This is a genomic window from Roseateles aquatilis, from assembly GCF_002205645.1.
GTDB lineage: Bacteria > Pseudomonadota > Gammaproteobacteria > Burkholderiales > Burkholderiaceae_C > Roseateles > Roseateles aquatilis.
Genome location: NZ_NIOF01000020.1, coordinates 1 through 112283 on the forward strand (window position 1 = coordinate 1; position 112283 = coordinate 112283).

Consider the following 112283-nt stretch of genomic DNA (forward strand, 5'->3'; position numbering starts at 1 on the left):
ACCAGCCTCGGGGCGGACGGGTATGTGGAGGAGCGGATTCCGGGGACGGCGATCGATGCCAACACGGCCGGGGTCAGGAATGGGCGGCTGTTCCTGAAGGACCACCTAGGGTCGGTGATCGGGATCGTCGATGAGGCGGGGCAGTTGCAGCAGCGGATGAGCTACGACGCGTGGGGGCGCCGGCGCAATATCGACGGCAGCGACGACAGCTGGGCGACGCTGGGGACGATCAAGAACGATCAGGATAACTCGGGGTACACCGGGCACGAGCAGCTGGATCAGCTCGGGCTGGTGCATATGAATGCGCGGTTGTATGACCCGATGACTGGGAGGCATGTCAGCGCGGATCCGACGGTGCCGGATCCGAAGGATCAGCAGGCGTTTAATAGGTTTAGCTATGTGCTAAACAATGCGCTCATCTATACCGATCCTACGGGCTTGACCCCAGTGCCGTTTGAATCGTTGACGAATCAGTTCTCGGACTTTCAGTTTGATAGTCGTGGTTGGGGCTGCGTACTTCCATGGAAGTGCCGGGAAGAGGACAAGAATGCGAAGCCGCTGCCTGATCAGGATGAGGAGGGCAAGAAGCGCAAAGATGAAAAAAAGAAAACAGAGCAGAGTGGCAAAAATGACAGTCCTATCGCCACGGCCGCAAAAGACTTAGCAGGGTGGAGAGCCGAGGCAGGCGGGTTCGAGCCGCAGGCCGGCTTTCCTACCCCAAATGAGTTAGTTGAATCTAGAGCAGCCGAAACTCTGGAAAGACTCATTGACGAGGGGAAAGTTCCTCCGGAATGGAGGATTATCGTCGCTGGTTTCGGCGCTGGCGTTATCGTGGAGTCGACCGGACGAGGGCCGCAGATTGGGCCAAATTGGAAACCTCGTGACATTTCAGACCCAGTGTGTAGATCCGGCTGTGAACGCGTGGCGCGACAAATTCAGAAACACGTGAATGGAAAAATCGCTCGAATTGAGCCTAAAGACGCCCCGATGTTAGGTCCATTTAGGGGGAAGGATCATGGTTGGGTATACCACGAGGTTGTGGTGAAAGACGGGCGGGTTTATGATCTAACAACAGGGCACAAGGGGTTGTCGGTAGAGGAGTATAAATCTCTATGGAAATATAAAGAAGCAATTAAATTCAACTTTTAGGATTTTATGCCAAATTGGAATAATATATTCACTCATGTTAGGCGTGACACGGGGATGTTTCTCCCCAACCAGTCTTACGATGAAGCGTCGGCGTTTGTGCTAGGGTACGACATCGCAATGGATGGGGAGGTTCTGCGTGGCTTTCAAGAATGGTTGTCGATCAAAGCAGGAGGGGGCGCCAATCTCCATTGGAGCGTACTAGTCCTCGAGATATTGCTCTTGATAGATACTCGAACAGGGGCGCGCATTGAGCTCGATGCAGTTCAACAGAAAGCCGCTATTGAGGGATTGTTTGATCTGATATTCGAGTTTGACGCGGAGCGTAGGTGAGAAATATCATAATCTGCGCTTGGCTCCTGTGGTGATCGCATTGATGGGTTTTGTTGCTCCAAATTGTCATATGTCGGCCGGCGCAAATGAAAGGTTTGTGAGATAACTTCAGTTCGAATGCTTTCAACCGAGATCATTATCCAGTAGATCAGCGGGCGAGAAAAGATGACTATCCCGGCTTGTGAGGACAGATAGTATTGGCCGTGAGTGTTGTCCCGTGCACGGATCTTCGGAGAGATTGGAGTACTAGATTGAACGACCGACGGAGCCCAACAAGCGCGGCTGACGCGAAAACTGTCGAAGAATTCATCGACCAACTTCATCGGGACGGGATTTCCATTATCCAGACGGTGAAGCACGTCATGACGCGCTATGACATGAGCCTCCGGCATGCAAAGGAGATCGTGTCAACGTAGCCGTGTTGGAGATCATTCGTCGAAGCCTCCACTCCTCTGCACGAGGAAGCCATAAGAGTCGTGTTGGAGAGCTCTGACGATTTAGTCGGGCATACCCCAGAGTCACCAGTACCCGAAGCAGCGAAGGGAATCAATGAGCAGTGAACAAGACCTCCTCGCTCACGTCGATGGCGCGCTGGCGGTTGCTCGCGGGCGGAGGCTCGGAAGTATTCGAAGCCGAAAATCGAGGCGTCTTCGATGAGCTCGTTCTAGAAGAATGGCTCCATCCTGAGAGCATGGGAGAAAACGAGTGGTGGCTACGTATTGGGGACGCCAGGCTATGGGTCACGAGGGACGCGGCCGGGAAGGTGCGGGTCGATGTGGAACGGGGTTGCTATACCGAGATCCATGGAGACACAAAACTATCTCGGGATGCTAATCCCTTGTAATGTGAGTTATGGTTTCTTGGCTCAGCGATCTTTTGCACTGATCATTCTTCAGCGATCGCATGGATAGAGGCACGACACACATCAAACCGAAGCACGTATGGCAACACGTCGAGTGAAGATCGGCGACATCGTCGAGATTGAGACAAAGGACGGCTTGCGCTATGGCCAGTACTCCGATAGGCACAAATCATATGGAGCAGTACTGCGCATGTTTGGCGGGGCTTATTCCATACGTCCAGAGAGCTTTGACGAGATGGTCCAGCAAGAGCCAGTCTTCATCTGCCTTGTCCCGCTGGGTGCTGCAGTGAGTCGTGGCATTTTCGCGGTAGCGGGAAATGCAGCGCTGCCTCTGGCAGTAATCAAGTTTCCATTGTTTCGCTCGGGAATCGTCGACCCTTCCACTCGCAAAGTGCGCACTTGGTGGTTGTGGGATGGGGAATCCGAGTGGCGCATTGGTGATTTGACGGAGGCTCAGCGAAAGTTGCCAATTCGTGGTGTATGGAACGACACAATGTTGATCCACCGCCTCGAATCGGGATGGACGCCGGAGACGGACTCGACGTAAGGCTGAAGAGGGATCAATTGGTTCATTAACCTATCGCGTGACGTGAAGCACGTCTTCCGCCGGGACTATTACCCCGTCGACCCGACCTTGGATCTAATTGAAGATCATGATCGAAGCAAGACTAGAACTTCACGCTGGAACGCTCAAGCAGCTAGTGAGCAAGTTGCTATCACTGCTAGCAGAGCTTCGTCCGTCCCATCACAGTCTGGGCGAGGATGAAGCTGGGCAGTTGATCGGCGATCCGAAGGGGTTCGTCGATTCTCTGACAAACCGATCGCCCGGGCCGTGGCTTACTGGCAAATTTTGCTCGTATGACATCAGCTTGGCTGGACCGAAAGAAATTATTTGCTTTGCCTCCCTTGAGGTGTCGTCCACCCTCGCTGAGCAATTTATGGTGGAGATGGCGAGCCTCAATCCGGTATTCGGCTCTGCCTGTGTACAGGATGAGAGAATTCAACGAAATCGGATCGCGATATCTCTGGGTTCTAATAATATTGAGAGTTGGGTTGGACGGGATACGCAGAAATATATCCCGGGTCTCTATTGGCTAACGCTATTGCCCGACGCTTTGATGAAACGAAACGGCATGGTGTTCAGCGCGACGTCTTGGAGGCGGTCGCACGTCAGCACATTGAGCTTGAAGCTGGGCAGCACTTGTTCTGCTTCTATGAGAGGCCAGAGGATTGGCGGGAGACGTCCGCCATCAAGAATTTGATCGCATCATTGCCCGGAGTATTCGATATCGAAGAAGTCAAACCGCTACTTTCAGCTGCGAGGAATTTCCTTGACTTGCACGCGCTGCTGCGAGAGTGGAAATAGAACCTGCGATGGTCTCACTGGCAATCCGAATCGCGCAACAGTAGATGGCTTGAAAGCACCGCGGCAAGGGCGTTGGGCAGTCAGGGCGATAGATGCGTGTATTTTGAGATATAACTTCAATTAATTAATCGTTGATGCTGATAAATTTCGTTGATTGGGCAAGGACCTTCATGCATGCCTCACGAGCGGGCGGCATGGAGGCCAAAGTCACGGAAAGCGAGCCGTCGGACAACCGATCGGCACGGCTGGATATTTATACGCCTGGGACGGTTGCTCGCATCACCTGTTGGGAGAGTGGTGACTATTATGCGGAGGCTATCGATCTAAAGACGGGGCAATCGATCTTTTCACGCCACGGAGAAATTCATGCAGAAGTTCCGATTCCTATAGAGCTCGCTGAGTTCTTCAAGTCACTTGCTGGCACCGATTTGTTGAAGACCTTCTGATCACAGTGCCAGAGATGCAAGTGGTCCACCAAGCACACATGAATGACAACGGTAAGTTGTTGCCTCATGTGCTTCTCGGCGACGTGATAAGGTTTGCATTGCAGGTTGGTCGGAATACTTCAGGCCAAGAGGTGCTGCGAAAACTACTCGAAGTCGTGGAGGCCTGAATGCTATTTAGCGAGTCCGACGTTTCGAACCTGGTCGCGGTCTCTTTTATAAAAAATCTTTGTGGATAAGATTCGGCCGCTATGCCTCTAGTACCTCTAATGGGCGAGGTGCCGGAAGAGCATTTAAGGAGGCTTTGCGGATATGACATCCATTGATCAACCTGAATGGGTAACTCGAGGCAAGGCAATTCGGCAATTGATTGCGGAGTTGCAGTCGTTCGAAAATCAGGAGATGATGGTGGAAATTTCCCTTGACGACGGGTATTTCCATAAACCGATAAGCCTCGTGAAGAAATCCGGCAAGATATGCCTTCTGGTGAATAGCGAAATTTTATGTCCTCAAAGAGGTCGGTTGAGCACAAGAACGAAATCCAGCAATTCGCTCAAATCTTTCCCTATGCTCGAACCCGCCTGGCGTGCCTCAGGGAGTTGACGGGCAGGGTGCCTGCAGCGGATCTCCAATACTTCGCTGCACGTGATGCTGCCCGGCTGGTCCGGGACGAAGCGGCTCGACTCTCTATGGCCGAGGCGTAAATGCTGGATGCGCTGTCGAATGCGAGGCGCCTGCTGATATCGGCCACGGATGAGGTCGTGCAACGATGGCGCTCGCTATGGACTGCGTCCTCCCCGGGGCGCGGGGAGCCGGTGTTGCTGGTCGGAGCAGAGGACGCACGCTAGTTCTCGATGTCGACCGCAACCCTCGGCGAGTGGGTCGTCGATGCGCAGACCTGGAAGGACCTCGATCTGGATTAGCTCATGCACGCCGGGTGCAGCGTGCTGGCGCAACACGCTGTTCATCGAAGCCTGCTCAGCGGGAGTAGTCAGCCGGACGATGACGACGCCCCGTTGCCCGATCAAGTCGCGGCATATCTGGCCGATCCTTCGCTCGCGCACGCGCGCCGGCCAGCGTTCGAACAGTTGAAGACGCTCAAGTTCGATCCCACGATGGCGCTCTTCTGCGATCGGCTGCCGGCAATGCCGGATTGGGCGCGGCATCTGCGTTGGTTCGGACTTGCGTTGTCGGTAGCTTGCGGGTTGGTGTTGGCACACCGGCGGCGATCGTCGCGGTCCTCGGTTTGCTGGCGGTCTCGGGCTTCGTGCAGATACTGCTCTACGACCAGTTGCAGCACTGGAAGCTATGCCGCGAGGCCTTCGTGACGATGTTGCGCGCATCGATCGAGGCGGAGGGAGAGGGCAGCGAACGGGCCGCCATGGCTCGTCGAGTCATTCGCGAGCTGGACGCACACTGGCTCGTCCGTTCCCCTCAGGCGGCCGAGACGCTCAATCTGATCGCGCTTTCCGAATACGCGTCGATGCCGGCGAAGCTTCGGCGATTGCGCCAGCGATTGGAGGCACTGCGTTCCCTCTATCTGCGTCTGGCTCGGCGCGAAGCCGCGAGCGGCATCGCCGCCCTGCTGCGGCGCTCCGGCGCGCATTGCCGCCCGGAGGTGGTGGACGAACCGCGCAAGCTCGCGTTCCATGCGCTCGGCAATCCGCTGATTCCTGGCATGGCGCCGATTCCGTCGCTGATGCTGCAGGGCAAGGGTGCTTTCATCACCGGGCAGAACGGTGTCGGCAAGAGCACGCTGCTCCGCAGCGTCGGCGTGAACCTGATCGCGGCGCGCGCCTTCGGCCATTGCTTCGCCGATGCCGCCGTCGTGCCGAGCGGACCGGTGATGACCAGTCTCCACATCGAGGATTCGCCTTCGCAGGGGCACAGCCTCTACGTCGCCGAACTGCGTCGAGCTTCCGAGTTGCTGAAGGCGGCACGAGCCAGCGGGACCGGCGTCGTGCTCATCGACGAGGTCTTCGCCGGAACCAATCATCTGGACGCCGTGAGCGTGGCCGCGACGGTACTCGACGAGTTGTCGCGGTACGCGGCGGTGCTGGTCTCCTCGCACAACGTGGTGCTGGCCCCGCTGCTTCGCGAACGGCTGACCCCGCTTCAGGTGGTCCGCGCCGGCGCAGGTGTGTCGATCAAGGGAGGCATCCTGGTGGAGACCAACGGAATCTCCCTGCTTCGCGAGCATGGCTTCGGCGAGTCGCATGTGGCCCGAGCACAAGCCGTCTTCAGCTGGCTGTCCTCGTTCATGTCCAACCCGCCACCCGATCAAGCGCCGATCGCGCTCCCAGGCCGACCTTCCCAACGCCTCACTGCGTCGCCAACCGATTCATATCAATGATCGGCAGCAGCACCGACAGCACGATCAGCATCACCACGCCGCCCATCGCGACGATGAGCAGCGGCTCCAGCAAGGTGGCGAGCACCATCGCGCGGCGCTTGACCTCGCTGCCGAGCTGCTTGGCCGCGCGCTGCAGCATGTCGGGCAACTGCCCGGTCTGCTCGCCCAGGCGCGCGAACATCGACAGCAGCCCCGGGAAGCGCTTCTTGCCGGCCAGCGCCGCGCCCAGCGGCGCGCCCTCGCGGACCATCGCCAGCGCGTCCATCGCATCGGCGCGCATCGCGTGGTTGGAGAGGGTTTCCGCCGCCGCCTGCAGCGCCTTGAGGATGGGCACGCCGGCCCCCGCCAGCATGGCCAGGGTGCCGGAGAAACGCGCGGCGTTGTAGCCGCGCGAGAGCCGGCCCAGCAGCGGCAGGTTGAGCCACGCGGCGTCGAAACGCTGGCGCACGCTGTCGCGCTTGAGCAGCTGGCGCGCGCCGAAGAACGCGCCGATCAGCACGACCAGGATCACCAGGCCCCACTGCCGCAGCACATCGGACATGCCCATCATGATCCGCGTCAGCAGCGGCAGCGTCTGCCGCGTCTGCGTGAAGACGGCCGCGACCTGCGGCACGACGTAGGTCAGCAGGAAGCTCACCGCCAGGATCGAGATGATGCAGACGATCACCGGGTAGGCGAGGGCGCCGAACAGCTCCGACCGCAGGCGCTGCTGCTCCTCCAGGTCGTCGGCCAGGCTCTCCAGCACCGGCCCCAGCGCGCCGCTCTGCTCGCCGGCGGCGACCACCGCACGATAGACGTCGTCGAACTCCCGCGGCGCAATGCCCAACGCCCGCGCGAACGAGGAGCCGGCGTTGACCTCGGCCTTCAATTGCGACATCAGCTCGCGTTGGCGCGGGTCCTCGGCCTCGTCGGCCAGCGCGGCGAGCGAACGCTCCAGCGGCAGGCCGGCCGAGACCAGCCCGGCGAGCTGCCGCGTCCACACCGTCAGCGTCGCGGCCTTGAAGGCGCGGCGCGACCAGCGCGACCGCGCCTGCTGCGCGACCACCGCCTGCACCTCCATCGGCACCAGGCCCTGCGCGCGCAGTTGCGAGCGGGCGGCGCGGACGGTGTCCGCCTCCAGCAGTCCCTGGCGGGGCTTGCCGGCGGCATCGACGGCGTCGTACTTGAAGGCGGGCATCGCGGGGACCTCGGCTGAAAACTACGGGAAGCGGCGCGACGTCACTCGCGGGTGACGCGCAACACTTCCTCTTCGGAGGTGACGCCGGAGGCGACCAGCCGGTCGCCGTCCTCGCGCATCGAGCGCAGGCCGTTGGCGCGCGCCGCGGCCAGGATCTCGGACTCCGCCGCCTGGTTGTGGATCAGGCCGCGGATGGTGTCGTCGCAGACCATCAGCTCATACACGCCGGTGCGGCCCTTGTAGCCGCTGGCGGAGCAGGCCGGGCAACCGACCGGGTGGTACCGCGTGCCGCCCTCGGCCAGCGGTTCGGCCGACTTGCACACCGGGCAGAGCTTGCGCACCAGCCGCTGCGCCAGCACGCCCAGCAGCGAGGAGCTCAGCAGGAAGGGTTCCACGCCCATGTCCGTCAGGCGCGTCACCGCGCTCACCGCGTCGTTGGTGTGCAGCGTGGCCAGCACCAGGTGACCCGTCAGCGACGCCTGGATGGCGATCTGCGCGGTCTCGTAGTCGCGGATCTCGCCGATCATGATCACGTCCGGGTCCTGCCGCAGGATCGCGCGCAGCGCCTTGGCGAAGCTCAGGTCGATGCGGGCGTTGACCTGCGTCTGGCCGATGCCGGGCAGCTCGTATTCGATCGGGTCCTCGACCGTCAGCACGTTGGTCGTGGCCGTGTCCACCGTCTGCAGCGCCGCGTACAGCGTGGTCGTCTTGCCGGAGCCGGTCGGACCGGTCACCAGCACGATGCCGTGGGGCTGCTGCACCAGGCGCTGGAAACGCTCCAGCCGCTCGCCGTCCATGCCCAGCGCCGCCAGCGTGAAGCGCGACTCGGACTTGTCCAGCAGCCGCAGCACCGCCCGCTCGCCGTGCGCCGACGGCAGCGTGCTCACCCGCACGTCGATCGCGCGGCCGCCGATGCGCAGCGAGATGCGGCCGTCCTGCGGAAGGCGCTTCTCGGCGATGTCCAGCTCCGCCATGATCTTCAGCCGCGAGATCAACGCCGCATGCAGCGCGCGGTTCGGCCGCACCACCTCGCGCAGCGTGCCGTCGACACGGAAGCGCACGCTGCTCTCGCGTTCATAGGGCTCGATGTGGATGTCGCTGGCGCCGTTGTTGGCGGCCTGCGTCAGCAGCGCATTGAGCATGCGGATGATGGGCGCGTCGTCCGCCGCCTCCAGCAGGTCCTCGACCGCCGGCAGGTCCTGCATCAGGCGCGACAGGTCCACGGCGCTCTCGACCTCGCCGATCACCAGCGCGGCGCTGTCCTCGCCGCCGGCATAGGCGACCTGGATGCGCTGCGACAGCTCGGCGGCGCTCAGGCACTCGACCTTGTGGGGCGCGTAGACGCGTTGCAGCTCGGACAGCGTCGGCAGCGACATCGCGGGCGTCGCCCACAGGGTGCGCTGCTGGCCGTCGTCCTCCAGCAGCAGCTGCTGGGATCGGGCGATCGCGTAGGGAAGCGGATGGCGGATGGCCATGGTGTCTCCGCTCAGCGGCCGGGCACGTTGCCGGGGGCGCTGCCCGCGGGCGACGAGGCCGGATTGATCGGCAGCGGCAACTGGTTGGGGTTGACCGACCCCGGTGCCGACGCCGGCTTCTCCGGCAGCAGCGGCGCGCCGGTGTCGGGCAGCACGAGGTTGGACTTGGGCTGCGAATCCTGCTGGTAGGCGCGGATCGCGTCGTAGCGGTCCATCGTCAGCGCGGTCGCGTTCTCCGGCGTGCGCAGCACCACCGGACGCAGGAAGATCATCAGGTTGGACTTGATCCGCTTGCGGCTCTGGTTCTTGAACAGGTTGCCGATCAGCGGGATGTCGCCCAGACCCGGCACCTTGTCCTCGCCGTCGGTGTACTCGTCCTTCATCAGGCCGCCCAGCACCAGCACCTGGCCGTCCTCCAGCGTCACCGAGGTCTCGACCGCGCTCTTGTCGAAGGTCGGCCCCTGCGTCGCCGAATTGACCGTGGCGACGACGCTGGAGTTCTCTTGGTAGACCTTCATGCGCACGGTGCCGTTCTCGCCGACCGTGGTGCGGACCTTCAGACGCAGGCCGACGTCGCGGCGCTCGAAGGTCTGGAAGGGGCTGGTGGTCGTGCCGGAAGTGGTCGTCGCGTTGCCGGTGATCACCGGCACGTTGCTGCCGATGAGCAGGTCCGCTTCCTCGTTGTCCTGCACGATCAGCGACGGCGTGGACAGCACGTTGGTGCCGCTGACCGAGCCCAGCGCGTTGGCCACCGCGCCCAGCGTGTAGAAGTTGCCCACCTTCTTCAGGAAGCCCAGGTTCAGGCCGGCCGGGACCTGGCCGCTGGCCAGGGCCGCCGCCGCGCCGGTCTGCCCGCCCGCGACCGCGCCGGTCAGGTTCAGGATGTTGCTGTAGCCGGTGCCGAAGTTGGTGCCGAAGCCCGACACCGTCGAGTCGCCCTTGTTGCCGAACAGCTGGTTGAACTGCACGCCGAACTGGCCCAGCTTGCTGGCGTCGACCTTGACCACCAGGGCCTCGACGTAGACCTGCGCGCGGCGCGTGTCGAGCTGGTCGACGACGGCGCGGATCTGGCGGTACATCGGCTCCGGCGCGGTGATGATCAGCGAGTTGGTCGCCGGATCGGCCTGCACGAATCCCCCGGTGTTGACCTGCGCGGTGGCCGACACCTGCGTGGACGCGTTGCCGCTGCCGCCGCCGCTGCTGCCGGACGACCCCGACGAGCCGCCGCCGCCGAACGACGAGTTGCTGCCGCCGAAGCCGCTGCCACTGTTGCCGCCGCCGGTCTGCGCGCTGGCGAAGTTGCCGGTCGAGCCGCCACCGGACGTGCCGCTGCCGGAACCGCTGCCGTTGTTGCTGGTGAAGGCCGCGCGCAGCACGGTGGCCAGGCGCACCGCGTCCGCGTTCTTCAGGTAGATGACGCGGATGTTGGCCGAGGCGTCCGCGCCCGGCTGGTCGAGCTTGGCGATCATCGCGCGCAGTTGCGCCAGCCGCGCCGGGTTGGACGCGCGCACGATCAGCGAGTTGCTGCGCGGATCGGCCTGCACGCTGCCGTTGCCGCCGCTGGCGCCCTGCGCGGCCGCCACGCCCGGCGTGGCCGGGCCGCCCTCGGACAGGCGCTGCACCAGCTGCACGATGTCGGACGCGACCGCGTTGCGCAGCGGGATCACCTCGATGTCGGTGTTGGACGGCTGGTCCAGCGCCGCCACGATGCGCCGGATGCGCTGCAGGTTCTCGGCGTAATCGGTGATCACCAGGCTGTTGTTGCCCGGGTTGGCGTTGATCGTGTTGTTGGGCGTGATCAGCGGACGCAGCACCGCCACCAGGTTGTTGGCGTTCTCGTGGTTGAGCTTGAAGATCTCGGTCACCACCTGGTCGCCGCGGGCGCGGCTCTCGCCGGCGATGGTGACGTTGCCGGCCTGGAGCTTGGCCTCGGCCTCGGGCACCAGCTTGAGCAGGCCGCCGGACTCGACCATCGCGAAGCCCATGCCGCGCAGCGCGGCCAGGTAGCTGAGGTAGGCCTCCTGCACCGGCACCGGTTGCTCGGCGGTCAGCGTCATCGTGCCCTTGACGCGCGGGTCGACCAGGATCGGCTTGCCCAGCGCGGCGGACATGGCGCGGCTGACGGCTTCGATGTCGGTGTTGACGAAGTTCAGCGTCACCGGCGTGCTGGCTCGCACCGCCGGCTGGCGCCGGTTCTGCTGCGCGCCCTGCGCTCCGGCCTGCAACGGCAGGCTGCCCGCGATCAGGCTGATCGCCATGCCCAGCGCCGTCGGACGCATCAAGTGCTTGTTCATGCTCATCCCACCGAGATGATCGAGCGCGCACCTTCGCGCCGCCCGATGATGTTCAACAAATTGGCCAATGCGGCCTCGCTGCCCGGAGCGGGCGTCGCCTCGCCCCGGAACTGCGGCCGCGCGCCCAGGCTACCCTGGCCGCTCAATTGCAAGGGACCCTGCTGGGTCATCAGGACCAGTTGTGGCACCGCGCCGCCTACCAGGTTCAAGCGGTAGCTGCCCAGCGGCGCCAGTTGCGCCAGCCGCGAGGAGAAGTCGCGCAGCTCCAGCTGCGCGATGCCCTGCACGCGCAGCGTCTTGCCTTCACCGTCGAAGATGAAGCCCTGCGCGCTGATCGCGATCGTGCCGTCCGGCGCCACCGTGTTCCACGGCGTGCCCAGGCCGACCAGCCAGCCGGCGGGCCAGCGGATCCACGGTTGTTCGGGCGAGGTGTCCGGCAAGCGCAGCGTCAGGCGGTTCATGCCCAGGCGCGCCGTCAGCGGGCTCGCCGGGCGCACGCAGCAGGTCTGGTCCAGGGTCAGCCGCACGCCCAGGCCGCCGTCGATCCAGGCCGGACGCAATGCCCAGCCGAGCCGCTGCGGCAGCTCGCTCGCATCGTTGCTGCCGGCGCCGGGGCTGAGGATCACGCGCGCGCTGCCGTTCCAGATGCTGCCGCGCGTGTCGGCCAGCAGCAGGCGCTGGTTGGTGGCGGCGGCCAGGGTCGAGGCCAGCCACGCCGCCGGAGCCCAGCCGGCCACGGCCACCACGACGCCCAGCGCCGCGCCCGAGATCGCCCAGCGGCGCGCGCGGATGGGCAGGGTCGACTGCGGGGTCGCCATCGATCAGTTCCCCGCCGCGGCGGGCAGCAGCAGCGTCATGCGGCCGCTGTAGCCCTGCGGACCGTTCTGCAGCTCGACTTCCTGCGGCCGGGCGCGCGCGCCCTGGCGGGCCTCGCCGATCCATGACGACAGCGCCGCGCCGGACACGCCGCGCAGACGCAGTTGCGCCTGCGTGCCGGCGATGGTCAGTTCCGCCGCCGGACCGAGCCGGGCGGTGGCGGCGCGCAGCGCGGTGATCGACTGCTCGGCCGACACCGGCACCGCCTGCCGCAGCGCCTGCGTCTGCTGCGCCATCGCGCGCATCTGCTGCAGCTCGCGGTCGAGGCGGTCGATCTCGCCGGGCGCGCGGCGCAGCGTCGTCCAGGCCGGGGCCAGCGCGATCAGCCACAACAGCAGCAGGCCCACCAGCGCGACGGTCAGTCGGGCGATCAGGCGCTCGCGCGGCGCGGCGGCCGACCAGCGGGCCTCGAAGTCACGGCGCATCGTCGTGAAGCTGTTCATCGCGTCTCGGGTCGCAGGCTGAGTTGGAGCGCATCGCCTTCGTCGGCGACGCGCAGCGTGGTGTCCTGGCCGAGCCGCTCGCGCAGTTGGGCGCGTTGAGGCGGCGTCAGGCCGGAGAGCTGCAGCCGGTTCTGCTCATACCGCAGGCCGGGCAACGGCGCCTCGCCGGGCGGCCAGGCGCGGGCGACGGCGGCCAGCAGGTCTTCCAGATCGCCCGGTCCGACCTGGCCGGCGCCGCCGCGCAGCGCCTCGGTCTCGCGGACCATCTGGGCGCGCGCGTCGCGGATCACGCGGACCTGCGGGAAGCTCTGACGCAACAGCGCCTCCTGCTCGGCCTTGCGGGCGTCGACGGCGCGGCCTTGCTGCCACGCCATCGCGTTGAGCCCGACGACCTGCACCAGCACGAGGCCGACCACGCCCCAGCGGAACGGCCGCCAGGTCGGCGACTGCAGCGTCTGCCAGGCGTGCTGCACGCGCTGCCAGCCGCGCTGGCTCGGGGTCAGGTCGAATTGCAGCAGGTTGATCGGCGTCTGGCGGGCGGCCCAGGCGCGTTCGGTGTCGCTGAGCACCTGCACCGGGCGGCCCAGCGCTTGTTCGGCGTCGGCAGCGGCGACCGGGCTGGCGCTCACGGCGGCGTTGGCCAGCCAGTCCTCGCCCAGCCATTGACGCAGGCCGCCGCTGTCCAGCGGCAGCGTCGCGACGCCGTCCCCATGCCAGGCCCGCAGCCGGGCGCGGCCGTCGGCGCCGGCCGAGACGTGGCCGCCCGCGGCCGCCCGCGGCCACGACAGCGGCAGCAGCGCGTCGACGTGCAGGCCCGCGGCCTCGAAGGCCTGCAGGTGCGCGCGCAGCGGTTCGCGCGCGGTGACGGCGACCCAGTGCGTCGGGCCGTTCTCTTCGGTGGACGGATGTTCGAGCAACGCAAGGTGCAGCCGCTCGGGATCCTCCAGCAATTGCTCCTCCATCACGCCGACGACGGCGCCGCGCAGCTTGGCGCCCTTGACCTTGGGCAGGCGCGCGGGTAACCAGCTGAGCTGGTCGTCGCCGATCAGCGCCATCACCCGGTCGGCGCGCGGCAGCGCGGACAGCGGCGCGCGCTCGCCGTGGCCCGGGGCGTGGGCCGGCGCTTGCGCGTCGTTGCTGAACCAGTATTCGTAATCAGGCGTGCCGGGGCCCTGGAGGGGCGCGGGCAGCAAGATGAGCAGGGTACTCATGAGAAGGCGGATTCTAGGAGGGCTTCCGTGACGGATTCGGAGCGTTCATCTCCGAGGAAGCCCGTAGTCGATCGTTCCCCGGCGGGCGGCATCGCCGGGACGGTCGGGACCGCGGAAGTCCCGAGGGGCGTCGCCCGGTCCGGCCTCGCGCCGGGCGCCGTCACGGGTTGGCTCCGTAGCCGCTGCCGGCGGGGCCGGGCAGTTGCCGCCGCAGCCGCTGGCGGTCCAGCACGACCATGTCCAGGCCGCGCCGCTGGATCAGCGACCGCTGGGCCAGCACGCGGTCGTCCAGGCGCAATTGGCCCTCGACGAAGAAGAAGGAACTGGTGAACGCGGTGCGCTCGGTGTTGATCTCCACGCCTTGCGGCAGGTAGGGCTTGACGTCCTCCAGCGACCGGAACGGCTTGGCCTGCCGCGCCCGCACCACGCGGTCGGCGCTGCCCCGGTCCATGCCCTCGAACAGCGCGGCGATCACCTCGCGCGAGGCGGTGTTCAGGTTCACCGGTGTCGGCTGCGGCAGGATGACCACCAGCGGGCTCAGCCGCGCGATCTGGTCGTCGCTCAGCCCCAGCCAGCGCAACTGCTCCAGGCGCGTGGGCAGCAGCGGCATCTCGCCCTGCGGCGCGCTGGCCGGGTTCGCGGCCTGGCGCAGGCTCAGCTGCAGTTGTTCGGCGAGGCCGGTGCCCAGTCCGGCGGACTGGAACAAGCGCGCCGCGACGCGCAGCTCCAGCGGGTTGCCGCCGGCCAGGTTGCGCAGGTTGTAGCGGGACTGCGCGTCCTCGATGTGGCCGGACAGGAAGGCGTCGGGGCCGGCGTCGGCGCTGTTGTTGTCGTCGGCGGACAGGAAGCTCGACAGGCGCGCCTCCGCCAGCGGCACCGCCCACACCTCGCCGAGGTGGTCGACGTTGTCCTTCTGGTTGGCGCGCGCGTCTTCGCGCAGGATCAGCCGGGCCCAGTCGAGCGCGCCCTGCAGCACCCAGTCCGCCTGCGCGCGACCGCGCTCGGCCGATTCCACCTGGATGCTGCGCGCCTGCCGCCACAGCATCGCGGCGGACAAGGTGGTGATCAGCACGACGATCAGCAGCGCGGTCAGCAGCGCCGCGCCGCGTTGACGGCGCACGGGCGGCGGGGCGGCGGCGAGGTCGGGGCTGCGAGGCGCGCTCATGAGCCGTTGCTCTCCACCGGGACTTCGCGGATCAGCTCGCCTCGATAGCCGCTGTCTTCGGCGAACTGCAGGCGCATGCGCACGCCGGTCGGCACCACGCGGCGCGTGGTCACCGTCTGGCCGGCGGCGGCGGACGCCGGGCTGGTGCTCGGCGTGACGTCGTCGCTGGACTGGGCGTTGCTCCAGCCGTTGCCGCGGAAGAAATACATCTGCCAGCTCGCCACGCCGGACAGCCCCGGCATCGCGCGCAGTTCCTCGGCGCTGAGCTGCTGGCTGCGGAACCAGGCATCCTGCAGCGCGTCGCGGGTGGTGGTGGGCGCGGACTCCCAGCGGCTCAGGCGGCCTTCGCGCAGTTGCCAGCAGACGAGTTGCAGACCGGTCTCGCGCCGGCGCGTGAGGCGCAGCGTCGCGCCGTCGAAGGCCAGCGCCGGCACCAGCGTGCTGTCCTGCACCTCGCGCAGGTCCAGTTCCCATTGGCGCATCAGCGTCTGCAGGGTCTCCGCCCGCTCCATCGTGGCCTCGTTGTGCTCGCGGCTGGTCGTCAGCACGGACACGGCGCGCCAGGCCATCACCGTCATCACCGCCATGATGACCAGCGCGATCACCACCTCGATCAGCGTGAAGCCGCGCGATCCCCGCGATCCGCCGGATCGGCGCGCGCCGCTGGGGCGCCCCGGGATCACGGCCCGGCGCGACGGCGGTGCGGTCCGCATCAGTAGCGCCCCACGATGGTGGTCAGGGTCAGCAGCGGCCGGTTGTCCTCGTCGAACACCTGCGCCTCGACGCGGCGGAAGTTCGGGTTCGGCGTGCCCCGCACGGCCATCTTGCCGCTGAAGTTGCGGCCCAGCTGGGTGCAGGTGAAGCTGTTGTCCCCGACGCCGGGGAAGACCTTGGTCAGGCGCATCTCGGTCAGTTCGTTCTCGGCGCACCACTGCGCCAGCCCGTTGATGGAGAGGCGCTCGGCGTTGGTGGTCATCGCGCCCGCGGCCCGCAGGCCGGCGGCCAGGCACAACGCGACGATCACCAGCGCGACCAGCACCTCGATCAGCGTGAAGCCGCCGGCGCGCGGCGAGGGGGCTCGGCGTCCGGGCGTCATGCGTCGCCCTTCAGGACGGAGAACGGGCGCAGACCGTCGGTGACGAGGCTGATGCGGTGATCGCCGCGGATCAGCGTCACGCGCTGCGCGCCGATCAGCGGCTCGGGTCCCAGGCGCAACGTGCGGCCGTTGGCGGCGGCGCCGCGGATCTCGATGATCGGCGGCTCGCCCAGCCAGGGCTGCTCCAGTGCCAGGCGCTTCACCAGCGCCGGCGGCAGCCCGGTGATGCGGTAGCGGCCGATGTCGTTGCCGGCATCGGGCACCCAGCGGACGTCGAGCGACGCGGCCCGGGCCTCGGCCCGGGCGGTCTCGAGCACCGAGGCCAGATGCAGCGCCTCGCGCTCGAGTTCCGCGTCGGCGCGGTCGCGCACCGCCATCGCGACCGTCGCGCTGGCGATCGCGACGATGGTGATCGCCACGATCAGTTCGATCAGCGTGAAGCCGCGCTGGACCCGGCGCCGCCACGACGGGCGGCGTTCACGGAGGCGGCCGGACGGACGCGCGCTCACGATGGACTGGGACTCGGGTGGACGCGGTCGGACGAGGGGGCAGGGCGCGCGGCCGGGGCGGCGCGCTTATTCCCAGGAGCCGATGTCGGCGTCGTTGCCTTCGCCGCCCGGCTTGCCGTCGGCGCCGAAGCTGTAGACATCGACTTCGCCCTTCAGACCCGGGTTGTCGTATTGGTAAGGATTGCCCCAGGGATCCTTGGGCAGCTTCTCGACGTAGACCTTCCAGTTGGCCGCGGCGGGGCCGGAGGTCGGCTTGGCGACAAGCGCGCCCAGTCCTTGCTCGGCGGTCGGGTAGCGCCCGTTGTCCATCTTGTAAAGCTTGAGCGCCTGCATCAGCGTGTTGACGTCGGAGCGCGCCGCGGTGCGGCGGGCCTCGGACACGTGGTTCATCACCGCTGGCACGACCACGGCGCCCATGACCGCGACGATGGTGATGGCGACGATCAGCTCGATCAGGGTGAAGCCGCGCTGGGCGCGACGTGGCAGGAGCGGGAAGAGAGTCCGGCGCATGGTCATGCAATCCTTGCGGAGCCGCCCGCGGCGGCCCATCGCGCTGCATCATAATCGTCGGATGCATGCACGATGGTTAAGCTTCGTCGTCTGGGCGCTGCTCGCGGCCAGTCTCGCGTATTGGTCGCTGGTGCTGATGGCCAAGGGCCCGGCGGCGCCGGCTCAGTCGCGCGCCGCGATGTCGGACGCCGCGCCCGCGGATTGGACGCGATTGTTCGCCGCCGGTCAGCCGGCCGCGCCGGTCGAGGCCACCTCGTCGCGTTATCAACTGCTCGGCGTCGTGGCGCCGTCGGCGGGGGATCGCCATCCGGGCGAGGGCGTCGCGCTGATCGCCGTGGCCGGTGCGCTGCCCAGGCCGGTGCGCATCGGGCAAGTGGTGGACGGCGATCTGAAGCTGATCGAGATCTCGCGTCGCGAGGCCGGGCTCGGCACGGACGGCACGGTGACGATTCGCCTGACCGTCGCTTCGAGCGCCGCCGGTGGCGACGCCATGCCCGGCCAGCCGCCGCAGGTGGTGCCCAGTGCCTACGTCGCACCGCCCCCGCCGAACTTCAACAACGGCCAGGCCGGTCCGGGACGTGGTTTCGGCCCCGGCGCCGAAGGCATGGTCATTCCGACCGCGATCAATCCGCAACTGCCGGTGCAGCAGCCGGGCGACGGCAGCGCGAATCCGTTGAAGTGATCGGTCGAAGGTCCGTGCCGCGATCGAGCGGGGCGGGGCCAGGAAGTGCGGGGCCCGAGAACGCAGGCCCGGACAACGCAGGGGCGGCTTGACCGCCCCTCAGTATTTGGAGCCGAACGACGACCGCCCCGGCCCGGTGTGCAGCGCGCCGGCGTGGCTCGACGACGAGTCGCGCAGGTCCGAGGGGCGGCTGTGGATGGGGCCGTCGGGCAGGTCCTGCACGTCGGTCAACAGCGCGGCGGCGCAGCGTAGCAGCGGCCAGGCCAGCGTCGCGCCGGTACCGTCCCCGCATTCCATGCCCAGCTCCAGCAGCGCCGCCGCGTGGAACAAGGCCAGCGCCTCGTCCAGCCCGCGGTGCGTCGTGCTGCGGCAGAACACCGCGTAGTCCGTCACCGGCGGCGCGATCATCGACGCCACCTTCAGCGCCGCGCAGGCCGGCATGCCGTCGACCAGGATCAGCTGGCGCTTGGACGCCGCCACCAGCATCGCGCCGACCATCACCGCCAACTCGAACCCGCCGAACGCGGCCAGCACCGCCATCGGCTCCTCGACGTCCCGATGGCGCGCTTGCGCGCCCTGCAGGACCAGCATCAGGTGGGCCAGGTCGTTGTGCGGCATGTCCGGACCGGACACGATGAAGTCCTGCACCGGCATGTCCATCAAGCGCGACAGCACCAGTGCCGACGCCTCCATCGACCCCTGGCCGAGGCCGGCGCAGGCCAGCACGTTGCCGGCCAGGTTGTCGGAAATCTCCATGCCGACACGCACGCCGGCATGCGCCTGCTCCAGCGTCATCGCCGGACCGGCGCGCGAGTTGCGCGTGCCGTGCGCGATCTTGCGGGCGAGCAGCCGTTGCTGCGGGCTGAGCGGCTCGGCGATGCCGCAGTCGACGACGGTGACGTGCATGCCCTGGCTGCGCGCGAAGACGGTGGCCGGCAGGCGGTGCTGCAGCGCAAGCAGCGCCTGCTCGCGCGTGCTGCGGCCGTTGGGCAGCGCGATGCCGTCGACGGCCAGGCCGTGATCGGCGGCGAACAGCACCAGCGTCGGATCGCGCAGCCGCGGTGTCTGCGTGTTCTGGATCAAGCCCAGCCGCACCGCCAGCGGCTCCAGTTCTCCCAGCCGTCCCGCGAGCGCGCAGCGCCGCTCCAGGCGCTGGCGCAAGGCACGCTCCAACTCCGGATTGGCCGTCGGCGAGATGAGGGACTGGTGAATGGACATGGGACGAACCAACAACCGCTGCGACGCCGTACGTGGACAAGGAACCGGAACGCGCGGGCTGAACCCGGCGCGGACCGCCATTCTGGGCCCACGCGGCGCGGCCACCATCGGCAATTGCCCCGGCGCCGCGCGTCTGCCCCTTGTCCCTGGGGCAGGTGTTGGTGTCAAGCCGTAACCGGGCGCTGAGGCGCCCGGACGTGACCTGTCCTCAACGCAGGAACAGGCGGTACACCGGGTTGTCGGTTTCCTCGGTGTACGGATAGTTCAACTGGTCCAGGAAGACCTTGAAAGCCTTGCCGTCGCCCTTGGGAACTTGCACGCCAACGAGGATGCGGCCGTAATCGGCGCCCTGGTTGCGGTAATGGAACAGGCTGATGTTCCAGTCCGGGCTCATGCTCGACAGGAAGCGCATCAGCGCGCCGGGCCGCTCGGGGAAGATGAAGCGGAACAGCCGCTCGTTCTCCGCCAGTTCGGTCCGGCCGCCGACCATGTGACGGACGTGCTGCTTGGCCAGTTCGTCGTCGGTCAGGTCGACGGTCGGGAAGCGGTGTTTCTCGAAACTGCGCGCCAGTTTCTCGGCCTCGTCCCGCTTGGCGATCGAGACGCCGACGAACACGTGCGCCTCGTCGCGATCGGAGATGCGGTAGTTGAATTCGGTCACGCTGCGGCCACCGACCAGCTCGCAGAAACGGCGGAAGCTGCCGCGTTCCTCCGGAATGGTCACGGCGAACAGCGCCTCGCGTTCCTCGCCGACCTCGGCCCGCTCGGCGACGAAGCGCAGGCGGTCGAAGTTCATGTTGGCGCCGCAGGTGATGGCGATGAAGGTCTGGCCCTTGCAGCCGTGCTGCGCCGCGTACTGCTTGATCGCCGCGACGCCCAGGCCGCCGGCCGGCTCCAGGATGCTGCGGGTGTCGACGAAGACATCCTTGATCGCGGCGCAGACGGCGTCGGTGTCGACCAGCACGTAGTCGTCGACCAGTTCGCGGCAGATGCGGAAGGTCTCCTCGCCGACCAGCTTGACCGCGGTGCCGTCGGAGAACAGCCCCACATCGGTCAGCGCCACCCGCTTGCCGGCGCGCACCGAGCGCACCATGGCGTCTGAATCCTTGGTCTGGACGCCGATGATCTTGATCTCGGGCCGCACCGCCTTGATGTACGCGGCCACGCCGGAGATCAGCCCCCCGCCGCCGATGGCGACGAAGATCGCGTCGATGGGGCCGGGGTGCTGGCGCAGCAGCTCCATCGCGATCGTGCCCTGGCCGGCGATGACGTCGGGATCGTCGAACGGATGGACGAAGCTCAGGCTCTGCTGGCGCTCGAGTTCCAGCGCATGCTCATAGGCGTCGGTGAACGACTCGCCCGCCAGCACGACCTCGCCGCCGAGCGCCTGGACGGCGTCGATCTTGAGCTTGGGCGTGGTCACCGGCATCACGATGACGGCGCGACAGCCGAGTTTCCTCGCCGACAGCGCCACGCCCTGGGCGTGGTTTCCGGCGGACGCGCAAATCACGCCGCGGGCGAGTTGATCGGCGCTCAGGTGCGCCATCTTGTTATAGGCGCCGCGCAGTTTGAAGCTGAATACCGGTTGCTGGTCCTCGCGTTTCAGCCAGACCTTGTTGCCGATGCGCTTGGAGAGATTGCGGGCGGGATCCAGGGCGGTTTCCTGGGCGACCTCATACACCTTCGCGTTGAGAATTCGCTGGAGATAACTCTGGTCGGCGGGCAATAACGCGGGAAGCGCCGATGGGCGCCGCGGGGTGGTCTTGCGCGATGCGCGGCGGGTGCCGGCCATGGAATTCCCTCCAGATCCCCCACCGGCCGGGAAGGTGGCCTGAGACGGGGCGGACGATGATATGCGAGGGTTTGCCCGAGGCGGGCCGGCGCGCCGGGCGCGGGAACGCGCCGGGCTTTCGCCATTCGAGGAGCGTCCCTTGCGCCGGACGGGGGCGGTCCACGCGGACGAAAAAAAGCCCGAGGCTTGTGGCCTCGGGCTGAATCCACCATGGAGGCGGTGGAGGAGACAATCGGCGCGATGCGACCCCACTCGTGGGATAGCGCTATCGCATGCCTAGAATTCTAGGGCGGAGCATGCTGCGCTGCAATATTTTTCAGGTTCCCGGCGGTGGAGTCGGGACTCTAGATGCGCAAAATCACCGCCAGAGTCGACCGGATCACCGGCCGGCGGTCAGAAAATGGGGTCGGAGTGGTCCGATCCCGGTGGTTCGCGTCGCCGCGGACGGAGTCAGGAAGGATCATCGAATGGAATGCACGATCAACTGGATGGGCGCGGACGGCATGAGCTTCATCGCCGAGACCGGCAGCGGCCACATGATCAACATGGACGGCGCGCCGGACGGCGGCGGTCGCAACCTCGCGCCGCGGCCGATGGAAACCGTGCTGGCCGGCACCGGCGGCTGCACCGCGTACGACGTGGTGCTGATCCTCAAGCGTGGGCGGCATGACGTGCGCGGTTGCCAGGTCAAGATGAGCGCGGACCGGGCCGAGGTCGACCCGAAGGTGTTCACCAAGATCCACATGCACTTCGTCGTCACCGGCAAGGACCTGCCGCAGGCGGCGGTGGAACGCGCGGTCGCGCTGTCGCACGAGAAGTACTGCTCCGCCAGCATCATGCTGGCGAAGACGGCGGCGATCACCACCTCGGTGGAGATCGTCGAGGCTTGAGTCGGGGGGGGGGGCTGGGAGGAAGCGACCGGCCGCCGCTCGCTTCCTCAGAGGTGATGGGCGGTGCGCGTCATCACCTTGGCGGCGAGCCGCATCAGCCCCTTGACCGGCGCGGGCAGGTCGACGGCGCCCAGGGCGCGCGCCTCGTCCGCATGGCGGGCTTCCTCGTCCTTCATCTGGGCGACGATCGCGCGGGAGCTGTGGTCGCCCACGGGGAGCCGTTCCAGATGGCTGGCCAGATGGGCCTCGACCTGGCGCTCGGTCTCGACGACGAAACCCAGGCTGACCTTGTCGCCGACCAGCCCCGCCAGGGTGCCGATGGCGAAGGCGCCGCCATACCAGAGCGGATTGAGCAGGCTGGGGCGGTCGTTCAGGTCGCGCAGCCGCTGGGCGGTCCAGGCGAGGTGATCGATCTCCTCCTGGGCGGCGTGCTCCAGATGCTCGCGCAAGGCGTCGTCGCGGGTGTTCAGCGCCTGAGCCCGGTAGAGTCCCTGCGCGCAGATCTCCCCGACGTGATTGACGCGCATCAGCGCGGCCGACAGCTTGCGCTGCGCGTCGTCCATCGCGGCGTCGGGCGTGGCCGCGACCGGCGTCGGGCGAGCCATCGGCGCGACCCCCGCCAGCGTCTTGAGGCTCTGGTCCAGTGTGGAAAGCCACGCATCGGCGCGGGACGGACTGCGCGCCGGGCGCCGGGACTGAGATTGCATCGTGAACACTTGCCTTGGCGAGGAGCTCGCAGTTTAGGAGCCTGGGGGCGTGGCATCCGAAATCGGCTACCAGCGCTTTGTGCGAATGCCTGATGACACAAATCTTTAAGCTCATACGCGTTGCTTCGACCCAACGAAATCAGGACTTTTACGGGGTGCTGGCTGGTCAGGCGCGAATGGACCTGTTGCAATACACCACAGCTTCATTGCAGGAGCTTGGTTTGCGAGCGATCAACCGGATCCCGCAGCCTCATTGAAGATCTAGGAGTCTCTAATGAAGAAATCTCTCGTCGCGCTGGCTGTGCTGGCTGGTTTCGCTGGTGCCGCTGCCGCTCAATCGTCGGTGACCCTGTTCGGTGTGATCGACGTGGCCGCCCGTTACACGAAGGCCAACGGTCAAGACACGAAGCAGCTGACCAATGACGGCAGCAGCTCCAGCCGTTTCGGCGTCCGTGGCGTTGAAGACCTCGGTGGCGGCCTGAAGGCTGGCTTCTGGCTGGAAGGCGCCCTGGCTGCCGACACCGGCACCGCTGACGCCACCCGCTTCTGGGGCCGTCGCGCTTCCGTGAGCCTGATGGGCGACTTCGGTGAAGTCCGTCTGGGCCGTGGCAAGACCTCGACCCGCCTGGTCGTCGATGATTTCGACGTCTACACGACCACCGGCCTGGGTGACGTGACCCGCGTGTACAGCCTGCTGGGCAGCGGCATCGACACCATCAACCGTGCCGACAACCTGGTTCAGTACTTCCTGCCGTCCGACCTGGGTGGCGTGTACGGCTCGTTCGACGTCGCCGCTGGCGAAGGCGTGAACGGCAAGAAGTCCTACGGTGGCCGCCTGGGCTACAAGATGGGCGACCTGAACGTGGCCGGCGGTTACCAGACCACCGACTCGTTCAACTCGAAGTACAAGCAACTGTCCCTGGGCGGTAGCTACGACTTCAAGGTCGTCAAGGTCAACGCCCTGCTGACGCAACTGAAGTTCGGCAGCCTGAAGCAGAACGTCTACACGATCGGCGCCCTGGTGCCCGTGACGGCCGCCGGCTCGGTGACCGCTCAGTTCAGCAAGGCCAGCACCAACGGTACGGCTGATGCTTCCGCCACCACCGCTGGCGACGCCAAGTTCCTGACGGTCGGCTACCAGCACAACCTGTCGAAGCGCACCGCGCTGTACACGACGGCGTCGTACATCAAGAACGACGGTCTGGCCGCTTTCCGCGTCCAAACGAACGCTGTCGCCGCTGCTCGCGGTGGCAAGTCCGGCGGCCTGGACGTGGGTATCAAGCACAGCTTCTGATCCCCCACGGATCCAGCGCTCCGGCGCTACGAAAACCGCCCCTCGGGGCGGTTTTTTTTCGTCCCGACGCGCCTGGGCGTTCTGCGGTTGGAGTGGGCGATGCGTGGGTGACGGCGCTGCTGCTCGTTTCCACGGAGGGGCCGGACAGCGCCAGGGTCAGGTCATGCAGCCATCGATCAAGCTCTGTCGCCGCAATGCACTCTTGTTGATTTTGTAGGGTCGCTGCCGGGGTTTTCCCTCTGTCCAAGCGTCACGAACTTGACAGGGTTTGCTCGCGTGGGCGATGTGCAACATGGACGGTCTCCCTCCGGGGTGTTCGCTGAGAATCAGTCACGGCGACCAAACCAAACAAAGGAGACATCACATGAAGAAAGCCGCATTGGCGTTGGGCATCCTCGCAGCCAGCACGAGTGCCGCATGGGCCCAATCGAGCGTGCAGCTCTACGGCATCATGGACGTGGGGCTGCGCTACACCAGCAACGCCAACGCCGGATCGTCCCAGAAGCAGGTCATCCCTGGCGGCATGTCCCAGAGTCGCCTCGGCATCAACGTGAACGAAGATCTGGGTGGCGGCCTGAAGGCCATCGCCAACCTGGAGCACCGGCTGAACTCCGACACCGGCACCGTCGCCGCGGCCGACTTCTGGCGCCAGTCGTGGGTCGGCATCCAGTCGAGCGACTTCGGCCGCATCACGCTGGGCCGTCAGTACAACATCCTGTTCGACATCTACACCTCGACCTACGCGTCGTTCAAGTACTCGCCCTACATCGAGGCTTACAAGCCCGAGATCGGCCTGTCGATGGGTGCTCGCCAGGACAACATGGTCAAGTACCTGATCGAGTCCGGCCCGATCCGCGCCGAGGTGCAAGTCTCCGCCGGTGAAGGTACCGGCCCGAACAAGTCCTATGGTGGCCTGCTGCGTTATGCCGAGGGCGCCTTCTCGGTGGGCGGCGCCTTCCTGCAGGTCACGGACCAGCTCGGCTTCAAGGCCAAGGGCTGGACCGCGGGCGGTGCGTACACCAACGGCCCGTTGTACGTGAACCTGTCCTGGGCGACCAACAAGTTCGACCAAGGCGGCATCCTGGGCACGGCCTACACCGCCGGCCTGCTGGGTCCGGTGCTGAACGCCGCGGCGAACGACGTCAAGAAGCGCGACATGATTTCCGCCGGCTTCACCTACCAGCTGACGCCTCAGTTGAATCTGGGCGCGCATTACTGGTATGCCCAGCAGACGCATTACAGCGCGGCCCTGGCCAACACGAAGAGCAAGGGACACTACGCCGCGATCGTGGCGGACTACGCCTTCTCCAAGCGCACGGACGCCTACGTCGAGCTGGACTACACCAAGCACAGCGGCGCGGTTCGCTTCGCCAACGGTGCCGAGAAGCGCGGCGGCTCGATCGTCGGCCTGCGTCATCGTTTCTGATCCTGCCTGATTCCCCCTGGCGCCGCGATCCGCGGCGCTCACGAGACCGCCTTCGGGCGGTCTTTTTCATGGCGAGACGCGCGTGGCGAGAGCAGGTCGCGCGGAACATCGCCGCAGGCGCGACCGATGCGCGCCCCCGTGGTGTTCACGCGCCGTTAAGGAGTAACCCACTTGTCCAGAGCGGGGGTGTCCCGGATGATGGCTGCTTCAAAAGCGCCATGCCCCCGGGGGTCAGGTCGTGCCAGGGCCACAAGCCTTGGGTCGCCGCCGGTGGCCACTCTTCATGCTGGTTTTCATTCTTCGCCGTCTGGCGCAGGCCATCGTCGTCATGCTGGCGGTGGCTTTCATCGCCTTCATGCTATTCCAGTACGTCGGCGACCCGGTTCACAACCTGCTCGGCCAGGACGCCACGCCGGAGCAGCGCGAGCAGCTTCGCAAGGACCTGGGGCTCGATCAATCGTTCGCCGTGCAATTCGCGCACTTCGCCGCCAATGCGGCGCAGGGCGAGTTCGGCATCAGCCTCAAGCAAGGCCGCAAGGTGTCCGCGCTGATCGCGGAACGCTTCCCGGCGACGCTCGAGCTGTCCGCCGTCGCCGCGCTGATCGCGCTGGTGTTCGGCATCCCGCTGGGGGTGTATTCGGCGCTGCGACGGGGGGGCTTCGGCGCCCAGGTGCTGATGACGCTGTCACTGCTCGGGGTCGCGTTGCCGACCTTCCTGATCGGCATTCTGTTGATCCTGATCTTCGCGGTGCACCTGGCGTGGTTACCGAGCTACGGCCGCGGGGACGTGGTCATGCTCGGCGAGTGGAGCACCGGGCTGTTGACCGGCGACGGCCTGCGTCACCTGTTGCTGCCGGCGATCACGCTGGCGGTGTACCAACTGACCTTGATCATGCGCATCGTGCGCGCGGAAATGCTGGAGGTGCTGCGCGCCGACTACATCAAGTTCGCCCGAGCCCGCGGCCTGACGAACCGCGCGATTTACTTCGGCCATGCGCTCAAGAACACGCTGGTGCCGGTGATCACGATCACCGGTTTGCAGCTGGGATCGCTGATTGCCTTCGCCATCATCACCGAGACCGTGTTTCAATGGCCCGGCATGGGCCTGCTGTTCATCCAGGCGGTTCAGTTTGCCGATATCCCGGTGATGGCCGCCTACCTCTGCCTGATCTCGCTGATCTTCGTGGTGATCAACCTCGTGGTGGACCTGCTGTACTTCGCCGTCGATCCCCGCCTGCGCGTGCGGGGGGGAGCGCATTGACATGAGCTCGCCCCAGACCCTGAGCACCGCCGCCGCGGGCACCTACCAGCGGCTGCTCGAAGCGCGTGGCGAGCTGGTCGCGCTGCGGCGCGAGCTGCACACGATGCCGGAACTCGGCTTCGAGGAGCATCGCACCGCCGCCCGCATCGCGCAGGCCTTGAAGGTCTGCGGCGTCGACGAGATCCACCAAGGCATCGGCCGCACCGGACTGGTCGCGGTGATCCACGGCCAGACGACGCCGGGCACGACACCGCGGCTGTTTGGCCTGCGCGCCGACATGGACGCGCTGCCGCTGCGCGAGCAGAACGACTTCGCGTGGCGCTCCGCGACCAACGGACTGATGCATGCCTGCGGCCATGACGGTCACTGCGCGATGCTGGTCGGCGCGGCCCGCCACCTGGCGCAGACGCGGCGTTTCGCCGGTACGGCGGTGCTGGTGTTCCAGCCGGGCGAGGAAGGTTACGGCGGTGCTCGCGAGATGATCGCCGACGGCCTGTTCGATCGCTTCCCGGTCGAATCGATCTATGCGATGCACAACTGGCCGCACCTGCCGCCCGGCAAGATCGGCCTGAACCGAGGCGCGATGATGGCCGCCGCGGACCGCGTGCAGATCAGCATCCAGGGTCGAGGCGGCCATGGCGCGCACCCGCACCTGAGCGTCGATCCGGTGCTGATCGCCGGCCACATCATCACCGCGGTGCAGAGCCTGGTGTCGCGCAACATCGCGCCCATCGAGCAGGCGGTGGTCAGCCTGTGTTCGATGCAGGCCGGCGAGTCGAGCGCTTTCAGCGTGATCCCCGAACTGGCGCAACTGACCGGCACCGTGCGCAGCTTCAAGCCCGAGGTGCAGCAACTGCTGGAAGAGCGCATGACGCGGCTGGTCGAGTCGGTCGCGCTGGGTTTCGGCGCGAGCGCGAAGGTCGACTATCAGCGCCTGTATCCCGCCACGATCAACAGCGCGCCCCAGGCCGACTTCGCGGTCCGCGTCGCGCAGTGGCTGGTGGGCGCGGAGAACGTCGACGACAAGTTGCCGCCGAGCATGGGCTCGGAGGACTTCGCCTTCATGCTGCAGGCCCGGCCGGGCGCCTACCTGCGCCTGGGGCAGGGCGGTCCCTGCGGTCTGCATCAACCGCGCTACGACTTCAACGACGAGATCCTGCCGCTGGGGTCCGCGCTGTTCGCGGCGCTTGTCGAGCACGGCCTGCCGCTCGCCCCGCATTGACCGCGGCCCCTGCGCCGCCCGCCATCCCTTCGATAGCCCGCATGACCCCGACCGGAAAGTCCGCCGCATGAGTTCCTCCGCGCCGCCCTCGGTGCCGCCCTCGGTTCCACCTGTCCAGACCCCGCCCGTCGCCGCGACGGTGAAGAAGGCGCCGAACGCCTTCCAGCGCTTCTTCGACGGCGACGTCTGGTATTCGTTCACCCACTCCCCGACGGCGATGGTCGCGGCCGTGGTCGCGCTGATTTGCGTCGTGTGCGCCGTCTTCGCGAACTGGATCGCGCCGCACGACCCGTTCGATCTGGCCGCGCTGGAGCTGATGGATTCGCGTCTGCCGCCGGCCTGGAGCGACGGCGGGTCGACCAAGTACCTGCTCGGCACCGACGACCAGGGTCGCGACCTGCTGTCCGCGATCATGTACGGGGCGCGGATCTCGCTGCTGGTCGGTGTCGCGTCGGTGCTGCTGTCGATGCTGATCGGCGTCGCGCTGGGGCTGCTGGCCGGTTTCGTCGGCGGCAAGGTGGATGCCTTCATCATGCGCGTGTGCGATGTGATGCTGTCCTTTCCGTCCATCCTGATCGCGCTGCTGATCGACGGCATCGGTCGCGTCGTCTTCAAGGACGCGCACGCCTCGCTGGCCTTCGCGGTGCTGATCCTGGCGATCTCGCTGACCGGCTGGGTGCAGTACGCACGCACGGTGCGCGGCTCGACGCTGGTCGAACGCCACAAGGAGTACGTGCAGGCCGCGCGCGTGATCGGCGTCAAGCCGTGGGCGATCATGTGGCGGCATGTGCTGCCCAACGTCACCGGCCCGGTGCTGGTGCTGGCGACGCTGCAGGTCGCGTCGGCGATCCTGACCGAGGCGACGCTGTCCTTCCTGGGCGTGGGCGTGCCGCCGACGAGCCCGTCGCTGGGCACGCTGATCCGCATCGGCAACGACTTCCTGTTCTCCGGCGAATGGTGGATCACCATCTGGCCCAGCGTGGTGCTGGTGATGATCGCGCTCTCGGTGAACCTGCTCGGGGACTGGCTGCGCGACGCGCTCAATCCCCGCCTGCGTTGAACGGCTGGCTCCCATGACCGCTCCCCTGCTTCAAGTCCGCCACCTGCGCGTGGAATTCCCGACCCGCCGCGGCACGCTGCTGGCGCTGGACGACATCAGCTTCGACATCGCGCCCGGCGAGGTGCTGGGCGTCGTCGGCGAATCCGGCGCCGGCAAGTCCCTGACCGGCGCGGCGATCATCGGCCTGCTCGAGCCGCCCGGCCGCATCGCCGGCGGCGAGATCCTGCTGGAGGGCCGACGCATCGACAACCTGCCGCCCGACCAGATGCGGCGCGTGCGCGGGCGCCAGATCGGCGCGATCTTCCAGGATCCGTTGACGTCGCTGAACCCGCTGTACACGGTGGGCCGGCAGTTGGTCGAGACCATCACCACGCACCTCGGCCTGAGCGCCCGCCAGGCGCGTGCCCGCGCGATCGAGCTGCTGGCGGCGACCGGCATCCCCGCGCCCGAGGCGCGCGTGGACCAGTACCCGCATCAGTTCTCCGGCGGCATGCGGCAGCGCGTGGTGATCGCGTTGGCGCTGGCGGCCGATCCCAAGCTGATCGTCGCCGACGAACCGACCACGGCGCTCGACGTGTCCATCCAGGCGCAGATCATCGCGTTGCTCAAGCGCGTGTGCCGGGAGCAGGGCGCCGCGGTGATGCTGGTGACGCACGACATGGGCGTCATCGCCGAGACCTGCGACCGCGTCGCCGTGCTGTACGCCGGCCGCATGGCGGAGATCGGGCCGGTGCAGGAGGTGATCCATCGCCCGGGGCATCCGTACACGACCGGTCTGATGGGCTCGATCCCGGCCATGGACGAAGACCGCGAGCGCCTGGTCCAGATCGACGGCGCGATGCCGCGCCTGAACGCGATTCCGCCGGGTTGCGCCTTCCACCCGCGTTGCCCCAAGGCCTTCGACCGCTGCCATCAACAGCGCCCTGAACTGATGAAGGCGCCCGCGACCGACGCGGCCTGCTGGCTGCATGGGAGTGCCGCATGACGGTGACGATCGAATCGACCGGCGCGGCGAAGCCGGAGGTGTCCACGGCAAAGACCGGCGCCACGGCGGGGCGTCCCCTGGTCGAGGTGCGCGAGCTGGCGAAGACCTTCGACGTGTCGGCGCCTTGGCTCAACCGCGTGGTCGAACGCAAGCCGCGCCAGTTCGTCCATGCGGTGGATGGCGTCAGCTTCGCGATCGAGCGCGGCCAGACGCTGGCGCTGGTGGGGGAGTCCGGCTGCGGCAAGAGCACCGTGGCGCGCCTGCTGGTCGGCCTCTATTCGCCGAGCCGCGGCGAGGTCCGCTTCGACGACGGCGACATCGCGACGACGTTGAAGGGCCCACAGGCGCAGGCCCTGCGGCGACGGATGCAGATGATCTTCCAGGATCCGTATGCGAGCCTGAATCCGCGCTGGAAGGTGCAGGAGATCGTCGCCGAACCGCTGCGCGAGCACGGCCTGGTGCGCGACACGGCCGAGCTCAAGCGCCGCGTCGGCGAGCTGCTCCAGTCGGTGGGCCTGTCGCCGGCGGATGCCGAGAAGTTTCCGCACCAGTTCTCAGGCGGTCAGCGCCAGCGCATCTCGATCGCGCGGGCGCTGGCGACCGAGCCCGAGTTCCTGGTCTGCGACGAGCCCACCTCGGCGCTCGATGTGTCGGTGCAGGCGCAGGTCCTGAACATCATGAAGGACCTGCAACGCAAGCAGGGCCTGACCTACCTGTTCATCTCGCACAACCTGGCGGTGGTGCGGCATGTCGCCGATCAGGTCGGCGTGATGTACCTCGGGCGTTTGGTCGAGCAGGCCGACAAGCGCGCGCTGTTCGCGACGCCCAGGCATCCGTACACGCGGATGCTGCTCGATGCGATCCCTGACATTCACATGACGGGGCGCTCACGCACCCCCGTGCAGGGGGAAGTGCCCAATCCGCTGAATCCCCCCAGCGGGTGCAGCTTCCACCCCCGTTGCCCGCATGCGAATGCGCGCTGCGCGGCGGAGCGGCCCGCGTTGATCGAACTCCAGGGCACGGGCATCCGCGTCGCGTGCCACGCGGTGGAGGAGGGGCGGATCTGAGCTCAGCGCGCCGGCATCGTCTCCGCGCTCGCGGCGGAGGCCGGCGTTGGCGCGGCGGCCGGGGTTGTGGCCGGGGTGGTGGCGCGGCCCTTGTCCGTCGGCGGCAACTGCAGCGGGCGCTTCTGGCCGCAGGCGGCCAGGGTCAGGAGCGCGCTACACAACATCAGCCCCGTCATGGCCTTGCCCGCGCGCATGCGGGCGGTCGTGGAGGCAGCGCCTACACTTCGCGTCTTCGTGTTTTTCATGGACCGCAGTCTAGCGAGTCCGCTCCCCGCTTCCCATGACCGCCACCGCCACGCCCCTCTCCGATGCCGACTACGACGCCCGCACCGATGCCGTCCTGGCCAGCATCGAGCAGGACATCGATGCCTGGCTGGACAGCGACGTGATCGACGTCGACCAGCACCGCACCGGCGGACTGCTCGAACTGCAGTTCCCCGATCGCAGCAAGATCGTCGTCAACACCCAGCCGCCGCTGCACGAGCTCTGGCTGGCGTCCCGCCGCGGCGGATATCACTTCAAGTTCTTCGACGGCCGGTGGCTGGACACGAAGGATGGTCGAGAGTTCTTCGCGCGCTTGTCCGACGAAGCGTCGTCGCACGGCGGCAAGACGCTGACGTTCTCGGGTGTTTGACGCCTGACGCCAGCGCGGGTCTTCGAGGCGGCGCCGCCTGCCTCGCTCCCCGACGACCGCCAACGGTCGTAATGAAAAAAGCGCCCGAGGGCGCTTTTTCGTTGGGGTCAGCGATCGATGATCAACGCCAAGCGCCAAGCGCCAAGCGCCAAGCGCCAAGCGCCGGGCCTCAGCGCTTGAAGAGATCCAGGATGCTCTTCTTCTCTTCCTCGGTGCCCGACGTGGGCACGCGGTCGTCGCCGCTGAGCGCCTTGACGCCGTTGTTGCCGCTGTACTCGTCGTAGAACCATTCGCCGTTGACGTTGAGGACGCCCTCCGGCGGCTGGATCTCCTGCACCGGCGTGTTGCGCAGCGCGTACTGCATGAACTCCACCCACACCGGCAGCGCCAGCCCGCCGCCGGTCTCGCGGTCGCCGAGCTTGCGAGGCTGGTCGTAGCCGATCCAGACCACCGCCGTCAGGTCGGGCTGGAATCCGGCGAACCACGCATCCATCGAGTCGTTGGTCGTGCCGGTCTTGCCATAGATGTCGGGCCGCTTCAGCATCGCCTGCGTCCGGGCCGCGGTGCCGCTGCGGGCCACTTCCTGCAGCAGGCTGTCCATCAGGTAGGCGTTGCGCGGCTCGATCGCGCGTTGCGCGTCGTCGAACGGCTTGAGTTGTTGCTGGTAGAGCAGGCGGCCGGCATGGTCGGTGATGCGCTGCACCAGCTGGGGTGCGATCCGGTAGCCGCCGTTGGCGAACACCGAGTAGGCCTGCGCCATCTGCATCGGCGTCACCGAGCCCGCGCCCAGCGCCATCGTCAGGTAGGCCGGGTGCTTGTCCGCCTCGAAGCCGAAGCGGGTGATCCAGTCCTGCGCGTAGCGGACGCCGATCGATTGGAGCACGCGGATCGACACCATGTTCTTGGACTTGGCCAGCGCCCGGCGCAGCGGCATCGGTCCCTCGAAGGTGCCGTCGTAGTTCTTCGGCTCCCAGGGCTGGCTGCCGGTCGTCGACGCATCGAAGAAGAGCGGCCCGTCGTTGACCACCGTCGCGCCGTTGAAGCCCTTCTCCAGCGCCGCGGAGTAGATGAACGGCTTGAAGCTGGAGCCTGGCTGCCGCCAGGCCTGGGTCACGTGGTTGAACTTGTTCTTGTTGTAGTCGAATCCGCCGACCAGTGCCCGCACGCTGCCGTCCTTGGGATTGAGGGCGACGAAGGCGCCTTCGACCTCGGGCAACTGGGTGATGGTCCAGTCGTCCTTGTTGTTGCGCACCAGCTTGATGACCCGGATCACCGCGCCGCGCCGGATGCGCGTCTTGGGGTTGCCCTTCTCGGACAGGCCGGAGGTCGCGGGCTTCAGGCCCTCGCCGGTGATGGTGACGGTCTCGCCGCTCTGGAGCGCCGCGGTCACCTTCTTGGGATCGGCTTCCAGTACGACGGCGGCCAGCAGCTCGTCGTTGGCCGGATGGTCGGAGAGGGCCTCGGCGATGCGGGTGTCCAGCTCCTTGGGGTCCGCCGGCAGGTCCACGTAGGCCTCGGGACCGCGGTACACCTGACGGCGCTCGTAGTCCATGATGCCGCGGCGCAGCGCGCGGTAGGCGCGTTCCTGCTCGTCGGCATGCAGCGTCAGGTAGACATTGAGGCCGCGGGTGTAGGCCTCGTCCCCGTATTGGCTGAAGATCAGCTGGCGCGCCAGTTCCGCGACGTACTCGGCATGGCTGGCCGCCTCCTGCGGGGGGCGGATGCGCAGCTTCTCGGCCTTGGCCTGGGCGTGCTGCTCGGGCGTGATGAAGCCCATCTCCAGCATCCGGTCGATGATGTATTGCTGACGCAACAGTGCCCGGCGCGGATTGTTGATCGGGTTGTAAGCGGATGGTGCTTTTGGCAACCCGGCGAGCATGGCGGACTCGGCGATCGAGAGGTCCTTGAGCGGCTTGCCGAAGTAGACCTCGCTGGCCGCCGCGAAGCCGTAGGCGCGGTGACCCAGGAAGATCTGGTTCATGTAGATCTCGAGGATCTTCTCCTTCGAGAGCGCGCGCTCGATCTTCAGCGCCAGCAGGATCTCGTAGATCTTGCGGGTGAAGGTTTTCTCGGTGGACAGGTAGAAGTTCCGCGCCACCTGCATCGTGATCGTGGACGCGCCCTGGCTGCGGGACTCGCCGACGTTGGCCAGCCCGGCGCGGATCACGCCCAGGTAGTCCACGCCGCCGTGCTGGTAGAAGCGCGCGTCCTCGATCGCCAGGATGGCGTCCTGCATGACCTTGGGGATCTCGCGGATGTCGGAGTAGCTGCGGCGCTCCTCGCCGTATTCGGCCAGCAATTGGCCCTCGCTGGACATCACGCGCAGCGGCAGCTTGGGCCGGTAGTCGGTCAGGCCGGAGATGTCCGGCAACTGGGGGTAGGCCATCGCCAGCGCCATGCCGACCAGCAGCGCGATCGCGCCGGCGCCGGCCAGGATCAGACCCAGCAGCCAGGCGAGCGCGCGGACGAACCACGGCGCGCGCGGCCGGGGCTTGCCCTTCGCGCCCTTGGAGGACTTGCCGCCACCGCGGGCGCCGCCGCCCTGGGCGGCCTTGTCGGCAGGGGCGTCAAAGGAGGGTTCGGTGGGCTCGGCGGGAGGTTTCTTCGAGGGCATGGGCCGGAGTGTGCAATCTTGCGTGCCCCGCCTCGCCCTATCAGGGCCTGCACGGGTGACGATTCGGGTCGCGAGCGGCGATTATAGGAACCCATCGGATCGTCGCCCGGCGCCTTTCGCTCTTTGGCGCCCGACCTTTCGGAGAACTTGCGGCATCCCCCGTGAGCCCCCCGAAAGGCTAAGGAGATATTGGCGATTGATGCGGAAACTGGCCTTTTCGGGGCCCCCTTTTCAACGCATTACCACCTATCAGTGGCGTGTATGTTACGCAACGTGGTGTTACGTGCTGTGACTGCTTTGCCTTGGGGCGACAAAGGCTTTGCTGATAGCATTCAAGTAACTTATTAACAAACCGGCGCAAAGAGCGGCGCGTTGGGGGAACGCATCATGGGGCTGTTGGACGTACTGCGTGGTCGCGCGCATCCACCCATGATTGGCCTGGACATCTCGTCGTCCAGCGTCAAGCTTGTGGAGTTAAGCCAAAACTCGAACGGCGAATACGTTCTGGAACGTTTCGCCACCGAGCCATTTGAAAAAGGCTGGATTACCGACGGCCAGATCGAGAAATTCGACGAGGTCGCCGATGCCGTTCGGCGGGTGGTCACCCGCAGCGGCAGCCGCACGCGGCAAGCCGCGCTGGCGATGCCCCAGTCGGCGGTCATCACCAAGAAGATCATGCTGCCGGCCGGCCTGCGCGAGGAAGAACTCGAACTGCAGGTCGAGGCCGAGGCCAACCAATACATTCCCTTCTCGCTCGACGAGGTGTCGCTGGACTTCTGCGTCATCGGCCCGAGCCCGACCTCGGTCGGCGATGTCGAGGTGTTGATCGCCGCGTCCCGCAAGGACCGCGTGCAGGATCGCCAGGCGCTGGCGGAGGCCGCCGGTCTGCGGCCCGTGGTGCTGGACATCGAATCGCACGCCTCGCGCATGGCGGTCGGCCGGCTGGTCGAGACACTGCCCAACCAGGGCAAGGACGCGCTGGTCGCGCTGTTCGAGATCGGCGCGGACACGACCTCGCTGAAGGTGCTGCGCGACGACGAGATGCTCTACGACCGCGACCAGGCCTTCGGCGGCTCGCAGTTGACGCAGCTGATCTCGCGCCAGTACGGCTTCTCGTTCGAGGAAGCGGAGCAGAAGAAGCTCAGCGGCGAACTGCCGGAAGACTATGAGTCGCAGGTGCTGAATCCCTTCGTCGACAGCCTGTCCCAGGAGATCGGCCGGGCGCTGCAGTACTTCTTCACCAGCACGCCGCACCACAAGGTCCATTACGTGCTGCTGGCCGGCGGCACCGCCACGCTGCCCGGCCTGAAGGAGCGCGTGACGGAGCTGACCGGCTTCGCCTGCATGGTGGTGAATCCGTTCGAGAACATGGTGCTGGGCTCCGCGGTGCGCGAGTCCAAGCTGCGCCGTGAAGCTCCCGCTTACCTGACGGCGTGCGGCCTCGCCATGCGGAGGTTCTTTCAGTGATTCTGATCAACCTGCTCCCGCACCGCGAGGAGAAACGCAAGCGCCGCAAGGCCGCGTTCTTCGTCGGTCTGGGGATGTCCTTCGTCGTCGGCGTGCTGATCGCCGCCGTGATCTACCTGCTGCTGCAACAGCTGACCGCCGCGCAGGTGGGGCGCAATGACTTCCTGAAAGGGGAGATCACCAAGCTCGACACGCAGATCAAGGACATCGCCACGCTGCGAGCCGAGATCGACGCGCTGCGTGCCCGCCAGCGCGCGGTCGAGGATCTGCAGAGCGACCGCAACACGCCCGTGCACCTGCTCAACGAGCTGGCCAGCCACACCCCCGAGGGCGTCTTCCTGCAATCGCTGCGCCAGGTCAACAAGACCGTCGTGATCGCCGGCATCGCCGCGTCGAACGAGCGCGTGTCCGAGATGCTGCGCAACCTCAGCCGCGCCGAGTGGGTCGAGAACCCCGATTTGGTCGAGATCAAGGCCGCGCCGGTGAATCCCAAGGATCCGCGCCGCCTGTTCGATTTCTCGATCAAGGTCGGGATCAAGAGCGCCACGCCCCCGGACGGTGCCGCCAGCGGCACCGGTGGCGGCCCGGCCAAGCCGGCCGCGAAGTCGTGAGGACCCCATGGCAAACCTGAAAAACCTGGACCTCAACGCCTGGTTCGCGGACTTCTCCGGCCAGTTCCAGGGCCTGAACATGCAGGAGCCCGGCCAGTGGCCGCCAGCGCCTCGCTACGCGGCCTTCGCCTTCGTCGCGCTGCTGACCGTGGTGGCGGGCTGGTTCGTGATCCTGTCCGACGAGCAATCGGCGCTGGACGCGGAACGCGACCGGGAGCCGCACCTCAAGGAAGACTACAACAACAAGCTGACCCAGGCGGTCAACCTGCCGGAGCTGCGCAAGCAGAAGAGCCAGGTCGAGGAATACGTGCTGCAGCTCGAGAAACAGCTGCCCGGCAAGGCCGAGATGGACGCGCTGCTGTCGGACATCAACCAGGCGGGCCTGGGCCGCGGCCTGCAGTTCGAGTTGTTCCGTCCCGGCCAGATCGTGATGCGCGACTACTACGCCGAGCAGCCGATCTCGATCAAGGTCTCCGGCCGTTATCACGACATCGGCTCATTCACCGCCGACGTCTCCAATCTCTCCCGCATCGTCACCCTGCACGACCTGAACATCGGCGTGCCCGGCGTCACCACCAGCAATCAGGCCGGCCCGGTGCGTTCCGACGCGAACACGCTGCTGACGATGGAGGCCATCGCGCGGACCTACCGCTATCTGGATCCCGGCGAGGTCGAGGAACAGAAGAAGGCCGCGGCGGCCGCGGAGAAGAAGAAATGATGCAGGCCCGTCATTCCCGCGTGGTGCTCACTGCCCCGTCGCTGCCGCGCACCGGCGGCCGGCGGTTGCTGGCGCTGGCGCTGTGCGCTGCCGCGCTGGCGGGCTGCTCGCCCGGCACGGACGAGCTTCAGCAATGGATGGAGGAGCAGCGTCAGCAGACGCGTCCCACCGTCAAGCCGCTGACGCCGCCGAAGAAGTTCCAGCCGCAGGCCTATGAGGCGCAGGCCGTGGTCGATCCGTTCAGCACGCAGAAGCTGACGGTCGCGCTCAAGCGCGAGGCCGCGCAGCCCAGCTCCTTGCTGGCGGCCGAGATGAAGCGCCGTCGCGAGCCGCTGGAGGCCTACCCGCTGGACAGCATGGCGATGGTCGGCAGCGTGATCCGCGAGGGCCGTCCCTTCGCGCTGCTGCGCGTGGACAACCTGCTGTACCAGGCCAAGGTCGGTGAATACCTCGGCCAGAATTTCGGCCGCATCACCAAGATCAGCGAAACCGAGATCACGTTGCGAGAAGTCGTCCAGGACGCTGCGGGCGAATGGATTGAACGCACCAGTACTCTCCAGCTTCAGGAGCAGGGACGATGAAGAACATTGTGGAGAACGCTTCGATGAGCGCCCGTACGAGCGACCGACCGACCCGCGTGAAGCGTTGGCAAGCCCTGGCCTGCGCGATCGGCCTGGCGGCGCTGCTGCCCGCCCAGGCCTGGGCGCAGAACATGATCCGTTCGATCACGTCGACCCAGCAATCCGGCGCGGACGTGGTCCGCATCGAGCTGGCCCAGCCGCTGACCGAGATCCCGCGCGGTTTCGCGGTGCAGGTGCCCCCGCGCATCGCGCTGGACCTGCCCGGCGTCGGCAACGGCCTGGGCCGCAGCGCGATCGAGATCAACACCGGCAACATGCGGTCGGCCAACGTCGCGCAGGCCGGCGACCGCACCCGCGTCGTGCTGAACCTGCGCCAGGCCAGCACCTATCGCGCGCAGCTGCAAGACAACTCGCTGTTGGTCTTCCTCGATGCCGCCCCGGTGGCCGCCACGCCGGCCGCGCCAACGACCACGCAGGCAGGCGCCACGACGGAGCCGCTGCACTTCGCCCCGAGCCAGAACGCCGCGGCGCAATCGCTGCAGGACATCGACTTCCGTCGCGGCAACGACGGTGCCGGCCGTGTCGTCGTGAACCTGCCGAGCAGCCAGGTCGGCGTCGACATCCAGCAGCAGGGCCAGAACCTCGTCGTCGAATTCCTGCGCAGCACGCTGCCGGAGCGCCTGCGCCGCCGCCTGGACGTGACCGACTTCGGCACGCCGGTGCAGACCGTCGCCGCCACGCAGCAGGGTGATCGCGTGCGCCTCGTCGTCACGCCCAAGGGCGCGTGGGAACACAGCGCTTATCAAAGCGACAACCAATTCGTGCTGGAAGTGCGGCCGCAGAAGGTCGATCCGAACAAGCTGACGCAAGGTCCCGGCTACAACGGCGACAAGCTCAGCCTGAACTTCCAGAACATCGACGTGCGCGCGCTGCTGCAGGTCATCGCCGACTTCACCAACTTCAACGTCGTGACCAGCGACACCGTCAGCGGCAACGTGACGCTGCGCCTGAAGGACGTGCCCTGGGATCAGGCGCTGGACATCATCCTGCAGGCCAAGGGCCTGGGCATGCGCAAGTCCGGCAACGTGCTGTGGATCGCGCCCAAGGACGAACTGGCCAACAAGGAAAAGGCCGAGCTCGAGGCGAGGCAGCAGATCACCCAGCTGGAGCCGCTGCGCACGCAGTCGTTCCAGATGAACTACACGAAGGCGGAAGACGTCGCCAAGGGCCTGACCGGGCAGAACAATGGCAGCGGCGGCTCGGGCGGCGGCGCGACGGCCTCGCGCATCCTCTCGTCCCGTGGCAGCGTGATCTTCGAGACCCGCACCAACCAATTGTTCGTGACCGATATCCCGTCGAAGCTGGAAGAGATCCAGTCGCTGATCGCCAAGATCGACATCCCGGTGCGCCAGGTGCTGATCGAGGCCCGCATCGTCGAGGCCGACGACAAGTTCGGCCGCGCGCTGGGCGTCAAGCTGGGCGCGTCCGACCTGCGCGGTCGCCAGGGCGGCATCCCGGGCTACAACGTCGGCGGCAGCAACTACGTGACGGTGGGCGGCAACTATGCGGCGGTCGGCGGCCAGACCAACCAGACGGGGACGCTGAACTACAGCGACTCGCAGTTCGTGAACCTGCCTGCCAACGTCGCCGGCGACGCATTCGGCGGCGCCACCGCGGCCAATTTCGCGCTGTCGCTGTTCAGCGCCACCGCCAACCGCTTCCTGAACCTGGAGATCTCCGCGCTGGAGGCCGACGGCCGCGGCAAGGTGGTGTCCAGCCCGCGTGTCGTCACGGCCGACCAGACCAAGGCGCTGATCGAGCAGGGCGAGGAAATCCCGTACCAGCAGTCGACGTCCAGCGGCGCGACCTCGATCACCTTCAAGAAGGCGGTCCTGAAGCTGGAGGTGACCCCGCAGATCACGCCCGAGGGCAACGTGATCCTGACCGTCGACGTCAACAAGGACAGCCGCGGCACGCTGACCCCGCAGGGTTACGCGATCAACAACAAGCATGTGCAGACGCTGGTGCTGGTCGAGAACGGCGGCACCGTGGTGATCGGCGGCATCTACACGCAGGAAGACCTGGAGAGCGAGAACAAGGTGCCCTACCTGGGCGACATTCCGCTGCTGGGCAACCTGTTCAAGAACAAGGCACGCAGCACGGCCAAGACCGAGCTGCTCATCTTCATCACGCCCAAGGTGGTGAGCGACCGGGTGACCGTGTCGCGCTGAAGGGCGGCTCCGGTCGGAGCACATCGAACATCAGGGAACTGTCGCGCGGCCTGATGGCGCGGCATGGCTGGAGTAGCTAGAGATGACATTCTTTTCGAAGTACGCGCGGTTCATCCGCACCGCGACGATCGGGGCCTTCGTGGCCGGCACGCTGGCCGCATGCGGCGGCGGCGGCGGCAACGCCGGCACCCCGGCGAACGGCGGGGGCGGCGGCACGACACCGACCACGGTGGCCGATCTGTCGGTGGTGCTGGATCGCTCGACGGTCAGCAACTCCGGCGCCGACACGGTGAAGGTGACCGTCACCGCCGTGGACGCCAACCGCGCGGCGGTCGGCAACGTGCCGGTGACCTTCGGCGTCGACAGCAATGCCGTCATCACTCCCGGAGGAACGAAGACCGACGCCACCACCGGCCAAGTGACGGCGACAGTGTCGATCGGCGCCGACCGCACCAACCGCACCATCACGCTCACGGTGGCGACCGGCTCCATCGTCAAGAAGACGACCTTCGACGTCGTCGACAGCGTCACCGGGGGCAAGGTCGCGGACCTGTCGCTGGTGCTGGGCTCCGCGTCCATCGTCAACGACGGATCGCAGACGGGCAAGCTGACGGTGACGTCGCTGGACGCCAACCGGACGGCCATCGGCGGCTCGCCGGTCGTGTTCGCGGTCCAGGATCCGGCCGGCACGGCCTTCGTCACCGCGGGCGGTGTCACCGACGCGAGCACCGGCCAACTGATCGCCACTGTCGCGATCGGCGCCAATCACACCAGCCGCACCATCACCATCACCGCGAGCAGCGGCTCGGTGTCGCGCACGGTCGGCGTGAACATCGTCCCGCCGGTCACCACGACGCCGACCGCCAACGACATGACGCTGGTGCTGGACAAGATCAGCATCGGCAACACCGGCAGTGACAGGGTCACCGCGACCGTGACGGCGGTGGACTCGCAACGCAACGTGGTGCCCGGCATCATCGTGGCGTTCAAGGTGGACAACGGCGCGACGGTGGCGGTGCTCAACGCCACGACCAACGCGCAAGGCCAGGCGGTGGCCACGGTCACCAGCGGCGCCGACCGCTCCAATCGTCTGATCACGGTGACGGCGACCAGCGACACGCTGGTCCGCACGGCCACCTTCCAGGTGACTGGCGCCAAGGTGCAGGGCACGGCAGTGCCGACGCTGCCGGTGGCCGGATCGACGGGCAACCGCGTCGAGTTCCGCGTCAGCGACGTCAACCAGAACCCGATGACCTTCCAGGCCATCACCGTGACGGCGCCGGGACTGCCCCCCGCCAGCGGCGCGACGGACGCGAACGGTGCCTTCGTGTACACCTATACGGCGCCGACCACGGCCGGCCCGATCGACATCACCGCCGTGTCCGGCGGCGTCAGCGGCGTCGTGACCGTGACGGTGCCTTCGAGCTCGTCCACCGTGCCCCCTGCGGCCGCGGTGGTGGTCTCGGCCTCGCTGTCGGCGTCGCCGACCGTGGTGTCGGTCAACACCGACGTGACGAACAACCGGGCGGAACTGCGCGCCATCTTCCTGGCCGCCAACAACGCGCCGGTGAAGAACGTGCGTGTCCGCTTCGATCTGAACGGCGACGTGAACAGCATCGGCGGCACGATCAGCGCCGGCACGCAACTGGTGTACTCGGACACCAACGGCAATGCTGTCAGCAACTACAGCCCCGGCAATCGCGCCAGCCCGACCAGCGGCGTGACGATCCGCGCGTGCTGGGACTACAACGACTTCGCGGCAGGCACCTGCCCGAATGCCGTGCTGACGACGCTGACGGTGGTCTCCGATCCGCTGTCCGTGTCCATCGGTACCAACGAAGAGATCGATGTCACGAACCCGTTGACCTACAAGAAGAAGTTCGTGATCCTGGTCGTGGACGCCGCCGGTCAGCCCAAGGGTGACGTGCAGATCACGCCGTCGCTGGACCTGATCGGTTACTTCAAGGGGCACTGGGATCCGGTGGGCACGGTCTTCAAGCAGTTCTACGACCTGGACACGCTGGGCAACAGCTTCCCGTGGTCGCTGACAGCGCCGGCGATGTGCCAAGCGGAAGATCTGAACAAGAACGGCGCCATCGATAGCAACGAGGATCGCAACGGCAACGGCCAGCTGGACCCGCGCAAGTCGGATGCGTCGATCAGCATGAGCGGCTCGACGCGCACCGATGCCAGCGGCCAGGCCGTCCTGGTGCTGGAGTATCCGCGCAGCGTGGCGGGTTGGGTCGCGTTCAGCATCAACGCGTCCGCCTTCGGCGTGCTGAGCCCGCCGGCGGTCTATTCCGGCGTGCTGCCGTACCCCGGCGCCATCGTGAATCAGGTGACGATCGATCCGGCCTTCCGCTACAGCCCGTACGGCCTGATCCGCAAGAGCACCGACGGCGCGTTCTGCACCAACGCCAATTGAGGACGCGAGGTCGACGTTGACCCTGGTGATCGCATTGGTCGGCATGCCCGGCGGCGGGAAATCCTCCGTCGGGCGGCTGCTGGCCAAGCAGCTGGACAGCCCCTTCGTCGACTCCGACACCGAGATCGAAAGACAACTCGGTGGCGAGTCGATCAAGGACTACTTCGCCCGCCAGGGCGAAGCGTCGTTTCGGGACCTCGAATCGCGCGTGATCGCGGAGCTGCTGGACCGTGGCCGTGAAGGTGGCGGCGGTGACGGTCGGGACATGGTCCTGGCCACCGGCGGCGGCGCGGTGTTGCGCGACGTCAACCGCGAGCGGCTCAAGGAGCATTCGACGGTCGTGTACCTGCGCTCCTCGCCGGACGAACTCTTCCGGCGCCTGCGGCATGACACGCAACGTCCGCTGCTGCAGGTCGCCAATCCGCTGGGGAAGCTGCGCGAGCTCTACGCGCAGCGCGATCCGCTCTATCGGCGCTGCGCGCACTTCGTGCTCGAGTCGAGCCGGCCGTCGGTGCACGGCCTGGCCAACATGATCCTGATGCAGCTGGAGCTGGCCGGGCTGATCGACCCCGCTCGGGTCGCGGCCACGGTGGGGGCGAGCGAGGCCCCGTACACTCCCGGGCATGACCGCTCCGCTCCCTGAATCGACCTCTTTCGCGGCAGCCCCGGCCCTGTCCGCCGCCTCCCCCGCCGCGGGTGCCGCAGGCGGTTCCGCGAACGGCGCGACCACGGTCGCGATCGATCTCGGCGACCGCAGCTACGACATCCTCATCGGCGCCGGCCTGTTCGACCAGGCGTCCTCCTGGGCCGGCCTGCCGCGCGCCGCGGTCGCGCTGATCGTCACCAACGACACGGTCGCGCCGCTCTACCTGGAGCGTCTGAAGCGCCAACTGGCGCCGCTTTACGGTCGCGTCGAAGCGGTCGTGCTGCCGGACGGCGAGCAGCACAAGCGCTGGGAATCCCTGGACGTCGTCATCGATCACCTGCTGGCCGGCGCGGCCGACCGCAAGACGGTGCTGTTCGCGCTGGGCGGGGGGGTGATCGGGGATCTGGCCGGCTTCGCCGCCGCGATCTACATGCGTGGCGTGCCCTTCGTGCAGGTGCCGACGACGCTGCTGGCGCAGGTCGATTCATCGGTCGGCGGCAAGACCGCGATCAACCATCCGCGGGGCAAGAACATGGTCGGCGCGTTCTACCAACCGATGCGGGTCGTCGCCGACCTCGACACGGTGGACACGCTGCCCGACCGCGAGCTCTCCGCCGGCCTGGCGGAGGTCATCAAGTACGGGCCCATCGCCGATCCGGCGTTCCTCGACTGGATCGAGGCCAACCTCGACGCGCTGCTGGCGCGCGACAAGGCGGCGCTCGCCCACGCGGTGCGGCGCAGCTGCGAGATCAAGGCCTGGGTCGTCGGCCAGGACGAGCGAGAAGCCGGCCTGCGCGCGATCCTGAACTTCGGCCACACCTTCGGTCATGCGATCGAGACCGGGCTGGGCTACGGCGAATGGTTGCACGGCGAGGGCGTCGGCTGCGGCATGGTGCTGGCGTCCGAGCTGTCGGCGCGGTTGGGGCTGATGCCCGCGTCCTTCGTGACGCGGATGACACGGCTGATCGAGCGCGCCCGTCTGCCGGTGACGGCGCCACGACTGGGCATCGATCGCTACCTCGATCTGATGCGCGTCGACAAGAAGAACGAGGGCGGCGAGATCCGGTTCGTCGTCATCGAGGGCCTGGGCAAGGCCGGCATGCGGGGCGCACCCGATGCGTTGGTGGCCGAGGTGATCGAGGCGCACTCCGAACGCCATGCCGGAGCGTCCACACCCACCGAGCCTCCGCAACGCTGAGCCCCGATTCGACGATGACCCCACCGCGCGCGCCTTTTGCCTCCGATCCCGCGCGCAGTCGCGGTCGCCGTCACTTCGAGGCCCCGGCGCCGACGCGCAGCGAGTTCCAGCGCGACCGCGACCGCATCGTCCACAGCACGGCCTTCCGGCGGCTGGTCTACAAGACGCAGGTCTTCCTGAACCATGAGGGCGACCTGTTCCGGACGCGGCTGACGCACTCGCTCGAAGTGGCGCAGCTCGGGCGCTCGATCGGCCGCAGCCTGGGGCTGGAGGAGGACCTCATCGAGACCATCGCGCTGGCCCACGACCTGGGCCACACGCCGTTCGGCCATGCAGGCCAGGACGTGCTGGACGACTGCATGAAGGCGCATGGCGGCTTCGAGCACAACCTGCAGTCGCTGCGTGTGGTCGACAAGCTGGAGCAGCGATACCCCACCTTCGACGGGCTGAACCTGACCTTCGAGAGCCGCGAGGGCATCCTCAAGCACTGCACCCGCCGCGACGCGCAGCGCATCGAGGACCGCGAGCCCGGCGGCGTCGCCGCGCGCTTCCTGACGGGCGGGCAACCCAGCCTGGAGGCCCAGCTGTGCAACCTCGCCGACGAGGTGGCCTACAACGCCCATGACGTCGACGACGGCGTGCGCTCCGGCCTGGTGACCCTGGAGCAGCTGGAGCAGGTGCCGCTGGTGCACCGCTACCTGCGCGAGAGCCTGCGGGCCTACCCGCAGTTGACGGACAAGCGGCTGCTCGCGGACACGATTCGCCGGATGTTGTCCCAGCAGGTCTACGACATCATCGACGCCACCCGCGCCGCCCTGGACACCGCCGCCCCCCGCGACGCGGACGAGGCCCGCGCGGCCGGCCCGCTGGTGCGCTTCAGCGCCGAGATGCGCCATGCGAGCACCGAGCTCAAGCGTTTCCTGTTCGCCAACCTGTATCGGCATCCGGTGGTGCAGGCGCAGCGGGATCGCGCCGAGCAGGTGCTGCGGGAGCTCTTCCAGCTCTACCTCACCGATCCGAGCCGGTTGCCGCCCGACTTCGCCGACGGCGAGGACCACGCACGGGCCTGCGCCGACTACATCGCCGGCATGACGGACCGCTTCGCGATGAAGGAACACGAACGCCTGACGGGCACGAAGCTGATCCCCTCATAATTGGGGTCAGACTAATCGACCGCGCGGGGACACCCGCGACCTCCCGATGGCTCGACTCCCCAGGCTGGCGCTCGCCGGCCACCTGCATCACCTCATCCATCGCGGCCACAACCTGCAGCCGATCGCCGTGGACGACGAGGACCGCAAGGCGCTGCTCGCCGCGCTGCAGGAATGCGCGGCCACCCACAAGGTGGCGATCCACGCCTACGCGCTGCTGCCCAACCATCTCCACCTGCTGGCCACCCCGGCGGCCGACAACGGCCTGAGCCGCATGATGCAGGCGCTGGGCCGGCGCTATGTCGGCGCCTTCAATCAGCGCCATGGCCGGGTGGGCACGCTCTGGGAAGGGCGCTTCCGCGCCGCGCCGTTGGAGGCCGATCCCTACCTGCTGTTGGTCATGCGCAGCATCGAGCTGAACCCCCAGCGCGCCGGGCTGGTGGCGGAGCCGGGCGACTACGCCTGGTCGTCTGCCGCGCACCATCTCGGCCGCCGACGCGACCCGCTGATCAGCGATCCGCCCGGATTCTGGGCGTTGGGCAACACCCCGTTCGAGCGCGAACTGGCCTGGCGGCGCTGGTTGGAAGAGGGCGAGCCGGAAGCCGAGCGGCTGAAGCTGATCGACTCGGCGCTCAAAGGCTGGCCGCTGGGATCGGCACGATTCCTGCACACGCTCGCGGAGCTCAGCGATCGCCCGCTGACTCCCCGGCCGCGTGGCCGGCCTCGAAGCAAACCCGCGTCGATCTGACTCTGGCCCCATTTAATGACGATGGGATGCCGCGTCAGGCGTTAATTCCACTCCGACCCTATTTAGTATCGCTTGTCACTGCACATCGCAGCGCCTAACCTGCCGGGGTTTTGTCATTGATCCCCTTGGAGGCCACCGATGTCGGCAGCACACGAACCGCAAGCGCAGCCCGGCGCTTTCTCTTCTTCTCCGACGTCGGTCGCTTCCGCGAACGAGATCGCGGCGCTGGCCGAACAAGGCCTGTACCGCCCCGCGAACGAAAAAGACGCCTGCGGCCTGGGCTTCGTGGCCCACATCAAGGGTCAGAAGGCGCACCACATCGTCCAGCAGGGTCTGAAGATCCTGGAGAACCTCGACCATCGCGGCGCGGTCGGCGCCGACAAGCTGATGGGCGACGGCGCGGGCATCCTGATCCAGATCCCCGACGAGTACTACCGCGAGGAAATGGCCCGGCAGGGCGTGGCGCTGCCGCCCCCGGGCGAGTACGGCGTCGGCATGATCTTCCTGCCCAAGGAACACGCGTCCCGGCTGGCCTGCGAGCAGGAACTCGCCCGCGCGATCAAGGCCGAGGGCCAGGTGCTGCTGGGCTGGCGCGACGTGCCGATCGACCGCGACATGCCGATGTCGCCCACGGTGCGGGAGAAGGAACCGATCATTCGCCAGATCTTCATCGGCCGCGGTCCGGACATCATCGTCCCCGACGCGCTCGAGCGGAAGCTCTACGTCATCCGCAAGACCGCCTCCAGCGCCATCCAGGCGCTCAAGCTGACCCACAGCCGCGAGTACTACGTGCCCAGCATGAGCTGCCGCACCGTCATCTACAAGGGCCTGCTGCTGGCGGACCAGGTGGGCAAGTACTACAAGGACCTGGCCGATCCGCGCGTCGTCTCCGCGATCGCGCTGGTGCACCAGCGCTTCTCGACCAACACCTTCCCCGAGTGGCCGCTGGCCCACCCGTACCGGATGGTGGCGCACAACGGCGAGATCAACACCGTCAAGGGCAACTTCAACTGGATGCGCGCCCGCGAGGGCGTCATGAAGTCGCCGGTGCTCGGCGACGACCTCAGGAAGCTGTACCCGATCAGCTTCGAGCACCAGTCCGACACGGCGACCTTCGACAACGCCATCGAGTTGCTGACCATGTCCGGCTACCCGTTGGCGCACGCGGCGATGATGATGATTCCGGAGGCGTGGGAGAACCACGAGCTGATGGACGAGCGCCGCCGCGCCTTCTACGAGTACCACGCCGCGATGATGGAGCCGTGGGACGGTCCCGCCGCGATGGTCTTCACCGACGGCCGCCAGGTCTGCGCCGCGCTCGACCGCAACGGCCTGCGCCCGGCGCGGTACTGCGTGACGGATGACGACCTGGTCGTGCTCGCCTCCGAATCCGGCGTGCTGCCGATCCCCGAGTCCCGCATCGTCCGGAAGTGGCGCTTGCAGCCCGGCAAGATGTTCCTGATCGACCTGGAGCAGGGCCGTATCGTCGACGACGAGGAGCTCAAGACCCAGTACGCCAACGCGCGCCCGTATCGCCAGTGGATCGAGAACGTCCGCGTCAAGCTCGACGAGATCCCGGCGCCGGAACCCAAGCCCGCCGCCTATCCCGCCTCGCTGCTGGACCGCCAGCAGGCCTTCGGCTTCACGCAGGAGGACATCAAGTTCCTGCTCGCGCCGATGGCCGCCAACGGCGAGGAGGGCATCGGCTCCATGGGCAACGACAGCCCGCTGGCCGTGCTGTCCGACAAGAACAAGCCGCTCTACAACTACTTCAAGCAGCTGTTCGCGCAAGTCACCAACCCGCCGATCGATCCGATCCGCGAGGCGATCGTGATGTCGCTGAACAGCTTCATCGGCCCCAAGCCCAACCTGCTCGACATCAACGCGGTGAACCCGCCCATGCGGCTGGAGGTGACGCAGCCGGTGCTGGACTTCGACGGCATGGCGCGCCTGCGCGCGATCGAGCAGCACACCCACGGCAAGTTCAAGCCCTACGAGCTGGACATCAGCTACCCGCTGGCCTGGGGCCGCGAGGGCGTCGAGGCGCAGTTGGCCTCGCTCTGCGCCGAGACCGTGGACGCGCTCCGGAGCGGCCACAACATCGTGATCATCACGGACCGTCACCTGAACGCGAACCGCGTCGCCATCCCGGCGCTGCTGGCGCTGTCGGCCGTGCACCACCATCTGGTGCGCGAGGGCCTGCGCACGACGGCCGGCCTGGTGGTCGAGACCGGCACCGCCCGCGAGGTCCATCACTTCGCCGTGCTGGCCGGCTTCGGCGCCGAGGCGGTCCACCCGTACCTGGCGCTGGAGACCATCCAGGCGATGACCGGCGAGCTGCCCGCGTCGTTATCGGCCGAGAAGGCGATCTACAACTATGTCAAGGCGGTGGGCAAGGGGCTGTCGAAGATCATGTCCAAGATGGGCATCTCGACCTACATGTCCTACTGCGGCGCGCAGATCTTCGAGGCCATCGGCCTGAAGTCCGACTTCGTCGCCAAGTACTTCCGCGGCACGCCGACGCAGGTCGGCGGCATCGGCGTGTTCGAGGTGGCCGAGGAAGCGCTGCGCCTGCACCGCGCCGCCTTCGGCGACGACCCGGTGCTGGAGCACATGCTCGAGGCCGGCGGCGAATATGCCTGGCGCACTCGCGGCGAGGAGCACATGTGGTCGCCCGACGCGATCGCCAAGCTGCAGCACAGCACGCGCTCCGGCAAGTGGGACACGTACAAGGAGTACGCCCAGCTGATCAACGACCAGAGCAAGCGCCACATGACGCTGCGCGGGCTGTTCGAGTTCAAGTTCGATCCCAGCAAGGCCATCCCGGTCGAAGAGGTCGAGTCCGCCAAGGAGATCGTCAAGCGCTTCGCCACCGGCGCGATGTCGCTGGGGTCGATCTCCACCGAGGCGCATGCGACGCTGGCCGTCGCGATGAACCGCATCGGCGGCAAGAGCAACACCGGCGAGGGCGGCGAGGATCCGGCGCGGTATCGCAACGAGCTCAAGGGCATCAAGATCAGCGCCGGCACCAAGGTGTCGGACGTGGTCGGCAAGTCGGTCATCGCGGTCGACTACGAGCTGCAGGACGGCGATTCGATGCGCTCGCGCATCAAGCAGGTCGCGTCGGGCCGCTTCGGCGTCACCGCCGAGTACCTGGTCAGCGCCGACCAGATCCAGATCAAGATGGCGCAGGGCGCCAAGCCCGGCGAGGGCGGCCAGTTGCCCGGCGGCAAGGTGACCGACTACATCGGCTTCCTGCGCCACTCGGTGCCGGGCGTGGGCTTGATCTCGCCGCCGCCTCACCACGACATCTATTCGATCGAGGACCTGGCCCAGCTCATCCACGACCTGAAGAACGTCAACCAGCGCGCCGACATCTCGGTCAAGCTGGTGTCGGAAGTCGGTGTCGGCACGATCGCGGCGGGCGTGGCCAAGGCCAAGGCCGACCACATCGTGATCGCCGGCCATGACGGCGGCACCGGCGCGTCGCCGTGGTCGTCGATCAAGCACGCGGGCACGCCGTGGGAACTGGGCCTGGCCGAGGCGCAGCAGACGCTGGTGCTGAACCGCCTGCGCGGCCGCGTGCGGGTGCAGGCCGACGGGCAGATGAAGACCGGCCGCGACGTCGTCATCGGCGCGCTGCTGGGCGCCGATGAGTTCGGCTTCGCGACCGCGCCGCTGGTGGTGGAGGGCTGCATCATGATGCGCAAGTGCCACCTGAACACATGCCCGGTCGGCGTCGCGACGCAGGACCCGGTGCTGCGCGCCAAGTTCAGCGGCAAGCCCGAGCACGTGGTGAACTACTTCTTCTTCGTCGCCGAGGAAGCGCGCCAGCTCATGGCGCAACTGGGCATCCGCAAGTTCGACGACCTGATCGGCCGCGCCGATCTGCTCGACACCCGCAAGGGCATCAGCCACTGGAAGGCCAAGGGCCTGGACTTCAGCCGCGTGTTCCACCGGCCGGAGTTGCCGGCCGAAGTCGCCCGCCTGCACAACGATCGTCAGGAACACGGCCTGGAGCGCGCGCTCGACGTCAAGCTGATCGAGAAGTGCCTGCCCGCCTTCGAGCGCGGCGAGAAGGTGCAGTTCATGCAGGAGGTCACCAATGTCCGCCGCACCGTCGGCGCGATGTTGTCCGGCGAGTTGATCCGTCGCCATCCCGACGGCCTGCCCGACCAGACGGTGTTCATCCAGATGGAGGGCACGGGCGGGCAGAGCTTCGGTGCCTTCCTGGCGCCCGGCATCACCTTCTACCTGATCGGCGACGCCAACGATTACACCGGCAAGGGCCTGTCCGGCGGACGCGTCGTGGTGCGGCCGTCGATCGACTTCCGGGGCGACGCGACGAAGAACATCATCGTCGGCAACACCGTGTTGTACGGCGCGACCCAGGGCGAGGCCTTCTTCCGCGGCGTCGCCGGCGAGCGCTTCGCGGTGCGGTTGTCCGGGGCCACGGCGGTCGTCGAGGGCACCGGCGACCACGGCTGCGAGTACATGACCGGCGGGACCGTGGCGGTGCTGGGCAAGACCGGCCGCAACTTCGCCGCCGGCATGAGCGGCGGCATCGCCTACGTTTATGACGAGGACGGCCAGTTCGCGAAGCGCTGCAACACCGCGATGGTGGCGCTCGACAAGCTGCTGCCGTCGCACGAGCAGGAGGCGACCACCGACCAGGCGCTCTGGCACCGGCTGGGCGACGGCGTGGCGCGCACCGACGAGGCGCTGCTGAAGAAGCTGATCGAGGACCACCATCGCTGGACCGGCAGCCAACGCGCCCGCGACATCCTGGACCACTGGGCCGAGTCGCGCGCCAAGTTCGTGAAGGTGTTCCCCACGGAGTACCGCCGCGCGCTCGGCGAGATGGGGGCCGCCAAGGAAACCGCCGTCACGATCGCCCACGCCAAGGCGCCCGCCGCCAAGGCCAAGGCCTGATCGTCCGCACCGCACAACGACCAAGATTCAGGAGAAAGCCGCCATGGGAAAAGTCACCGGCTTCATGGAGTACGCGCGTCTGGAAGAGGGCTACGAGCCCGTCGACACGCGTCTGAAGAACTACAAGGAATTCGTCATCGGCTTGAATGTCGAGCAGGCGAAGCAGCAGGGCGCCCGCTGCATGGACTGCGGCACGCCGTTCTGCAACAGCGGTTGCCCGGTCAACAACATCATTCCGGACTTCAACGACCTTGTGTACCGAGGCGGGGACACGGACTGGAAGCACGCGATCGCGGTGCTGCACTCGACCAATAACTTCCCCGAGTTCACCGGCCGCATCTGCCCCGCGCCATGCGAGGCCGCCTGCACGCTGAACGTCAACGACGACGCGGTCGGCATCAAGTCGATCGAGCACGCGATCATCGATCGCGCCTGGTCCGAGGGGTGGGTGCAGCCGCGTCCGCCCAAGGCGGGCACGGGCAAGACGGTCGCCATCGTCGGCTCCGGCCCGGCCGGCCTGGCGGCGGCGCAGCAATTGGCGCGCGTCGGCCACGCCGTCACCGTGTTCGAGAAGAACGATCGCGTCGGCGGCCTGCTGCGTTACGGCATCCCCGACTTCAAGATGGAGAAGAGCCACATCGATCGTCGCGTCGCGCAGATGGAGGCCGAGGGTGTTGTCTTCCGCACCGGCGTGATGGTGGCGCATCTGCCCGAGGGCTCGAAGGTCACCAACTGGGCCAAGGACGTGGTGACGGCTGACGAGCTGATGCAGCAGTTCGACGCGGTGCTGCTGGCCGGCGGCGCGGAACAGTCCCGCGACCTGCCGGTGCCGGGACGTGATCTGGCTGGCATTCACTTCGCGATGGAGTTCCTGCCGCAGCAGAACAAGCTCAACGCCGGCGACAAGCTCAAGGCGCAACTGCGCGCCGACGGCAAGCACGTGATCGTCATCGGCGGCGGCGACACCGGCAGCGATTGCGTCGGCACCAGCAACCGCCATGGCGCGAAGAGCGTCACCCAGTTCGAGCTGATGGCGCAGCCGCCCGAGGTCGAGGACCGGCCGATGACCTGGCCGTACTGGCCGATCAAGCTGCGCACGTCGTCCAGCCACGAGGAAGGCTGTGAGCGCGAGTTCGCGATCGCGACCAAGGAGTTCGTCGGCGGCGAGGGCAAGGACAAGGGCAAGGTCGTCGGCGTGAAGACGGTGCGCGTCGAATGGACCAACGGCAAGATGGTCGAGGTGCCGGGCACCGAGCAGGTGCTCAAGGCCGACCTGGTGTTGCTGGCGATGGGCTTCGTCAGTCCGGTCGCGGCGATCGTCGATGCGTTCGGCGTGACCAAGGATGCGCGCGGCAATGCGAAGGCGACGACCGACTTCCACGGCGGGTACCGGACCAACGTCGCCAAGGTGTTCGCCGCGGGGGACATGCGAAGGGGCCAATCCCTGGTGGTGTGGGCCATCCGCGAAGGCCGGCAGGCGGCGCGGTCGGTGGACGAGTTCCTGATGGGGGAGAGCGAGTTGCCACGGTGACCCGTGGCCCTGCGTTCACCGAGCATGCCGGAGGAAGTCGCGAGACGCCGGCCTCATAGGTCCCACAATCGGTCGTCATCCCCCGGCTCCCTCCGGCGGGACGAGCCGCGCGACGGAGGAAGTCGCGAGACGCCGGTCTCATAGGTCCCACAATCGGCCGTCGTTCCGCGGCTCCCTCCGGCAGGACGAGCCGCGCGATCACCCGATTCGTTCAAGCCCCCGAGATCGCACGAAAAGAAAGCCCGGCATGCCGGGCTTTCGTCGTTGCGGGAGGCGTCAGCGTGACGTCACAGCGTGCCGCCCGTCGCGTTGCGCAGCGGAACCTCGCGCCAGTTCAGGAGCTTGGTGCCGTAGCCGGCCGGGGGGTTGACCGCGGCGCCGCAGTTCGTGCCGACGCATTGGAAGGGGGAGGAGGAGGTGTTCGTGCTGGCGGTGGAGCCGCTGATGTTGAGCACCACGTCCTTGTCGGTCGACACGAAGGTCAGGTCGGTGACCGCGAAACCCGGATCCACGTAGGCCGCGTTGTTGGCGAACTGCGTCCGTCCGTTGCCCAGGTCCAGCGCGTAGACGATGCTGCTGCCCGACGGTGAGCACGGGTTGGAGTTGTTGGGCACGGTCGCCGCGAACGAGACGATGCCGCCGAAGTAGGCCGGGTCGTTGATGATGCGGTAGCCGCTGGCCACGTTCAGGTACCAACCGGCCTCGGTGCTGTAGTCGATGGTCACGGGCTGCGTGACGTCGGTGAGCTGATGCAGCTGGCCCACGCCGATCGGGAAGTTCATGCCCGACGGCAGGTCTGCCGAGCTGTTGAACTTGCCCGCCGAACCGTCGATCACCGCGTACATCCGCTGGGTCTGCGTGCTGTTGATGTCGGTCGCATCGAGCAGCTTGCCGGTACCGAAGGTCACGTAGCGGCGGTTGGAGGTGGGCTGGACCACCGGCAGGACATGCGAGGTGATGGGCTGCAGCACGCCGGCGGCGTCGGTCGCGCGGACCACCTTCACCGGCGCCGGATAGCCGCCCGACGAGTTGCGCAGGTCGAAGCGCCAGACGCTGCCGCGCAGATCGCCGGCGTACACGGACTCGGCCTGCGCCGAGGTCAGGTCGGGATAGAAGGCCGTCAACTGCGTCATGCCGGACGGGCTGGTCGGGCTGCCGTCGTCCTGCGCGGGCAGGTTGCCGGTCGGCGTGTCGATGCGGGTGAGCAGCGCGCCGGTGCGTGCGTTCAGCACGTACAGGTGGTTCTGGCCCGACGGGTTGTTCAGGCCGGCCGGCACCAGCACCACCCAGCCGTACTGGGCGATCTTGGTGACCAGCGGCTGGCCGAAGGTGTAGCCCATGTCGCCGTCGGTGAACTCCCACAGCACCTTGGTCGCGGCGACGGCTTCGGAGGAGATGCCGCCGACGCTGGTCACGTCCAGCGCATAGATGCTCTTGCCGCCCTTGCCCATGCCGCCGACGACGATGGAGCGCCAGTCAGTGCCGGTGCCGCCGGCGGTGCGGCCGAAGTCCACGTCCATCGTGACCGGAGGCGCATCGACCATGTAGTAATGGTTGAAGTTGGGGTTGCCGATCGACTGCAGACCGTTGACCGCCGGCGTGTTGGTGGGGCCGTTGAAGACGGGGCTGGGCACGTATGCGAAGAGCTCCTTGCCGGCGGTGCTGCCCGTCAGCGATCCGTCGATCACGTGCACCACGCCCTGGTTGGTAGGCGCGATGACCACGTTGGCGCGACTGGCGTTGGCGATCTTGTAGGCGTTGTAGCCCGGGTTGGTCACCTCCGACAGGCTGAGCGACGGCGGGCCGACCACCACCAGCTTGGCGTTCACGATGTCGCCCACGAGGTTGGTGCGGGTGCGGTAGGCCTTGGAGCTGTTGGCGACGGTGGAGTTCTGCTCCTGGCTGCGGTCGCCACGCAGGTAGTTCAGGTAGTCGCTGGAGTCGTTGCCGCTGCGATAGGTGGTGTCCAGCGCGGTGGACTGCGCCGAGCTGATGCTGGCCAGGCGGAACGGCACCGCCAGCCGCGTCGACGAGTGCACGGTGACCATGAAGCGGCCCGTGTCCCAGCCGCTGCCGCCCGCCTGCGCACCCAGCTTGTCGGCGAAGCGCCAGCTGTCGTTGCTGGAGACGGTGGCCGTGCTCGGGTTGTAGGCCAGCGTGCTGGCGACGACGTCGCCCGACCAACTGCCCGCGTCGTACTGGGCCGAGTAATTGGCCACGCCCGCGGTGGTGATGCTTTGCTGCGCGGTGGAGAAGGCCGTGGAGTAAGCCTTCATCCGCGAAGCGATGCTCGCGAACGCCGCCGACAGCCCGCTCACCATCAAGTCGGCACGGGCCGCCGTGAAGTAGGTGTCCGGGCGCAACTGGCCGCCGACGGTGTCGGTCGACGGGCCGGTGTGCCACCAGGCCGTGGGAATGTCCGTCGTGCGCGTCAGCGGGTTGTAGTCGGACGGCACGATGAAGGCACCGTACTTGGTGGCCAGGTAGTACTGGTTGTTGGACTTGTAGGTGGAGTTCTCCAGCACGTCCAGCCAGTAAGTCTGGACGGTCTGCTTGCCGGCGGACTTGATGTCGATGTCGGGCCGGATGTCGGTCGTGTTGGCCCAGTAGGCCAGTCCCGCCATCAGCGCGCCGTTGTTGGTGCAGCAGCCGTTGTAGGGGGACTGCGAGGACAGCCCGCTGATGCCGCTCATCGTGCCGACCAGGTCGGTCCAGGTGAGGGTGTTGATGACGGTATCGCTGCTGACCTCGACCGGCTGCGCGGGTTCGGACGCGCCGGTGGCGCCGGGCAGGTTGCGGTCGGCGTGGGTGTTGACGTCGCCGATGCCGAGGATGAAGTTCTTCTGGCAGGAATACTGGATCGGATCGTCCCAGTTCGAGATCACCGGGAAGCCGTCCGCCCAGGTGGCCTTGGTCGAGTCGCTGGCCGTGCCGGTGGCGGTATAGGACGCGACGTTGCCGATGTTGCGGTAGTAGCGCAGCACCGTGTAGTAGAGCTCGCCCACCGGGTCGTAGGTCTTGTACGAGCCCGCGGTGGATCCGAACTTGTTCAGGTAGTTCATCACCCCGCTGTTGATGATCGTCGTGGCGAAGGCGCCCGAGGTCGTGGTCGCGTCGGTGGGGTCCGGATTGACCACCATGATGCCGGTGGTCGAATCCCACTCGGCCTTGCCGTTCGCGACCGCGTCACCGCCGGGCACCGGCTGCGTCGGGCCGACGAACTTCTGGCGCGCGCGCAGCACCCCGCCGTCGCGGCTCAGGTTGCCGTCGTTCAGATAGCCGAAGGCGCTGAAGCGGATCTGGTTGGCGTACTGCTGGATCAGGCCCTCGGGCTTGTAGTTGGCGCCGTTGGAGTAGCTCTTGCAGTTGGCTTCCAGGTAGCTGACGCCCAGGGTCTTGTCGCAGACGCGCGTCCGGATCGAGAGAACGTAGGACGTGCTGTCGGCCCAGGGCGACGCGCTCGGGTCGAACGCGGTGCCGCTGCCGCTGTTGTTGTTGCCGGTGCGCGTGATGCGCATGTTGGCGCCCAGCCCCTGGATGCGAATCTTGATGCCGGACCAGCCCAGCGGCGTGGCGCCCGCCAGCACCGTCGTCACGTTCGTCATCGACCGGTCCGGGAAGTTGCTCGTGCCGCCCTGGCCGCTGGCGTAGGCCTTCTCCAGGATGGTGGCGTAGGTGTAGTCGCCGACGCGGTAGCCGCCGGTCAGCGCCCAGCGGAACGGGTCGATGGTCTGCATCGACGCCCAGTTCAGGAAGTTGCCGCTCCACTTGTTGCTGCAGACGTGCGCCACGGCCGCGGCGGCGGGCGCGAAGTGATCGAAGGGAATCGGCTGCGTGCCGCTGGTGGTGGCCAGCCGGTAGTCGTAGCACTTGTCCGGATCGAAGTAGCCCAGGTAGGTGGACACCGGGTTGTAGGCCGTGTCCAGGTGGGCGTTGCTGACCGCGGTCGGGAACTCCACCGACAGGGCCAGCGCCAGGTTGCCCGGCACGGACACGGAGGCGAACACCGGCTTGTCGGCCAGCAGCGTCTGGGCCTGGGCGACGAGCGCCGTGGCGGCCAGCGCCGTCGCGACGGCGGAGCCGGTCAGGCACGCGCGGAGGGAGGAAGTGGGCATCGGAAACCTCGATCAGTTCTGGGTCGTGAACGTCGTCTGGTAGAACGAGTACGCGTTGTGCGGTCCCCTGACGCGCACGGTGATGCGGTAGGTCGGTTGCGGTGGCACCACCGGGTTCTTGAGGTTGGAACCCGAGTTGCTGGAGCGTCCCAGCACCTGGCAGTTGCCGACGCTGAACGCGCCCGCGGTCGAGCACAGGCGCTCGATCAGGTAATGCAGCTGGATGCCGTCGTCGGGCAGCGTGATGGCGTTGGCCACGTTGCCGGCGCCGTTCAGGCCGTCCACGTCGGTCATGTTCAGCATCGCGGTCGGAATGCCCGAGGCGTCGCTCGCGAGCAGCGTCGCGCTGTAGTTGAACGCCGCGTTGCTGGACTGGCGCGACGCGGCGGTGGACAGGTTGCCGGTCGCGAGCGATGTTGTGGCGGCGCGGATGGCGCGTTCGGCCTGGTTGGCCATGTCGCGCTTGAAGCCGAAGTTGCCGGCGTTGAGCAGCGACACGTTCATCGACCGCATCGTGGCGGCCGCACCGATCAACAGCACGGCCAACGTGATCAGGGCGATGACCATGATCACGCCGCGCTCGCGCGAGGCCGCGCGCCGTCGGGCGATCGGTGCGACATGGCGAAGGGAAGGGGGGAGCATCGACGGAATCCTTGTCATGGGGCGGTCGAACGCGGCATCAGGGCGGCGGGGTGCGGGACGGCGATGCGACGACCGCGTTGCGGATGGGCACCGTGAATTCCACGACCTTGTAGTTGCGCTTCTGTTCGTCGGCGGACACCGGCAGGGTGACCTGCATGCCGGCGGGCAGGCTCGAGAACAGCGTGAAGGACGACGGCGAGACCTGGGTGTTGTCCTCGATCCGGTCGCCCCGCATCAGCATGGCGACACGGACGGCGACGATCTGCTGCATCGCGGTCGCGGCGGCGGCCGTGGACGCGTTCATGTTGGCGACGGTGTAGGTCCCGGTTTCCGGTACGGCCCAGCTGTCGACGATGCCGTTCATGGTCGAGCTGATGCCGTAGCGCACGCGCAGATTCATCACGCCTTCGGCCAGCGGCACCGGTTGATCGGCATTGCCCGGCATGTTGTTCAGGCGCAGCAGGTCATAGCCGACCAGCTGTTGCGCGGCGTTGATGCCCAGCAACTGGAAACGGGGCGTGTTGCCGCTCTGGTTGCCCAGGTTCACCAGGTTGGTCGTGACGCCGCTGGTGCCGTAGGACACGATGTTCGGCCCGATCGCGCCGCTGAAGTACGGGCCGCCGAAGTCGACCGAGGGCGCCGCGCCGCCGACGTACCCGGCCGCCGCCTGCACCACCATGCAGGGACGTGGCGCGGGCTCGGTGAGCAGCATCAGATCGCCGCCGCGGATGCCCAGCGTGTTGTTCAGCTGGAGCGAGTTGGCGCCGACGCTGTTCAGGCGCACCTCCATCGGGGCCTCGCTCAGTCCGGCGGAGGCGGTCATGACCTGGATGATGTCGGACCCGCCGGTGCCCGCGCCGGCGTAGACCATGATCGGGATCGCCGACACGTTGGTGGAGACCGTGGCGAAGGGCGCGGGGAACGCGCCGTTGCGCGGCAGGATCACGGTGCCGTTGACGGCCGCGTTGATCAGGCAGCCCAGCGCGCCGGTGTTCTGGAGGAAGCCGGAACCGGCGCTGCGCAGTTGCCGGTCCATGTCGTAGGCGACATAGCTGATGTTGAGCGCCAGGTCGGAGGTCGTGGCGGTGCGGCGCTTGGACGTCTCGTACCGGTTCATGATGATGCCGAGCGCGGCGATCAGCACCAGGCCGATGGTCATCGAGATCAGCAGCTCCACCAGGGTGAAGCCGCCGGAGCGGCGCGCGACGCGGGGCAGGTGGGGGATGGGCATGTCAGTTCAGACGCACGTCGGTGGTGTACTGGCGCGCGGCGCCGGACGTGGTGGTCCACGTGATCGTGATCGTGGCCACCCGGTTGACCACGACCAGCGTGCCTTGCGCGTTGGGCAGGCCGGACTGCGTCTGATCCGCCACGCGCGCCTGCCAGGCGGCCAGCGTCGGGGGAATGGGCACGTTGCTGATCCACATGTCGCTGGTCAGGTCCGCGGCCAGCATCGCGGCGCGCAGGTTGTCCTCGGTGCCCACGGAAGCCTGCGAGGCACGGGCCATCAGCGTGACCAGGCCGACGATGCCGGTGGTCATGACCAGCATGGCGACCATCAGTTCGATCAGCGTCATGCCGCGCGCGCCGGCACGGCGCGGGCGCTGGGAAGGCCGGGGAGTGGGGGCCATGGTGTCAGTTGGAGTTGGTGTAGGACACCCCGGCGGCGGGGCAGCCGTCGGGCAGCGTCGAGGACTGGACGCGATCACGGTCGCACAACCGCACGCTGCCGCCCAGCGCGACCCAGACCGACAGCCGCTTGAGGTTGCTGGCGCTGACGGAGGTGTCGATCCAGTAGACGATCTGGCCGGTGGCCGGCACGTTGCAGGTGGAGGCCCCGCTGACCGGGTTGTTCAACGCCACCGGCCGCCCGCTCGGTCCGAAGCACACCGCCAGCGGACCGTTGATGGTCAGGTTGGCGGTCAGGTCCGTCATCGAGCCGCATTGAGCGGGCTGGCTGACCGCGCCGCCGGCCTCGGTGATCGCGATGTTGGGAATGACCTTGACGATCCAGTACTGGCCGCCGGCCGACGCGGCTTCGTTGCCGGTGCAGGTCGACTGCGAGGTGCGATAGAAGACCACCGGCTGGTAGCTCTTGACCGCCTCGGCCTGCGCCAGGCGCAGGCTGGTGGCCAGGCCACTGCCGGCCGTGCGGATCTGCGCGTTGGCGGACCAGGTTCGGATCGCTGGCGCCGCGAGCGCCGTCGACAGGCCGATGATCGCGATCACGATCATCAGCTCGATCAACGAGAACCCGCGACCGGCGCGGCGACCCGAGGTCAGCATGTGTCGCCCTTGCGCATCAGCCACTTGGACGTGCAGGTGTTCCAGCCGGTCGGCGCCGCGTCGGTGGAGCGCACGTCCGCCTGCGTGATCGAGAAGCGGAAGGCGCTCATGACGGTGTCCGAGCTGGTGGCCGTGATGGTGTAAGCGGCGGCGGTCGGGGCCGCGCACTGGACGCTGAACTTGCCGAAGGTTTGGGCTGTCAGGCAGGGGGGCGACGCGCCGCCGCTGGCCGTGTAGGTGCGGAAGTTCTGGAAGTAGGCTTCCATGTCGGCCCGGGCCTGCGTCAGGCCGGTGGCCGCGTCGGTCAACTGGCCGCGGATCACGTAGTCCCGATAGGCCGGGTAGGCCAACGCGCCCAGGATGCCCACGATGGCCACGACCACCATCAGCTCGATCAGCGTGAACCCGCGTTGGGCGGACCGGCGCGCCGGCGACAGAAAGTTCCCGAACATAAGCGCTCCTTGTTTGCGCAAATTATCGGCAGCGACCCGCCAAAGGCGAGGCCGCTCGTCGTGCCTCGGAACCCGCCCGTCTCGCGGCGGCTTCCGAACGTGACCTCCGTCACGGGCCGCGGCGTGAAAACTTCCACTGGCGAGCGCCAAGGCACCGAACCGATCGCCGCCGGGCAGAAGCCGCGGGATCGGTCACCATCCGCCGGCGGGCGTCAACCCCCTCTATCGGACTGTCGCGAAACGCCATCCCCCGCCCCAGGTGCCCTCCGGCATCAATTCAGGCTTTACCCTATGATCCCGGCTCCCGGACGCTTGCCGCCCGGCAGCGTTCCGGATCAATCCCAAGAGATGGCATTCACCGATCCCCATTCAACAAAAAACGTCCGTCCACTGATTGAAGTGAAGGATGTCACCGTCGGCTACGGCGACCGGGTCATTCTGAAAGACGTCAATGTGACGTTGCCGCGCGGCAAGGTGATGGCGTTGATCGGCTCGTCGGGCGGCGGCAAGACGACCTTGCTGCGGCTGCTGACGCGGCAATTGCGTCCGCAATCCGGTCAGGTGCTGTTCGACGGCCAGGATCTGGCGCCGATGGACCAGGCCCAGTTGTACGCGCAACGCCGACGCATGGGCATGCTGTTCCAGTTCGGCGCGCTGTTCACCGATCTGAGCGTGTTCGAGAACGTCGCCTTCCCGCTGCGCGAGCACACCCGGCTGTCCGAGCCGATGATCCGCGACCTGGTCTTGATGAAGCTCAACGCGGTCGGCCTGCGCGGCTCCCGCGACTTGATGCCCAACGAGGTCTCCGGCGGCATGGCGCGCCGTGTCGCGCTGGCGCGGGCGATCGCGCTCGACCCCGACCTGGTGCTGTACGACGAACCGTTCGCGGGCCTGGACCCGATCTCGCTGGGCGTGACGGCCCGGCTGATCCGCGACCTCAACGATGCGCTCGGCCTGACCAGCGTGATCGTCTCGCACGACATCCACGAGACCTTCGGCATCGCCGACCACGTGGTGATGGTGGCCAACGGCGGCGTCGTCGCCCAGGGCACGCCCGACGAGCTGCGCAACAGCGACAACCCGCTGGTGCATCAGTTCGTGAACGGAGAGTCCGACGGACCGGTGCGTTTCCACCAGCCCGCCAGTCCCGTCCGCGAGGACTTCGGCCTGCCGCAGGAGGAGTCCGCATGATCGGTTTCGCGACTTCGATCGGCCGCGGCCTGCGCCTGAAACTCACCGACTGGGGCGCGGCGGCGCGGTTGCTCGGCGCGCTGGCGCTGCACCTGGGGGCCTGCCTGCGCCGCTTCGTGCTGGTGCGTGAGCAGATCTTCTATCTGGGCAACCGCTCGCTGTCGATCATCGGCGTATCCGGCTTGTTCGTCGGTTTCGTGCTGGCGCTGCAGGGCTACTACACGCTGCAGCGCTACGGCTCGGCCGAGGCCGTCGGCCTGCTGGTCGCGCTGAGCCTGGTGCGCGAGCTGGGCCCGGTCGTGGCGGCGCTGCTGTTCGCCGGACGCGCCGGCACCTCGCTGACCGCCGAGATCGGCCTGATGAAGGCCGGAGAGCAGCTCAGCGCGATGGAAATGATGGCCGTCGACCCGGTGCAGCGCGTGCTCGCGCCGCGCTTCTGGGCCGGCGTGATCGCCATGCCCTTGCTGGCGGCGGTGTTCTCGGCCGTCGGTATCCTGGGCGGATGGATGGTGGCGGTGCCCTTGATCGGCATCGACGCCGGCGCCTTCTGGTCGCAGATGCAGGGCGGCGTGGACGTCTTCGCCGATGTCGGCAACGGCGTCGTCAAGAGCCTCGTGTTCGGCATCACCGTCAGCTTCGTGGCGCTGCTGCAGGGCTACTCCTGCAAGCCGACGCCCGAGGGCGTGTCCCAGGCGACCACCCGCACCGTCGTGTTGTCGTCCCTGGCCGTCCTGGGCCTGGACTTCATCCTGACCGCCATGATGTTTTCGATCTGAGGCCACGCCCGGTCGAGACCTGTTATTGATTCGAAAAAGATCCGGAGTTGCAGATGCAATCCTCTCGTTATGACGCCTGGGTCGGGTTCTTCGTGCTGATCGGTGGCGCGGCCCTGCTGTTCCTGGCCCTGAAGGCGGGCAACCTGCTGACCCTGAATTTCCAGGACACCTACGCGGTCACCGCCAAGTTCGACAACATCGGCGGCCTGAAGCCGGGCGCGGCGGTCAAGAGCGCCGGTGTCGTGGTGGGCCGGGTCGCGGCGATCACCTTCGACGACAAGACCTTCCAGGCGCGCGTCGCGCTGAAGCTGAACCAGGGCGTGGCCTTTCCCAAGGACAGCTCCGCCAAGATCCTCACGTCCGGCCTGCTGGGCGAGCAATACATCGGACTGGAACCGGGCGCGGAGGAGAAGAACCTCGCCGCGGGCGACATCATCACGCAGACCCAGTCGGCGGTGGTGCTGGAGAACCTGATCGGCCAGTTCCTCTATAACAAGGCGGCCGATGCCTCCGCGGCACCGGCCTCGGGAGAGAAGCAATGAAGAAGAACGCCCCGATCCGGACCTTGATCCGGACGGACCTTTCGTCGGCGCTGCGCCCGGTGCTGCTGAGCACCGCGTTGCTGGGCGCCGCGCTGCCGGCGCTGGCGCAAGCGGTGCAGGCCACGGAGGCCGAAGCGCAGGAACGCGCCGTGGTCGCGGCCGTGGTCAGCCCGCCGGCGACGACGGTCGAGGTCGCCGAGACGGACGATGCATCGACGGCGCTGAAGGCGACCGACGCCGATGCGCCGCCGGCCGCCGCGCCGGCTGCGTCGGCCCCGGAGGCTCCGGCGTCCGCGCAGGACCCGGCCGCCGCCGGTCAGGCCGGCCAGGCCGCCGCCGCCGCGCAGGATGGGCAGGCCCCGGGCCCGCGCGTGCGCAACCGTCTGGACCCCTGGGAAAACTGGAATCGCAAGGTCTTCAACTTCAACGAGAAGCTGGACGAGAACCTCTTGCGGCCGGTCGCCACCGCCTACAGCGACCTCGTCCCGCAGCCGGCTCGTCAAGCAGTCGACAACTTCTTCGGCAACTTCTCGGACGCCTGGTCGGCGGTCAACCTGTTCCTGCAGGGCCGCTTCAAGAACGGCGCGACCCAGACGATGCGGGTGGCCGTCAACTCGGTGTTCGGCATCGCCGGCCTGATCGACATCGCCACGCCCGCCGGGCTGGAGAAGACCACCGAAGATCTGGGCCGCACGCTCGGGTACTGGGGTGTCAAGACCGGACCCTACATCGTGTGGCCGGTGCTTGGCCCGTCGTCGTTGCGCGACTCGGTCACGCTGCCGGTCAACGTGTATTACTCGCCGGCCTACATCTTCGACGATGGTGAATACAAGTTCGCCATCACCGCGCTGCAGCTGATCAACACCCGTGCCAACCTGCTGCGCGTGACCGACATGCTGGACGGCATCGCGCTGGACAAGTACACCTTCATCCGCGACGCCTACCTGCAGCGTCGCAACGTGAAGACGCACAAGGAACAGGAAGAAGAGGATGACTATGAAGTCATCACCCCCGACGAGAAGCCGGCCAATCCGCAAGGCGGCCGTTGACTCGATCGGGCAACAACCGGTAACCCCATTCGGGGTTGTCGGTGAACCGGCACCGGACTTGCCCCGTTGAGGACGGGTCCCGCCGTGTCATGAAGAAAGAAAGGACAAGCATGAACTCCACCAAACGACTGCTGCTTCGCCTGATCGTGTCGGCCGCGGCGCTGAGCCCGCTGGCTTCGTTCGCCGCGGACGCCTCCGCGCCGGACCAACTGATCCGCCAGCTTTCCATCGAGACGCTGGACGCGGTCAAGAGCGACAAGGCGATCCAGGGCGGCGACGTCGGCAAGATCATGGAGCTGGTCGACAGCAAGGTCATGCCGCATGTCGACTTCCAGCGCATCACCGCCTCGGCCGTCGGCCGTTTCTGGCGCCAGGCCACGCCTGAGCAGAAGCAACGCCTGCAAGCCGAGTTCAAGACGCTGCTGGTGCGCACCTATGCCGGCGCGCTGACGCAGGTCAAGGACCAGACCATCGCGATGAAGCCGATGCGCGCCGCGCCAGAAGACACCGAAGTGGTCGTGCGCACGGAGATCCGCGGCAAGGGCGATCCGATCCAGCTGGACTACCGTCTGGAGAAGAGCGACTCCGGCTGGAAGATCTATGACGTGAATGTCCTGGGCATCTGGCTGGCGGACCAGTACCGCAACAGCTTCGCGCAGGAGATCAACGCCAAGGGCATCGATGGCCTGATCAAGTCGCTGGCCGACCGCAATGCGCGTCCGGCGGCATCGGCGCCGAAGAAGGGCTGATCCCGTGCTGAAGCTGCCGTCGCGGCTGCGCCTGGACAACGTCCCGGACGAATGGCAGCGGCTGGAAGGCGCGCTGCGCGCCGAGCTGGCGCAGGTCGGCAATGCCGCCGGTCGCGTGATCAGCCTGGACGCCAGCGGGCTGAAGGACTTCGATTCCGCGGCCCTCAGCCTGCTGCTCAGCGCGTTGCGCCTGTGCGGCCAGGATGGCTGGCAACTGACGCTGCATCAGGCGCCGCGCGAGCTGCGCGAGCTCGCGCGGGTCTACGCCCTGGAGCACCTGTTCTGGGCCGACGCCCCCGCGCCGGCGCAGCCGGCCTGAACCACGGCCCGCCAGGGCCGCGACGACCGCACCCCGAAGATCGGGCCGCTGACGCGGCCCGTTTTTTTTGGTGCTTCCGATCCGCGACAGACCTACGTTCAAGACGAGCCCAAGAGGCACCGCGATCCGCAAGCAGATCCGTCGGACCCGCGCGCGGGCCGGTCGGCTCACTGCGCGTAGCGCTTGGTCCGCAGGTTGCGCTTGATCTCCTGCAACATCGGCCGCAGGTTCTCGCCGAGCCGCAGGGCGACGCCGGTGGTCAGCACGTCCACGACGATCAGGTGCAGCAGCCGCGACACCATCGGGCTGTAGCGGTCGTAGTCTTCCGGGTGGTCGACGGCCAGCAGCACCTGTCCCGGCAATTGGCCCATCTGCGCGAGCGGCGAGCCGCTGGCGGTGATGATGATGGTCGTCGCGCCCTTCTTGCGGGCGATCTCGGCGGCGTCCATCAGGTCGCGGCTGCGGCCCGAGTTGGAGATGATCACCGCGCAGTCGCCCGCGCCGAGCATCGTCGCGCTCATCAACTGGACGTGGCCGTCGCTGCAGGCGAAGGTGTTGGCGCCGAGCCGGAAGAACTTGTGCTGCGCGTCCTGCGCCACGATGCCGGAGTTGCCGACGCCGTAGAACTCGATGCGTTTGCGCTGGCGCGCCGTCTCGGACAGCGCCGTCATGGCGCGCTCGAAGGCGTGGCTGGCGGCGTCGTTGCGGTAATGCAGCAGGGCGGCGACGGCGTTGTCGACCACCTTCACGATCAGGTCCGAGGGCTTGTCGTCCTCGTCCACCGCGCGGTGCACGAAGGGCACGCCCTCGTTGACGCTGCCGGCGAGCTTGAGCTTGAAGTCCGCCAGCCCGTCATAGCCGACGCTGCGACAGAAGCGCACCACCGTCGGCTTGCTGACGTGGGAGCGATCGGCCAGCTCGCTGACCGGCAGGCTCGCGAACGCACGCGGATCCGCGAGCAACAGCTTGGCGACCCGTTGCTCGGCGGGCGGCAGCGCGGGCAGCGCGGCCTTGACGCGTTCCAGCATGCTCATCGCGTCAGCACTCCTCGATCCAGGAATGGCCGTCGCGCGCCACCAGCGCGCTGGCCGCGGGCGGGCCCCAGGTACCGGCGACATAGTTGCGCGGGCCGGTGCTGTCCTGCTTCCAGAAGTCGAGGATGGGCTCGACCCACTTCCAGGCCTGCTCCTGCTCGTCGCTGCGGACGAACAGGTTGAGCTTGCCGGCGATCGCGTCCAGCAGCAGGCGCTCGTAGGCGCCGACGCGGTCGGCGGCGAAGGCCTTGTCGAAGTCCAGGTCCAGGGACACCGGGGACAGCGCCTCGGTGCTGGAGCCGCCCTTGGCCGCCATCAGTTGCAGCTCCAGGCCGTCCTCGGGCTGCAGCTTGATGATGAGCCGGTTCGGGCAACTGCTGCCCGGGAAGATCGGGTGCGGCACCGGGCGGAAGTTGATGACGATCTGCGCGTCGCGCGCCGCGAGGCGCTTGCCCGTGCGCAGGTAGAAGGGCACGCCGGCCCAGCGCCAGTTCTGCACCTCGGTGCGCAGCGCGACGAAGGTTTCGGTCTGGCTGCCGGCGGGGATCTTGCCCTCGTCCAGATAACCGGGCACCGGCTTGCCCTCGATGTTGCCGGCGCGGTACTGGCCGCGCACCACGTCGCGGGCGACGCTCTCGGCGGTGAAGGGCTTGAGCGCGCGCAGCACCTTGAGCTTCTCGTCGCGGATCGCGTCGGCGTCGTTGCTCGAGGGCGCCTCCATCGCGATCATCGTCAGCAACTGCAGCGCATGGTTCTGGATCATGTCGCGCAGCGCGCCGGTGCCGTCGTAGAACGGACCGCGGGTGCCGACGCCCAGGCCTTCGGCCAGCGTGATCTGGATGTTGGCGATGCTCTCGCGGCGCCACAGCGGCTCGAACAGCGCATTGCCGAAGCGCAGCGCCATCAGGTTCTGCACCGACGGCTTGCCCAGGTAGTGGTCGATGCGGAAGGCCTGCGTCTCGGCGAAGACCGAGCGCACCACCTTGTTGATCTCCTGCGCGCTGGCCAGGTCGTGACCCAGCGGCTTCTCCAGCACCACGCGCACCTTCGGACCATTGAGGCCGGCCTCGCCGAGCTGCTGGCAGATCTGCGTGAACAGGTGGGGGCTGGTGGCCAGGTACAGCACGACGGTGTCCGCGTTGCGCTCGCCCAGCCATTCCTTGAGCCGCGCGTAATGCTCCGGCTGCGACAGGTCCATGCGGCGGTAATGCACCAGGGACGCGAAGCGCTCGAACTCCTCGTCGTTCGGCCGCTTGCCGGCCTCGACCTCGCGGAAGCGCTCCTTCAGCCACTCGCGGTAGCGCTCGTCGGTCTGCTCGTCGCGGGCGACGGCCAGGATGCGGCCGCCCTCGGGCAGCTTGCCGTGGCGAAACGCCTGGAACAGCGCGGGCATCAGCTTGCGCCAGGTCAAATCACCAGTACCACCAAAGAACACGAGATCGAAGGACATGGGCGCGGCGCTCCGTCGAGGAGCGAAGGAAGTTGGCTGACGTCTTGATGTAACGAAGTTACCGGATTTATGATGCCCCAGTTTCTTAGGGCGGTCAACGTGCGCCGGAACTCGCGTCAGCACCGGTTCTAATACGGACACACGGGTCTGCCCCTTGGGGAAGGCCTGCACGACTCGCCGGCGAGACATGCAGACCTTCACTGGGCAAAGCCGATGCCTTCTTCGATTCATTCCCCTCGACGCCCCTCCGGCCCCAGCTCTCATGAACCAGCTCGACCAACTCAAGGCCTTCACCACCGTGGTGGCCGACACCGGCAACTTCAAGCAACTGGCGCAGTTCACGCCGCGTGACGCGACGACCAATCCGTCGCTGATCCTCAAGGCCGTCCAGTCCCCGGACTACGCCCACCTGCTCGAAGACACCGTCGCCGCCAACAAGACCGAAGCGCTGGACCTGATCGTTGACAAGGTGCTGGTGGCCTTCGGCCTGGAGATCCTCAAGGTGGTGCCGGGCCGCGTGTCGACCGAGGTCGACGCCCGCCTGAGCTTCGACACCGTCGCCACGCTGGCGCGCGCGCGCCGCCTGATGAAGCTCTATGAGGACGCCGGCATCGGCCGCGAGCGCGTGCTGATCAAGATCGCCTCGACCTGGGAAGGCATCCAGGCCGCCCGCGAGCTGGAGCGCGAAGGCATCCACACCAACCTGACGCTGCTGTTCTCGTTCTGCCAGGCGGTGGCCTGCGGCGAGAACGGCATTCAGCTGATCTCGCCCTTCGTCGGCCGCATCTACGACTGGTACAAGAAGTCCGCCGGCTCGACCTGGGACGAGGCCGCCAGCGCCGGCGTCAACGACCCGGGCGTGAAGTCGGTCGCCGCGATCTACAACTACTTCAAGAAGCACGGCATCGCCACCGAGGTGATGGGCGCGAGCTTCCGCAATGTCGGCCAGATCCGGGCGCTCGCCGGCTGCGACCTGCTGACGATCAGCCCCGACCTGCTGGCGCAACTGCAAGGCGACGAGGCGCCGCTGGCCCGCGCGCTCGACGCCGATGCCGCCCGGGCATCCGACCTGCCCAAGGTGTCGTTCAACGAGGCGGCCTTCCGCTTCGCCCTCAACCAGGACGCCATGGCCACCGAGAAGCTGGCCGAAGGCATCCGACAGTTCGCCGCTGACGCCGGCAAGCTGGACCAGATGATCGAAAGCCTGCGATGACCGAGTTCCCGCGTTGCGACCGCAGCCCGACCTGGGCTGCCCTGCAAACCCATTTCCAGCAGGCCGGCCGGACCTTCGACGTCCGCCAGGCCTTCGCCACCGAGCCGGACCGTTTCGCGTCGTGGTCGGTGCAGGCGCCGGAAGTCTTCGCGGACCTCTCGAAGAACCGCATCGACGCGCGCGCGCTGGAACTGCTGCTGGCCCTGGCTTCCGACGTGAAGCTGGAGGCGCAACGCGAGGCCCTCTTCAACGGCGATCCGATCAACGCGACCGAAGGCCGCGCGGTGCTGCACACGGCGCTGCGCGCGCCGGCCGGGCTGGCGCCGTTCAGCCATGAGGTGCAGGCGGCGCTCGACCACATGCTGGTCTTCGCCGACGCCGTGCGCGACCACGCCACCAGCGGCATCACCGATGTCGTGCACATCGGCATCGGCGGCTCCGACCTCGGCCCGGCGATGGTCGTGCAGGCGCTGCAGTCCTACGTGCCGGCGGGGTTGACGCTGCATTTCGTCTCCAACGTCGACGGGCATGACCTGGCGCCGGTGCTGCGCGACCTGGATCCGGCGACGACGCAGTTCGTCATCGCCTCCAAGACCTTCACGACGCAGGAGACGTTGGCCAATGCCCGGGCCGCGAAGGCGTGGTTCCTGCAGCAGGGCGGCACGGACGTCGCCCGGCATTTCGCCGCCACGACCAGCAATGCGAAGGCGGCGGCGGAGTTCGGCATCGACACGACCTTCGGGTTCTGGGACTGGGTCGGCGGGCGCTACTCGTTGTGGTCGGTGATCGGGCTGCCGATCGCGATCGCGGTGGGGTCCGCCAACTTCCGCGCGCTGCTGGCCGGCGCGCACGCGATGGACCAGCACTTCCGCACCGCGCCGCACGCGCGGAACCTGCCGGTGCTGCTGGGGTTGCTGGACGTCTGGTACCGCAACTTCCATGGCTTCACCAGCCGCTCGGTGGCACCGTACCACCAGGGCCTGCGCCGGCTGCCGGCCTACCTGCAGCAACTGGAGATGGAGAGCAACGGCAAGGGCGTCGATCGCGAAGGCCTGCCGCTGAGCTACGGCACCAGCCCGGTCGTCTGGGGCGAGGCGGGCACGAACGGCCAGCACGCCTACTTCCAGATGCTGCACCAGGGCACCGACGTGATCCCGGTGGAGTTCATCGCGGTGAAGTCGCCCAACTACGGCGACCATGTCGGCGGAGCGCTTCTGGACAATCTCAAGGACCAGCACGTGAAGCTGCTGGCCAACTGCCTCGCGCAATCGCAGGCGCTGATGCAGGGCAAGACGGCGCAGGCGGCGCGGACCGAGTCGGCCCCCACGGCCTCCAAGGAGCTCGATCCCGACGTGCTGGCCCGCCATCGCAGCTTCCCGGGCAACCGGCCGAGCACGACGCTGGTGCTGGACGCGCTGACGCCGTCGGCCTTGGGCGCGCTGATCGCGCTGTACGAGCATCGAGTCTTCGTCAGCGGCGCCGTGTGGAACATCAACAGCTTCGACCAGTGGGGCGTGGAGCTGGGCAAGGCGCTGTGCAACGGCCTGCTGCCGCGCATGAGCAGCGGCGACGTGGACGGTCTCGATGGCTCGACCGCCGGGCTGCTGGCGAAGCTGCGGGCTTGAGGGACGGGGTCGGATGAAGATCGTGTTCGACTTCGGTGGGGTGCTGTTCCGCTGGCACCCGCCCAGCTTCCTCGCGCGCGTCTGGCCCCATCGGGCCGCTGACGAGACCGCCGGCGCGGCGATTGCCAAGGACTTCTTCCAGGCCTACACCGGCGACTGGGGCGCGTTCGACCAAGGCCTGGCCGACGCGCCGACCACGGCCGATCGCATCGCGCAGCGTACCGGGTGGCCGCGCGAGGAGATCGTCGCCGTGATGGACGCCGTGCCGTCCGAGCTGGCGCTGATCGACGGTACCGCGGCGCTGATCCGCGAGCTCAAGGCGCAGGGGCACACGCTGCACTTCCTGTCCAACATGCCCGAGCCTTACGCCGATCACCTGGAGCAACATCACCCGCTGCACGAGTGGTTCGTGTCGGGGGTGTTCTCGGGGCGGGTCAAGCAGTCGAAGCCGGCGCGGGAGATCTTCGATCTCGCGCTGGAACATTTCGATGCGGAGGCGTCGGAGGTGCTGTTCCTCGATGACTACCCGCCCAACATCGAGGCGGCGACGGCCTTGGGGTGGAATGCCTGGCTGTTCACGACGCCGGAAACGGCACGGGTCGAGCTGGTGAGGCGGGGGTTGTTGCCAGGCTGAGTTGGCTCTCCCGCCTGCCTCGACCGAGCACGATCAGACCAACCGGGGGGCCTTTTGCTCCATGTCCCCCTTCGTCAGCCTGCCGGCTGCCGAATTCCTCCTAATACTTGCGCAAAAGCCCCCCCCGGTCGGTCTGATCCGACGCGCAGCGCATGGTGGCGTCGCGGGGGCTGCGGGGGCGTGAGCGCGCGTGGGCGTGGGCCTGGGCCTACTTGTCGGCTTCGTCTTCGTCCACCGTCGTCGGCGGCGCCGCGACCCGGAACGACTCGTCGGACCAGTGGCCCAGGTCGATCATTCGGCAGCGCTCGCTGCAGAAGGGGCGCCAGGTGTTGCTCGGCGCGAAGATGCTGTCCCCGCCACAGGTGGGGCAGCGCACGATGCGAGGCGCGCCAGCCGGCGCGGCGGATGTCTTGTCGGTCATGTCCGGAACTTCAGGATCTCAGGAGCAGAGGGTCAGCTCGAAAGTGGCGTCGACCGGCGCCGGCTTCAAGCGGCCCTCGTCGTCCTGTCGCATCAGGCGGATCGAGACCATCAGCCGGTGGCCGCTGATCTCGGGCACCAGGCCCAGGCTCGGATCGATGCGCATGCGCAGCAGTTGGAAGCTGCGGCCCGGCGGCAGGCTTTGCTGGTACTGGCCCGCGTGCGCCGCGACCTTGTGCGGTGAGCCGCTGTCGCGCAGCAGCCCGAGCAGGACGTTCAGCGCCTCGGCCAGCGGCATCAGCGTCTGCGCCCACTGCATCAGGTCGTTGCGGCGTCGCACCGGCAGCAGCTGCTGCCAGGAGTAGTAGGCGGGCAGGTCGAACTCGCAGGTGCCGCCCGGGATCGAGATGCGGCTGCGGATGCTCATCAGCCATTCGTTGCCGGTCAGGATCTGACCCGCCTTGCCTGGCAGCTGGTTGAGCTTGTTGAAGGCCACGTCGATGCGCCCCACCACCTCGTCCAGCACCGCTTCCGAAACGGCCGGGTTGCCGCGGTAGCTGTTGAACTGCGTGCGGTGCCGCTCGAGCTCCTTCAGCAGATCGGACTTCAGATCGGCCCGCGACGCCACATCCATCACTTCGAAGATGGTCGCGAGCGCGAAATGATGGTCGAGCGCGGTGTCGCGCGCCATCAGCTGACCCAGCCGATCGAACAGATGCTCCAGCCTGAGCATCGTGCGAATGCTCTCGTTGAACGGGTATTCGTAGAGGACCAAGGTCGACCATCCCTTTGCGACAAGGGGCCATTGTTCCACAGCACCGCGCGGCATCACCCCGACCGGGCAAGGGGTGGTCAGAACAGGGGACTGCGTAGCAGTGCGTCGACCTCGTCCTGCAGGCGGTCCAGCGTGATGCCGTCGTTGTAGATCACGGCGTCGGCGGCGGCGCGGCGCTGAGTGCGCGTCGCCTGTTGCGCGAGGATGGCTCGCACCGCGTCCGCCGTCAGCCCGGAGCGGGCGATGACGCGATCGACCTGCGTCGTTTCGCGGCAGTCGACGACGATGACGCGGTCGACCTGCCGGCGCCAGCGGCCGGATTCGACCAGCAGCGGCACGTCGAAGACGATGCGTTGCCCCGGCGCCGCGAGCGCCGCCTGACGCGCGGTCTCGTCGCCGATCATGGGGTGAAGGATGGCTTCCAGCGCCAGACGTGCCGCCGGATCCTGGAAGGCCAGCGCACGCATCGCGGCGCGGTCGAGGGAGCCATCAGCGGTGACGAACGCCGCGCCGAACTTCGCCTGGATCGCCGGCATCGCGCCGCCGCCGGGCAAGGTCAGCGCGCGCGAAATCGCGTCGGTGTCCACCAGCAACGCGCCGCCCCGCGCGACCAGGGCCCGCGCGACCGTGCTTTTGCCGCTGCCGATGCCGCCGGTCAGTCCGATGCGCATGGGGAAGACGCCCGCGCGGCGCTCAGTGCGCCTGCAGGCCCAGCCAGACGGCGACCTGCGCCGGACCGATCAGCAGCGTCGCCAATCCGCCGCCGGCCAGGAACGGGCCGAAGGGCACGTAGCGGCCTTCGCGCAAGGCACCGCGCAGCTTCAGCGCGATGCCCACCACCGCGCCGAGCAACGAGGCGCTCAGCGCGACCGGCAGCACCATCTGCCACCCCAGCCAGGCGCCGAGCGCGGCCAGCAGCTTGAAGTCGCCGTAGCCCATGCCCTCCTTGCCGGTGGCCAGCTTGAAGACCCAGTAGATCGACCACAACGACAGATAACCGGCGACCGCGCCGATCAGCGCGTCTTGCAGCGCCACCGGGATCCAGCCTGCGCCCGCCGCGACCAGCCCGGCCCACAGCAGCGGCTGGTTGATGCTGTCAGGCAGCAAGGTGGTGTCCCAGTCGATGCCCGCCAGCGCCACCAGTGCCGCCGCGAAGCCGCAATACAGCAGTGCCGCGGGCTGCGCGCCCACGCGCCACGCGATGCCGAAGAACAGTGCGCCGGTGAGCAGCTCGACGATCGGATAACGCGCCGAGATCGGCGCTTGGCAAGAGGCGCACCGGCCGCGCAGCCGCAGCCAGCCGATCAGGGGCAGGTTCTCATGCCAGCGCAGCTGATGGCCGCAGTGCGGGCATCGCGACGCGGGACGCACGAGCGTCAGCGCGGGCAGCCGGTCGACCGCCTCGCGCAGCGGCACCGCCGACGTGGACAGGCTGCGCGCCTGCGCCTCGTCGAGCGTGGCGTGTTGGCGCAGATCGTCCTCGATCGACAGTTGCTCGGCGCAGTCGGACAGCCACTGCCGTTGCATCATCACCGGCAGCCGGTAGATGACGACGTTCAAGAAGCTGCCGACGCACAGGCCGATCAGACCGAGGAACCAGGGCGAGAGCAGGGTCTGCTGCAGGTCCGGATCCAGCACTCAGACCACCGCGCCCAGCTTGAAGATCGGCAGGTACATCGAGATCACGATGCCGCCGATGATCGTGCCCAGGAACACGATGATGATCGGCTCCATCAGGCTGGACAGCGCCTTGACGGCATCGTCCACCTCTTCCTCGTAGAAGTCCGCCGCCTTGCCCAGCATGTGGTCCAGCGAGCCGGACTCCTCGCCGATCGACGACATCTGCAGCACCATGATCGGGAAGATGCCGGTGGTCTGCATCGACGTGGTCAGCGACGCGCCGGTGGACACGTCGCGCTGGATCTTCTCGGTCGCCTCGGCGAACACGGCATTGCCGGAGGCGCCGCCCACCGAGTCCAGCGCTTCCACCAGCGGAACGCCGGCCGCGAACATCGTTGCCAGCGTGCGCGTCCAGCGCGCCACCGCGGACTTGTAGATCAACTGGCCGAAGACCGGGATCTTCAGCAGCAGGCGGTCCATGAACTTCTGCATCTTCTCGGAGCGCTTCCAGCTCTGGAAGAAGAAGTAGAGCCCGCCGCCGATGACGCTGAAGATCAGCCACCAGTACGCGACGAAGATCTCCGACATCGCCATCACGAACAGCGTCGGGGCCGGCAGCTCCGCGCCGAAGGACTTGAACACGTCCTTGAAGGCCGGAATCACGAAGATCATGATCACGGCCGTCACCACGAAGGCCACGACCAGCACCGCGATCGGGTAGGTCAGCGCCGACTTGATCTTGCCCTTCAGCGCGACCGTCTTCTCCTGGTAGATGGCCAGCCGGTCCAGCAGCGCTTCCAGGATGCCGCCCGACTCGCCGGCCTCGACGAGATTGCAGTACAGCCCGTCGAAGTACAGCGGATGCTTGCGGAACGCGGCCGACAGGGAGGTGCCGGTCTCGACGTCCTGACGGATGTCGTTCAGCAGCTTTGTCAGCCGGGGGTTGGGGCTGCCGCGCGCGACGATGTCGAACGCCTGCAGCAAGGGCACGCCGGCGCGCATCATCGTGGCGAGCTGCCGCGTGAAGACCGAGATGTCCTTCTGCTTGATCGACTTGCCGCCGGTGCCGCGGCGCTTCTTGACCTTGGTGACCAGGATGCCCTGGCGACGCAAGGAGGCGCTGATGACGGCCTCGCCGCCCGCGCGCATTTCACCGCGAACGATCTTGCCGTTGCGGTCCTTGCCTTCCCACTCGAAGATGAATTCCTTGATGCCCTTGCCGGCGCCCTTGGCGCTTGCGGTGGTCGTCGCCATATCACCTCCTGCCGTCGCGCCAGGCGACTGGCGCTCCCAATGTCTTTGACTAGCTCTTCGATCGGTCCTGGCCGCCCGACCCGGACATGCGAACGCGGCGCTCGATGGCGCCGCGCTGCAATGTCCGCGGTCACTCGTTGGTGGCCGCCAGCACCTCTTCCAATGTGGTGACGCCCGCCCGGACCTTGACCAGCCCGGACTGTCGCAGATCCCGCACGCCTTCCGAGCGAGCCTGATGCGCAATGTCCACGGCCGTTCCCTCGGTCAGGATGATCCGCTGGATTGCCTCGCTGATGGGCATCACTTGGTAAAGACCGACACGTCCCCGATAACCATTGTTGCAACTTGAGCAGCCCACCGCGCGGTAGGCCTTCCAGGTGCCGTCCAGATCCGATTCCGCGTAACCCGCGCGCAGCAGCGCGTCGCGCGGATAGTCGGCCGGTGCCTTGCAGTTCTCGCACAGCCGACGCGCCAGGCGCTGCGCGGTGATCAGCAGCACGCTCGACGCGATGTTGAACGGCGCCACCCCCATGTTCAGCAGACGCGTCAACGTCGTCGGCGCATCGTTGGTGTGCAGCGTGGACATCACCATGTGGCCGGTCTGCGCGGCCTTGATGGCGATGTCGGCGGTTTCCAGGTCGCGGATCTCGCCGACCATGATGATGTCGGGATCCTGCCGCAGGAACGCCTTCAGCGCGGCCGAGAAGGTCAGCCCCGCCTTGTCGTTGACATTGACCTGGTTGATGCCCGGCAGGTTGATTTCCGCCGGGTCCTCGACGGTCGAGATGTTGGTCCCAGGTTGGTTCAGGATGTTCAGGCAGGTGTACAGCGACACCGTCTTGCCCGAGCCCGTCGGACCGGTCACCAGGATCATGCCGTAGGGGCGGTGGATGCAGGCGAGCAGCCGTTCCTTCTCGATCTTCTCGTAACCCAGCGCCTCGATGCCGAGCTTGGCGGACGACGGGTCCAGGATACGGATCACGATCTTCTCGCCGAACAGCGTCGGCAACGTCGAGACGCGGAAGTCGATCGCCTTGGACCCGAACTTCAGCTTCATCCGCCCGTCCTGCGGGACGCGGCGCTCGGAGATGTCCAGCCGCGAGATGACCTTGATGCGCGAGGACAGCTTGTCCTTGATCGCGATCGGCGGCTGCGTGATCTCGCGCAGCTCGCCGTCGATGCGGAAGCGGACGCGGTAGTGGTATTCGAAGGGCTCGAAGTGGAGGTCGGACGCCCGCATGTTGATGGCGTCGACCAGCATCTTCTGCAGGAAGCGGACCACCGGCGCGTCCTCGACGTCGCCCAGCTCCTGCGATTCTTCCGGCGGGGCGGGGGCCTCGTCGGCGATGTCGAAATCGAAGTCCTCGCCGGAGATCGCCTCGAGTGCTTCGGACGCGCTGGCGGCGGTCACGCCGAGCAGCTTCGCGAGCTTCTCGTACTCGACGATGATCCATTCAGGCGTCAGCTGCGTGGCGAACTTGATGCGCTCGACGACTTCCTGCTCGGTCGGATCGGCGCCGCCGATGAAGAGCCGGTTGCCGCGCCGGGCCAGCACCACGACCTGGTACTGCGCCGCCAGCTTGGCGTCGATGATGTTCTGCGGGAGCTTGTGGGCGTCGACTGCGTTCAGGTCCAGCAAGGGCAGCGCCAGCGCCTGCGACAGCGTGTGCGCGAGGTCCGTCGACGAGACCGCGCCGGAGGCCATCACCGCGTTGACGAAGCTGGTCTTTTTCTCGCGGGCCTGACGCACCAGGTCCTCGGCCGCCTGCGGCTTGAGCTTGCCGGCGTGCACGAGCACGCGGGCCACGCCGGACAGGGCGGACTGAGGGGGTTCGGCCAGGGTGGTGTCCACGGGGGATTGCGATGGGTTGGTCTTGCCGGGCTCCGGGATTGCCGGAACAGCCTTGCACTGTACCCCCATGACTGCTGGATGGACGGCAGGGCGGTCCCGGTGTTTCACCGAAGACAGACGCTTCGTGCAATTTCGGCCTTGGGCACTGGAAATTGAGCGCGAAATGTGGAAGAGCCACGTTCGGCGCCGAGGGAAGCTCGCTGAGGGGCGGGGGCGGCCCTTGCTGGGGGCCGGCACGGTCCGTGGGCGCAATACCTGACCCCGTGGGTCGAGGGTGTGCCAGATCAGTCGCTGCGCACCGCCAGGCGCGAAAGACGCGCGCAAAGAAAAACGCCGCGAACCTTGCGATTCGCGGCGTCATCGATGTCCTGGTCGGGGTGAGAGGATTCGAACCTCCGGCCTCTACGTCCCGAACGAAGTGAGCAGATAGTTAACTGGCATTTCGCAAGTATTCGAACCGTTTATTTCTCCATGGTGGCGTTCGAATCTGGCTCTATGCAGCTTTCGGACTTTTACGCTAATCTGTTACCCGGGCGTTACCCAGGAGAGCAGATGGCCAAAGCGCTGGACTTCACGATCAGGCAGATTGAGGTGTTGCCGCCAGCCCCAGCGGGCGGTCGCGATGAGTACAAGGACACCAAGGTCCAGGGCCTGTACCTGCGCGTCACGGATAAGGGCGTGAAGACCTTCTCGTTCGTCGGCCGGCCCAAGGGCGGCGGCAAGCCGGAGCGCGAGACCTTCGGCAAGTTCCCCCTGGTCAAGCCGGAGGAGGCGCGGAACCGGGCGCGCGAGCTCGGTGGCCAGCTCGCGACGGGCAAGAGCGTCACGGCGGCGCGACGGGCCAGGAAGGGCGAGATGACCGTCGCCGAGCTGTGGGAGGCCTACTACGCCGACATCAAGGCCACCAACAAGTCCCCGGAGTCGACGAAGGAGGTCTGGGACTACTACGTCGAGCCGATGTGGGCTCGGCGGCGCCTGTCCGAGGTGGCGGCGGTCGATGTCGAGCGATGGCACCGGGCGTTGCCCGCCAAGATCATGCAGCGGCGCGCCGAGAAAGAGGCAGAGCGTGAGGCGGCCGCGCGGGCGAAGCGTGCCGAGATTGATGCGCGCCAGGCGATCCGGCGGCATGGGCCTGTGCCGAAGCTCAGGCCTGAAGTGGTGCGCAAGGCTGCGAAGCCCATCACCGGGAAGGGGAGCGCCAATAAGGCCCTCGAGCTGTTGCGGGCGATGTACTTCTTCGCCATGAACTCCATGCGGGCGTTCTTCCCTGGACCTAACCCTGCGTCCGGTCATCAGAAGTTCAAGCAGGTCGACCGCACTCGCTTCGTGCGCTCGGATGAGATGCAGGCCTTCTTCGAGGCGGTCGCCCAGGAGCCGAACGGCACGCTGCGCGATGCCATCCTGATCGCGCTGTTCACCGGCCAGCGCCGCGCCAACGTGGTTGGCATGCGGTGGGACGAACTGAACCTGGACCGGCGCGAGTGGACGATTGCCGGTGAGGTCATGAAGAACGGTGACCCTCACGTCGCACCGCTGACACCTGAGGCCGTCGAGATTCTGCGGGCACGCCGGGAGATGGCGGACCTTGCCGTCGCGGCGCGGCGCCAGGCCAAGGTGGTCCAGGCACCCTCGAAGGGCGAGCAGTTCGTGTTCCCGTCTGAGCGGAGCGAGTCTGGCCACATCACCGACTTCTCGTCGGCCTGGCGCCGGCTGCTCAAGACCACGGACTTGGATAACCTCATCCCGCACGACCTGCGCCGCACGAATGGCAGCTGGCAGGCCCGGATCGGCTCCTCGCTTCTGCTGATCGGCAAGTCGCTGGCGCATCGGACGTCGGAGGCGACCGAGATCTACGCCCAGCTCGACCTTGACCCCGTGCGGGCATCTGTCGAGACGGCGACGTCCGCCATGCTGGATGCGGCTGGCGTGAAGGTTGCCGCCAAGGTGATTCCGCTGCGCGCCGGCAAGGCGGTTAAGAAGGTGCCGGGTGGCAATGCTGGTGCCGCTTGACATCTCGCTCCCGTCGCGTAGTATGTAGAAACACGAAAGGATATACATCATGGACTTGCAAGTGGCGAAATGGGGCAACAGCCTGGCCCTGCGGATTCCGTCCGAGGTCGTGCGCCGGCTCGGCCTGCGCGAAGGAGCGACCGTCGAGGCGCAGCTCACCGTGGATGGCTCGCTGTCGATTCGGCCGGCGCAGTGGGATCGCAAGGCGTTCTCCCTGGAGCTGACCGAGGCGCGCAGCGTCATGCCGATGAGCGCACCGGTGATCGAAGAGATGCGCAGCGGTGCCCGGTACTGAGATGGTCTACGTCGACACCAGCGTGCTTGTGCCGCTGTTCCTGAACGAGCCGCACAGCGCGGCTGCTGCAGACTGGTACTCGCGCGAGAAGGGCGAGCTTGTTGCAGCGGCCTGGTGCATTCCGGAATTTGCGAGCGCCCTGGGCATCAAGCAGCGCACCGGCGCGATTGACGCGCAGCAGGCTCAAGGTGCCTGGGCGCGCTTCGAGCGCATGGTGGCTGCCGATCTCCGGCTGTTGCCGGTCGAGCCCGCGCACTTTCATCGCGCCGCCGAGCTGGTGCTGGATGCCGCGAGCGCGCTGCGCGCCGGCGACGCGCTCCACCTGGCATGCGCTGAAGCTGCGGGTGCGAAGCACATGGCCACGCTCGACGACGTCCTCGGCCGCAACGCCCAGCGCCTGAAGATCAAGCCGGTCGCGCTGCGCAGCTCGGCCTGACGGATACCGGCGCCTCAGCGGCCCTGAGGCAAAGCGGCCCCGGAAGCTGCGGGAACAGCAACCGAGGCCTGACCACAACCACCTGCTGAAGAGGTGACCATGGCTATCAAGAAGACTACCACCGCCGCGAACCGCGCCACTGCGCCGAATCGCACCGTCGAAACCTCCCAGGGCGGTCCGAACGCCTACGCGATGGAGGTGCTGGGCGACCAGCTCGCGCCGACTGTCACCGACGGGCAGTTCGCGATCTTCGACCCTGACGCGGGGCGGGCGCTCCGAGGCGAGGTCGTCGCACTGTGGGTCAAAGGCGAGACGAAGCCCTTCGTCGTGCGACTTGCCACCGCAGTTCCTCCGCTCGAGGTCCTGGAAACGGACGGCGCGCTCGGCGTTGAGACGCGCCCAGGTGCATGTCGCTTCCTCTCGATGGCGCGCGTCGCCCGCGTGGACCGGCTGGTCCAAACCGTTGATGCACCGCGGTTGCATTGATCATGAACGGCCTGCTCCAGCGTCCGATCATCGGCGGCGTCTTCGGGGCTGGCCGCTATGTGCTCGCGACCATTCCCTGCGTGATGCGGGGCCTGCACGCGGTGCGGTTCATGGTGATCGAGCCGGCCAGTGGGGCGGTGCTGAGCTTGGCCGACGACAAGGTCGGCGCGCTCGACGACGCGCGGGCTGCCATCCGGGCCAACACGCTGCTCGAGCTGCAGCGCGCGCAGCTTCAGGGGAACGATCCGCGCCAAGTGGAGTTGTGGCCTGGCGCACTCTTCGAGGAGCGCCCTGTCGTGGACCGGCACCGGCCGATCTCGAAGCGCCGGCGCGACATCTATGCGAAGTGCGGTGGACGCTGTCACTACTGCGACACGCCGCTGCAGCTGGACGGCATCTGGCACGTCGAGCACATGCTGCCGCGGGCCTTGGGCGGCGGTGATGACCCCGCGAACCTGGTTGCAGCCTGCGCGCCGTGCAACCTGACCAAGAGCGATCAAACCGCGGTTGAGTTCATCGTGAAGAGGCGCTCCTGATGGGCAAGCTGCTGGCGCTCAAAGAATGGGTCACCCTGGAGGATGCCGCGGCGCATCTCCAGCGTGAGCTCGAGGAAACGGTACGGCCGGCGGATGTGCTGCAGCTCGCGCTCGACGGTGCGCTGCGTGTGTCGGTCCGCTTTGCCAGCGGAGGAGCGCTGGCGCGCCTGGGGCAGACGCGAACGGCGGAGCTCGAGTTCGATGGTGTTGGTGCGCCGATCCTCGACCTCGGTGGGGAGCCGAAGGCGATCGACGGTCTTTGGGACCTCAGTTTGGCCGGCGAGGGGGCCATCGAGATCGAGCGACGCATGCAGCTGCTCCTGGGTGGCCCGACAGTGGAGAGCTTCAGCCCGGCCGGCCTCTTCCTGACAACACCGAATGAGTGCCTTTGGGCGGCCCTCGTCGAGCTCGACATTCGAGGTGTGGCGGTCGACCACTCCATTGAGGCTGAAGGCCCAAGGGGCGGCAAGCTACCGCTGGTGACTGTCGCGAGACGCTACTTCCCCCTGCACGAGTTGCCGGACGGAGCTGTGATCGTCGTGCGTCCTGCGGAGCTGACAGCGCTTATCCGGAGCCTGACCCTGTCTGCACCACCAGCGGCCGGCGCTGTCGTCGTGCCGATCCGTGCGGTGCCGGCTCAGCGCGCACAGGAGGAGGCGGTCCTGCAGAAGCTGCGCGACCTCGGCTTCGATCCGCTGAAGCTACCGAAGGCGCCGCCGGGCAAGGCGTCGGAAGCGAAGCAGGCGGTCCGGCACGCTATGGGTTACTCGGCTGACGTGCTGGACAAGGCCTGGAAACGGCTGCGCTCGGACGGCCATATCGTCGACGCTGGCTGATCGCAGAGGTGGATGCTCCACCCTGGGCCGCCACCCTGGGCCAAGTTGGCCCAAGGCCCAGGGTTGATTGGCCCAGGGTCATCCTCGGATGCTTCACCCCATCGAAAACTTCCGAATGGATCGGAACGATGGGCACCCAAACCAATTCCCAAGTCGTTGAACGCATCGCGCCTTCTGGCCTGATGACCACCGAGCAGGCCGCTGCGTACCTGGCTCTCAAGCCGGCAACGCTGCAGGTCTGGCGGTCCACCAACCGCAAGAAGCTGACCTACGTGAAGGTCGGTGGCCAGGTCCGCTATCGCCGTCAGGACCTGGACGCCTTCATCGAGCAGAACCTCTGCAATGCCTCCTGAGATCTGCCAATGGATCAAAGGAGCGACGCGCCAGGCGTAGCCGCAGGCCACGCCACAAATGAAGAGGCCCCGACCGCTGGAACGGTTCGAGGCCTCGGGGATCGAGAAAGCAGTGTGCTGGGGGAGTATGCGACAGCGGCGCTGTACCCTGCAACATCATCCGCGACTGCCGCTACCTCAGAAAACCTCACTTCCGTGCCGGCTGCGGCAAGCGCAGATCAGGAGTTGAAGGCCTTCGCCACGCTGCAGGCCAGCGCGGCGCTGCGAGGCTTTCGGCTCGACCGGGTCGAAGCTGATGCTGCCGGCGAGGCCTACGTCATCACGCGTTGGGCGCTGACCAAGCAACTGCAGACGCTTGACGACGTGCGCGCGTTCCTCGCGCAGATCGGGGGCACGCATGCAGGCTGAGCATGGCATCAACACGGAGAGCGCTGCACGCGCCGCCTGGGAACAGTACCGGGCGGCGTGCTTCCTACGACCCGGCCCATTCCTCATCTGGCTCTGGTCGGCGGCTGACGACTTCGACTTTGCCGTCGCCGGGCTTCATCTTGCCCAACTGCCCGGGGCCCGCTTCGAACTCGGCACGCATGCCATTGCTCTGGTGCTTCCTCACCTCGCGGACCAGGAACTGCACGAGTGGCACCTGGTGCCGCTGACGCGACTGCGCAGGGCGTCGCTCGATGCCATCCAGCCGGCCGCAGCTGGCGACCTGGCACACCGCGTCGACGAGCTCATGGTCGAGCAGCGCGCGGCGCAGGAGCAGCTCGCGCAGTGCGTGAAGCACGCGAACCTCTGGCGGCTTTTGCCTGGGAGCGGGAATGGCACGATCCAGTAGCCCGCGCTTTTCCCTCTTCGGCCTCGCGAAACCTCCCCAGCGCGTCCATCCATGCCCAGGGCCGGGGCTCACCACTCGCGACATCAGTGGCCTCTGGCATCCGTCGGGCATGGTGAACGCATGCGGCCTGTTCGCCGTGGTCTGGTCGACATCGGAAGGGTGCTTCTGGGCTCCGCTGCACGATTTCACGCCGGCTGCGCAGCGGCGCCTCATCGAGTCTTGTCGGCAGGCAGACGCTGTCGCGAACGGGCCCGAGACCCACCGGAGGGCCAGGCGACCATGAGCGTGCGCGTTTGGAACCTCGTCTGGGAGAACTCGCGGCACGGCGGCACCGAGCTGCTCATGATGCTGGCCATTGCCGACCATGCCGACGCGCGCGGCGTCGCGTGGCCGTCGGTGCCCACGCTGGCGAAGCGCTGCAGGATGAGCGATCGCAACGCGAACCACCTGCTGGCCAAGCTGACGGTGAGCGGCGAGCTGGAGGTCCGGCGCAACGCCGGCCCGCGCGGCACGAACCTGTACCGCATCACGCTGGCCGAGGCGAAAGGGGTGAAACCCACTTCACCCCCTGTTGGCCCCGAACCCCTGAAGCCCACTTCACCCCCAGACCCTGAAGCGGCCGTCACCCCTGAAGCGGATGTCACCCTGAAGCCGGTAGCCGAAGGGGGTGAAGCCGGTAGCTCAAAACCCCTGAAGCCCACTTCACCCGAACCATCATTGAACCGTCAAGAACCGTCAGAAGAGAAGCCTCCCACCCCATCCAAGACGAAGACGCGAAAGCGGAGTCAGGAAGTGCCGCTGCGCGCTTGGCTGGATGCTGTTCAGGTCAAGGGCGAAAAGGCGATCCCCGCCGATGATCCGGTGTTCAGGTACGCCGACCAGATCGGCCTGCCGCGCGAGTTTCTGCACTTGGCCTGGGCCGAGTTCAAGGCTCGATACACCGCCGAGCCCGTCAAGGGTGAGAAGCAGAAGACCTACACCGACTGGCGCGCCGTGTTCCGCAAGGCCGTCCGCGAGGGGTGGCTGAAGCTCTGGTTCCTCGACGGCCAGGAGTACGCCTTGACGACGACCGGCCAGCAGGCGCAGCGGGTGCAACGCGCTGAGTTGCAGGGAGCGCCGGCATGAAGCGCCTGGATGTGAACGAACTGCCCTGGTCCGCCGAGGCAGAGCAGAGCGTGCTGGGCGGCCTGCTGATCGACAACGCCGCGTGGGATCGCTGCGCGGACCTGCTGAAGCCGGCGAGCTTCTTCGACTTTCGGCACGGTGCGATCTTCTCGGTCATTGGCAGCATGGTGCTGGCGCAGAAGCCGGCGGATGTGGTGACCGTGTTCGAGCGCCTGCAAGCCGAGGGGCAGGTCGAAGAATGTGGCGGCCTGGCCTACCTGAACGCGCTGGCGCAGAGCGTACCCAGCGCCAGCAACGTCCGGCGCTATGCCGAGATCGTGGCGGAGAAGGCTGCGCACCGTGCGCTGATGCAGACCGCGGATGAAGCGCTGACCGTGGCGTCAGGGCACGGCAGCTATGCCGAGAAGGTCGACCGCATTGCCACGCAGTTCGCCAGCCTTCAGCAGACCGGGTTGCGCTCGATGCCAGTTCGTGTGACCGACCTGCTCGGCCCGAGCTGCGATCGTTACAACGACCTCGCCGCCGGCAATGTTCCGCCGGGCGTGTCGACCGGCATCGTAGAGCTCGACAAGGCCCTCGGCGGCGGCCTGCGCGAGGGGAAGGTCATCGTCATTGCTGCGCGCCCCGGCGTGGGCAAGTCGTCGTTGTCGGAGCAGATCCTTCTGTCCGCGGCCAAGGCTGGCCACGTCGCGCTGTTCCTGAGCCAGGAGATGGAACGCGACGAGCTGACGGACCGCGCGGTCTCCAACCTCGGCGGCATCGGCTTCTCGCGGCTGCAGAATGGAAATCTGACGGATGCAGAGTGGTCGCGCCTGGGCGCGGCGGTTGATGCGCTGGCGAAGTTGCCGCTCTACTTCGACGACCAGGCCGCGCTCACGCTCCAGGACATCCGCGCCAAGGCAATGTCGCTGCGACGAGACGGCCTGCGCGTGCTGGTGGTCGACTACATCCAGCTGTGCGCTGGCGCGCGCGGCGCGCGTACGGAGAACCGCAACGCAGAGATCGAGGAGATCAGCCGCGGCCTGAAGAAGCTGGCCAAGGATCTGAAGCTGACGGTGCTGGTGCTGAGCCAGCTCAATCGCAAGGTGGAGAGCCGAGCCACGCCCGAGCCGACGCTTGCCGACCTGCGTGATTCCGGCGCCATCGAGCAAGACGCGGACGGCATCGTCTTCCTCTGGAAGGTACGGGTCTACGAAGATCGCAAGTTGATCGCGCTGTCGGTCCCCAAGCTGCGCAACGGTCAGGACGGCGCTCGCCTGGGCCTGGACTTTCAGGGCTACTACCAACGCTGGCAGATCTCGAAAGAGAGCATTGCCAGTTCGGGCGACTTTGGATCTCGCGGAGGATTCGACTCATGATCGGCCCGCGACTCACACCGCTTGCCGTCATCGAATCAGCAACGCTGTGTTCCCCTTTCGACGTTGCCGTCTCCGATCCGCGCCTTGCAGGCATTGACCAGACGTGGGTGCGCGGCATGGCCCTGATGACGCCACTGCTCGTGGATCCCAAGGTGCCGCTGACCTACTTCGTCGAATGGCCAGATCGATCCCTGGGCATTGCCCATCTCTGGACTGATGAGCCGCGGCGATCAGAGGCGTTGCTCGATGCGTACGCGGCAGCACGCCAGACGCTCGAGAAGCTGGCTCTCGACTGCTTCTTCCTCTACGACCCGGCGATGCCGCATTGAAGGGCGCGAGCGATGCGCATGATCATTCCCACTGAAGTGCGGCATGCCGAAGCCACTTGTGCCGGCATCCTTCCCTCATGCCCGGTGTGCGCCGCGGCCCGCTCGGCCTGGCAGCGCGGCGGCGCCCACCTGTGCTGCCGAACATGCGAGCTACGGGCCGTCGCTGGCAGCGTGCCGGCGGTGCGCCACGCGTTCTACCGGACCCTCGTGGCACAAGCGGAGGTTGCATGAAGAAGGCCAGAAAGGCGCGCAGCGGCACGCCGCAGGGCACCGCTCTTGTTCCGGCCGCCAAGGCGCCGCGGCTGGCGACGGCAACGGCGCCGGGGCCGAAGGTAATGCAGCTCGTTGGCAATCCTGCCGAGGAGGAGCAGCTGCTGGCGGATCTGTCCGTTGAAGGCCTGTTCACCAATGCCGTGCTGATGCAGAGCTACAGCGAGAACACTGGCGGTGAGATCGGGATCACCGAGACCATGCGCGCGTTGCGCGTCTCGCTCGGAGAAGTGAACAAGGGTGACCTGGCCGCAGTCGAAGCGATGCTGCTGGGCCAGGCTGCGGCCCTCAATGCGATGTTCGCGGAGCTGGGGCGCAGGGCTTACATCAACATGGGTGAGCACCTCCCAGCTACCGACAAGTACATGCGTCTGGCGCTGAAGGCCCAGGGCCAATGCCGCGCGACGCTGGAGACATTAGCCGCGATCAAGAACCCACCGCTGGTATTCGCCCGGCAGGCCAACATCAACAATGGCGGCCAGCAGCAGGTGAACAACGGCGTGGCAGCCAATTTGCCCGCGCCCGCACCGGCGCTGCACAATTTTCAGCCAACCGAACTATTCGAGGAATCAGCAGATGGCCGCAGGATGGACCCCGGAGCGCCGGGCACGGCAGGCCGAGTTGATCCGCTCCTGGCGGCCGTGGGAGCAGTCGACGGGCCCGCGTACCGAACAAGGGAAGGAGCGCAGTCGGAACAACAGGTACCGCGGCGCCAAGCGGGCGCGCGTTCGCGAGATGATGCGGGAGCTGCGAACGGTGATGGCAGAGCATCGCGCGCTGCTCGGCCAGCTGAAGGTCTTGGCGCAACGAAGAGCAAGGGAAGAGGGCGATGAAGTTCACTGACATGGTCTTGGCTACGGAGGCGAGTACCAGGGCCCGCCAGGAGGGGGACGTTGATCGCGATAGCGCTGGCCAGGATCAAGCGCGATCTCGCTTGGCCGAGCTGTCGGTGCTGCTCGCGGAGCAGGCGGACGCGATTCGGGCACTGCCGGCCGACCTGCTGATGGAACCCGACCTGGTCGTGCTCGATGTGGACCGCGATGGCCGGCGGCTCCAGCTCGAGGTGTTCTTCGAGACCGAGGTCTGGAAGCTGTACTTCGTGAGTTGGATCGTCACCACGGCCAGCGGCGCTGACGAGGGCCATGGCAAGGCAGCAACCGCCGAGGAGACCTTGGCCCTGATGGCCGACATGATCGGACGCCATTTCGCCGGCGCACGGCCGACCATAGCGCGCGCCTGACCGCTTCCAGTGCTGGGGCGCGCCAGCCTACAATCCGCGCATTCGACCGGCGAATTGCCGGCCCGCTGAGATCGAAGAGCCGCCAGCAGCTCACAGCACCCGCGAAAGCGGAGAAGTGAGATGAACGATGCGGAACTTTCAGCGGATCGCCGCCGGCGTGAACGTCACGCCCTTGATGCTGGCGATCAATCGTCGCCCCGACCTCTGGACGGAAGACACCTTTCTGCGGCATTACCCGCAGGGCCCGTTCGGCATGGTCGACTCGATCATGCTGCGCTTCCCGGAGAAGGTCGTCTTCGACGATGACGACCAGGCCGAGCAAGAGCGCAAGGTGGCGCTCTACAAGGCCAACCAGCTGCCGGGCTACGACCAGCACGAGTCGCGCGATTACCCGGCCTACACCAAGCTGCCCGAGGCGCGCGATCTGGTCATGACGATGTTCGCCGCTGTGCGCGGTGAGCGCCTGGGCCGCGTGATGATCAATCGCATCGCTCCGGGCGGCGTGATCTACCCGCACCCGGACACGCCCGAGCACTGCGCCTACTACAGCCGCTTCCACCTGGTGCTGCAGAGCGCCGAGGGCGTGAAGTTCCGCGCCGGCGACGAATGGGCGAGCTGGGAGACTGGCGCGGTCTTCTGGTTCAACAACGCCCTCGAGCACGAGGTCATCAACGACAGCGCGATCGACCGCATCCACCTGGTGATGGACGCGAGGTGCTCGGCATGAGCGCCATCGAGACCCAGGTCGCCGCGTTGGCCGAGGGCGTCACCCGTCCGGGCACGTTCTACCGCGTCGAGCGGTGGAAGCACCTGCGCGCCGAGATGCTGCCGCTGCTGGTGCGGCACTGGCGCGAGATCGCGCTCAACCACGCCGACGTACCGCTCGACATCGACGAGGCGAAGTACTCCGAGCTCGACGAGGCCGGCGGCCTGCATATCGTCACCGCGCGCCGCAACGGGCTGCTGATCGGCTACCACGTGACGCTCGTTTCCTCGCACCTGCACTACCGCTCGACGCTTCACGGCATCACCGACGTGTACTGGATCGCGCCCGAGTGCCGCCATGGCGTCACGGCCATGCGCATGTTCCAGGCGGTCGAGCGCGAGCTGAAGAGGCTCGGCGTGCGCAAGCTCTTCACTGGCGTGAAGCTGCATCTCGATCAAGGCCCCCTTTTCGAACGTCTGGGCTACAAGCCCGTGGAGCGCCTCTATGCGAAGCTCATCTAGCACGCGGCACTGGCCGGAAGCCGAGGGGCTCGCTGCCCGCATGACCACCGTCGGCGCGGCCATCGGGGCTGCTGCAATCGCTGTCGGCGGAATCGCGTCAGCCGACGCACAGCGAAGCGCTGGCAACAAGGCGGCGGACGCGCAGAAGGCCTCGGCCGATGCCGGCATCGCCCAGCAGAACAAGCAGTTCGAGGCGATCCAGGCGCTGCTGAAGCCCTATGTCGATGCCGGCACGGGGCCGAACGGCTCGCTCCAGGCGCAGCAGACCCTGCTCGGCTTCAATGGCAATGACGCTCAGAAGCAGGCCATCGACGCCCTGCAGAACTCTGCGGCATTCCAGGCCCAACTGCAGCAGGGCACGAACTCGATTCTGCAGAACGCCTCCGCGACCGGTGGCCTCCGCGGTGGTAACACCCAGGCGGCCCTGGCGCAGTTCAGCCCGCAGCTGCTCGCCCAGACCATCAATGACCAGTACGCCAAGCTGGGCGGCCTGACCAGCCTGGGCCAGAACGCGGCGGCCGGCGTCGGCAACGCCGGCATCGCAACCGGCAACAACATCACCAACTTGCTGCAGCAGCAGGGCGCGGCCCAAGCCGGCGCGTACCTGAACCAGGGAAAGCAGGAGTCGAACATGTACAACGCGATCGGCAGCGCCTTCGGTGCCTACCGTGGCCTGGGGGGCAAGTTCTGATGGACCCGATCAACTACTCCATCGACGTGCAGACGCCGTTCCAGGCCGCGCTGCAGGGCTACCAGGCCGGCGCCGCGATCCGCAACGATGAGTTCCAACAGCAACAGCAGCAGGTCGCGCTGCAGCAGCAACAGATGCTGCAGAAGGCCTACACGACGCTCGCCACCAATCCGAATCCGACGGCTGCCGACTACTCCAAGCTGATGCTGCTTGACCCGAAGTCCTCCGAGGGCATCCAACGGGCTTGGACGGCGCGCAATGACGCACAGCAGAAGGCCTTCGTCGCCGACCTCGGCCAGTACGGCGCCGCCCTCGTGAACGGTCAGCCGCAGATCGTGGTGGACATGCTCAACCGCAAGGCTGATGCAATCGAGAACACGGCAGGCGGCCCCACCGACGAATCTCGGTCGACGCGCGACCTGGCGAAAGTCGCTGGCGCAAATCCGGAGTTCGCGCTCGGCAAGGTGCTGGCCTTGCTCAACGGTAACGAGAACGGCAAGGCGGTGGCCGAGTCCCTGTTGAAGATGCAGACACGACCGGACGAGGTGCGCAAAGTTGCGGCGGATGCCGACACGGCCGAGGCCGAGGCCAAGATCAGGACGGCAGCGGCCGCCGTCGCGCCGCAGACCGAAGCGCAGAAGCTGCAGACCGGCGCCTGGAACAACGCCAATACGCGCAGCCAGATCGAGGAACGCGCGGCGCGCCTCGGCCTGGACAAGGATCGGCTGACCTCCGACATGCAGCTCAAGCTCACCGAGCTGAACCAGAGGTTCGGCCAGCTGCCGGACGACACGCGCACGCTGGTCAACAACTCGACGTTGGGCGCCGTCTCCTCGGAGCAGGCCGTGCAGCAGTACCAGCAGCTGGCCGCGCAGATCGACCAGCTCGGCGGCAGTTGGGGCGCTGGCTCCGGCGCGAAGGAATGGCTGAAGCGAGCCACCGGCAGCGAGGACACGATCAGCGCCCTGAAGCGCGAGTACACCCGCATGGCTTCGCAGGGCGTCATCAAGCTCCTGCCGCCCGGGCCAGCTTCTGACAAGGACATCGAGAACGCGAAGGCCGGCATCCCGGATGCGAACGCCAGCCCCGAGGTTCTGGCCTCCTACCTGCGCGGTATGTCCAAGCTCAGCGCCTACGACGCGGTGCTGAACAACGCGAAGGCCGAGTGGGCCGGCGAGGTGCGCCACCTGGGAAAGACGCCCAAGGACATCGAGATCGACGGCATCAAGGTACCGGCCGGCACCACGTTCAACGACTTCGCGCGCAAGTACTTCGCGGCGAAGGCCAACTTGCTCGATGCCGCGGCGCAGACCACGAACCGCAGCTACATGCGCGTGCTGCGGCCAGGTGCTGCTGCACCTGCTGCGCCTGGCGCGGCCGCGGCAGAACCGCTGCCATACGGAGACTGAGGCATGGCCGTCGAGACCCCGAACAGCTTCAAGGACCCGTTCTGGACGGATCTGGCCAGCGGCACCGAGCAGAAGCTGGGCCTGCCGAAGGGCCTGCTCGTCGCGGTGCTCACGCGTGGCGAGCGCTCGAATGCCGACCAGGTCAGCGAAGCCGGCGCCCGCACGCCCTTCCAGATCATCCCGGCCACGCGCAAGGCCGCGATCGACAAGTACGGCGTCGACCCCTACCTGTCGCCCGAGAACGCGGCCGAGGTCGCCGGCCGGCTCCTGAAGGAATCGATGGACCGGAACGGCGGCAGCGCGCCGCTGGCTGTGGCCGAGTACATCGGCGGGACGGATCGAACGAACTGGGGGCAGAAGACCAAGGCCTATGTCCAGCGCGTGGTCGGCGCCGTGCCGGCGGCCGTCGCCGATGCCGGGCCCAGCACGACGACGACGCTGCCGCCCGGGCCTGACCCGATGCAGCCCACGCCGGCCGGGCAGAGCACCTTCGACCGGGTGTCGGCCGCACTCGGCGTCGGCAAGCCGCAGCCTTCGCAGATCGCCCAGGTCTTCCAGGCCTACCAGGGCGGTCAGCTCACGTCCCAGGAGCGCAAGGACTTCGAGGACGACGTGAACGCCGGCCGCATCATGCTGCCGCGCGGCGCGAGCCTGCAGCCGCAGGCCGCGGCAGCCGGTGTGCCGGAGGTGCCGCCGCAGCTCCTCACGGCATTCGCGAACGGCGACCTGACCGCGCAGGAGATGGGCGACTTCGAGCACGACGTGCGCGCCGGCCTGTGGAAGCTGCCCCAGGGCGTGGACATGCAGGCGCTGCTCGGCGACCCGATGGAGAAGAAGGGCGTGCTCCAGCGTCTCGCCGACATCCCCGGCAATGTGCGCGAAGCCATCACGGGCGCGCAACGCGCGACTCCCGAGTCGCAGTCCCTGCCCGAATGGACCGGCATGCCGGAGATGAACCAGCTCAGCATGGCCAGCGCCAAGGCCGGCCTCGGCACGCTGCTTTCCGGACCTGACGAGACCGCGCAGATCCTCAAGGCGAACTTTCCGAGCATGGCGCAGCGCCGTGACGGGAAAGGGAACTGGATCTTCACTTCACCGACCAACGGCAAGGACTACGTCTATCCGCCAGGCTTTACTGTTGGTGACGTCCCGCGCGCCGCTGGTGCCGTTGCCGCCTTCACGCCGGCCGGCCGAGCCGTCACGCTGCCCGGCATGGCTGTCGGTGCAGGCCTGACCCAGGCCGCGATCGAGACCAGCCAGGCGGCAACCGGGGGCGAGTTCAATCCGGGCGAGGTGGCTACGGCCGCGGCGCTTGCGCCGGTGCTGCCCGCTGCTGTGAATGCCGTGCGCGCCGTCGCCGGCCCGGTGCGCAGCGGTGTCGCGCGCGTGTTGGGTCGGGCTGAGCAGGTTGCCGCAGAAGCCCCCGGCTCAGGCGCCGCTGCTCAGGCTGCCGGTCCTGCCAACAAGGCCCCGACGACTGCCCCGGAGGCGCGACCAATCGGCAACGGCTCCGCACCGATCGAACCTACAGCGCCGCCACGTGCGGAGCCCGCTGCTCGCGCACCGTCGCCCTCGGCAGCAATTGCCCGCGCAGCCGGCGAGGACGCCCAGGCTGCTGGCACCCCGATGCTCTGGCGCAATGCCGACACCGACATCCCGGTCGTCTTCAAGCGGATCGAACCGCAGGCCGGCCCGGACGGTCGCATGTACGCGCGCGTCGAAGCGAATGGCCGCGAGTCCTTCGTGCCGGCCGACGAACTCATCCAGGCCCCTGGCGGCGCGCCTGCAGTTGCACCGGCGCCTGCCGCGTTGGCCGCGGAATTCGCGCCGGGTGCGCCTGCAGCGCCGTCGGCTGCCAACCTGACACCGGAAGAACTTGGCCAGGCGACTCGGCGAGCGGCTGCTGGCGGCATCGGCTCTGGCCGCGCTCAGCGCACCGTGGCGCGGGAGGCGGCGCCCGACCCGGAGGTGATGGCCTCAGCGAAGCGCCTGGGGATCGAGGACTATCTGCAGCCTGACCACGTCACGACGAACCAGGCGTTCCGGGAGTTGTCTCAGGTGCTGAAGTCCGTGCCTGGCTCGGCCAGCGGTGCAGCCGAGCGGCAGGGCCTCGAGCAGGTCGCCAAGCGCGCGGACGACCTCATCACCGAGATCGGCGGAACGCACGACCTCAGCACGCTCGATGCCAGCGTCAAGGGGGCCTTGGCGTCCACGCGCGAGCAGCTCAAGGGCAAGGCGGATGCGCTTTACGACAAGGTCCGTGCAGCGGTCCCAGCGAAGTCCGAGGTGCCGGCGACTAACGTCATCGCGATGATCGAGCAGCGCGCCGGTGACCTCGGCGGCACGCAGTACCTGTCGGGCATGGAAAAGCAGATCCTCGCCAAGCTCGCACCGAAGCCGGTGAAGGGAGCCGCCGGCGCCACGGACGGCGTCAAGCAACCCACCTACGCCTTGCTCGACGATGTGCGGCGAGATCTCACCGCGGCGAAGTTCAAGCGTGCGGGCGCCTTCAAGGACGCCGACGACCGTCTGGTCGACATGCTCCAGGGCGCACTGCGCGAGGATCAGCAGGCTGCCGCCGGCAAGTTCGGCATGGGCGACACCTGGGACCTGGCCCAGAAGACAGCGGCGGCCTACAAGGGCGTGCAGGACGACATGAAGGCGCTCTTCGGACGCGAGCTTGAGGGCACCATCGTCGGCGATCTGTCGAAGGGGATCACCGGCCTGTCGAAAGGCGACACCTCGCGCTTCGTGCAGCTGATGCGGTCGGTGCCCGAGAACATGCGCCAGGAGGTCGTCGCATCGGGCCTGGCGACGGCGTTCGGCAAGAGCGCGCGCAACGGCAGCATCAACTTCGGCAGCTATTCGCGCTGGTTCGAGGGCCTGCAGAAGAACCGTCAGGCCTACCACGCCCTGATGGCCAACTTGCCCGCCTCGGCGCGGCGCGGGCTGAGCGACCTCTACACGGTGTCGAATGCCATCTCGAAGGCCACCCGCGAGCGCATCACGACCGGCCGTCTCAGCGAGGGCATGCGGGCGATCGAGAAGCAGCTCGAGCCGGCCGACACGCTGATGGCACGGGTCTACCAAGCCGCGGCGAAGTCGACCGGCGGTGTCGCCGCGGAGGCCTTCACCAGCTCGATCGGCATGCCCGGCGCGGGCACCGCGGCTGCGATCGCCAGCGCGCTGCGCGGCGGCCCCAAGTCTGGCGCCTTCGAGGCCGCGGACAAGATGTTCGCGTCGCCCGAGTTCGTACGCCTGGCCCGCGCGCCCACGCCCGAGGCGCGCGCCGAGGCAGCCCGCCAGTTCGCCTCCGGCAAGAACTTCACCCGCTTCGTGCGCACCATCGGCAGCCCGCGCGAGCTCTCCAACCGGGAACGCTGGGTGCTGCAGGCGATGCTCGCCGGCCAGCAAGAGCGAGCCCCGACTCGATAGGCCAGACAACGATGCTTTTGGAACAGGAACTGCTGATGCCCAAGCAGGCAGCGAAGCGACTGGGCGTTTCGGTCAGAACGCTGGCCAGCTGGCGGCGCAACGATCTCTCCGCGCTTCCTTGGCTACCGTTCGTGCCGTTCGAGCGGCTCCAGCGCAGGCGAATCAGGTACCGACTTGCAGATGTCGAGCGTGGGACGTGTGAGGCGCAAATCAGGGGCCACGCGACTGGCCCTGCGACTGTTCTGCGGCGAGTCTGAGCAGAGCAGCCACCGGGTCATGCGCCTCCAGCTTCTCGCGAACGGCAGCGGCCCAGGCCAGGATGCGCTGTGCGTCGTCCGCCGGTGCGTGGACCGCGCGTGCTGCGATAGCCTGTAGCAGCTCGCGGATCGCCTGCATGCCCTGCAGCTCTGCCGCGGCAGCCCGCACCAGTTCCAGGTCGACTTGCACGGCAGACGGCGGCAAGCTGGGCCCGGCCGGCCTGGCCGGCACTCGCTGGATCTTCGGCCGCGCTTCACGCACGCACGGCTCGAGATGATCGTCATCAGATGCTGCTTCGGGCTCCGGATCGACCAGCGCTTCAACGGCGGGGCGCAGCAGCAAGCCTGGCGCGACCCAGGCGCTGGGCTTCGGCCGGCCCTGGGGCGCGCCGACCTTGATCTCGTAGTCAGCCTCGGGGCTCGGCAGCGGCACGGTCGGCGGCTGCTTCCCCGCCGACAGCTTGGCCCAGTAGCCGCGCGGTGGTGTCGGGATCCCATGCTGCCTGCAGATCGCCGCGATCCTGGTGCCGGTGATGCCGACCTCGGCCGCGATCTTCAGGACCGGCGTCGCCCAGACCTTGGCGTAGAGCTCCGAGCGCTTCACGCGGCCTGCAGGGCGCCGAGGATGTAGGCCTCGACGTCGGCCGCGAGGTATCTGACCAGGCGGCCGATCTTCACGAACCGCAGCTTGACGCGGCCAGTGCTGCGCCAGACAGCCAGCGTGGTGGTAGGTACCCGGAGCAGGGCGGAGACTTCCTCCGGCGTGAGGAGCGGTTGGCGGGCGAGCGATGCTTGCGTCATGGATTCGATGCGGCGTTGAACATGACGCCCATTCGAATCGCCGGCCGTGCCGCGGCCAAGGGGGCTGTGGGCGGCAGAAGACCCGTCTGCGGCGCGGACTGCTATTTTTCGGCGTCGCAGACGCTGGAATCGCGCGGGATCCATCCGGCTTGTCCCAGCCAGCCCTCGAGCGTTCGAAGTGTCGGGAGCGACGGCGCGGCGCCCGGCGTGGCCTTTGCGAATCGCTGCAGCACGAGCCTGGCGGCGTGGCGCCTGGTCCTCTCGCCGCGCAGCGCCATGGCATCTGCGACCAATCGCTGCTTGATCGGCGCGATCTTCTGCTCGCGCCCGGCGTGCGCGCGCATCGAGGCTTGTTGCTTGAGCAACTTGTCGGCCTTGTCGCGCTGGTCTTGTGAGAGGTCGTCGAACTCGCCGATGACGGCCACCATCGCTTCGAAGGTCAGCGTCGTCACGACGGCCAGGCCCGCGTCGACCATGATGCGTTGCGCGGGCGTCAGGGCATTTGACCCGATGGTGTCGGCCAGGTCGATCCACTTCCATGCGGCCAGGGCCGCCAGTCGCTCGCTGGCTGGGCACCGGCCTGCTCGTTCGCGGCTGAACGGTCGGAGCTCTGGGCGTGACACCAGCCAGGAGACGTTCGCGGCGTTGATGTCGTCGCCGTGGTCGGCCTTGTCCAGTAGGCGCGTGGCGGCCCTGCAGGCCTGTTCCTGGCTGCGCGGCGGGCAGTCCATGATCAGGGAGGCAATCTGCAGGCGCAGCGCGCTCAGCGTGAAGCCGAACTCCGAGAGGTCGGTCTCTCCGGCATCGCGGAGCTGTTCGGCGAAGCGGCGGGTCTGTGTCGTGAAGGCAACCATCGCGGGACCATCCCCGCAGCGCCCGGGACACGCCGCACAAAGCAAAAAGGCCCTCGCGTGAGGGCCTTCGTGTTCCCCGGGTGTTACCCGCGGGTCTCAAGGAGTCGAACTCGAACGCTCTAACTCGTTGATTTATCTGGTCGGGGTGAGAGGATTCGAACCTCCGGCCTCTACGTCCCGAACGCATAGCCCTTGTGCCGTTTTTACTGGTGGTTTAAGGTGCTTCCTGATTATTTGGGCCATTCTTGGGCCATTGGGCCATCAGGGAGACGTATGGGGCAGATCACAAAGCGCGGGGAGTACCAGTGGCGGGCCAAGGTCAGGCGCAAGGGCTTCCCGGAGCAGTCGCGCACCTTCACCTACCGGGAGGACGCGGAGAAGTGGGTTCGCATGGTCGAGAGCGAACAGGAGACCACAGGCTTCATTGACAGGCGGGAAGCAGACAAAACCACGCTTGCCGCAGTCCTTCAGCGCTATCGACGCGAGGTCACCCCCTCTAAAAAGTCGGCGGCCATCGAGTCCGTAAAGATCGATGTGCTCCTGCGCGACCAAGCGCTGGTCGGCCTGAAGATGACTGCCGTCACAAGCGCGGAGGTCGCCAAATGGCGAGACCGCCGACTCAAGGAGGTGACCGGGGGGACCGTCAACCGCGAAATCGACGTGCTCTCGACCGTATTCAACCATGCTCGGCGTGAGTGGGACATCCACGTCGAAAACCCGATCCGGTCCATCAAGCGTCCCGAAAAAGCGCGCGCGCGGGATCGCCGCTTTTCGTCTGAGGAAGAGTCCTACCTGCTGGCTGCGCTGACTGGTGGGGAGCGCCTCGTCGATGGAACGTTCAGCAAAGGAGCTCGCAACCCGTGGCTGTTGCCTCTTGTGAAGCTCGCCATTGAAACGGCCATGCGGAGGGGGGAGTTGCTTTCGCTGACTTGGGAAAATGTGGACCTGGAGCGCCAGACCGCTCACTTGCCCGACACCAAAAACGGCGACTCGCGAACGGTGCCCCTGTCTACACGGGCTGTGGCCATCCTCAAGGCGCTGCCAACACCAGAAGCCGACGAGGATGTTGAGGGAGAGGCAGAGGTTCAGCGCACAGGGGCCGTCTTCCCGACAACGGCGTTGGCACTGAGAAAGGGTTTTGCGCGGGCCATTGAGCGTGCTCAAGAGCAGTACCGTGCTGACTGCAAGCAGGCCAAGCGCCGGCCCATCCCGGGGTTCCTCGAGGATGTTCACTTTCATGACACGCGGCACGAGGCTGCGTCACGGCTGGCTGAGAAGCTCACGAACGTCCTGGAGCTCTCGGCGATGACTGGCCACCGAGACCTGCGCATGCTCAAGCGGTACTACCACCCCAGGGCCGAGGATCTCGCCAAGAAGCTCGGCTGATGTGGACAAGCTCGTGGACAGCAAAGGTTGTCCACGTTAGATCGCCCCGGCAACGCTCGATAGATCGCCCCTGCTGTAACGCCGGTTCCTCGATAAATCGCCCCAGTCAGGGTCGATAGATCGCCCCTGTTCTATACAGATAGGGGTTCTGATAGCTCTTCAGATACTTTTACTGGTAGTTGGGCGTAAGCGCGCGGTGAAGTCATCTTGACTGCCGCATCGCCAGTCTCATGGCAAGTCAAGCGCTGGGTGACCAGCGGTGCGGCAGCAGCTCGGCGATCCTGCTGGCCGGTTGCGTAGGCAGGCGGTCCAGCACGTTGCGCAGGTAGGCGTAGGGGTCGTGGCCATTCAGCTTGGCCGAGTGGAGCAGGCTCATGACGGCCGCGGCGCGCTTGCCCGCACGCAGGCTCCCCGCGAACAGCCAATTGGATCTTCCGATCGCAATTGGACGGATCTGGTTCTCCACCCAGTTGTTGTCCGCGGGCAGGCGTGCGTCATCGAGGTAGCGCACCAGCGCGGTCCATCGACCCAGGCTGTAATCGATCGCCTTGGCTGTGGCGGATCCTGGTGGCACCTTCTGTCGCTGGCCTGTTAGCCACATGTGCAACGCGTCGGCAATTGGCTTGGCCTTTTCCTGCCGAACTCGCCAGCGCTCTTCGGGGTCATGGTGTGCGATCTCTCGCTCAACGTCGTAGAGCTTGCCGAACAGCGCCAATGCCTGCTCGCCCACCGGGCTCTTGTGATTGGCCCAGAGCTCATGGAACTTGCGCCGCGCGTGCGCCAGGCAGCCCGCCTCGGTCACGCCGCTGGCGAACAAGGCTTTGTAGCCCGAGTAATCGTCGCACACGAGCGTGCCGCGCCAAGCGCCCTCACCGGGGTGCCCGAGGAACTCGGCCGGGTGCCGGCCGGCGCGGCTTTCGGCGAAGTCGAACACCACCAACCTGTCCGCCTGCAGGCCGGTGCTGCAGTAAGTCCACAGGTAAGCCCGGTGCGTCTTGCCCGCGCCGGGATCGAGCATGGCCACCGGCGTTTCGTCGGCATGCAGCACGGGCTGCGTGAGCAGCTCGGCCTTCATGGCGTCAACCAGCGGCTGCAGCTGCACGCCGCAGGCGCCCACCCACTGCGCCAGGGTCGAGCGCGGGATTGCAAGGCCGGCGCGAGCAAAGATTCCTTCCTGGCGGTACAGCGGCAGGTGATCGGCGTACTTGGCCACCAGCACCGGCCTCACAGTACCTTGGGGTACCTGCCGCCGGCGGTGTTCGCCGCGCAGTGGCGCCAGCGAGCTGGCGCCACTGCGCAACCAATCGAACCCATTACGATTCAACCCACGGACTCTGAACCGTCGCGTTGCTGATCCTGGGGGCAGCGCAACCGCAACCGGCGACGAGCCGCTGGCGCAGTCTAGGTCCTATAAAAGAGCTGTCTCAGCAGGCTTGCGCTCGCACATGCCCACCGGTAATGATTTGTCTCGTGTAGCGGCCGGCCGACGCTGAGAAAATCGATCTCTTGCCGAGAGATTTCCAGCTGAAGAGGCAGGACATCCTGTTGTTTTCTCTCTACACTATTCAAGAGAGCCTGGAGCCATTCATGAAGTTCAGCTGCTATCCCGTGACCCTGTGCCTGCTGCTGGCAGCGGCGTTGCCGATTCGGGCGCAGACGACTGCCGCAGCTCAGGCCATGAGTTTTGAGCAGGCCAGGGCGGCGTTTCTGGAGCGTTCGGATCAACTGGCGGCCTCGGCCAAGGCCGTGGACAGCGCCCGCCTGCGCCGCGAGGGCATGCAGGGGCTAGGCGGCCCGTCGGTGGCCATCACCGGCATGGGCTACCGCTATTCGGCCAATGTCGACCTGGACCCCGACCCGGCGCGCCGCGCCCTGGGCAATGGCATCTCGCACCTGCCGCCGCAGCTGGGCGGCGCCGTGGGGCAGTTGCCCAGCCTGCCGGCCAATTACGACCTGCAGCGCAAGAGCAATGTGGCCTCGGCCAGCCTCTCGGCCGTGTGGCCCATCTACATGGGCGGTCTGGGCGATGCGGTGCGCGGCGAACTTGACGCCATGACCGATGAAGCGCTGGCCGATGCCGCCACCAGCGCCGACCAGCTCAACACCTTGCTGGTGCAGCGCTACTTCACGGCCCAGCTGGCCGAGCGCGCCGCGGCCCTGCGCCGCCGCGCGCTGGAGGGCGTGCGCGCCCACGACGACGCGGCCCAGCGCATGCTCAAGGCCGGCGTGATCGCCCAGGTCGAGCGGCTGCAGGCCAGCGCGGCCCTGGCCGATGCCCAGCAGCAGGCGCGCAAGGCCGACGACGATGCGCGCCTGGCACGCAGCGCCTTGCTGCGTACCGTGCACGTAGCAAGTGGGGTGGGCGGTGTGCGCCCCAGCTCCCCCTTGTTCGTCAGCAGCGAGGCCTTGCCGCCGCTGCAGCAGTTTCTGGACGCGGCTCAGAGCCACCACCCGGGCCTGAGCAAGGTGGCGGCCAAGCGCCGCCAGGCCGAGTCGCTGCACGATGCCAGCGAAGCGCTGCGCAAGCCGCAGGTGCTGGCCTTCGGCATGCGTGAAGTCAATACCTCGGGCAAGCCCAACTGGGTGGCCGGCGTGGCCGTGCGCTGGACGCTGTGGGACAGCATTGACCGCGACAAGCTCTCGGCCGCCGGCCAGCGCAAGGTGGAGCAGGCCGAACTCACCGACGCTCAGGTGCGCTCCGACATCGCGCTGCTGGTCGAGAAGAACTGGCTGGCCGTGGAGCAGTCGCGCACCCAGTATCTGTCCGGCCAGGCCCAGGAGGATCTGGCGCGCGAGCTGCTGCGCTTGCGCGCGGCCGGCCTCAAGGAGGGCACCAGCACGGCGCTGGAGCTGATCGACGCCCAGCTCAACCTGGCCAAGGTGCAGACCGAACGCGCCGCCGCCGCCAACCAGTATGTGCAGGCCCTGGCCGCCTTGCTTGAAAGCACGGGACAGACCGACGACTTCACCCGCTACATGGCCCGTGCCGATATCCAGATCAAAGCAGACGCTCCATGAATACACCCGTACCGACCCCGTCACCCTCCAGCCCTGAAGTGCCGAAGCAGGCCAGGCGCCTGCCTGTGGCCGCGCTGATCGCCATGGCCGCCGTGCTGATCTTCATCATCTGGGGCTTCTGGCGCGCTGCCCAGCCTGCGGCCCCGTATTTCCAGGGCCAGATGGAGGCGCGTGAGGCCGATATCGCGCCCAAGGTCACGGCCCGCATCTCCAAGGTGTATGTGAGCGAGGGTCAGATCATCCAGCCCGGCGACCTGCTGGTGGAAATGGACAGTCCCGAGGTGCAGGCCAAGCTGGCCCAGGCCCAGGCGGCCCGGGATGCGGCCCAGGCCGTGGCCGCCAAGGCCAGCAACGGTGCCCGGCCCGAGGAGGTGCAGATGGCCGGCCTGAGCTGGCAGCGCGCCCAGGCAGCGGCCGAGCTGGCCAGGACCTCGTACGACCGCGTGCAAAGCCTGTTTAATCAAGGGCTGGTTTCGGCCCAGAAGCGCGACGAGGCCCAGACCAACTGGCGCGCCTCGGATGCCCAGGCCCGGGCTGCCAAGGCACAGTACGACATGGCGGCCAGCGGTGCGCGCGCGGAGGACAGGACCGCCGCTGCCGCCCAGGTGCGCCAGGTCGATGGCGTGGTGGCCGAGGTCAAGGCCGCCGAAGCCGAGACCCAGCTGCGCAGCCCCGTGGGTGGCGAGGTGGCGAATGTGCTGGCCAAGCAGGGTGAACTGTCGCCCCAGGGCGTTTCGGTGGTCACCGTGGTGGACCTGAACGACCAATGGGTGGTGCTCAATGTGCGCGAGGACCAGCTGCAGCGCTTTGCGATGAAGAGCCGCTTCACGGGCCGGCTGCCGGCGCTGGACAACCGTGAGGCCGAGTTCGAGGTGTACTTCCTCGGCGTGCTGCCCGACTTCGCCACCTGGCGCACCACGCGCGGCAGCCAGGGCTTCGATGCGCGTACCTTCGAAGTGCGGGCGCGGCCAGCCAAGCCTATCGAGGGCGTGCGCCCCGGCATGAGCGTCATTGTCGAGGGTGGTGCGTGAGTCCCTTTGCCGCCAGCCTGCGCCGCGAATGGGGGCGGCTGCGGGCCAGCCCCTGGGACTGGGCCATGGTCAGCTGGCTGCCCATGCTGGCCCTGGGCCTGATGTGCTGGATTTTTTCGGCCGGCCAGCCTTACCGGCTGCCTATCGCCGTCTGGAACGAAGATCCTTCCTCGCTGTCTCGCCAGCTGGTGCGCATGCTGGCAGCCACACCGGGGCTGGAAGTGCGCCAGATCGTGCTCAACCGTGGCGAGGCCGCCGATGCGCTGCAGCGCATGGACGTCTATGGCGTGGTGCATATTCCGCCAGACCTGGCGCGTGACGTGAAGCATGGTGCGGGCGGCGCCATCACGCTGCTGCACAACGCACAACTGGCCACCGCATCGAGCCTGCTGCAGCGCGATGTGCGCCAGGTGGTGGGCACGCTGTCGGCCGGTGTTGAAATGCAGGCTGCGGCCAAGCGCGGCTCGCCCCACCAGGCGCTGCGCGTGCAAATGGAGCCCATCAAGACCCAGCTGGTGGCGCTGTTCAATGTCTCCACCAATTACGAGCAGTTCCTGGCCGCCACGCTGGTGCCCGCGCTGATCCATATCCTGGCCATGACGGCCGGTGCCTGGTCCGTGGGCCGCGAGCTGCGCGAGCACACCTTGGGTGAGTGGCTGAGCCCGGATGGACAGTCCGCGAGTCTGGCCAGAGTGGCGGCGGCCCTGTTGGGCAAGCTGCTGCTGCCGGCCGTGCTGCTCTGGGGCAGCGGCATGGCGGCTTTGCTGTATTTGGCGCAACTGCGTGGCTGGAGCGTGGCCGGCAGCATGGCATGGATTGGCGTGGGGCTGGCGGCCCTGGTGGTGCTGAGCCTGGCGGCGGGGGCCGCGCTGGCGGGCGTCACGCTTTCGCTGCGCACGGCGCTATCGGGCACGGGCCTGCTGTCGGCCCCGGCCTTCGCATTCAGCGGCGTGGGCTTTCCGCTGCTGGCCATGACGGGCAGCGCGCGCGGCTGGGCCCTGGCCATGCCGTATACGCATTACGCGCGGCTGCAGATGGAGCAGTGGCAGATGGGCGCGCCCGTGGCCCAGACCCTGCCCGTGGTCTGCGGACTGCTGCTGGCGGCGCTGGTACTGCTGGCGTTGGCCTCGGCCGGCCTGCTGCGCGGCCTGAGGCGGCCCGACAAATGGGGAGGGCGCTGAGCCATGGACGCCCAAACCGGTTTTCTGCGCCTGTGGCTGGACAGCCTGGTTGCGATGCTGCGCGACAAGGGTGCGGTCCTGCTGCTGCTGGGGGCGCCCGTGCTCTACGGCTTTTTCTACCCCTGGTTCTACAGTTCCGAAGTGGTGCAGCGCGTGCCCGTGGCCGTGGTCGTGCAGGACAACTCGGGCCTGGCCCGGCAGATGTTGCGCTTTGCCCAGGCCAGCCCGCGCATCCATCCGCAGCTGGTCACGGCCGATGAAGGCGAAGCGCGCGCGGCCGTGCTGCGCGGCGAGGTCATGGGCTATGCGCTGCTGCCGCGCGATCTCAAGCGCGATGTGCTGCGCCGCGCGAATGTGGTGATTCCGGTCTACGCCAATGGCGCCTATCCCTTGGTCAGCAAGCAGGTGCAATACGGTTTTGCCGAGGCTTTCGGCACCGTCTCGGCCGGCGTGGAGATCAAGCGTCTGCAGGCCGGTGGGCAGAGCGCACCGCAGGCGGCCGTGAGCCGCTCGCCCGTGAACGCCCAGGCCGTGGCCCTGTTCAACCCCACCGAAGGCTATGGCAGCTTCGTGGTGGCGGCCGTGTCCGTGCTCATCCTGCAGCAGACGCTGCTGATGGGCAGCGCGCTGCTGGTCGGTACCTGGCGCGAGCAAGGTGCCGACCGCGTTGGCTCGCGCCAATGGCTGGCGCGGCTTTTGGCACTGTGCGTACCGGGCTGGCTGGCCGGGCTGTTCTATTTCGGCTGGATCTTCATCTGGCAGGACTTTCCGCACGGCGGCAACCCCTGGGGCGCGCTGGCGCTGCTGGCCTGCTTTGTGCCGGCCGTCGTGGGCTGCGCCTGCCTGCTGGGCTGGTGGCTGGCCGATCGCGAGCGGGCCCTGCAAGTGGTGCTGTTTTCCTCGATTCCACTGGCGTTTCTGGGAGGCTTCACCTGGCCCGTCGAGGCCTTGCCCGAGCCGCTGCAGTGGCTGCGCTGGCTGTCGCCCAGTACGGCGGGCATAGAGGCCTCGCTGCGCTTCAATCAGCTGGGTGCGCCTTTGCAAGCTGGCCTGTCGCAACTGTCCTGGCTGGCCACCATGGCTCTGTTGACCTGGGCGGCCGTGCTCTGGCTGGGAGCGCAGCCGCAGCCTGCACCTTGGCCCGCTCGGCGGGGCGGAAGCACTCGGTCAGCAAGGCCGTGGCGCCGATAAAGCCGAAGTTCCAGCCCACGCCCAGCAAATCAGCGAGCCCCAGAAAGTGAAACAGCTCCAGACCCAGCAAGGCAAGCATGCTGGCCGTGGCAATCATCAGCATGCCCAGAGCCGCGATGGGGCGCTTGCCAAAAACGTGCAATCAGCTTGCCCGTGAAGAAACTGGGCACAAACATGGCCAGCACATGCCACTGTATGCCCATGGCCGCCTCGCCCACGCTGTGGCCGCATCCCACCATCGCCATGGGGGCGGCCGTCATCAGAAAGCCATCAGCCCATAGCTGACCATGCCGGCCGCGCAGACCACGATGAACTGGGGGTGAGCGCGCGATTTCTGCCAGCGGGCGGGCATCGCAGCCACAGCGCTCTTGGCCTGCGGAGGTGGCAGACGCAGCCCCATGAGCAAGGGCAGGGCCAGCAGGGCTAGCGCCGCCTGGCTGTAGAAGCTGCCCGCAAACGGCGTGGCCGGCAGGGCATCGCGCGTCCCAGATCACTACCTTCCGGATGCACTGTCGGCGCTGTACGCGCATCCTTGTGGCGGGAGCAAGCATGGCTGCAGCGGTTCGCGCCCTCATCGTCGAAGCGCACCCCTTCTCACGCCTCGCCAAGCTTCGCGCTGAGGATGGCCAATCGTTGGTCCTGACTAGGCATGCTGCCGGGTTCGAGCGAATAAGCATGCGAGAGGGCTCCTGGCTCATCTGTGAGCTGGACTTGGAAAGGCATTCAGTCGTCGCAGTGCAGCACTGGCAGAATCCGCCAGAAGGTGGTAAGCGTCCTGCGAACCCACCTTGACAACTCGAACAGCTGCTGGGCAGCGGGAGCGGGATTTGACCCCCTCCCTTGCCCGATTGTCGGCGAGCGCAATCTACGTGATGCTTGCGCTCATGAGACTCTCTTCGACCACCCCGATCCTGCGCATCTTCGACGAAGACAAGGCGCGGGAGTTCTACGTGCAGTTCCTTGGCTTCCAAGTCGACTGGGAGCACCGCTTTGAACCGGGACTTCCGCTCTATCTCCAGGTTTCCCGTGATGCCTGCGTGCTTCATCTCTCCGAGCACCACGGCGACGCCTGTCCTGGCGCCGCGATGCGTATCGAGACAAGCGATATTGAAGCGCTCCATATGGAACTGGCCGGACGGCGCTACGGCAATGCCCGTCCCGAGTTGGAGGAGACGCCCTGGGGTTCCAAGGACGTCACCGTGAAGGACCCGTTCGGCAACCGTCTGACGTTCACCGACGCTGTCAGCACCTGATGCAGAAGCCGCGGCCGCCTATGGCCGCTTCTAGCCTGAAGCGGCGGTTGCACTGCTGCGAGAGTGGCCCGTGTCCTGTGCGCCGGTGCGGTTCCGAGGCGCTGTAGTGCTACTCAAGCGGCTCGTTTCCAGCGATGCGGCAAGAGATCGTCGGGAACCGTCCGGTGAACCCGTCCTAACGACGGCGAGGCGGATTAGAGCGCGGCTGCCGGCGGATTCCAACGGTGAGGAAGCAGCTCGTCGATTTGGCTGGCTGGATGCGTCGGCAGCCGCTCGAGGATGTCCTTCAGATACGCGAAGGGATCGTGCCCGTTGATGCGCGCCGAGTGCACCAGGCTCATGATGGCAGCCGCTCGCTTGCCTGCTCGCAGGCTTCCCGCGAACAGCCAGTTCGACCTTCCCAAGGCGATCGGGCGGATCTGGTTCTCGACCCAGTTGTTTGAGATCGGCAGGGCGCCGTCCTCGAGGTAACGCGTCAGGGCCTCCCACCGCTTGAGGGTGTAGTCGATCGCTTTGGCCGTGGCCGATCCGTTCGGGATCTGTTGCCTCTGGGCGAGCAGCCAGCGGTGAAGGAGTCGCGCCACGCGTCGTGACTTGCGCTGTCGGATTCGTCGTCGCTCCTCAGGCGTGAGCGCGGCGATCTCTTCTTCAATCTTGAACAGTAGCTGGAAGATTTTCAACGCGCGCTCGCCGACTTGGCTGCCGTGATTCGCCCACAGTTCGTGGAACTTGCGCCGAGCGTGCGCTGCGCATCCGACCTCGGTTACCCCGAGATCGAAGCTCGCCTTGTAGCCGCTGAAGCCGTCGGTGACGAGCTTTCCCTTCCAGGGCGTGTGGCTCTGCAGACCGAGGAACTCGCGCACGTTCTCGCCGCTGCGCGTTTCGGCAAAGTTGAACACCACCGCCTTCGTTGGGTTGTAGCGGGTCGTGCAGTACGTCCAGATGTAGGCCTTGTGGGTCTTCTTGTTTCCTGGCTTGAGCATCGCCACCGGCGTCTCGTCGGCGTGCAGCACGGGGTGACGCAGCAGCTCTGCCGACAGGGCGTCGACCAACGGCTGCAGTTGGACTCCACATTCGCCGACCCACTGCGCCAGGGTGGAGCGCACAATCGCCATCCCCGCGCGCTGGAAGATGAACTCTTGCCTGTAGAGAGGAAGATGGTCCAGGAACTTCGCTACAAGCACCTGGGCCAGCAGCCCGGCGGTGGGAATGCCCTTGTCGATGACGTGCGGCGCCACCGGCGCCTGCACCAACTTCTCACAGCAGGCGCAGACCCACTTGCCGCGAACATGCCGCTCGACGGTGAATACGCCCGGCTGGTAGTCGAGCTTCTCCGCGACGTCCTCGCCAATGCGCTTCATCGGCGCTCCGCAGCCGCACGTAGTGTCCTCGGGCTCATGGCGAATTTCGCGCCGCGGCAGATTCGCCGGCAGTGGCTGGCGCTTGGGACGCTTCTTGTCTTCAGCCTGCTGGCTCAACGGCTGCAGCGCGTCGATCTCGGCGGCCACGGCCGCCAAGTCCATGTCCAGCGTCTCTTCGAGCAGGCTCTTCTGCTCAGCGGTGTAGGCCTCGCTCTTGGCGGCGAACTTCAGTCGCTTGAGCACTGCGTTCTCGTGCGTGAGCTTGTCGATGACGGCCTGCTTGAACGCAACCTCGTGCTCTCGCTTGGCGAGCAGCTGGTCCTTGAGCGCCATCTCCGCCCGTGCTGCGCGCAGTGCCTGGCGCAGTTGCTCGGGATCGAGGGTATCGAGTTGCTCGTCGGCGATCACGAGTTGTGATCGTGCCGAGGGCGGAGGCCGTGCGCCATCGGCGTATGCCGCAATTGATCTGCTCTACAACACCGTGATGATCGCGGCCTCGCCGATGCGCTGCCACGGCAGACCAAGCACCAACATGTCGAACTGCTCACGCGTGAGGGTCAGCTTGCCGGCCCCGTCCCTCGGCCAGACGAACCTTCCACTGTTGAGGCGCCGGGCAGCGAGCCACACTCCGATGCCGTCATGCACCAGCACCTTCATCCGGTTTGCCCGGCGGTTGGCGAACAGGTAGGCGTGGTGGGGGCGCGCCTCGCCAAAGACCTTCACCACGCGCCCGAGCGCGGCCTCGGTCCCGGCACGCATGTCCAGCGGCTCGACTGCCATCCAAACGGCGTCGACGCGGATCACCGCAAGAGCTCGCGCAGCCAGCACTCGGCGGCAAGACCGCCGGGCCAAGTGACGACCACTATGGTGGTGCCCCGGCGGACCTCGAGACGGATGTCGCTGAGGGGTTGAGGCGGGGCCGCGGAGAGTGGCGGCAACTGCACCGGCAGGAAATCCGGGCCTGATGCACCGGTGGAGGCCGCCGGCAAGGCCTTGGAGTGCCGGTCCAACGCTGGATCCCTTATCGCTTCGGCGTCGCGCACCCAGCGTCGAAGTAGGTTCGCGTTGATGCCGTGTGCCATGGCCACTGCGGCCAGCGACACGCCGGGCTGCGCCGCCGCGGCCACCGCAACCGCCTTGAACTCGTCGCTGTGGAATCGCCGACGTCGGGGAGAACCCTCCGAAGGCTGGTCTTGGATAGTGTGCACGTGTCCACCAATGCGTTAGTGGACACGAGCATCCTAGGCCTGTTCGCCGACTTCAAGATGAGTTCGGCGGACGCTTACAGTTGGGCTGCGCGAATCTGTGGAAAACCAGTCGTGGCGGACTTGGTCCATCCCACCACAGAGCAATCGGCGACTCAACCCTTAGTCCAAGACCTTGAATCGCTCCGGATCGACAAGGTCTTTGAGCGGGATCTGCAGGGCGTCAGCCAGCAGCCCCATGTTGTCGATGGACACGTTTCGCTCTCCGCGCTCTACCTCGCTGACGTACGTCCGTGACAGCCCTGCATCAAGTGCCAGGGCTTCCTGAGAAACGTCGCGCAGACGGCGGGCCAGGCGCAGGTTGGCCGCAAAAACCATTCGAGCTGACTGCTTTTCCTTGTTCTTCGTCATGCAGCCAAGCGTGACCACTCACGCCCGCACAGGCTACAAGCTATGAGAGACTTAATGTCAACCATAAGTGACGTTAAGTCGTTAATGGGCAGATGAAAGTAGCCTATGGGAGAAGATGAATGAGGATCGCTATTTGCCTATTCTTCGCCGCCATGATCTTGGCCGGCTGCACTACGACGGAACAGCCGGATGGCAGTACTCGCGTGTCGGTGTCGTTGCGCGACAAGCTCGGCCTGCAGCCCAGGAACGCAGCCAGGGCATCGGCCAGCACTCCTGAGGCCGCCCCAGCCGCTGACGCCGCACGGGCTCCTGCACCGACTTCCGGTGCAGGGAGGCAGAGTGATATCCCTTCGAGCGCTCCTGCTGCACCGCGCGTCTCGGAGACAAAGCTGGCGGGTGTCTTCGCGAAGCATCCCTACGACGGAACGTCCAAGACCTACTTCCCACGCGTGGCTGTCACGGTCACGGACTGGTCTCGCAACGACTGCTGGATCGGTACGGCCACCATCTGGTGGAGCAAGACCAAGTCCGAAGCGGTGCCCGCCTTCTCTGTGTGCTGGGGGCAGTCGGTGGGGTACGCGGTCAACAACGCCGCCAATTTGCACCTCTTCATGCAGCAGATGGCTGTCGAGCACAGCGGCAATGTCCGCACCGTTGGCCCCAAGCCGCCCATGCTGGCCATCCCCGACCGGCAGCCGATCAGCGAGCGGCAGCAGCTCGCTTTTCAGGGGTTTGTCCAGCAACTGGTGCTAGACACCGGCTGGCAGCCGGGCGCACCGACCAATCTCTGGTTGGTAGGGTATGACGCCAACGCGGTCATCAAGCCAACCGTGCGGCCTGCCTCCAGCAACGGAGCGTCGCAGCCCGTGGACGCCAAGACCAAGGCGCAGCTCGAACAGGCGCTGAGCTGCACGGCCATCGGTCCACGATTTGAACTGGCTGAGTCGCTGCTCAAGCAGTCGGGATGGAATTCCGATCAAGGCGTCACGCCGGTCACGCTCACCGAGCCCGTCAAGGTCTATGGGGTCAGCGTCCGCAAGGTAGCAGTGTCACGTGACGGGGGTGAGCAAACCTACCGCAGCTACTTGCCCGGCCTTACGGTCCAGCAGCTTGCGAAATCAGGCTCGTTGAAGCTGGGCAAGGACGGCAAGACCTATGGCCGTTTGACCAAGGTCGGCATGCTGTCGGCGGGCATGGAGGGCGGCGAAGCCACGCTGACCTGCACAGTCAATACCGAAGGCTCGGAGGGCTGACCATGGCGATGCAATGCCCGAGTTGTGGCAGCACGCTCATCCAACCGATGGCTGTCGTGCATGCGGGTGGCACCCAGCAGTTCCACGCAACGCACACGGCGGTCACCTCAGATGGGCAGTTTGTTCAAGGCAGTAGCCAGGGCTCCCAATCCACGGCGCTGGCTCAGCATTGCGCTCCGCCCGCGCCGCCGTCACCGCTACCGTTCATCGGAGCCTATGGGATCGGCGGCATCGTCATCTACATGTCGATGACGGTGTGCCCGCTGTTGGCACGTGAATGCGTGTACGTCGGCTTGGCGGGCCTGGGCTACAACTGGAAGCAGGCAGCTGTGGGCGTGGGACTCATCGCGCTGGGCTGGCTGCTGATGAAGGGATGGCGTACCCAGGCGAAGGCCTACAGCGCCGCGAAGCGCCGGTGGCAGAGCACCTGGTTTTGCCATGCATGTGGTCAGGCCCACCAGCGGGGGTGAGGGCGGCAGCGATTACCGTAATTACCGTATTTACCGTATTTACCGTAATCGCCTGGTTGCGTCCTACGGATGTCGCAGAGGCTAGATGCACGCTGAAACGCTCACAAGCTTACTGGGCGTGCGGCGTTGTGCGGTGTCAGGCCACGAACCCCATTGCCTTTCGGGGCGAGCTGCCGAGGTCAGGCAGGTCGCACACCCGAATGTGATCCCGCTCGTCCCGTGCTGCCCGCCCCAGCGCGCGCTTCAACGCCAGCCCCAAGGTTCTCGGCGGCAAGTTCTTCAGCTTGTCCAGCACCTGGTCGTCCAGCGTCGGCGCAAAACCTGACCCCCAAGGGCTCTCGGCCCGCATGCGGCCATACATCTGTCGAGCGATGTGGGCCACCTGCTCTGGCGTCGGGGCCTGTACATGCAGCACCGTCATGCGCGACAGAAGTGGTGCTGAGATGCTCTCGATGCTGTTGGCCGTGGCGATCCAGTTCACGTGGCTGGCGTCGATGGCGAAATCGCGGATCGAGAGGTCGATGAAGTCGCGCGCGCTGCGAGGTTCCAGCAGGGTATAGAGCGCCGCGAGCGGGTCGTACTGACGTTGCTGGTCAGTCTTGTCGAGCTCATCCAGCACGATCACCGGATTGGCCAGCGGCTGGTAGGCCAACTGCTCAAACACCACGCCAGGCTCCGAGTTCGACCAGAACGATTCCGACCCGGCCAGCGGCGAGCTGGACTGGGTGCTGGCCATGTCGATCACACGGAAGGGAAGGCTCAGCCGCGCAGCCAGCCAGCGGGCGGCCTCTGTCTTGCCAATCCCGGCAGGACCGACCAGCAGGATGGGCGACCATGCCACACGGCCATCGCCCATCGCATGCAGGGCGAAGTGGTCGTGCAGTACCTCGGCCAACTCAGCGAAGTTGGGGAAGTCGCGCTGGAAGTCTTCGATCAGCTCTGTCCAGTCATCGGGCAGCTCACCCAGCTTGCGGCGTTCGTGGCCAGCGGCCCGGATGCGCTCGGCGATGTACTGCGCCCGCTTGGCCTTCTCGTCGGGTTTGGCGCGGTGGCGCTCGACAAAGCTGCGCAGGCCTGCGGCGTCCAGAAACGCGATCTGGGGTGTCGCCCGAGGTGCCTGCGGCGCAGGCTGCGCTGGCGCCGCTGCTGGTGGCTTCCTGTCTGGCAGAGACTGCACCAGCGCGTGCACGGCGTCGTCGATGGACGGATCGAGCGGCTCACCACGCACCGACTTCTCGGGCTTGGTGGCGGCTGGCAGCAGCCCTGCAGCTACAGCCAGTTTGTGATTGCGCTTGAGGTCTTCGGCGAAGAGCCCGATGGTGGCCTCGTGCTGCTTGCAGCGTACTCCCTGGCCTGCGTTCGCATCGCCACCAATCACCGGCGCCGAGCAAACTGGGCAGTGTTGTTGGGCAGCATGCCGAGCGGCTTCGATCAGATCCAACAAAGCCCTGTCTCTGTTGATGCTGGCGCCCACCAGTTCCACCCGCAGGCTGAGCTTGTCGCGCTGGGTGGTGGCGCAAAACAGCGGCAGGTGGCGGTAGTCGGCCGGCTTCATCAGCAGCTCGCACTGGCCCACGAAATGGGCCAGCACCGCCAAGTGGCCAGGGGCGGGCTCCACCACCTGCTTGGCCAGCCATGGGTGCTCGGCTTTCAAGCCCGCCACGCGAGCTTGGTAGGAGGCGCGGCTCATGGGGCGACGGCTGTTCGGACGAGTCATGGTGGTCTCTTTCGATTCACTATAAATTACTATAACAAGACATGACGCGATGATCCAGTGTTCGCTTGCTGCGTTTGTCTTGGTTATAGTGATTTACTGTGATTCTTTTGGAGGCCGACATGTCTGCCTTGAGCAGCGAGCAACTCCCCATACTGGCCGGCGCGCTCTTGCGTCTGCGAGGCCTCACGTTGGCAGCGGTGTTTGACGCCACCGGCATTCGCGCGGCCAACCTGTCTGCATGGCTGAAAGGCAGACCGCAGGTCATCTCTGCGGCGCGCGTGACGGCGTTGCTTTACCACCTGGGTGTCCAAGGTGGGCAGCTTCGGTCAGACATGGTTCACACCTGGAGCGACCAAGGTGAATGGGCACACCTGCGCACCGTTTTCAACCTGCTTCAGGAGCCAGTGGCGCCCCGATGCTTGTTTCTCGATGAGCATCCGGGCATGTCCCATACAAGATTTCTGCAGTGGGGCGAGGCATGGGTTCGGCTGTCTCTCACGCCGGGGCCGACTGCGCAGGACGATTTGGCCGCGATGGTCAGCCCCGACCGAATGATCGTGCTGCCCGTCGCGCTGGAGGGCATCCCCACGCAAGACCCGCCAGCGACCGCTTCTGCGCTCTTGAGCCTCGCCGAGCAGAGTGGGCAGGAGATTCCTACTGGCGAACTGGCCCATGGCTTCATGCAACGCCTCGGGGCGCCACCTGGGCAGGACTTTGTGCTCACGAACGGCGACTCATTGGGCTGGCGCATTTTGGAGGTGAGCTTGCGCAGTGCGATGCGCAGGGGGTTGAGCCCCACCCAATTGGCATTGAAGATAGAGACGATGCGTCTCGATGAAGACGACTTCCCCCGTCCAGGCAAAGCCAAACCTGGCTGAACTGCCGAACGAACGCGACTAGGACGCGGGCAGCCAGACCGCTTCCTGCTCCAGTGCCATTCCCAGGTGCTGCATCTGCTCGGTCAGCTCGCGCACGGACGGCGGTAGTTGCGCTACGGCGGTGGTGAAGTGGCGCAAGGTGTCCCGCCATATCTGGACGCTGCCATAGCGCGCCAGCTTGCTTTCCCACTGCGGCATCAGCCAGAAATCGCAAGCATCGCCCAGCGCTTCACGAAGTCGCGCGAAGTTGCTCAGGCCCACGCCGTCATAGTCGGCAAAGAGGATCACCTGGCTGGCACGGGGGCGATGACCCAGCCATGACAGTAGCCTGCCGTCGAGCTGCCCGCCGTAGTACAGCAGCGTGGCCTGCGTGCCTTCGGGCAGCCAGTCCGTGCGATCAAACAAGGCTTGGTTCTCGACGAGCCAGAGCGCTTGCTCTGAGTGCCAGGCGTCATCTGACTGAATGGAAAGTGAGGCCGCACCGAAGTCGCGTGTGGCAGCACTCAGTGGCAACTCCGCGCCCCTTTTGACCTCACGCCAGCTGACTGTGTCGCCGACCGCCTTGAGCAGCGGGTAATGGCTGCCGTGTTGATGGCGCCGGGCCTTGCTGTCGCGGGCATGGGCCACGTGCTGTGCGCGCAGAGGGAGCTGTTCGGCGATTGACGGCTCCACCTGAGGGGAGAGCTGCGACTGAATCGACCCGGGTCCAGTAGACACCTTCGAGCCTCAAACTGAGGCCCAATCGGAGGTGCCATGCAAAGCAAGCAACCCTACCCAGAAGAATTCAAGATCGAGGC

The 112283-nt window shown here is 66.9% G+C and carries 106 protein-coding genes and 2 pseudogenes; 67 read left to right on the forward strand and 41 right to left on the reverse strand.

Annotated features, from left to right (window positions below; translation table 11 throughout):
• The 7 genes from CDN99_RS25690 to CDN99_RS25705 form a co-directional block, all read left to right on the forward strand.
• Positions 1-1149, forward strand: a 1149-nt coding sequence (locus CDN99_RS25690; RefSeq protein ID WP_141100994.1) for an RHS repeat domain-containing protein, incomplete at its 5' end; no start/stop codon positions are given.
• A gap of 54 nt (positions 1150-1203) precedes the next feature.
• Positions 1204-1479: a hypothetical protein gene (locus CDN99_RS25695; RefSeq protein WP_088388206.1), complete on the forward strand. Its 276-nt coding sequence runs from the start codon at positions 1204-1206 to the stop codon at positions 1477-1479.
• Positions 1480-2420: 941 nt separating this feature from the next.
• Positions 2421-2888 (forward strand): hypothetical protein, encoded by a 468-nt coding sequence (locus CDN99_RS28495; protein WP_141100995.1) that lies wholly within the window; start codon positions 2421-2423, stop codon positions 2886-2888.
• 97 nt (positions 2889-2985) lie between these two features.
• Positions 2986-3603, forward strand: a complete 618-nt coding sequence (locus CDN99_RS28500) for a hypothetical protein (protein WP_141100996.1) — start codon at positions 2986-2988, stop codon at positions 3601-3603.
• A 238-nt stretch (positions 3604-3841) separates the two neighbouring features.
• Complete coding sequence (locus CDN99_RS28505; RefSeq protein ID WP_445677778.1) at positions 3842-4153, forward strand: immunity protein TriTu family protein; 312 nt, start codon at positions 3842-3844, stop codon at positions 4151-4153.
• A 309-nt stretch (positions 4154-4462) separates the two neighbouring features.
• Positions 4463-4753: a hypothetical protein gene (locus CDN99_RS25700; protein ID WP_202820324.1), complete on the forward strand. Its 291-nt coding sequence runs from the start codon at positions 4463-4465 to the stop codon at positions 4751-4753.
• A gap of 595 nt (positions 4754-5348) precedes the next feature.
• The gene (locus CDN99_RS25705; RefSeq protein WP_141100998.1) at positions 5349-6503 is read left to right on the forward strand and encodes a MutS-related protein; all 1155 of its coding nucleotides are present in this window, start codon (positions 5349-5351) and stop codon (positions 6501-6503) included.
• Here the strand turns inward: CDN99_RS25705 and gspF are convergent.
• From gspF to gspG, 11 genes are all read right to left on the reverse strand, one after another.
• Positions 6472-7680 carry a type II secretion system inner membrane protein GspF gene (gspF, locus tag CDN99_RS25710; RefSeq protein ID WP_088388211.1) on the reverse strand — a complete coding sequence of 403 codons (1209 nt, stop codon included), beginning with the start codon at positions 7678-7680 and terminating at the stop codon, positions 6472-6474. The genes CDN99_RS25705 and gspF overlap by 32 nt on opposite strands.
• Before the next feature lie 41 nt (positions 7681-7721).
• Positions 7722-9149: a type II secretion system ATPase GspE gene (gene gspE, locus CDN99_RS25715; protein ID WP_088388374.1), complete on the reverse strand. Its 1428-nt coding sequence runs from the start codon at positions 9147-9149 to the stop codon at positions 7722-7724.
• A 17-nt stretch (positions 9150-9166) separates the two neighbouring features.
• Positions 9167-11449 carry a type II secretion system secretin GspD gene (gene gspD / locus CDN99_RS25720; protein ID WP_158218970.1) on the reverse strand — a complete coding sequence of 761 codons (2283 nt, stop codon included), beginning with the start codon at positions 11447-11449 and terminating at the stop codon, positions 9167-9169.
• Positions 11450-11451: 2 nt separating this feature from the next.
• Positions 11452-12267, reverse strand: coding sequence for a type II secretion system protein N (gene gspN, locus CDN99_RS25725; RefSeq protein WP_088388215.1), 816 nt, complete (start codon positions 12265-12267; stop codon positions 11452-11454).
• A 3-nt stretch (positions 12268-12270) separates the two neighbouring features.
• Complete coding sequence (locus CDN99_RS25730; protein ID WP_088388217.1) at positions 12271-12768, reverse strand: type II secretion system protein M; 498 nt, start codon at positions 12766-12768, stop codon at positions 12271-12273.
• A complete protein-coding gene (gspL, locus tag CDN99_RS25735) occupies positions 12765-13979 on the reverse strand; it encodes a type II secretion system protein GspL (RefSeq protein WP_088388219.1) in 1215 nt (404 codons plus the stop codon). Before gspL ends, CDN99_RS25730 begins: the two co-directional genes overlap by 4 nt.
• A 160-nt stretch (positions 13980-14139) precedes the next feature.
• Positions 14140-15144, reverse strand: a complete 1005-nt coding sequence (gene gspK, locus CDN99_RS25740) for a type II secretion system minor pseudopilin GspK (protein ID WP_088388221.1) — start codon at positions 15142-15144, stop codon at positions 14140-14142.
• Complete coding sequence (locus CDN99_RS25745; RefSeq protein ID WP_088388223.1) at positions 15141-15857, reverse strand: PulJ/GspJ family protein; 717 nt, start codon at positions 15855-15857, stop codon at positions 15141-15143. Before CDN99_RS25745 ends, gspK begins: the two co-directional genes overlap by 4 nt.
• Positions 15857-16240 (reverse strand): type II secretion system minor pseudopilin GspI, encoded by a 384-nt coding sequence (gene gspI / locus CDN99_RS25750; RefSeq protein ID WP_088388225.1) that lies wholly within the window; start codon positions 16238-16240, stop codon positions 15857-15859. Before gspI ends, CDN99_RS25745 begins: the two co-directional genes overlap by 1 nt.
• Positions 16237-16749, reverse strand: a complete 513-nt coding sequence (locus CDN99_RS25755; protein WP_088388227.1) for a type II secretion system protein — start codon at positions 16747-16749, stop codon at positions 16237-16239. The genes gspI and CDN99_RS25755 overlap by 4 nt, the downstream gene beginning before the upstream one ends.
• A 66-nt stretch (positions 16750-16815) precedes the next feature.
• Entirely contained in the window at positions 16816-17265 is a 450-nt protein-coding gene (gene gspG / locus CDN99_RS25760; RefSeq protein ID WP_375134464.1) for a type II secretion system major pseudopilin GspG, read from the reverse strand.
• A 55-nt stretch (positions 17266-17320) separates the two neighbouring features.
• On the opposite strand from gspG, the gene CDN99_RS25765 reads away from it, so the two are divergent.
• Positions 17321-17941 carry a hypothetical protein gene (locus CDN99_RS25765; protein ID WP_088388229.1) on the forward strand — a complete coding sequence of 207 codons (621 nt, stop codon included), beginning with the start codon at positions 17321-17323 and terminating at the stop codon, positions 17939-17941.
• Positions 17942-18040: 99 nt separating this feature from the next.
• Here CDN99_RS25765 and CDN99_RS25770 read toward each other — a convergent pair whose 3' ends face one another.
• Positions 18041-19159: a nicotinate-nucleotide--dimethylbenzimidazole phosphoribosyltransferase gene (locus tag CDN99_RS25770; RefSeq protein WP_088388231.1), complete on the reverse strand. Its 1119-nt coding sequence runs from the start codon at positions 19157-19159 to the stop codon at positions 18041-18043.
• A gap of 208 nt (positions 19160-19367) precedes the next feature.
• A complete protein-coding gene (ilvA, locus tag CDN99_RS25775) occupies positions 19368-20951 on the reverse strand; it encodes a threonine ammonia-lyase, biosynthetic (RefSeq protein WP_088388233.1) in 1584 nt (527 codons plus the stop codon).
• A 467-nt stretch (positions 20952-21418) separates the two neighbouring features.
• Between ilvA and CDN99_RS25780 the strand changes: the two genes are divergently transcribed.
• On the forward strand, positions 21419-21841 hold the full coding sequence (locus CDN99_RS25780; RefSeq protein ID WP_088388235.1) for an OsmC family protein: 423 nt from the start codon (positions 21419-21421) through the stop codon (positions 21839-21841).
• Between the two features lie 47 nt (positions 21842-21888).
• Here the strand turns inward: CDN99_RS25780 and coq7 are convergent, their stop codons facing one another.
• Positions 21889-22548 carry a 2-polyprenyl-3-methyl-6-methoxy-1,4-benzoquinone monooxygenase gene (coq7, locus tag CDN99_RS25785; protein ID WP_088388237.1) on the reverse strand — a complete coding sequence of 220 codons (660 nt, stop codon included), beginning with the start codon at positions 22546-22548 and terminating at the stop codon, positions 21889-21891.
• 92 nt (positions 22549-22640) lie between these two features.
• Between coq7 and CDN99_RS29445 the strand changes: the two genes are divergently transcribed.
• The 8 genes from CDN99_RS29445 (at position 22641) to CDN99_RS25820 (ending at position 30863) form a co-directional block, all read left to right on the forward strand.
• Positions 22641-22805, forward strand: a complete 165-nt coding sequence (locus tag CDN99_RS29445) for a hypothetical protein (RefSeq protein ID WP_238139708.1) — start codon at positions 22641-22643, stop codon at positions 22803-22805.
• Positions 22806-22822: 17 nt separating this feature from the next.
• Positions 22823-23842, forward strand: a complete 1020-nt coding sequence (locus CDN99_RS25790) for a porin (RefSeq protein ID WP_088388239.1) — start codon at positions 22823-22825, stop codon at positions 23840-23842.
• Between the two features lie 364 nt (positions 23843-24206).
• Positions 24207-25268, forward strand: a complete 1062-nt coding sequence (locus CDN99_RS25795) for a porin (RefSeq protein WP_088388241.1) — start codon at positions 24207-24209, stop codon at positions 25266-25268.
• A 283-nt stretch (positions 25269-25551) separates the two neighbouring features.
• Complete coding sequence (locus CDN99_RS25800; protein ID WP_088388243.1) at positions 25552-26529, forward strand: ABC transporter permease; 978 nt, start codon at positions 25552-25554, stop codon at positions 26527-26529.
• 1 nt (position 26530) lies between these two features.
• Positions 26531-27751, forward strand: coding sequence for a M20 aminoacylase family protein (locus CDN99_RS25805; protein ID WP_088388245.1), 1221 nt, complete (start codon positions 26531-26533; stop codon positions 27749-27751).
• Positions 27752-27818: 67 nt separating this feature from the next.
• Positions 27819-28811: an ABC transporter permease gene (locus CDN99_RS25810; protein WP_088388247.1), complete on the forward strand. Its 993-nt coding sequence runs from the start codon at positions 27819-27821 to the stop codon at positions 28809-28811.
• A gap of 13 nt (positions 28812-28824) precedes the next feature.
• On the forward strand, positions 28825-29796 hold the full coding sequence (locus CDN99_RS25815; protein WP_088388249.1) for an ABC transporter ATP-binding protein: 972 nt from the start codon (positions 28825-28827) through the stop codon (positions 29794-29796).
• Complete coding sequence (locus CDN99_RS25820; RefSeq protein WP_088388250.1) at positions 29793-30863, forward strand: ABC transporter ATP-binding protein; 1071 nt, start codon at positions 29793-29795, stop codon at positions 30861-30863. Before CDN99_RS25815 ends, CDN99_RS25820 begins: the two co-directional genes overlap by 4 nt.
• A gap of 2 nt (positions 30864-30865) precedes the next feature.
• Here the strand turns inward: CDN99_RS25820 and lptM are convergent, their stop codons facing one another.
• Entirely contained in the window at positions 30866-31057 is a 192-nt protein-coding gene (gene lptM, locus CDN99_RS25825) for an LPS translocon maturation chaperone LptM (protein WP_088388252.1), read from the reverse strand.
• Positions 31058-31143: 86 nt separating this feature from the next.
• Here lptM and cyaY point away from each other — a divergent pair, with 86 nt between their 5' ends.
• On the forward strand, positions 31144-31497 hold the full coding sequence (gene cyaY / locus CDN99_RS25830; RefSeq protein ID WP_088388254.1) for an iron donor protein CyaY: 354 nt from the start codon (positions 31144-31146) through the stop codon (positions 31495-31497).
• 169 nt (positions 31498-31666) lie between these two features.
• Here the strand turns inward: cyaY and CDN99_RS25835 are convergent, their stop codons facing one another.
• A complete protein-coding gene (locus CDN99_RS25835) occupies positions 31667-34111 on the reverse strand; it encodes a penicillin-binding protein 1A (RefSeq protein ID WP_088388256.1) in 2445 nt (814 codons plus the stop codon).
• 387 nt (positions 34112-34498) lie between these two features.
• On the opposite strand from CDN99_RS25835, the gene CDN99_RS25840 reads away from it, so the two are divergent.
• The 12 genes from CDN99_RS25840 (at position 34499) to CDN99_RS25895 (ending at position 52350) form a co-directional block, all read left to right on the forward strand.
• Positions 34499-35578, forward strand: a complete 1080-nt coding sequence (locus CDN99_RS25840) for a pilus assembly protein PilM (protein WP_088388378.1) — start codon at positions 34499-34501, stop codon at positions 35576-35578.
• The gene (locus CDN99_RS25845) at positions 35575-36189 is read left to right on the forward strand and encodes a PilN domain-containing protein (RefSeq protein WP_088388258.1); all 615 of its coding nucleotides are present in this window, start codon (positions 35575-35577) and stop codon (positions 36187-36189) included. Before CDN99_RS25840 ends, CDN99_RS25845 begins: the two co-directional genes overlap by 4 nt.
• 7 nt (positions 36190-36196) lie before the next feature.
• Positions 36197-36907 (forward strand): type IV pilus inner membrane component PilO, encoded by a 711-nt coding sequence (locus tag CDN99_RS25850; protein ID WP_088388260.1) that lies wholly within the window; start codon positions 36197-36199, stop codon positions 36905-36907.
• Positions 36907-37488 carry a pilus assembly protein PilP gene (locus CDN99_RS25855; RefSeq protein ID WP_088388262.1) on the forward strand — a complete coding sequence of 194 codons (582 nt, stop codon included), beginning with the start codon at positions 36907-36909 and terminating at the stop codon, positions 37486-37488. The genes CDN99_RS25850 and CDN99_RS25855 overlap by 1 nt, the downstream gene beginning before the upstream one ends.
• Before the next feature lie 23 nt (positions 37489-37511).
• A complete protein-coding gene (locus tag CDN99_RS25860) occupies positions 37512-39719 on the forward strand; it encodes a type IV pilus secretin PilQ (RefSeq protein ID WP_375134481.1) in 2208 nt (735 codons plus the stop codon).
• Positions 39720-39801: 82 nt separating this feature from the next.
• Positions 39802-42144 (forward strand): Ig-like domain-containing protein, encoded by a 2343-nt coding sequence (locus CDN99_RS25865; protein WP_088388266.1) that lies wholly within the window; start codon positions 39802-39804, stop codon positions 42142-42144.
• 22 nt (positions 42145-42166) lie between these two features.
• The gene (locus CDN99_RS25870) at positions 42167-42787 is read left to right on the forward strand and encodes a shikimate kinase (protein WP_088388380.1); all 621 of its coding nucleotides are present in this window, start codon (positions 42167-42169) and stop codon (positions 42785-42787) included.
• The gene (gene aroB / locus CDN99_RS25875) at positions 42768-43988 is read left to right on the forward strand and encodes a 3-dehydroquinate synthase (RefSeq protein WP_088388268.1); all 1221 of its coding nucleotides are present in this window, start codon (positions 42768-42770) and stop codon (positions 43986-43988) included. The genes CDN99_RS25870 and aroB overlap by 20 nt, the downstream gene beginning before the upstream one ends.
• Positions 43989-44002: 14 nt before the next feature.
• Complete coding sequence (locus CDN99_RS25880; RefSeq protein WP_088388270.1) at positions 44003-45142, forward strand: deoxyguanosinetriphosphate triphosphohydrolase; 1140 nt, start codon at positions 44003-44005, stop codon at positions 45140-45142.
• Between the two features lie 46 nt (positions 45143-45188).
• Positions 45189-45887 (forward strand): transposase, encoded by a 699-nt coding sequence (locus CDN99_RS25885; protein WP_088388272.1) that lies wholly within the window; start codon positions 45189-45191, stop codon positions 45885-45887.
• A 138-nt stretch (positions 45888-46025) separates the two neighbouring features.
• On the forward strand, positions 46026-50819 hold the full coding sequence (locus CDN99_RS25890) for a glutamate synthase-related protein (RefSeq protein WP_088388274.1): 4794 nt from the start codon (positions 46026-46028) through the stop codon (positions 50817-50819).
• A gap of 43 nt (positions 50820-50862) precedes the next feature.
• Complete coding sequence (locus CDN99_RS25895; protein ID WP_088388276.1) at positions 50863-52350, forward strand: glutamate synthase subunit beta; 1488 nt, start codon at positions 50863-50865, stop codon at positions 52348-52350.
• 287 nt (positions 52351-52637) lie between these two features.
• Here CDN99_RS25895 and CDN99_RS25900 read toward each other — a convergent pair whose 3' ends face one another.
• The 6 genes from CDN99_RS25900 to CDN99_RS25925 are packed head-to-tail and all read right to left on the reverse strand — an operon-like array spanning position 52638 to position 59845.
• Positions 52638-56465, reverse strand: coding sequence for a pilus assembly protein (locus CDN99_RS25900; protein ID WP_088388278.1), 3828 nt, complete (start codon positions 56463-56465; stop codon positions 52638-52640).
• A gap of 12 nt (positions 56466-56477) precedes the next feature.
• Positions 56478-57107: a pilus assembly PilX family protein gene (locus CDN99_RS25905; RefSeq protein WP_088388280.1), complete on the reverse strand. Its 630-nt coding sequence runs from the start codon at positions 57105-57107 to the stop codon at positions 56478-56480.
• A 37-nt stretch (positions 57108-57144) separates the two neighbouring features.
• On the reverse strand, positions 57145-58338 hold the full coding sequence (locus CDN99_RS25910; protein ID WP_088388282.1) for a PilW family protein: 1194 nt from the start codon (positions 58336-58338) through the stop codon (positions 57145-57147).
• Between the two features lies 1 nt (position 58339).
• Positions 58340-58738 carry a type IV pilus modification PilV family protein gene (locus tag CDN99_RS25915; RefSeq protein WP_141100999.1) on the reverse strand — a complete coding sequence of 133 codons (399 nt, stop codon included), beginning with the start codon at positions 58736-58738 and terminating at the stop codon, positions 58340-58342.
• A gap of 4 nt (positions 58739-58742) precedes the next feature.
• Complete coding sequence (locus CDN99_RS25920) at positions 58743-59393, reverse strand: pilus assembly FimT family protein (protein ID WP_088388286.1); 651 nt, start codon at positions 59391-59393, stop codon at positions 58743-58745.
• Positions 59387-59845 (reverse strand): type IV pilin protein, encoded by a 459-nt coding sequence (locus tag CDN99_RS25925; protein ID WP_088388288.1) that lies wholly within the window; start codon positions 59843-59845, stop codon positions 59387-59389. Before CDN99_RS25925 ends, CDN99_RS25920 begins: the two co-directional genes overlap by 7 nt.
• A gap of 348 nt (positions 59846-60193) precedes the next feature.
• Here CDN99_RS25925 and CDN99_RS25930 point away from each other — a divergent pair, with 348 nt between their 5' ends.
• The 6 genes from CDN99_RS25930 (at position 60194) to CDN99_RS25955 (ending at position 64471) form a co-directional block, all read left to right on the forward strand.
• On the forward strand, positions 60194-61036 hold the full coding sequence (locus CDN99_RS25930; RefSeq protein WP_088388290.1) for an ABC transporter ATP-binding protein: 843 nt from the start codon (positions 60194-60196) through the stop codon (positions 61034-61036).
• A complete protein-coding gene (mlaE, locus tag CDN99_RS25935; RefSeq protein WP_088388292.1) occupies positions 61033-61812 on the forward strand; it encodes a lipid asymmetry maintenance ABC transporter permease subunit MlaE in 780 nt (259 codons plus the stop codon). Before CDN99_RS25930 ends, mlaE begins: the two co-directional genes overlap by 4 nt.
• A 53-nt stretch (positions 61813-61865) precedes the next feature.
• Positions 61866-62354 (forward strand): outer membrane lipid asymmetry maintenance protein MlaD, encoded by a 489-nt coding sequence (mlaD, locus tag CDN99_RS25940; protein ID WP_088388294.1) that lies wholly within the window; start codon positions 61866-61868, stop codon positions 62352-62354.
• Positions 62351-63403 (forward strand): MlaA family lipoprotein, encoded by a 1053-nt coding sequence (locus CDN99_RS28825; RefSeq protein WP_088388296.1) that lies wholly within the window; start codon positions 62351-62353, stop codon positions 63401-63403. Before mlaD ends, CDN99_RS28825 begins: the two co-directional genes overlap by 4 nt.
• A 110-nt stretch (positions 63404-63513) precedes the next feature.
• Positions 63514-64152 carry an MlaC/ttg2D family ABC transporter substrate-binding protein gene (locus CDN99_RS25950; RefSeq protein WP_238139709.1) on the forward strand — a complete coding sequence of 213 codons (639 nt, stop codon included), beginning with the start codon at positions 63514-63516 and terminating at the stop codon, positions 64150-64152.
• A gap of 4 nt (positions 64153-64156) precedes the next feature.
• Positions 64157-64471, forward strand: a complete 315-nt coding sequence (locus CDN99_RS25955; RefSeq protein WP_158218971.1) for an STAS domain-containing protein — start codon at positions 64157-64159, stop codon at positions 64469-64471.
• A gap of 167 nt (positions 64472-64638) precedes the next feature.
• Here CDN99_RS25955 and CDN99_RS25960 read toward each other — a convergent pair whose 3' ends face one another.
• Positions 64639-65499, reverse strand: a complete 861-nt coding sequence (locus CDN99_RS25960) for a MurR/RpiR family transcriptional regulator (RefSeq protein WP_088388382.1) — start codon at positions 65497-65499, stop codon at positions 64639-64641.
• 10 nt (positions 65500-65509) lie between these two features.
• Positions 65510-66955 carry a glucose-6-phosphate dehydrogenase gene (zwf, locus tag CDN99_RS25965; protein WP_088388302.1) on the reverse strand — a complete coding sequence of 482 codons (1446 nt, stop codon included), beginning with the start codon at positions 66953-66955 and terminating at the stop codon, positions 65510-65512.
• Between the two features lie 262 nt (positions 66956-67217).
• Here zwf and tal point away from each other — a divergent pair, with 262 nt between their 5' ends.
• From tal to CDN99_RS25980, 3 genes are read left to right on the forward strand one after another with little or no spacing between them, the layout of a single operon-like run.
• Entirely contained in the window at positions 67218-68168 is a 951-nt protein-coding gene (gene tal, locus CDN99_RS25970) for a transaldolase (RefSeq protein WP_088388304.1), read from the forward strand.
• Positions 68165-69793 carry a glucose-6-phosphate isomerase gene (gene pgi / locus CDN99_RS25975; RefSeq protein WP_088388306.1) on the forward strand — a complete coding sequence of 543 codons (1629 nt, stop codon included), beginning with the start codon at positions 68165-68167 and terminating at the stop codon, positions 69791-69793. The genes tal and pgi overlap by 4 nt, the downstream gene beginning before the upstream one ends.
• Before the next feature lie 13 nt (positions 69794-69806).
• Positions 69807-70427 carry an HAD family hydrolase gene (locus CDN99_RS25980; RefSeq protein ID WP_088388308.1) on the forward strand — a complete coding sequence of 207 codons (621 nt, stop codon included), beginning with the start codon at positions 69807-69809 and terminating at the stop codon, positions 70425-70427.
• Positions 70428-70635: 208 nt separating this feature from the next.
• Here CDN99_RS25980 and CDN99_RS25985 read toward each other — a convergent pair whose 3' ends face one another.
• The 6 genes from CDN99_RS25985 to pilB all read right to left on the reverse strand — a co-directional run bounded on the left by CDN99_RS25985 (position 70636) and on the right by pilB (position 76417).
• On the reverse strand, positions 70636-70848 hold the full coding sequence (locus CDN99_RS25985; protein ID WP_088388310.1) for a DNA gyrase inhibitor YacG: 213 nt from the start codon (positions 70846-70848) through the stop codon (positions 70636-70638).
• An 18-nt stretch (positions 70849-70866) separates the two neighbouring features.
• A complete protein-coding gene (gene zapD / locus CDN99_RS25990) occupies positions 70867-71622 on the reverse strand; it encodes a cell division protein ZapD (RefSeq protein ID WP_088388312.1) in 756 nt (251 codons plus the stop codon).
• Between the two features lie 77 nt (positions 71623-71699).
• Positions 71700-72293 (reverse strand): dephospho-CoA kinase, encoded by a 594-nt coding sequence (gene coaE, locus CDN99_RS25995; protein WP_088388314.1) that lies wholly within the window; start codon positions 72291-72293, stop codon positions 71700-71702.
• Positions 72294-72315: 22 nt separating this feature from the next.
• A complete protein-coding gene (locus tag CDN99_RS26000; RefSeq protein WP_088388384.1) occupies positions 72316-73257 on the reverse strand; it encodes a prepilin peptidase in 942 nt (313 codons plus the stop codon).
• 3 nt (positions 73258-73260) lie between these two features.
• The gene (locus CDN99_RS26005) at positions 73261-74496 is read right to left on the reverse strand and encodes a type II secretion system F family protein (protein WP_088388316.1); all 1236 of its coding nucleotides are present in this window, start codon (positions 74494-74496) and stop codon (positions 73261-73263) included.
• 130 nt (positions 74497-74626) lie between these two features.
• Positions 74627-76417, reverse strand: coding sequence for a type IV-A pilus assembly ATPase PilB (pilB, locus tag CDN99_RS26010; protein WP_088388318.1), 1791 nt, complete (start codon positions 76415-76417; stop codon positions 74627-74629).
• Between the two features lie 483 nt (positions 76418-76900).
• Between pilB and CDN99_RS26015 the strand changes: the two genes are divergently transcribed.
• The 19 genes from CDN99_RS26015 to CDN99_RS26110 all read left to right on the forward strand — a co-directional run bounded on the left by CDN99_RS26015 (position 76901) and on the right by CDN99_RS26110 (position 93219).
• Positions 76901-78358 (forward strand): tyrosine-type recombinase/integrase, encoded by a 1458-nt coding sequence (locus tag CDN99_RS26015; protein WP_158218972.1) that lies wholly within the window; start codon positions 76901-76903, stop codon positions 78356-78358.
• Between the two features lie 49 nt (positions 78359-78407).
• Complete coding sequence (locus tag CDN99_RS26020) at positions 78408-78653, forward strand: AbrB/MazE/SpoVT family DNA-binding domain-containing protein (protein WP_375134467.1); 246 nt, start codon at positions 78408-78410, stop codon at positions 78651-78653.
• Between the two features lies 1 nt (position 78654).
• On the forward strand, positions 78655-79089 hold the full coding sequence (locus tag CDN99_RS26025; RefSeq protein ID WP_088388322.1) for a type II toxin-antitoxin system VapC family toxin: 435 nt from the start codon (positions 78655-78657) through the stop codon (positions 79087-79089).
• 99 nt (positions 79090-79188) lie between these two features.
• Complete coding sequence (locus tag CDN99_RS26030) at positions 79189-79575, forward strand: S24/S26 family peptidase (RefSeq protein WP_088388324.1); 387 nt, start codon at positions 79189-79191, stop codon at positions 79573-79575.
• 2 nt (positions 79576-79577) lie between these two features.
• Complete coding sequence (locus CDN99_RS26035; protein WP_088388326.1) at positions 79578-80111, forward strand: HNH endonuclease; 534 nt, start codon at positions 79578-79580, stop codon at positions 80109-80111.
• Positions 80111-80947 carry a hypothetical protein gene (locus CDN99_RS26040; protein WP_088388328.1) on the forward strand — a complete coding sequence of 279 codons (837 nt, stop codon included), beginning with the start codon at positions 80111-80113 and terminating at the stop codon, positions 80945-80947. Before CDN99_RS26035 ends, CDN99_RS26040 begins: the two co-directional genes overlap by 1 nt.
• Before the next feature lie 128 nt (positions 80948-81075).
• Complete coding sequence (locus CDN99_RS26045; RefSeq protein ID WP_088388330.1) at positions 81076-81300, forward strand: helix-turn-helix domain-containing protein; 225 nt, start codon at positions 81076-81078, stop codon at positions 81298-81300.
• A 225-nt stretch (positions 81301-81525) separates the two neighbouring features.
• On the forward strand, positions 81526-81708 hold the full coding sequence (locus tag CDN99_RS26050; protein ID WP_088388332.1) for a hypothetical protein: 183 nt from the start codon (positions 81526-81528) through the stop codon (positions 81706-81708).
• Complete coding sequence (locus tag CDN99_RS26055; RefSeq protein WP_088388334.1) at positions 81698-82135, forward strand: hypothetical protein; 438 nt, start codon at positions 81698-81700, stop codon at positions 82133-82135. Before CDN99_RS26050 ends, CDN99_RS26055 begins: the two co-directional genes overlap by 11 nt.
• Before the next feature lie 279 nt (positions 82136-82414).
• A complete protein-coding gene (locus CDN99_RS28520) occupies positions 82415-83260 on the forward strand; it encodes a helix-turn-helix domain-containing protein (protein ID WP_158218973.1) in 846 nt (281 codons plus the stop codon).
• On the forward strand, positions 83257-84618 hold the full coding sequence (locus CDN99_RS26070) for a replicative DNA helicase (RefSeq protein ID WP_088388337.1): 1362 nt from the start codon (positions 83257-83259) through the stop codon (positions 84616-84618). The genes CDN99_RS28520 and CDN99_RS26070 overlap by 4 nt, the downstream gene beginning before the upstream one ends.
• Complete coding sequence (locus tag CDN99_RS26075) at positions 84615-84947, forward strand: hypothetical protein (protein WP_088388339.1); 333 nt, start codon at positions 84615-84617, stop codon at positions 84945-84947. Before CDN99_RS26070 ends, CDN99_RS26075 begins: the two co-directional genes overlap by 4 nt.
• 227 nt (positions 84948-85174) lie before the next feature.
• Positions 85175-86050, forward strand: coding sequence for a hypothetical protein (locus CDN99_RS26080; RefSeq protein WP_088388341.1), 876 nt, complete (start codon positions 85175-85177; stop codon positions 86048-86050).
• Positions 86051-86151: 101 nt separating this feature from the next.
• Positions 86152-86457: a hypothetical protein gene (locus CDN99_RS26085; RefSeq protein ID WP_141101001.1), complete on the forward strand. Its 306-nt coding sequence runs from the start codon at positions 86152-86154 to the stop codon at positions 86455-86457.
• A 127-nt stretch (positions 86458-86584) separates the two neighbouring features.
• Positions 86585-87184 carry an aspartyl/asparaginyl beta-hydroxylase domain-containing protein gene (locus CDN99_RS26090; RefSeq protein ID WP_088388345.1) on the forward strand — a complete coding sequence of 200 codons (600 nt, stop codon included), beginning with the start codon at positions 86585-86587 and terminating at the stop codon, positions 87182-87184.
• Positions 87181-87684: a GNAT family protein gene (locus CDN99_RS26095; RefSeq protein WP_088388347.1), complete on the forward strand. Its 504-nt coding sequence runs from the start codon at positions 87181-87183 to the stop codon at positions 87682-87684. Before CDN99_RS26090 ends, CDN99_RS26095 begins: the two co-directional genes overlap by 4 nt.
• Before the next feature lie 40 nt (positions 87685-87724).
• A complete protein-coding gene (locus CDN99_RS26100; protein WP_088388349.1) occupies positions 87725-88375 on the forward strand; it encodes a P22-gp17 family phage DNA ejection protein in 651 nt (216 codons plus the stop codon).
• Positions 88375-89784, forward strand: a complete 1410-nt coding sequence (locus CDN99_RS26105; protein ID WP_088388351.1) for a hypothetical protein — start codon at positions 88375-88377, stop codon at positions 89782-89784. Before CDN99_RS26100 ends, CDN99_RS26105 begins: the two co-directional genes overlap by 1 nt.
• 3 nt (positions 89785-89787) lie before the next feature.
• The gene (locus CDN99_RS26110) at positions 89788-93219 is read left to right on the forward strand and encodes a transglycosylase SLT domain-containing protein (protein WP_088388353.1); all 3432 of its coding nucleotides are present in this window, start codon (positions 89788-89790) and stop codon (positions 93217-93219) included.
• A gap of 210 nt (positions 93220-93429) precedes the next feature.
• Here CDN99_RS26110 and CDN99_RS26115 read toward each other — a convergent pair whose 3' ends face one another.
• The 3 genes from CDN99_RS26115 to CDN99_RS26125 form a co-directional block, all read right to left on the reverse strand.
• The gene (locus tag CDN99_RS26115) at positions 93430-94080 is read right to left on the reverse strand and encodes a hypothetical protein (RefSeq protein ID WP_088388355.1); all 651 of its coding nucleotides are present in this window, start codon (positions 94078-94080) and stop codon (positions 93430-93432) included.
• Complete coding sequence (locus CDN99_RS26120; protein ID WP_088388356.1) at positions 94077-94277, reverse strand: helix-turn-helix domain-containing protein; 201 nt, start codon at positions 94275-94277, stop codon at positions 94077-94079. The genes CDN99_RS26115 and CDN99_RS26120 overlap by 4 nt, the downstream gene beginning before the upstream one ends.
• 101 nt (positions 94278-94378) lie before the next feature.
• Entirely contained in the window at positions 94379-95131 is a 753-nt protein-coding gene (locus CDN99_RS26125; protein WP_088388358.1) for a hypothetical protein, read from the reverse strand.
• A 273-nt stretch (positions 95132-95404) separates the two neighbouring features.
• Here CDN99_RS26125 and CDN99_RS26130 point away from each other — a divergent pair, with 273 nt between their 5' ends.
• The gene (locus CDN99_RS26130) at positions 95405-96517 is read left to right on the forward strand and encodes a site-specific integrase (RefSeq protein WP_088388360.1); all 1113 of its coding nucleotides are present in this window, start codon (positions 95405-95407) and stop codon (positions 96515-96517) included.
• Positions 96518-96755: 238 nt separating this feature from the next.
• Here CDN99_RS26130 and tnpC (CDN99_RS26135) read toward each other — a convergent pair.
• Positions 96756-97751, reverse strand: a pseudogene (tnpC, locus tag CDN99_RS26135) (IS66 family transposase); the annotation flags it as partial.
• A 353-nt stretch (positions 97752-98104) separates the two neighbouring features.
• Between tnpC (CDN99_RS26135) and CDN99_RS26140 the strand changes: the two are divergent.
• From CDN99_RS26140 to CDN99_RS26155, 4 genes are all read left to right on the forward strand, one after another.
• The gene (locus tag CDN99_RS26140) at positions 98105-99535 is read left to right on the forward strand and encodes a TolC family protein (protein WP_016445621.1); all 1431 of its coding nucleotides are present in this window, start codon (positions 98105-98107) and stop codon (positions 99533-99535) included.
• Positions 99532-100566, forward strand: a complete 1035-nt coding sequence (locus tag CDN99_RS26145; RefSeq protein WP_016445622.1) for an HlyD family secretion protein — start codon at positions 99532-99534, stop codon at positions 100564-100566. Before CDN99_RS26140 ends, CDN99_RS26145 begins: the two co-directional genes overlap by 4 nt.
• Positions 100567-100631: 65 nt before the next feature.
• Positions 100632-101747, forward strand: a complete 1116-nt coding sequence (locus tag CDN99_RS26150; protein WP_088388390.1) for an ABC transporter permease — start codon at positions 100632-100634, stop codon at positions 101745-101747.
• Between the two features lie 54 nt (positions 101748-101801).
• A complete protein-coding gene (locus CDN99_RS26155) occupies positions 101802-102938 on the forward strand; it encodes an ABC transporter permease (RefSeq protein ID WP_375134483.1) in 1137 nt (378 codons plus the stop codon).
• Here the strand turns inward: CDN99_RS26155 and CDN99_RS29690 are convergent.
• Positions 102874-103438 (reverse strand): annotated as a pseudogene (locus tag CDN99_RS29690) (MFS transporter); the annotation flags it as partial. The gene CDN99_RS26155 and the pseudogene CDN99_RS29690 overlap by 65 nt on opposite strands.
• 384 nt (positions 103439-103822) lie before the next feature.
• Here CDN99_RS29690 and CDN99_RS26165 point away from each other — a divergent pair.
• Complete coding sequence (locus CDN99_RS26165; RefSeq protein ID WP_088388392.1) at positions 103823-104191, forward strand: glyoxalase superfamily protein; 369 nt, start codon at positions 103823-103825, stop codon at positions 104189-104191.
• Between the two features lie 194 nt (positions 104192-104385).
• Here CDN99_RS26165 and tnpC (CDN99_RS26170) read toward each other — a convergent pair whose 3' ends face one another.
• The 4 genes from tnpC (CDN99_RS26170) to CDN99_RS26185 all read right to left on the reverse strand — a co-directional run bounded on the left by tnpC (CDN99_RS26170) (position 104386) and on the right by CDN99_RS26185 (position 107168).
• Positions 104386-105960 (reverse strand): IS66 family transposase, encoded by a 1575-nt coding sequence (gene tnpC, locus CDN99_RS26170; protein WP_375134476.1) that lies wholly within the window; start codon positions 105958-105960, stop codon positions 104386-104388.
• A gap of 63 nt (positions 105961-106023) precedes the next feature.
• Entirely contained in the window at positions 106024-106356 is a 333-nt protein-coding gene (gene tnpB / locus CDN99_RS26175; protein WP_141101002.1) for an IS66 family insertion sequence element accessory protein TnpB, read from the reverse strand.
• Complete coding sequence (gene tnpA, locus CDN99_RS26180) at positions 106353-106760, reverse strand: IS66-like element accessory protein TnpA (protein ID WP_141101003.1); 408 nt, start codon at positions 106758-106760, stop codon at positions 106353-106355. The genes tnpB and tnpA overlap by 4 nt, the downstream gene beginning before the upstream one ends.
• 159 nt (positions 106761-106919) lie before the next feature.
• The gene (locus tag CDN99_RS26185; protein WP_088388367.1) at positions 106920-107168 is read right to left on the reverse strand and encodes a helix-turn-helix domain-containing protein; all 249 of its coding nucleotides are present in this window, start codon (positions 107166-107168) and stop codon (positions 106920-106922) included.
• A gap of 119 nt (positions 107169-107287) precedes the next feature.
• On the opposite strand from CDN99_RS26185, the gene CDN99_RS26190 reads away from it, so the two are divergent.
• Both CDN99_RS26190 and CDN99_RS26195 read left to right on the forward strand, forming a co-directional pair.
• On the forward strand, positions 107288-108421 hold the full coding sequence (locus tag CDN99_RS26190; RefSeq protein WP_088388369.1) for a hypothetical protein: 1134 nt from the start codon (positions 107288-107290) through the stop codon (positions 108419-108421).
• A 2-nt stretch (positions 108422-108423) separates the two neighbouring features.
• On the forward strand, positions 108424-108891 hold the full coding sequence (locus tag CDN99_RS26195) for a hypothetical protein (RefSeq protein ID WP_088388371.1): 468 nt from the start codon (positions 108424-108426) through the stop codon (positions 108889-108891).
• A gap of 136 nt (positions 108892-109027) precedes the next feature.
• On the opposite strand, the gene CDN99_RS26200 is transcribed toward CDN99_RS26195, so the two are convergent.
• Entirely contained in the window at positions 109028-110608 is a 1581-nt protein-coding gene (locus tag CDN99_RS26200) for an AAA family ATPase (RefSeq protein WP_088388373.1), read from the reverse strand.
• A 119-nt stretch (positions 110609-110727) separates the two neighbouring features.
• Here CDN99_RS26200 and CDN99_RS26205 point away from each other — a divergent pair, with 119 nt between their 5' ends.
• Positions 110728-111486 (forward strand): helix-turn-helix domain-containing protein, encoded by a 759-nt coding sequence (locus CDN99_RS26205; RefSeq protein WP_016445637.1) that lies wholly within the window; start codon positions 110728-110730, stop codon positions 111484-111486.
• An 18-nt stretch (positions 111487-111504) separates the two neighbouring features.
• On the opposite strand, the gene CDN99_RS26210 is transcribed toward CDN99_RS26205, so the two are convergent.
• Positions 111505-112113 carry a DUF7281 domain-containing protein gene (locus CDN99_RS26210; protein ID WP_238139711.1) on the reverse strand — a complete coding sequence of 203 codons (609 nt, stop codon included), beginning with the start codon at positions 112111-112113 and terminating at the stop codon, positions 111505-111507.
• Positions 112114-112283: the final 170 nt, after the last annotated feature.

Coding starts and splice junctions, on each gene's coding strand:
- CDN99_RS25695 (WP_088388206.1), top strand. CDS start 1,204: ATGTTTCTCCCCAACCAGTCTTACGATGAAGCGTCGGCGTTTGTGCTA.
- CDN99_RS28495 (WP_141100995.1), top strand. CDS start 2,421: ATGGCAACACGTCGAGTGAAGATCGGCGACATCGTCGAGATTGAGACA.
- CDN99_RS28505 (WP_445677778.1), top strand. CDS start 3,842: ATGCTGATAAATTTCGTTGATTGGGCAAGGACCTTCATGCATGCCTCA.
- CDN99_RS25700 (WP_202820324.1), top strand. CDS start 4,463: ATGACATCCATTGATCAACCTGAATGGGTAACTCGAGGCAAGGCAATT.
- gspF (WP_088388211.1), bottom strand. CDS start 7,680: ATGCCCGCCTTCAAGTACGACGCCGTCGATGCCGCCGGCAAGCCCCGC.
- gspD (WP_158218970.1), bottom strand. CDS start 11,449: ATGAACAAGCACTTGATGCGTCCGACGGCGCTGGGCATGGCGATCAGC.
- gspN (WP_088388215.1), bottom strand. CDS start 12,267: ATGGCGACCCCGCAGTCGACCCTGCCCATCCGCGCGCGCCGCTGGGCG.
- CDN99_RS25730 (WP_088388217.1), bottom strand. CDS start 12,768: ATGAACAGCTTCACGACGATGCGCCGTGACTTCGAGGCCCGCTGGTCG.
- gspL (WP_088388219.1), bottom strand. CDS start 13,979: ATGAGTACCCTGCTCATCTTGCTGCCCGCGCCCCTCCAGGGCCCCGGC.
- gspK (WP_088388221.1), bottom strand. CDS start 15,144: ATGAGCGCGCCTCGCAGCCCCGACCTCGCCGCCGCCCCGCCGCCCGTG.
- CDN99_RS25745 (WP_088388223.1), bottom strand. CDS start 15,857: ATGCGGACCGCACCGCCGTCGCGCCGGGCCGTGATCCCGGGGCGCCCC.
- gspI (WP_088388225.1), bottom strand. CDS start 16,240: ATGACGCCCGGACGCCGAGCCCCCTCGCCGCGCGCCGGCGGCTTCACG.
- gspG (WP_375134464.1), bottom strand. CDS start 17,265: ATGACCATGCGCCGGACTCTCTTCCCGCTCCTGCCACGTCGCGCCCAG.
- CDN99_RS25765 (WP_088388229.1), top strand. CDS start 17,321: ATGCATGCACGATGGTTAAGCTTCGTCGTCTGGGCGCTGCTCGCGGCC.
- CDN99_RS25770 (WP_088388231.1), bottom strand. CDS start 19,159: ATGTCCATTCACCAGTCCCTCATCTCGCCGACGGCCAATCCGGAGTTG.
- ilvA (WP_088388233.1), bottom strand. CDS start 20,951: ATGGCCGGCACCCGCCGCGCATCGCGCAAGACCACCCCGCGGCGCCCA.
- CDN99_RS25780 (WP_088388235.1), top strand. CDS start 21,419: ATGGAATGCACGATCAACTGGATGGGCGCGGACGGCATGAGCTTCATC.
- coq7 (WP_088388237.1), bottom strand. CDS start 22,548: ATGCAATCTCAGTCCCGGCGCCCGGCGCGCAGTCCGTCCCGCGCCGAT.
- CDN99_RS29445 (WP_238139708.1), top strand. CDS start 22,641: ATGACACAAATCTTTAAGCTCATACGCGTTGCTTCGACCCAACGAAAT.
- CDN99_RS25790 (WP_088388239.1), top strand. CDS start 22,823: ATGAAGAAATCTCTCGTCGCGCTGGCTGTGCTGGCTGGTTTCGCTGGT.
- CDN99_RS25795 (WP_088388241.1), top strand. CDS start 24,207: ATGAAGAAAGCCGCATTGGCGTTGGGCATCCTCGCAGCCAGCACGAGT.
- CDN99_RS25800 (WP_088388243.1), top strand. CDS start 25,552: ATGCTGGTTTTCATTCTTCGCCGTCTGGCGCAGGCCATCGTCGTCATG.
- CDN99_RS25805 (WP_088388245.1), top strand. CDS start 26,531: ATGAGCTCGCCCCAGACCCTGAGCACCGCCGCCGCGGGCACCTACCAG.
- CDN99_RS25810 (WP_088388247.1), top strand. CDS start 27,819: ATGAGTTCCTCCGCGCCGCCCTCGGTGCCGCCCTCGGTTCCACCTGTC.
- CDN99_RS25815 (WP_088388249.1), top strand. CDS start 28,825: ATGACCGCTCCCCTGCTTCAAGTCCGCCACCTGCGCGTGGAATTCCCG.
- CDN99_RS25820 (WP_088388250.1), top strand. CDS start 29,793: ATGACGGTGACGATCGAATCGACCGGCGCGGCGAAGCCGGAGGTGTCC.
- lptM (WP_088388252.1), bottom strand. CDS start 31,057: ATGCGCGCGGGCAAGGCCATGACGGGGCTGATGTTGTGTAGCGCGCTC.
- cyaY (WP_088388254.1), top strand. CDS start 31,144: ATGACCGCCACCGCCACGCCCCTCTCCGATGCCGACTACGACGCCCGC.
- CDN99_RS25835 (WP_088388256.1), bottom strand. CDS start 34,111: ATGCCCTCGAAGAAACCTCCCGCCGAGCCCACCGAACCCTCCTTTGAC.
- CDN99_RS25840 (WP_088388378.1), top strand. CDS start 34,499: ATGGGGCTGTTGGACGTACTGCGTGGTCGCGCGCATCCACCCATGATT.
- CDN99_RS25850 (WP_088388260.1), top strand. CDS start 36,197: ATGGCAAACCTGAAAAACCTGGACCTCAACGCCTGGTTCGCGGACTTC.
- CDN99_RS25855 (WP_088388262.1), top strand. CDS start 36,907: ATGCAGGCCCGTCATTCCCGCGTGGTGCTCACTGCCCCGTCGCTGCCG.
- CDN99_RS25860 (WP_375134481.1), top strand. CDS start 37,512: ATGAGCGCCCGTACGAGCGACCGACCGACCCGCGTGAAGCGTTGGCAA.
- CDN99_RS25865 (WP_088388266.1), top strand. CDS start 39,802: ATGACATTCTTTTCGAAGTACGCGCGGTTCATCCGCACCGCGACGATC.
- aroB (WP_088388268.1), top strand. CDS start 42,768: ATGACCGCTCCGCTCCCTGAATCGACCTCTTTCGCGGCAGCCCCGGCC.
- CDN99_RS25880 (WP_088388270.1), top strand. CDS start 44,003: ATGACCCCACCGCGCGCGCCTTTTGCCTCCGATCCCGCGCGCAGTCGC.
- CDN99_RS25885 (WP_088388272.1), top strand. CDS start 45,189: ATGGCTCGACTCCCCAGGCTGGCGCTCGCCGGCCACCTGCATCACCTC.
- CDN99_RS25890 (WP_088388274.1), top strand. CDS start 46,026: ATGTCGGCAGCACACGAACCGCAAGCGCAGCCCGGCGCTTTCTCTTCT.
- CDN99_RS25895 (WP_088388276.1), top strand. CDS start 50,863: ATGGGAAAAGTCACCGGCTTCATGGAGTACGCGCGTCTGGAAGAGGGC.
- CDN99_RS25900 (WP_088388278.1), bottom strand. CDS start 56,465: ATGCCCACTTCCTCCCTCCGCGCGTGCCTGACCGGCTCCGCCGTCGCG.
- CDN99_RS25905 (WP_088388280.1), bottom strand. CDS start 57,107: ATGCTCCCCCCTTCCCTTCGCCATGTCGCACCGATCGCCCGACGGCGC.
- CDN99_RS25910 (WP_088388282.1), bottom strand. CDS start 58,338: ATGCCCATCCCCCACCTGCCCCGCGTCGCGCGCCGCTCCGGCGGCTTC.
- CDN99_RS25915 (WP_141100999.1), bottom strand. CDS start 58,738: ATGGCCCCCACTCCCCGGCCTTCCCAGCGCCCGCGCCGTGCCGGCGCG.
- CDN99_RS25920 (WP_088388286.1), bottom strand. CDS start 59,393: ATGCTGACCTCGGGTCGCCGCGCCGGTCGCGGGTTCTCGTTGATCGAG.
- CDN99_RS25925 (WP_088388288.1), bottom strand. CDS start 59,845: ATGTTCGGGAACTTTCTGTCGCCGGCGCGCCGGTCCGCCCAACGCGGG.
- CDN99_RS25930 (WP_088388290.1), top strand. CDS start 60,194: ATGGCATTCACCGATCCCCATTCAACAAAAAACGTCCGTCCACTGATT.
- mlaE (WP_088388292.1), top strand. CDS start 61,033: ATGATCGGTTTCGCGACTTCGATCGGCCGCGGCCTGCGCCTGAAACTC.
- mlaD (WP_088388294.1), top strand. CDS start 61,866: ATGCAATCCTCTCGTTATGACGCCTGGGTCGGGTTCTTCGTGCTGATC.
- CDN99_RS28825 (WP_088388296.1), top strand. CDS start 62,351: ATGAAGAAGAACGCCCCGATCCGGACCTTGATCCGGACGGACCTTTCG.
- CDN99_RS25950 (WP_238139709.1), top strand. CDS start 63,514: ATGAACTCCACCAAACGACTGCTGCTTCGCCTGATCGTGTCGGCCGCG.
- CDN99_RS25960 (WP_088388382.1), bottom strand. CDS start 65,499: ATGCTGGAACGCGTCAAGGCCGCGCTGCCCGCGCTGCCGCCCGCCGAG.
- zwf (WP_088388302.1), bottom strand. CDS start 66,955: ATGTCCTTCGATCTCGTGTTCTTTGGTGGTACTGGTGATTTGACCTGG.
- tal (WP_088388304.1), top strand. CDS start 67,218: ATGAACCAGCTCGACCAACTCAAGGCCTTCACCACCGTGGTGGCCGAC.
- pgi (WP_088388306.1), top strand. CDS start 68,165: ATGACCGAGTTCCCGCGTTGCGACCGCAGCCCGACCTGGGCTGCCCTG.
- CDN99_RS25980 (WP_088388308.1), top strand. CDS start 69,807: ATGAAGATCGTGTTCGACTTCGGTGGGGTGCTGTTCCGCTGGCACCCG.
- CDN99_RS25985 (WP_088388310.1), bottom strand. CDS start 70,848: ATGACCGACAAGACATCCGCCGCGCCGGCTGGCGCGCCTCGCATCGTG.
- coaE (WP_088388314.1), bottom strand. CDS start 72,293: ATGCGCATCGGACTGACCGGCGGCATCGGCAGCGGCAAAAGCACGGTC.
- CDN99_RS26005 (WP_088388316.1), bottom strand. CDS start 74,496: ATGGCGACGACCACCGCAAGCGCCAAGGGCGCCGGCAAGGGCATCAAG.
- pilB (WP_088388318.1), bottom strand. CDS start 76,417: ATGGGGGTACAGTGCAAGGCTGTTCCGGCAATCCCGGAGCCCGGCAAG.
- CDN99_RS26015 (WP_158218972.1), top strand. CDS start 76,901: ATGGCCAAAGCGCTGGACTTCACGATCAGGCAGATTGAGGTGTTGCCG.
- CDN99_RS26020 (WP_375134467.1), top strand. CDS start 78,408: ATGGACTTGCAAGTGGCGAAATGGGGCAACAGCCTGGCCCTGCGGATT.
- CDN99_RS26025 (WP_088388322.1), top strand. CDS start 78,655: ATGGTCTACGTCGACACCAGCGTGCTTGTGCCGCTGTTCCTGAACGAG.
- CDN99_RS26030 (WP_088388324.1), top strand. CDS start 79,189: ATGGCTATCAAGAAGACTACCACCGCCGCGAACCGCGCCACTGCGCCG.
- CDN99_RS26035 (WP_088388326.1), top strand. CDS start 79,578: ATGAACGGCCTGCTCCAGCGTCCGATCATCGGCGGCGTCTTCGGGGCT.
- CDN99_RS26040 (WP_088388328.1), top strand. CDS start 80,111: ATGGGCAAGCTGCTGGCGCTCAAAGAATGGGTCACCCTGGAGGATGCC.
- CDN99_RS26045 (WP_088388330.1), top strand. CDS start 81,076: ATGGGCACCCAAACCAATTCCCAAGTCGTTGAACGCATCGCGCCTTCT.
- CDN99_RS26055 (WP_088388334.1), top strand. CDS start 81,698: ATGCAGGCTGAGCATGGCATCAACACGGAGAGCGCTGCACGCGCCGCC.
- CDN99_RS28520 (WP_158218973.1), top strand. CDS start 82,415: ATGAGCGTGCGCGTTTGGAACCTCGTCTGGGAGAACTCGCGGCACGGC.
- CDN99_RS26070 (WP_088388337.1), top strand. CDS start 83,257: ATGAAGCGCCTGGATGTGAACGAACTGCCCTGGTCCGCCGAGGCAGAG.
- CDN99_RS26075 (WP_088388339.1), top strand. CDS start 84,615: ATGATCGGCCCGCGACTCACACCGCTTGCCGTCATCGAATCAGCAACG.
- CDN99_RS26080 (WP_088388341.1), top strand. CDS start 85,175: ATGAAGAAGGCCAGAAAGGCGCGCAGCGGCACGCCGCAGGGCACCGCT.
- CDN99_RS26090 (WP_088388345.1), top strand. CDS start 86,585: ATGCGGAACTTTCAGCGGATCGCCGCCGGCGTGAACGTCACGCCCTTG.
- CDN99_RS26095 (WP_088388347.1), top strand. CDS start 87,181: ATGAGCGCCATCGAGACCCAGGTCGCCGCGTTGGCCGAGGGCGTCACC.
- CDN99_RS26100 (WP_088388349.1), top strand. CDS start 87,725: ATGACCACCGTCGGCGCGGCCATCGGGGCTGCTGCAATCGCTGTCGGC.
- CDN99_RS26105 (WP_088388351.1), top strand. CDS start 88,375: ATGGACCCGATCAACTACTCCATCGACGTGCAGACGCCGTTCCAGGCC.
- CDN99_RS26110 (WP_088388353.1), top strand. CDS start 89,788: ATGGCCGTCGAGACCCCGAACAGCTTCAAGGACCCGTTCTGGACGGAT.
- CDN99_RS26120 (WP_088388356.1), bottom strand. CDS start 94,277: ATGACGCAAGCATCGCTCGCCCGCCAACCGCTCCTCACGCCGGAGGAA.
- CDN99_RS26125 (WP_088388358.1), bottom strand. CDS start 95,131: ATGGTTGCCTTCACGACACAGACCCGCCGCTTCGCCGAACAGCTCCGC.
- CDN99_RS26130 (WP_088388360.1), top strand. CDS start 95,405: ATGGGGCAGATCACAAAGCGCGGGGAGTACCAGTGGCGGGCCAAGGTC.
- CDN99_RS26140 (WP_016445621.1), top strand. CDS start 98,105: ATGAAGTTCAGCTGCTATCCCGTGACCCTGTGCCTGCTGCTGGCAGCG.
- CDN99_RS26145 (WP_016445622.1), top strand. CDS start 99,532: ATGAATACACCCGTACCGACCCCGTCACCCTCCAGCCCTGAAGTGCCG.
- CDN99_RS26150 (WP_088388390.1), top strand. CDS start 100,632: ATGGTCAGCTGGCTGCCCATGCTGGCCCTGGGCCTGATGTGCTGGATT.
- CDN99_RS26155 (WP_375134483.1), top strand. CDS start 101,802: ATGCTGCGCGACAAGGGTGCGGTCCTGCTGCTGCTGGGGGCGCCCGTG.
- CDN99_RS26165 (WP_088388392.1), top strand. CDS start 103,823: ATGAGACTCTCTTCGACCACCCCGATCCTGCGCATCTTCGACGAAGAC.
- CDN99_RS26185 (WP_088388367.1), bottom strand. CDS start 107,168: ATGACGAAGAACAAGGAAAAGCAGTCAGCTCGAATGGTTTTTGCGGCC.
- CDN99_RS26190 (WP_088388369.1), top strand. CDS start 107,288: ATGAGGATCGCTATTTGCCTATTCTTCGCCGCCATGATCTTGGCCGGC.
- CDN99_RS26195 (WP_088388371.1), top strand. CDS start 108,424: ATGGCGATGCAATGCCCGAGTTGTGGCAGCACGCTCATCCAACCGATG.
- CDN99_RS26200 (WP_088388373.1), bottom strand. CDS start 110,608: ATGACTCGTCCGAACAGCCGTCGCCCCATGAGCCGCGCCTCCTACCAA.
- CDN99_RS26205 (WP_016445637.1), top strand. CDS start 110,728: ATGTCTGCCTTGAGCAGCGAGCAACTCCCCATACTGGCCGGCGCGCTC.